Origin of the sequence: Amycolatopsis coloradensis, from assembly GCF_001953865.1 — a bacterium.
Taxonomy (GTDB): Bacteria; Actinomycetota; Actinomycetes; order Mycobacteriales; family Pseudonocardiaceae; genus Amycolatopsis; species Amycolatopsis coloradensis.
This window is the reverse complement of sequence record NZ_MQUQ01000015.1, coordinates 510,873-624,236: the sequence shown is the minus strand read 5'-3', so window position 1 is coordinate 624,236 and position 113,364 is coordinate 510,873. Positions and strand designations below refer to the sequence as shown.

117 protein-coding genes and 2 pseudogenes (2 of these 119 running past the window's edge) are annotated in these 113,364 nt (G+C 68.9%); 33 read left to right on the top strand and 86 right to left on the bottom strand.

The window, feature by feature from the left end:
• On the bottom strand, nt 1-1,271 hold the 5' portion of the coding sequence (locus BS329_RS28620) for a sunset domain-containing protein (protein WP_076164306.1). The gene continues 76 nt to the left of window position 1, outside the view; only the first 1,271 of its 1,347 coding nucleotides appear in the window; it begins with the start codon at nt 1,269-1,271; its stop codon lies off the left edge, out of view.
• A 15-nt stretch (nt 1,272-1,286) separates the two neighbouring features.
• Nucleotides 1,287-2,312 carry a polyprenyl synthetase family protein gene (locus BS329_RS28615; RefSeq protein WP_076164305.1) on the bottom strand — a complete coding sequence of 342 codons (1,026 nt, stop codon included), beginning with the start codon at nt 2,310-2,312 and terminating at the stop codon, nt 1,287-1,289.
• Between the two features lie 549 nt (nt 2,313-2,861).
• Between BS329_RS28615 and BS329_RS44725 the strand changes: the two genes are divergently transcribed.
• Entirely contained in the window at nt 2,862-3,413 is a 552-nt protein-coding gene (locus BS329_RS44725; RefSeq protein WP_244197319.1) for a neutral zinc metallopeptidase, read from the top strand.
• A gap of 10 nt (nt 3,414-3,423) precedes the next feature.
• Here the strand turns inward: BS329_RS44725 and BS329_RS28605 are convergent, their stop codons facing one another.
• Entirely contained in the window at nt 3,424-3,729 is a 306-nt protein-coding gene (locus BS329_RS28605; protein ID WP_076164304.1) for a DUF6204 family protein, read from the bottom strand.
• A gap of 176 nt (nt 3,730-3,905) precedes the next feature.
• Here BS329_RS28605 and BS329_RS43530 point away from each other — a divergent pair, with 176 nt between their 5' ends.
• Nucleotides 3,906-4,070, top strand: coding sequence for a hypothetical protein (locus BS329_RS43530; protein WP_158075836.1), 165 nt, complete (start codon nt 3,906-3,908; stop codon nt 4,068-4,070).
• A gap of 112 nt (nt 4,071-4,182) precedes the next feature.
• Nucleotides 4,183-4,818 (top strand): SRPBCC family protein, encoded by a 636-nt coding sequence (locus BS329_RS28600; RefSeq protein ID WP_076164303.1) that lies wholly within the window; start codon nt 4,183-4,185, stop codon nt 4,816-4,818.
• On the opposite strand, the gene BS329_RS28595 is transcribed toward BS329_RS28600, so the two are convergent.
• From BS329_RS28595 to BS329_RS28585, 3 genes are read right to left on the bottom strand one after another with little or no spacing between them, the layout of a single operon-like run.
• Nucleotides 4,794-5,534 (bottom strand): HNH endonuclease, encoded by a 741-nt coding sequence (locus BS329_RS28595; protein WP_076164302.1) that lies wholly within the window; start codon nt 5,532-5,534, stop codon nt 4,794-4,796. The genes BS329_RS28600 and BS329_RS28595 overlap by 25 nt on opposite strands.
• The gene (locus BS329_RS28590) at nt 5,531-6,718 is read right to left on the bottom strand and encodes an AAA family ATPase (RefSeq protein WP_076164301.1); all 1,188 of its coding nucleotides are present in this window, start codon (nt 6,716-6,718) and stop codon (nt 5,531-5,533) included. The genes BS329_RS28595 and BS329_RS28590 overlap by 4 nt, the downstream gene beginning before the upstream one ends.
• 26 nt (nt 6,719-6,744) lie before the next feature.
• Entirely contained in the window at nt 6,745-7,863 is a 1,119-nt protein-coding gene (locus BS329_RS28585) for a hypothetical protein (RefSeq protein ID WP_244197318.1), read from the bottom strand.
• A gap of 335 nt (nt 7,864-8,198) precedes the next feature.
• On the opposite strand from BS329_RS28585, the gene BS329_RS28580 reads away from it, so the two are divergent.
• From BS329_RS28580 to BS329_RS44720, 4 genes are read left to right on the top strand one after another with little or no spacing between them, the layout of a single operon-like run.
• Nucleotides 8,199-8,615, top strand: a complete 417-nt coding sequence (locus BS329_RS28580; protein WP_076164299.1) for a hypothetical protein — start codon at nt 8,199-8,201, stop codon at nt 8,613-8,615.
• Nucleotides 8,615-9,238, top strand: a complete 624-nt coding sequence (locus BS329_RS28575) for a DUF3558 domain-containing protein (RefSeq protein WP_076164298.1) — start codon at nt 8,615-8,617, stop codon at nt 9,236-9,238. Before BS329_RS28580 ends, BS329_RS28575 begins: the two co-directional genes overlap by 1 nt.
• Entirely contained in the window at nt 9,238-10,548 is a 1,311-nt protein-coding gene (locus BS329_RS28570; RefSeq protein WP_076164297.1) for a PPE domain-containing protein, read from the top strand. Before BS329_RS28575 ends, BS329_RS28570 begins: the two co-directional genes overlap by 1 nt.
• A gap of 28 nt (nt 10,549-10,576) precedes the next feature.
• Nucleotides 10,577-11,329: an ESX secretion-associated protein EspG gene (locus tag BS329_RS44720; RefSeq protein WP_076164296.1), complete on the top strand. Its 753-nt coding sequence runs from the start codon at nt 10,577-10,579 to the stop codon at nt 11,327-11,329.
• Here the strand turns inward: BS329_RS44720 and BS329_RS28560 are convergent.
• The 23 genes and pseudogenes from BS329_RS28560 to BS329_RS28450 all read right to left on the bottom strand — a co-directional run bounded on the left by BS329_RS28560 (nt 11,326) and on the right by BS329_RS28450 (nt 36,460).
• A complete protein-coding gene (locus BS329_RS28560) occupies nt 11,326-12,075 on the bottom strand; it encodes a helix-turn-helix domain-containing protein (RefSeq protein ID WP_244197332.1) in 750 nt (249 codons plus the stop codon). The two genes, BS329_RS44720 and BS329_RS28560, sit on opposite strands and share 4 nt — an antisense overlap.
• 137 nt (nt 12,076-12,212) lie before the next feature.
• Entirely contained in the window at nt 12,213-12,821 is a 609-nt protein-coding gene (locus BS329_RS28555; protein ID WP_244197317.1) for a hypothetical protein, read from the bottom strand.
• A 32-nt stretch (nt 12,822-12,853) separates the two neighbouring features.
• Nucleotides 12,854-14,473, bottom strand: coding sequence for an alpha/beta hydrolase (locus tag BS329_RS28550; RefSeq protein ID WP_076164294.1), 1,620 nt, complete (start codon nt 14,471-14,473; stop codon nt 12,854-12,856).
• The gene (locus BS329_RS28545) at nt 14,473-14,793 is read right to left on the bottom strand and encodes a hypothetical protein (protein WP_076164293.1); all 321 of its coding nucleotides are present in this window, start codon (nt 14,791-14,793) and stop codon (nt 14,473-14,475) included. Before BS329_RS28545 ends, BS329_RS28550 begins: the two co-directional genes overlap by 1 nt.
• Before the next feature lie 137 nt (nt 14,794-14,930).
• Nucleotides 14,931-16,496: an NADH-quinone oxidoreductase subunit NuoN gene (gene nuoN / locus BS329_RS28540; RefSeq protein WP_076164292.1), complete on the bottom strand. Its 1,566-nt coding sequence runs from the start codon at nt 16,494-16,496 to the stop codon at nt 14,931-14,933.
• Between the two features lie 3 nt (nt 16,497-16,499).
• Entirely contained in the window at nt 16,500-18,050 is a 1,551-nt protein-coding gene (locus BS329_RS28535) for an NADH-quinone oxidoreductase subunit M (RefSeq protein WP_076164291.1), read from the bottom strand.
• Complete coding sequence (gene nuoL / locus BS329_RS28530; RefSeq protein ID WP_076164290.1) at nt 18,050-19,948, bottom strand: NADH-quinone oxidoreductase subunit L; 1,899 nt, start codon at nt 19,946-19,948, stop codon at nt 18,050-18,052. Before nuoL ends, BS329_RS28535 begins: the two co-directional genes overlap by 1 nt.
• 11 nt (nt 19,949-19,959) lie before the next feature.
• A complete protein-coding gene (gene nuoK / locus BS329_RS28525; RefSeq protein ID WP_076164289.1) occupies nt 19,960-20,259 on the bottom strand; it encodes an NADH-quinone oxidoreductase subunit NuoK in 300 nt (99 codons plus the stop codon).
• A complete protein-coding gene (locus BS329_RS28520) occupies nt 20,256-21,101 on the bottom strand; it encodes an NADH-quinone oxidoreductase subunit J (RefSeq protein ID WP_076164288.1) in 846 nt (281 codons plus the stop codon). The genes nuoK and BS329_RS28520 overlap by 4 nt, the downstream gene beginning before the upstream one ends.
• Complete coding sequence (nuoI, locus tag BS329_RS28515) at nt 21,098-21,646, bottom strand: NADH-quinone oxidoreductase subunit NuoI (RefSeq protein WP_076164287.1); 549 nt, start codon at nt 21,644-21,646, stop codon at nt 21,098-21,100. Before nuoI ends, BS329_RS28520 begins: the two co-directional genes overlap by 4 nt.
• Complete coding sequence (gene nuoH, locus BS329_RS28510) at nt 21,633-22,970, bottom strand: NADH-quinone oxidoreductase subunit NuoH (protein ID WP_076164286.1); 1,338 nt, start codon at nt 22,968-22,970, stop codon at nt 21,633-21,635. Before nuoH ends, nuoI begins: the two co-directional genes overlap by 14 nt.
• The gene (locus tag BS329_RS28505; RefSeq protein WP_076164285.1) at nt 22,967-25,453 is read right to left on the bottom strand and encodes an NADH-quinone oxidoreductase subunit G; all 2,487 of its coding nucleotides are present in this window, start codon (nt 25,451-25,453) and stop codon (nt 22,967-22,969) included. The genes nuoH and BS329_RS28505 overlap by 4 nt, the downstream gene beginning before the upstream one ends.
• Nucleotides 25,450-26,730 (bottom strand): NADH-quinone oxidoreductase subunit NuoF, encoded by a 1,281-nt coding sequence (nuoF, locus tag BS329_RS28500; RefSeq protein ID WP_076164284.1) that lies wholly within the window; start codon nt 26,728-26,730, stop codon nt 25,450-25,452. Before nuoF ends, BS329_RS28505 begins: the two co-directional genes overlap by 4 nt.
• Nucleotides 26,730-27,602, bottom strand: a complete 873-nt coding sequence (gene nuoE / locus BS329_RS28495) for an NADH-quinone oxidoreductase subunit NuoE (RefSeq protein WP_076164283.1) — start codon at nt 27,600-27,602, stop codon at nt 26,730-26,732. Before nuoE ends, nuoF begins: the two co-directional genes overlap by 1 nt.
• Complete coding sequence (locus BS329_RS28490; RefSeq protein WP_076164282.1) at nt 27,599-28,978, bottom strand: NADH-quinone oxidoreductase subunit D; 1,380 nt, start codon at nt 28,976-28,978, stop codon at nt 27,599-27,601. Before BS329_RS28490 ends, nuoE begins: the two co-directional genes overlap by 4 nt.
• Nucleotides 28,975-29,736 (bottom strand): NADH-quinone oxidoreductase subunit C, encoded by a 762-nt coding sequence (locus tag BS329_RS28485; RefSeq protein WP_076164507.1) that lies wholly within the window; start codon nt 29,734-29,736, stop codon nt 28,975-28,977. The genes BS329_RS28490 and BS329_RS28485 overlap by 4 nt, the downstream gene beginning before the upstream one ends.
• 5 nt (nt 29,737-29,741) lie before the next feature.
• On the bottom strand, nt 29,742-30,290 hold the full coding sequence (locus BS329_RS28480) for a NuoB/complex I 20 kDa subunit family protein (RefSeq protein WP_005151847.1): 549 nt from the start codon (nt 30,288-30,290) through the stop codon (nt 29,742-29,744).
• A 6-nt stretch (nt 30,291-30,296) separates the two neighbouring features.
• Nucleotides 30,297-30,704 carry an NADH-quinone oxidoreductase subunit A gene (locus BS329_RS28475; protein WP_076164505.1) on the bottom strand — a complete coding sequence of 136 codons (408 nt, stop codon included), beginning with the start codon at nt 30,702-30,704 and terminating at the stop codon, nt 30,297-30,299.
• A 793-nt stretch (nt 30,705-31,497) separates the two neighbouring features.
• Nucleotides 31,498-32,784 (bottom strand): geranylgeranyl reductase family protein, encoded by a 1,287-nt coding sequence (locus BS329_RS28470; RefSeq protein ID WP_076164281.1) that lies wholly within the window; start codon nt 32,782-32,784, stop codon nt 31,498-31,500.
• A 10-nt stretch (nt 32,785-32,794) separates the two neighbouring features.
• Complete coding sequence (locus BS329_RS28465; RefSeq protein WP_076164280.1) at nt 32,795-33,484, bottom strand: class I SAM-dependent methyltransferase; 690 nt, start codon at nt 33,482-33,484, stop codon at nt 32,795-32,797.
• A gap of 69 nt (nt 33,485-33,553) precedes the next feature.
• Nucleotides 33,554-34,324 carry an AfsR/SARP family transcriptional regulator gene (locus BS329_RS28460; protein WP_076164279.1) on the bottom strand — a complete coding sequence of 257 codons (771 nt, stop codon included), beginning with the start codon at nt 34,322-34,324 and terminating at the stop codon, nt 33,554-33,556.
• A 78-nt stretch (nt 34,325-34,402) separates the two neighbouring features.
• A pseudogene (locus BS329_RS28455) lies at nt 34,403-35,340 on the bottom strand (glycosyltransferase).
• 1 nt (nt 35,341) lies between these two features.
• A complete protein-coding gene (locus BS329_RS28450) occupies nt 35,342-36,460 on the bottom strand; it encodes a glycosyltransferase family 4 protein (RefSeq protein WP_208619285.1) in 1,119 nt (372 codons plus the stop codon).
• A gap of 111 nt (nt 36,461-36,571) precedes the next feature.
• Between BS329_RS28450 and BS329_RS28445 the strand changes: the two genes are divergently transcribed.
• Entirely contained in the window at nt 36,572-37,402 is an 831-nt protein-coding gene (locus BS329_RS28445) for an inositol monophosphatase family protein (protein ID WP_076164277.1), read from the top strand.
• Nucleotides 37,403-37,446: 44 nt separating this feature from the next.
• Here BS329_RS28445 and BS329_RS28440 read toward each other — a convergent pair whose 3' ends face one another.
• From BS329_RS28440 to menD, 3 genes are all read right to left on the bottom strand, one after another.
• On the bottom strand, nt 37,447-37,899 hold the full coding sequence (locus BS329_RS28440) for a DUF3592 domain-containing protein (RefSeq protein WP_076164276.1): 453 nt from the start codon (nt 37,897-37,899) through the stop codon (nt 37,447-37,449).
• A 22-nt stretch (nt 37,900-37,921) separates the two neighbouring features.
• Nucleotides 37,922-39,442, bottom strand: a complete 1,521-nt coding sequence (locus BS329_RS28435) for a M1 family metallopeptidase (RefSeq protein WP_076164275.1) — start codon at nt 39,440-39,442, stop codon at nt 37,922-37,924.
• A gap of 108 nt (nt 39,443-39,550) precedes the next feature.
• Nucleotides 39,551-41,236 (bottom strand): 2-succinyl-5-enolpyruvyl-6-hydroxy-3-cyclohexene-1-carboxylic-acid synthase, encoded by a 1,686-nt coding sequence (menD, locus tag BS329_RS28430; RefSeq protein ID WP_076164274.1) that lies wholly within the window; start codon nt 41,234-41,236, stop codon nt 39,551-39,553.
• A 57-nt stretch (nt 41,237-41,293) separates the two neighbouring features.
• Here menD and BS329_RS28425 point away from each other — a divergent pair, with 57 nt between their 5' ends.
• The 4 genes from BS329_RS28425 to BS329_RS28415 all read left to right on the top strand — a co-directional run bounded on the left by BS329_RS28425 (nt 41,294) and on the right by BS329_RS28415 (nt 44,614).
• Entirely contained in the window at nt 41,294-42,217 is a 924-nt protein-coding gene (locus BS329_RS28425) for a 1,4-dihydroxy-2-naphthoyl-CoA synthase (RefSeq protein ID WP_076164273.1), read from the top strand.
• An 87-nt stretch (nt 42,218-42,304) separates the two neighbouring features.
• Nucleotides 42,305-43,429, top strand: coding sequence for an o-succinylbenzoate--CoA ligase (menE, locus tag BS329_RS28420; protein WP_076164272.1), 1,125 nt, complete (start codon nt 42,305-42,307; stop codon nt 43,427-43,429).
• A 63-nt stretch (nt 43,430-43,492) separates the two neighbouring features.
• Nucleotides 43,493-43,651 carry a hypothetical protein gene (locus tag BS329_RS43980; RefSeq protein ID WP_167480035.1) on the top strand — a complete coding sequence of 53 codons (159 nt, stop codon included), beginning with the start codon at nt 43,493-43,495 and terminating at the stop codon, nt 43,649-43,651.
• Between the two features lie 93 nt (nt 43,652-43,744).
• Complete coding sequence (locus BS329_RS28415) at nt 43,745-44,614, top strand: 1,4-dihydroxy-2-naphthoate polyprenyltransferase (protein ID WP_076164271.1); 870 nt, start codon at nt 43,745-43,747, stop codon at nt 44,612-44,614.
• Nucleotides 44,615-45,057: 443 nt separating this feature from the next.
• Here BS329_RS28415 and cds1 read toward each other — a convergent pair whose 3' ends face one another.
• From cds1 to BS329_RS28400, 3 genes are read right to left on the bottom strand one after another with little or no spacing between them, the layout of a single operon-like run.
• On the bottom strand, nt 45,058-46,140 hold the full coding sequence (gene cds1, locus BS329_RS28410; RefSeq protein ID WP_076164270.1) for an L-cysteine desulfhydrase Cds1: 1,083 nt from the start codon (nt 46,138-46,140) through the stop codon (nt 45,058-45,060).
• On the bottom strand, nt 46,137-46,430 hold the full coding sequence (locus BS329_RS28405; RefSeq protein ID WP_076164269.1) for a DUF4229 domain-containing protein: 294 nt from the start codon (nt 46,428-46,430) through the stop codon (nt 46,137-46,139). Before BS329_RS28405 ends, cds1 begins: the two co-directional genes overlap by 4 nt.
• 11 nt (nt 46,431-46,441) lie before the next feature.
• A complete protein-coding gene (locus tag BS329_RS28400) occupies nt 46,442-46,915 on the bottom strand; it encodes an Lrp/AsnC family transcriptional regulator (protein ID WP_076164268.1) in 474 nt (157 codons plus the stop codon).
• Nucleotides 46,916-47,151: 236 nt separating this feature from the next.
• On the opposite strand from BS329_RS28400, the gene BS329_RS28395 reads away from it, so the two are divergent.
• Both BS329_RS28395 and BS329_RS28390 read left to right on the top strand, forming a co-directional pair.
• Nucleotides 47,152-47,364: a BldC family transcriptional regulator gene (locus tag BS329_RS28395; RefSeq protein ID WP_016330944.1), complete on the top strand. Its 213-nt coding sequence runs from the start codon at nt 47,152-47,154 to the stop codon at nt 47,362-47,364.
• A 149-nt stretch (nt 47,365-47,513) separates the two neighbouring features.
• The gene (locus BS329_RS28390; protein WP_005151794.1) at nt 47,514-47,696 is read left to right on the top strand and encodes a hypothetical protein; all 183 of its coding nucleotides are present in this window, start codon (nt 47,514-47,516) and stop codon (nt 47,694-47,696) included.
• A gap of 58 nt (nt 47,697-47,754) precedes the next feature.
• Here BS329_RS28390 and BS329_RS28385 read toward each other — a convergent pair whose 3' ends face one another.
• From BS329_RS28385 to hemL, 8 genes are all read right to left on the bottom strand, one after another.
• Complete coding sequence (locus tag BS329_RS28385) at nt 47,755-49,134, bottom strand: MinD/ParA family ATP-binding protein (protein ID WP_076164267.1); 1,380 nt, start codon at nt 49,132-49,134, stop codon at nt 47,755-47,757.
• Nucleotides 49,135-49,213: 79 nt separating this feature from the next.
• A complete protein-coding gene (ccsB, locus tag BS329_RS28380; RefSeq protein ID WP_076164266.1) occupies nt 49,214-50,185 on the bottom strand; it encodes a c-type cytochrome biogenesis protein CcsB in 972 nt (323 codons plus the stop codon).
• 5 nt (nt 50,186-50,190) lie between these two features.
• Entirely contained in the window at nt 50,191-51,789 is a 1,599-nt protein-coding gene (resB, locus tag BS329_RS28375; protein WP_076164265.1) for a cytochrome c biogenesis protein ResB, read from the bottom strand.
• Nucleotides 51,786-52,571, bottom strand: a complete 786-nt coding sequence (locus BS329_RS28370) for a cytochrome c biogenesis CcdA family protein (RefSeq protein WP_208619284.1) — start codon at nt 52,569-52,571, stop codon at nt 51,786-51,788. Before BS329_RS28370 ends, resB begins: the two co-directional genes overlap by 4 nt.
• 184 nt (nt 52,572-52,755) lie before the next feature.
• Nucleotides 52,756-53,427, bottom strand: a complete 672-nt coding sequence (locus tag BS329_RS28365) for a rhomboid family intramembrane serine protease (protein WP_076164264.1) — start codon at nt 53,425-53,427, stop codon at nt 52,756-52,758.
• 128 nt (nt 53,428-53,555) lie between these two features.
• Nucleotides 53,556-54,137 (bottom strand): TlpA family protein disulfide reductase, encoded by a 582-nt coding sequence (locus tag BS329_RS28360; protein WP_076164263.1) that lies wholly within the window; start codon nt 54,135-54,137, stop codon nt 53,556-53,558.
• Complete coding sequence (locus BS329_RS28355; RefSeq protein ID WP_076164262.1) at nt 54,134-54,766, bottom strand: histidine phosphatase family protein; 633 nt, start codon at nt 54,764-54,766, stop codon at nt 54,134-54,136. Before BS329_RS28355 ends, BS329_RS28360 begins: the two co-directional genes overlap by 4 nt.
• Nucleotides 54,763-56,067 carry a glutamate-1-semialdehyde 2,1-aminomutase gene (gene hemL / locus BS329_RS28350; protein WP_076164261.1) on the bottom strand — a complete coding sequence of 435 codons (1,305 nt, stop codon included), beginning with the start codon at nt 56,065-56,067 and terminating at the stop codon, nt 54,763-54,765. The genes BS329_RS28355 and hemL overlap by 4 nt, the downstream gene beginning before the upstream one ends.
• Nucleotides 56,068-56,188: 121 nt before the next feature.
• On the opposite strand from hemL, the gene BS329_RS28345 reads away from it, so the two are divergent.
• On the top strand, nt 56,189-56,677 hold the full coding sequence (locus BS329_RS28345; protein WP_076164260.1) for a TspO/MBR family protein: 489 nt from the start codon (nt 56,189-56,191) through the stop codon (nt 56,675-56,677).
• Here BS329_RS28345 and BS329_RS28340 read toward each other — a convergent pair.
• The 4 genes from BS329_RS28340 to hemB are packed head-to-tail and all read right to left on the bottom strand — an operon-like array spanning nt 56,674 to nt 59,002.
• On the bottom strand, nt 56,674-57,045 hold the full coding sequence (locus tag BS329_RS28340; protein WP_076164259.1) for a hypothetical protein: 372 nt from the start codon (nt 57,043-57,045) through the stop codon (nt 56,674-56,676). The genes BS329_RS28345 and BS329_RS28340 overlap by 4 nt on opposite strands.
• A complete protein-coding gene (locus tag BS329_RS28335; RefSeq protein ID WP_076164258.1) occupies nt 57,023-57,478 on the bottom strand; it encodes a hypothetical protein in 456 nt (151 codons plus the stop codon). Before BS329_RS28335 ends, BS329_RS28340 begins: the two co-directional genes overlap by 23 nt.
• Nucleotides 57,475-58,020, bottom strand: a complete 546-nt coding sequence (locus BS329_RS28330) for a hypothetical protein (RefSeq protein WP_076164257.1) — start codon at nt 58,018-58,020, stop codon at nt 57,475-57,477. The genes BS329_RS28335 and BS329_RS28330 overlap by 4 nt, the downstream gene beginning before the upstream one ends.
• A gap of 10 nt (nt 58,021-58,030) precedes the next feature.
• On the bottom strand, nt 58,031-59,002 hold the full coding sequence (hemB, locus tag BS329_RS28325; RefSeq protein ID WP_076164256.1) for a porphobilinogen synthase: 972 nt from the start codon (nt 59,000-59,002) through the stop codon (nt 58,031-58,033).
• 165 nt (nt 59,003-59,167) lie between these two features.
• Between hemB and BS329_RS28320 the strand changes: the two genes are divergently transcribed.
• Complete coding sequence (locus BS329_RS28320; RefSeq protein WP_425266380.1) at nt 59,168-60,439, top strand: Nramp family divalent metal transporter; 1,272 nt, start codon at nt 59,168-59,170, stop codon at nt 60,437-60,439.
• A gap of 104 nt (nt 60,440-60,543) precedes the next feature.
• Here BS329_RS28320 and BS329_RS28315 read toward each other — a convergent pair whose 3' ends face one another.
• From BS329_RS28315 to BS329_RS28285, 7 genes are all read right to left on the bottom strand, one after another.
• Complete coding sequence (locus BS329_RS28315) at nt 60,544-62,076, bottom strand: bifunctional uroporphyrinogen-III C-methyltransferase/uroporphyrinogen-III synthase (protein WP_076164254.1); 1,533 nt, start codon at nt 62,074-62,076, stop codon at nt 60,544-60,546.
• 62 nt (nt 62,077-62,138) lie between these two features.
• Nucleotides 62,139-63,089 (bottom strand): hydroxymethylbilane synthase, encoded by a 951-nt coding sequence (gene hemC, locus BS329_RS28310; protein WP_076164253.1) that lies wholly within the window; start codon nt 63,087-63,089, stop codon nt 62,139-62,141.
• Nucleotides 63,086-64,396, bottom strand: coding sequence for a glutamyl-tRNA reductase (locus tag BS329_RS28305; protein WP_076164252.1), 1,311 nt, complete (start codon nt 64,394-64,396; stop codon nt 63,086-63,088). Before BS329_RS28305 ends, hemC begins: the two co-directional genes overlap by 4 nt.
• 1 nt (nt 64,397) lies before the next feature.
• Entirely contained in the window at nt 64,398-65,225 is an 828-nt protein-coding gene (locus BS329_RS28300) for a redox-sensing transcriptional repressor Rex (protein ID WP_084750252.1), read from the bottom strand.
• Nucleotides 65,226-65,472: 247 nt separating this feature from the next.
• Nucleotides 65,473-67,008: a molybdopterin-dependent oxidoreductase gene (locus BS329_RS28295; protein WP_076164250.1), complete on the bottom strand. Its 1,536-nt coding sequence runs from the start codon at nt 67,006-67,008 to the stop codon at nt 65,473-65,475.
• 57 nt (nt 67,009-67,065) lie between these two features.
• On the bottom strand, nt 67,066-67,302 hold the full coding sequence (locus BS329_RS28290; RefSeq protein ID WP_007030874.1) for a glutaredoxin family protein: 237 nt from the start codon (nt 67,300-67,302) through the stop codon (nt 67,066-67,068).
• A gap of 10 nt (nt 67,303-67,312) precedes the next feature.
• Nucleotides 67,313-68,827 (bottom strand): AMP-binding protein, encoded by a 1,515-nt coding sequence (locus BS329_RS28285; protein ID WP_076164249.1) that lies wholly within the window; start codon nt 68,825-68,827, stop codon nt 67,313-67,315.
• 261 nt (nt 68,828-69,088) lie between these two features.
• On the opposite strand from BS329_RS28285, the gene BS329_RS28280 reads away from it, so the two are divergent.
• The 3 genes from BS329_RS28280 to BS329_RS28270 all read left to right on the top strand — a co-directional run bounded on the left by BS329_RS28280 (nt 69,089) and on the right by BS329_RS28270 (nt 72,105).
• Nucleotides 69,089-69,790 (top strand): sigma-70 family RNA polymerase sigma factor, encoded by a 702-nt coding sequence (locus tag BS329_RS28280; RefSeq protein WP_076164248.1) that lies wholly within the window; start codon nt 69,089-69,091, stop codon nt 69,788-69,790.
• A gap of 127 nt (nt 69,791-69,917) precedes the next feature.
• Complete coding sequence (locus BS329_RS28275; protein ID WP_084750249.1) at nt 69,918-71,003, top strand: DUF5667 domain-containing protein; 1,086 nt, start codon at nt 69,918-69,920, stop codon at nt 71,001-71,003.
• 199 nt (nt 71,004-71,202) lie between these two features.
• Nucleotides 71,203-72,105, top strand: coding sequence for an HAD family hydrolase (locus BS329_RS28270; protein ID WP_076164247.1), 903 nt, complete (start codon nt 71,203-71,205; stop codon nt 72,103-72,105).
• A gap of 80 nt (nt 72,106-72,185) precedes the next feature.
• Here the strand turns inward: BS329_RS28270 and BS329_RS28265 are convergent, their stop codons facing one another.
• The 11 genes from BS329_RS28265 to BS329_RS28215 form a co-directional block, all read right to left on the bottom strand.
• Complete coding sequence (locus BS329_RS28265) at nt 72,186-73,277, bottom strand: lysophospholipid acyltransferase family protein (protein ID WP_076164246.1); 1,092 nt, start codon at nt 73,275-73,277, stop codon at nt 72,186-72,188.
• Complete coding sequence (locus BS329_RS28260) at nt 73,274-74,323, bottom strand: NAD-dependent epimerase/dehydratase family protein (protein ID WP_076164245.1); 1,050 nt, start codon at nt 74,321-74,323, stop codon at nt 73,274-73,276. The genes BS329_RS28265 and BS329_RS28260 overlap by 4 nt, the downstream gene beginning before the upstream one ends.
• A 284-nt stretch (nt 74,324-74,607) precedes the next feature.
• The gene (locus BS329_RS28255; RefSeq protein ID WP_007030867.1) at nt 74,608-74,709 is read right to left on the bottom strand and encodes a 30S ribosomal protein bS22; all 102 of its coding nucleotides are present in this window, start codon (nt 74,707-74,709) and stop codon (nt 74,608-74,610) included.
• 145 nt (nt 74,710-74,854) lie between these two features.
• Nucleotides 74,855-75,070, bottom strand: coding sequence for a helix-turn-helix domain-containing protein (locus BS329_RS28250; protein WP_076164244.1), 216 nt, complete (start codon nt 75,068-75,070; stop codon nt 74,855-74,857).
• 365 nt (nt 75,071-75,435) lie between these two features.
• The gene (proC, locus tag BS329_RS28245; RefSeq protein WP_076164243.1) at nt 75,436-76,251 is read right to left on the bottom strand and encodes a pyrroline-5-carboxylate reductase; all 816 of its coding nucleotides are present in this window, start codon (nt 76,249-76,251) and stop codon (nt 75,436-75,438) included.
• A 102-nt stretch (nt 76,252-76,353) separates the two neighbouring features.
• Nucleotides 76,354-77,184, bottom strand: coding sequence for a thioesterase family protein (locus BS329_RS28240; RefSeq protein WP_076164242.1), 831 nt, complete (start codon nt 77,182-77,184; stop codon nt 76,354-76,356).
• A 141-nt stretch (nt 77,185-77,325) separates the two neighbouring features.
• Entirely contained in the window at nt 77,326-78,123 is a 798-nt protein-coding gene (locus BS329_RS28235; protein WP_076164241.1) for a sugar phosphate isomerase/epimerase family protein, read from the bottom strand.
• A 22-nt stretch (nt 78,124-78,145) separates the two neighbouring features.
• Nucleotides 78,146-79,753, bottom strand: a complete 1,608-nt coding sequence (locus tag BS329_RS28230) for a hypothetical protein (RefSeq protein ID WP_084750246.1) — start codon at nt 79,751-79,753, stop codon at nt 78,146-78,148.
• Between the two features lie 105 nt (nt 79,754-79,858).
• On the bottom strand, nt 79,859-80,848 hold the full coding sequence (locus BS329_RS28225; RefSeq protein ID WP_076164240.1) for a Ppx/GppA family phosphatase: 990 nt from the start codon (nt 80,846-80,848) through the stop codon (nt 79,859-79,861).
• An 82-nt stretch (nt 80,849-80,930) separates the two neighbouring features.
• On the bottom strand, nt 80,931-81,620 hold the full coding sequence (locus BS329_RS28220; protein WP_076164239.1) for a response regulator transcription factor: 690 nt from the start codon (nt 81,618-81,620) through the stop codon (nt 80,931-80,933).
• Complete coding sequence (locus BS329_RS28215; protein ID WP_076164238.1) at nt 81,617-82,849, bottom strand: sensor histidine kinase; 1,233 nt, start codon at nt 82,847-82,849, stop codon at nt 81,617-81,619. Before BS329_RS28215 ends, BS329_RS28220 begins: the two co-directional genes overlap by 4 nt.
• Nucleotides 82,850-83,139: 290 nt before the next feature.
• Between BS329_RS28215 and BS329_RS28210 the strand changes: the two genes are divergently transcribed.
• Nucleotides 83,140-83,787, top strand: a complete 648-nt coding sequence (locus BS329_RS28210; RefSeq protein WP_076164237.1) for a LuxR family transcriptional regulator — start codon at nt 83,140-83,142, stop codon at nt 83,785-83,787.
• Nucleotides 83,784-84,701 (top strand): hypothetical protein, encoded by a 918-nt coding sequence (locus BS329_RS28205; protein WP_076164236.1) that lies wholly within the window; start codon nt 83,784-83,786, stop codon nt 84,699-84,701. Before BS329_RS28210 ends, BS329_RS28205 begins: the two co-directional genes overlap by 4 nt.
• 72 nt (nt 84,702-84,773) lie before the next feature.
• On the opposite strand, the gene BS329_RS28200 is transcribed toward BS329_RS28205, so the two are convergent.
• From BS329_RS28200 to BS329_RS28170, 7 genes are all read right to left on the bottom strand, one after another.
• Entirely contained in the window at nt 84,774-85,523 is a 750-nt protein-coding gene (locus tag BS329_RS28200; RefSeq protein ID WP_076164235.1) for a phosphoglyceromutase, read from the bottom strand.
• 461 nt (nt 85,524-85,984) lie between these two features.
• On the bottom strand, nt 85,985-86,896 hold the full coding sequence (locus BS329_RS28195) for a DUF4349 domain-containing protein (RefSeq protein ID WP_076164234.1): 912 nt from the start codon (nt 86,894-86,896) through the stop codon (nt 85,985-85,987).
• Between the two features lie 67 nt (nt 86,897-86,963).
• A complete protein-coding gene (locus tag BS329_RS28190; protein ID WP_076164233.1) occupies nt 86,964-87,479 on the bottom strand; it encodes a type III secretion system chaperone family protein in 516 nt (171 codons plus the stop codon).
• Nucleotides 87,476-88,780, bottom strand: a complete 1,305-nt coding sequence (gene mshA, locus BS329_RS28185; protein WP_084750243.1) for a D-inositol-3-phosphate glycosyltransferase — start codon at nt 88,778-88,780, stop codon at nt 87,476-87,478. Before mshA ends, BS329_RS28190 begins: the two co-directional genes overlap by 4 nt.
• 21 nt (nt 88,781-88,801) lie before the next feature.
• Nucleotides 88,802-89,614: an alpha/beta fold hydrolase gene (locus BS329_RS28180; protein WP_076164232.1), complete on the bottom strand. Its 813-nt coding sequence runs from the start codon at nt 89,612-89,614 to the stop codon at nt 88,802-88,804.
• 132 nt (nt 89,615-89,746) lie between these two features.
• Nucleotides 89,747-90,925 carry a L,D-transpeptidase gene (locus tag BS329_RS28175; RefSeq protein ID WP_076164231.1) on the bottom strand — a complete coding sequence of 393 codons (1,179 nt, stop codon included), beginning with the start codon at nt 90,923-90,925 and terminating at the stop codon, nt 89,747-89,749.
• Between the two features lie 214 nt (nt 90,926-91,139).
• Nucleotides 91,140-92,204 carry a UDP-N-acetylmuramate dehydrogenase gene (locus tag BS329_RS28170; RefSeq protein ID WP_076164230.1) on the bottom strand — a complete coding sequence of 355 codons (1,065 nt, stop codon included), beginning with the start codon at nt 92,202-92,204 and terminating at the stop codon, nt 91,140-91,142.
• 26 nt (nt 92,205-92,230) lie between these two features.
• On the opposite strand from BS329_RS28170, the gene BS329_RS28165 reads away from it, so the two are divergent.
• The 5 genes from BS329_RS28165 to BS329_RS28145 all read left to right on the top strand — a co-directional run bounded on the left by BS329_RS28165 (nt 92,231) and on the right by BS329_RS28145 (nt 95,747).
• Nucleotides 92,231-92,728 (top strand): DUF2505 domain-containing protein, encoded by a 498-nt coding sequence (locus BS329_RS28165; protein ID WP_076164229.1) that lies wholly within the window; start codon nt 92,231-92,233, stop codon nt 92,726-92,728.
• Nucleotides 92,710-93,507 carry an SAM-dependent methyltransferase gene (locus tag BS329_RS28160; RefSeq protein WP_076164228.1) on the top strand — a complete coding sequence of 266 codons (798 nt, stop codon included), beginning with the start codon at nt 92,710-92,712 and terminating at the stop codon, nt 93,505-93,507. Before BS329_RS28165 ends, BS329_RS28160 begins: the two co-directional genes overlap by 19 nt.
• A 74-nt stretch (nt 93,508-93,581) precedes the next feature.
• Nucleotides 93,582-94,241, top strand: coding sequence for a DedA family protein (locus BS329_RS28155; RefSeq protein WP_076164227.1), 660 nt, complete (start codon nt 93,582-93,584; stop codon nt 94,239-94,241).
• The gene (gene purU / locus BS329_RS28150; protein ID WP_208619283.1) at nt 94,219-95,103 is read left to right on the top strand and encodes a formyltetrahydrofolate deformylase; all 885 of its coding nucleotides are present in this window, start codon (nt 94,219-94,221) and stop codon (nt 95,101-95,103) included. The genes BS329_RS28155 and purU overlap by 23 nt, the downstream gene beginning before the upstream one ends.
• Nucleotides 95,104-95,117: 14 nt before the next feature.
• Nucleotides 95,118-95,747: a pyridoxamine 5'-phosphate oxidase family protein gene (locus BS329_RS28145; protein WP_076164225.1), complete on the top strand. Its 630-nt coding sequence runs from the start codon at nt 95,118-95,120 to the stop codon at nt 95,745-95,747.
• Between the two features lie 76 nt (nt 95,748-95,823).
• Here the strand turns inward: BS329_RS28145 and BS329_RS28140 are convergent, their stop codons facing one another.
• The 3 genes from BS329_RS28140 to BS329_RS28130 all read right to left on the bottom strand — a co-directional run bounded on the left by BS329_RS28140 (nt 95,824) and on the right by BS329_RS28130 (nt 98,409).
• Nucleotides 95,824-96,822 (bottom strand): NADP-dependent oxidoreductase, encoded by a 999-nt coding sequence (locus tag BS329_RS28140; protein ID WP_076164224.1) that lies wholly within the window; start codon nt 96,820-96,822, stop codon nt 95,824-95,826.
• 104 nt (nt 96,823-96,926) lie between these two features.
• Entirely contained in the window at nt 96,927-97,361 is a 435-nt protein-coding gene (locus tag BS329_RS28135) for an SRPBCC family protein (RefSeq protein ID WP_076164223.1), read from the bottom strand.
• A gap of 151 nt (nt 97,362-97,512) precedes the next feature.
• Nucleotides 97,513-98,409 carry an ABC transporter substrate-binding protein gene (locus BS329_RS28130; RefSeq protein WP_084750240.1) on the bottom strand — a complete coding sequence of 299 codons (897 nt, stop codon included), beginning with the start codon at nt 98,407-98,409 and terminating at the stop codon, nt 97,513-97,515.
• A gap of 173 nt (nt 98,410-98,582) precedes the next feature.
• Between BS329_RS28130 and BS329_RS28125 the strand changes: the two genes are divergently transcribed.
• Both BS329_RS28125 and BS329_RS28120 read left to right on the top strand, forming a co-directional pair.
• A complete protein-coding gene (locus BS329_RS28125) occupies nt 98,583-99,269 on the top strand; it encodes an ABC transporter permease (protein ID WP_076164222.1) in 687 nt (228 codons plus the stop codon).
• Nucleotides 99,266-99,982 carry an ABC transporter permease gene (locus tag BS329_RS28120; protein WP_076164494.1) on the top strand — a complete coding sequence of 239 codons (717 nt, stop codon included), beginning with the start codon at nt 99,266-99,268 and terminating at the stop codon, nt 99,980-99,982. The genes BS329_RS28125 and BS329_RS28120 overlap by 4 nt, the downstream gene beginning before the upstream one ends.
• Nucleotides 99,983-100,108: 126 nt before the next feature.
• On the opposite strand, the pseudogene BS329_RS28115 reads toward BS329_RS28120, so the two are convergent.
• The 5 genes and pseudogenes from BS329_RS28115 to BS329_RS28095 all read right to left on the bottom strand — a co-directional run.
• Nucleotides 100,109-101,374, bottom strand: a pseudogene (locus BS329_RS28115) (aromatic amino acid lyase); the annotation flags it as partial.
• A complete protein-coding gene (locus BS329_RS28110; RefSeq protein WP_076164221.1) occupies nt 101,371-101,925 on the bottom strand; it encodes a YbaK/EbsC family protein in 555 nt (184 codons plus the stop codon). The pseudogene BS329_RS28115 and the gene BS329_RS28110, both read right to left, overlap by 4 nt.
• A gap of 13 nt (nt 101,926-101,938) precedes the next feature.
• A complete protein-coding gene (locus tag BS329_RS28105) occupies nt 101,939-102,232 on the bottom strand; it encodes a DUF2516 family protein (RefSeq protein WP_076164220.1) in 294 nt (97 codons plus the stop codon).
• A gap of 85 nt (nt 102,233-102,317) precedes the next feature.
• On the bottom strand, nt 102,318-102,965 hold the full coding sequence (locus tag BS329_RS28100; RefSeq protein ID WP_076164219.1) for a hypothetical protein: 648 nt from the start codon (nt 102,963-102,965) through the stop codon (nt 102,318-102,320).
• Nucleotides 102,962-103,384 (bottom strand): helix-turn-helix domain-containing protein, encoded by a 423-nt coding sequence (locus tag BS329_RS28095; protein ID WP_143253236.1) that lies wholly within the window; start codon nt 103,382-103,384, stop codon nt 102,962-102,964. Before BS329_RS28095 ends, BS329_RS28100 begins: the two co-directional genes overlap by 4 nt.
• Before the next feature lie 151 nt (nt 103,385-103,535).
• Between BS329_RS28095 and BS329_RS28090 the strand changes: the two genes are divergently transcribed.
• Nucleotides 103,536-104,666, top strand: a complete 1,131-nt coding sequence (locus BS329_RS28090; RefSeq protein ID WP_076164217.1) for a methyltransferase domain-containing protein — start codon at nt 103,536-103,538, stop codon at nt 104,664-104,666.
• Here the strand turns inward: BS329_RS28090 and BS329_RS28085 are convergent.
• Genes BS329_RS28085 through BS329_RS28075 form a run of 3 tightly spaced genes read right to left on the bottom strand, consistent with a single transcriptional unit; the run spans nt 104,655 to nt 106,066 of the window.
• Nucleotides 104,655-105,287 carry a P-loop nucleotide/nucleoside kinase family protein gene (locus BS329_RS28085; RefSeq protein ID WP_076164216.1) on the bottom strand — a complete coding sequence of 211 codons (633 nt, stop codon included), beginning with the start codon at nt 105,285-105,287 and terminating at the stop codon, nt 104,655-104,657. The two genes, BS329_RS28090 and BS329_RS28085, sit on opposite strands and share 12 nt — an antisense overlap.
• Before the next feature lie 2 nt (nt 105,288-105,289).
• Nucleotides 105,290-105,664 (bottom strand): TFIIB-type zinc ribbon-containing protein, encoded by a 375-nt coding sequence (locus BS329_RS28080; protein ID WP_076164215.1) that lies wholly within the window; start codon nt 105,662-105,664, stop codon nt 105,290-105,292.
• Nucleotides 105,665-105,697: 33 nt separating this feature from the next.
• Nucleotides 105,698-106,066 carry a VOC family protein gene (locus BS329_RS28075; RefSeq protein ID WP_076164214.1) on the bottom strand — a complete coding sequence of 123 codons (369 nt, stop codon included), beginning with the start codon at nt 106,064-106,066 and terminating at the stop codon, nt 105,698-105,700.
• 60 nt (nt 106,067-106,126) lie between these two features.
• Between BS329_RS28075 and BS329_RS28070 the strand changes: the two genes are divergently transcribed.
• Nucleotides 106,127-106,627 (top strand): CGNR zinc finger domain-containing protein, encoded by a 501-nt coding sequence (locus tag BS329_RS28070; RefSeq protein WP_084750234.1) that lies wholly within the window; start codon nt 106,127-106,129, stop codon nt 106,625-106,627.
• A gap of 279 nt (nt 106,628-106,906) precedes the next feature.
• Here BS329_RS28070 and BS329_RS28065 read toward each other — a convergent pair whose 3' ends face one another.
• Complete coding sequence (locus BS329_RS28065) at nt 106,907-108,205, bottom strand: DUF445 domain-containing protein (protein ID WP_076164212.1); 1,299 nt, start codon at nt 108,203-108,205, stop codon at nt 106,907-106,909.
• A 29-nt stretch (nt 108,206-108,234) separates the two neighbouring features.
• On the opposite strand from BS329_RS28065, the gene BS329_RS28060 reads away from it, so the two are divergent.
• Entirely contained in the window at nt 108,235-109,398 is a 1,164-nt protein-coding gene (locus BS329_RS28060) for a pyridoxal phosphate-dependent aminotransferase (protein ID WP_076164211.1), read from the top strand.
• A gap of 15 nt (nt 109,399-109,413) precedes the next feature.
• On the opposite strand, the gene BS329_RS28055 is transcribed toward BS329_RS28060, so the two are convergent.
• Nucleotides 109,414-109,887, bottom strand: a complete 474-nt coding sequence (locus BS329_RS28055) for a sigma-70 family RNA polymerase sigma factor (protein ID WP_076164210.1) — start codon at nt 109,885-109,887, stop codon at nt 109,414-109,416.
• Nucleotides 109,888-110,252: 365 nt separating this feature from the next.
• Here BS329_RS28055 and BS329_RS28050 point away from each other — a divergent pair, with 365 nt between their 5' ends.
• Nucleotides 110,253-111,323, top strand: a complete 1,071-nt coding sequence (locus BS329_RS28050; protein ID WP_244197316.1) for a hypothetical protein — start codon at nt 110,253-110,255, stop codon at nt 111,321-111,323.
• Between the two features lie 516 nt (nt 111,324-111,839).
• Here the strand turns inward: BS329_RS28050 and yczR are convergent.
• Nucleotides 111,840-113,294, bottom strand: coding sequence for a MocR-like transcription factor YczR (yczR, locus tag BS329_RS28045; RefSeq protein ID WP_076164209.1), 1,455 nt, complete (start codon nt 113,292-113,294; stop codon nt 111,840-111,842).
• Nucleotides 113,295-113,355: 61 nt separating this feature from the next.
• On the opposite strand from yczR, the gene yczE reads away from it, so the two are divergent.
• Nucleotides 113,356-113,364 carry the beginning of a membrane protein YczE gene (yczE, locus tag BS329_RS28040; RefSeq protein WP_076164208.1) on the top strand. 624 nt of this gene lie beyond the right edge of the window, so only the first 9 of its 633 coding nucleotides appear in the window; its start codon is at nt 113,356-113,358; its stop codon lies off the right edge, out of view.

Here is a 113,364-nt window from a genome sequence, read left to right as displayed (position 1 = left end):
AACTGAGGCGAGTCCTCGGTGCAGTACCGCAAGGCCGTCACGCTGGCCTTGACCGCGAAGTCGTCGGCGGGACGACCACCGCCCGGGCGCGGCATCGCCGAACCGGGACCGAACGGGCCGGGCGGGACGGACTCGGCCACGGGAGCGGCGACCCGCCGCGCGGGCGGGGGTTCCGGCGCGGGCATCGCGTCACCGGGCTGGACGGCGGGCTCGAACAGCGAGCCGCTCTGCCCTCCGGACAGGTCCGGCTCGCGGCGCTCGATCGCCCGCATCGACGGCTGGATCGGCTGCGGCGGCTCGAAACCGCCGCGCACGGCGCCCCCGCCTCCTCGCGGTGTGCGCTTGGGCAGCACCTGGGTGGCTTCGGCCGGGGTCTCGGGCTCCGAGTCGAGGAGGCCGGCCCGCGCTTCTTCGTCGGAACCGAAGGCGTACGCGGGTGGGTCTTGCAACTCCTCTTCCCGCTCGAACCAGTTGGTTTCAACGGGCGCCTGCTCCGTCTCCACGCGCGACGCGGGGCTGAACAACGAGACCGGCTCCGGCTGCGTCTCGACGCCCTCGGGGTCGAGCTGCATCTCCAGGCGGGACCGGTACGGCCCTTCGCCCGGCAGGATCGGCGGGGCGGGCTCAGGCTCGGGCTCCGGTTCCGGTTCCGGCTCGACGTCCAGCTGCGACGCGGGCTGGAGGTACTCGGTCGCCGCCGCGGCGTACGGGTTCGCGGGCTCGGGCTCGGGTTCCAGCTGGGCTGCCGGGATGAACTGCGTCCGCTCGGCCGGGGCCTCCGGCGCGGGCTCCGCAGCCGTCTCGGGCGCGATGCGGTACTCGGCCTCGTAGTCGTCTTCGGGCTCGAAGGTCTGCGTCGGGGCAGGAGCGGGCTCCGGCTCCGGCGCCGGTTCCTCGTGGACGTCCTGGACGGGCTCCGGAGTCCGCTGCTCCTCCTCGACGACAGGTTCGGTCCACAGCTGCGCGGGCTCTTGCTCGGTGAGCGTCTCGGGGTACTCGGGCTTCGGCTCCTCGGCGGCCGCGAATTCTTCGTCCAGCTCGTCCTGCGACGGCTTCGTGAAGTACGCGGTCCCGCCCGCGGCGGCGGCCGCCCCCGCGCCGGGGCTCACTCCGGCGGGCAACCGGGACGTCTCGGCGTGCACGGTGGCCAGCGAGCCTTCCAGCTCACGGATGCGCTTGCGCGCGGGAAGCACCAGTACCAGCCAGGTGAGCAGCGCGCCGACGACGAACGCCAGCAGACTCCACAGCCAAACCTGTCCGAAAATGGACATCTAACCTGCCCCTTGTTAATGCGTTCGCGCGACCAGGTAGTCGGCGACCGATTCGCAGGCGTCCCGGGCCGGCGACGCGGGCAGCGCCGCGAGCTCGGCACGCGCCCGACGAGCGTAGTCGGAAAGAGTTTCGCGTGCGCGTCCGAGTCCGGACGAGGCCCGCAGCAGATCCAGGGCCTCGGCGACGAGCTTGTCGTCCGAGATCGGTCCCGAAAGCAGCTCGACCAGGCGCGGGTCGGTGGCCGGGTCGGCCAGCGCGTACAGCATCGGAAGCGTGCGGACACCCTCGCGGAGGTCTGTGCCCTGCGCCTTGCCGAGCTCGTCCGAGGCCGACGCGATGTCGATGACGTCGTCGGAGATCTGGAACGCCGTGCCGATGATGTCGCCGAAGCGGCGAAGCGCGTCGATGTACTCGCCGGGGGCACCGGACATCATCCCGCCGAAACGGCCGGAGGTGGCGATCAGCGAACCGGTCTTCTGCGCGATCACCGTGAGGTAGTGCTCGACCGCGTCGTCACCGTCGGCCGGGCCGACCGTCTCGCGCATCTGGCCGGTGACCAGCTCACCGAAGGTCTCGGCGATGATCCGGGCCGCGTCGGTGCCGAGGTCCGCGACCAGCCGCGAGGCGTGCGCGAACAGGAAGTCGCCGGTCAGGATCGCGATGGTGTTGTCCCAGCGGGCGTTGACGCTCTCCGCGCCGCGGCGCATCGTCGCCTCGTCCATCACGTCGTCGTGGTACAGCGTCGCGAGGTGCACCAGCTCGACCGCCGCGGCCGCGGTGACCACCTGGTCGCCCTGCTTCGGCCCGAACTGCGAGGACAGCAGCGTGAACAGCGGACGGAAACGTTTGCCCCCCGCCTCGACCAGATGCGAAGCGGCGTCTTCGACCGCCTTGACGTCACTGCGGACGACCTCGCGAAGGAGGCTCTCGACGTCGGCGAGACCGGTCGCGAGGGTGCGCAGGAGCTGTTCGTCGGCGATCTGGAGCCCCACGGACGCGCGCAGGTCCTCGATGGCACCACCTGGGGCAGGTGAAGACACAGACACGTCGGCTCCGCTCTCTTTGACACCGGTTCGGGATTGCTTCCAGCGTAGTGGCTACCGACTCGGGCCTGTTGACGTGCTGTCCAGGGGAAACGGTGACGAATATGACACCCCCGCCGAGTATCCTGCCGCTCTTCGCACGAACTGGGGAAACAGCATGACGACACCGGATGATTCCGGCGAAAGACCGGCGTGGGCGCCTCCCGCCGAAGACCATCGGGAGCAGCGTTCGACGGTGTGGATCACCGTCGTCCTGTTCGCCGTGTTCATGGCGGTGATGCTGGTCGTGGCCGCGCTGGTGGTGGGCGGCGTGAAGCAGTCGAGGGCGGGCTCCGTCCAGCCTCGACAGCCGACCGCCTCGGCGCCTTCGACGTCCTCCGCCTCACGGCCGCCCGTGCCGACCCGCAAGTACGAGACGGCGGGCAATCCTCTCGTCGCTCCTGGTGTGACCATGCCGAAGGTGACCTGCGAGCTGCCGAGGCTCGGTCGCGCGAAGGAGAAGCTGGAGTCTTTCTACTTGGCTCTGCTCCCTTGCCTGGAGCGGGCGTGGCATCCCGCCCTGACCAGGTCGACGAGCCGCGGATCCCGGTCGAGGTCGACACCGACGACGTCAAGACCACTCCTTGCGGCGCTCCTCCGCCCGCCGCGGAGGCCATGGGTTTCTACTGCTCCGAGGGCGCGACGATCTTCGTCCCGCTGCCGAGGCAGCTCGAATACGGCGGCCCCGACCTGCTGACCCAGCTGTTCCTGCTCGCCCACGAGTACGGGCACCACGTCCAGGAGCAGTCCGGCATCATGTCGAAGCACGACGCGCTCTACCGCGAGGCCGGCGGCGACCAGACGAAGATCCTCGAGCTGAGCAGGCGGCTCGAACTCCAGGCCGACTGCTTCAGCACGCTGTTCCTGGCCAACGCCGCCGGCCGCGGCTCGATCCCCGTCAAGCTGCTCGCCCCGCTCAAACGGTCCGGGTTCGAGGCTTCGGACAGCGAAACCCACGGTTCGGCGAAGAACGCCGCGTTGTGGCAGAAGCGCGGCTTCAACGCGAAGGACACTTCGGCGTGCAACACCTTCGCGGCTCCGGTGAACGAAGTCTCCTGAAGACCAGGGGTCAGCGGCGCCGGATCTTGATGTCGTCCATGCAGGTCGCCTTCCCCGCGACGTCACGGTACGGGTAGCCCTTGGCGTCCAGCAGTTCCATCACCTTCAGTTCGGCCTCTTCGAGCACGTCGCGCTCCTCCTCGCCCACCAGCGTGACCCGGAAGGTGAACGCGCCGAGGTGCGCGCTGTAGGTGAGCAGGCCGTCGTCGGTGAACCCGATCGCCTGGTGCTGGTCCAACTCGGCGAGGAGCCGGGCGCGGGTGCCGGCGTCGGGATGGTCGAACTTGCCGTTGACGAGGACACGATAGGTCGGCATGCGCTCGAATATACAGATCTGTATCCGAATACGAACCTGAATATCCAACGGGTGTCCATGATCCACGGCCGAGTGAAACGTCCGTCACGCACGCAACGGTCGCATCCCACACACAGATAGAGAGGACAAGGAAGAACGGCCGACCCTGCTCGCCCTCCGTCACGTGAGGAAAGCCCATGCGCATCATCATCGCCGGCCGGGCCGGTGCGCTGCTTGTGGCGGGCCTCGCCGCCGGAGTGACACCCGTCTCCGCGGCCAACCCGGACGGCGTGTTCGCGCCCGCCTCCGGCATCACCGGTGAAGTGGTCGTCGGGCGCGCGGCCTGTTCTCCCACCCCGTGAACCATCACGCCGGCAGAAGGGGCGCTCGAACCATCCCGGGCGCCCCTTCTGCACTTGGCTTATATAAGTCTACGCTGATATCTTGGCCGCATCCGAGCCGAGGAGGGCACCCATGGTCGACGTGACCAGCCACATCAACTCCGTCCAGCGCAAGCTGGGCAACCGCGTGATCGAAGCGGGTGAGGCGGTGACGGCCACCGTCAGCCAGGTCTACGACACCGACCTCGACGACCTCTGGGACGCCTGCACCAACGCCGAACGCATCCCGCGCTGGTTCCTCCCGATCAGCGGCGAACTGCGCGTCGGCGGCAAGTACCAGTTCGAAGGCAACGCGGGCGGGACGGTCGAACGCTGCGATCCCCCGAAGAGCTTCGCCGCGACCTGGGAGTACGACGGGGACGTCAGCTGGGTCGAGGTCCGGCTGAGCGCCGAAGCCGACGGGCGCACGCGGTTCGAACTCGACCACACCGCCGTCCCGAACGAACACTGGAAGCGGTTCGGCCCTGGCGCGGTCGGCATCGGCTGGGACATGATGCTGCACGGCCTCGCGCTGCACCTCGAATCCGGTGAGACCAACGACCCCGAGGCCGCCATGGCCTGGATGGTGAGCGAAGACGGCGTCCGGTTCATGAGGCTGAGCAACGAGGCCTGGTACGAGGCCGACGTCGCCAGCGGGACCGACGCGGCCACCGCCCGCACCCGCGCCGACGCGACCCTCGCCGCCTACACCACGCCGCCGGAGAGCTGAAGGTCTTCGGCGAGTTCCGGGGCGCGCAGCAGGTCGATGAGCTCGTCGTCCTTGCGGAACACGGCGCGGGCCCCCGGCATCCCCGCCTGCCGGAGCATCGAGTGGAGGACGTCGGCGTGCGGCTGGTCGAGCAGGGTCCAGGCCATCGCGCGCCGCTTCACGTCGTCGCCCAGTTCGCGCGCGGTCCACCACCCGGTGACGAGCGCGCTCACCTGGTTGACCGCCGTTTCGCGCCCGCGAGCCAGTTGCGCGCGGTTCAGGCCGCACACCTTGATCGTCTGCTCGCCCTTTTCCGTCAGCGCACGGTAAGTCCCGATCGACAGCACCAGGAACAGGTGCTCCAGCGGGTCTTCGGCGGTCGGATCGATCAGCAGGCTGTTGCCGTCGTCGTCGACGGGGAACAGGTCGCGTTTGTGGTGGCTGTTGCAGTACTCGCACGCGAGCACGTGATTGAGCCAGTCGAACGCGCGCCCCGGATTCCGCGCGATCGGCTCGAAATGGTCCACAGTGGACCCGAGGCCGTCACCGCAGTACATGCAGTACCCGCGGCCGGCGGCCATGGCGTCCAGTCCCGCCCGCAAAGAGCGCCGTACGGCACGGGAAACCCGCCAGAGCCTTCGCGCTTCTTTGCTGTCACCCGGCGGGATCCGCGCTGTCAGGTCTTCGAGGTCGGCCACCACCCGCCCCGGCAGCGCGATCCGGCGGATCCCGATCACCGATCGTCGGCCTCGAACCGCCTGGCCACCTCGTCCACCCGGCTCGGCGGCGAACTGCTCAGCATGTCCCGGAGGCGTTCCCATTCCCGGACACCGTTCGCGTCCGCCCGCCCGGAAGCCACCTGGAATTCGAGCTCGGCGAGGTGTTCCCGCAGTTCGACCGCCTGCGGCGAATAGGGCGTGTCCAGGCCGAAGAGGTCGGAGAGCACGGCGTCGTCCCCCGTGCCGAACACAACCCGTTCGTACAGCTCCTCCGAGACCACCCGCGGCGGGACTTCCTCGTCCGGTCCGGAAAGCCGGATGAGCCCGCCGGGATCGGCGGCCTGGCAGACGTAGGGGCTGTGCGTGGTGACGATGAACTGGATCCGCGGGAAATGCGCCTTGAACCACGGGCCCATGCGTTTCTGCCACGACACGTGGAGATGCGCGTCCACCTCGTCGATGATCACGACACCGGGACTCTGGTGATCGAGGCCCGCGCCGTCGAGTTGTTTGAGCAGGTCGACCACGAGCGCGGTCACCGTGCGGTAGCCGTCACTCATCTCGCGCAGCGGGAACCGGTCGCCCCGGTATTCGACCCAGAGCCCGTCCGAATCGACGTCCCTGATCCGGTAACCGCCGGGCAGGAGGCCATCGCCGAGAATCTCCAGCGCCGCGTCCTTCAGCTCACGAGCGCCCGCTTTTCCTTCCAAGGCACGGAGATGCTGGTTGATCAGCCAGGTGACACCCTCGGCGAGCGAAGCGTCCTCGTGGAACAGGCTGGCCATCCGCGCCAGCGACCCCGCGCCACGCATCCACGACTCGGCCTCGCCGCTGCCGCCCGCGAGCCGCCGGAAGGGCCCGTAGGCCGCGCAGAACGGCTGGCCCGGCGGGAGCCCGGAGATCGGCAGCAGACCGGAGTCGAGCCAGCGGACCTCGACCGGCGCCGGGCCCTCCTCGCGCATCACCGACAGCTCGATGGACCCGGACGTCTGGTCCATCGAGATCCAGCTCCCGGCGTCCGACAGCAGCCCCCAGGCCACGTCCGGCGCCGCCGCGACCGCGATGGCACGCAGCAGCGACGTCTTGCCCGAACCGTTGCGCCCGGCGAGCACCACCCAGCCGGGGCCGGGCAACCGGAGGTCCACGGTGCGGGCACCGCTGAAGCCGCGGATGTTCTCCAACCGGACCCGCTCGATGTACATGGAGGAAGCTTACGACGGCGCGGACGTCACCTGGCCGTCCGAAAGTGGGTCGCCATCGCCAGTTCCATCACAGCCCGTGCCTTGGCGACGTCCACGGCGGTGACCGCCTTCGACCGGTCCCAGTCGTCGATCCCGCGTTCCCGTTCAGGTGTGATCGTCAGCCGGACGTGCCCTACAGCGTCCAAGCTCCCAAGCGGCGAAACGTAGAGAGAGAACTCGCGGTCGTCCGTCGAGCGGAACGTGACACCCGGATTGCCGCTGAACGATGTCTGGTGATGGTCCTTGTAGGTCTTGTTCGGATCCGCGAGCCACTGCCCCGGCGCGCCGCCGTTCGCAGTGGCCCCGGCCTCGATCTGGAGCCGGTGCTGTGGTTCGACGAAGTAGCAGGAGCCCGGTGTGGCGATCGGTTCGAAGCCCGGGCCGAAGGTCTTCTTGACCGCCTCGCGGAACACCGCGCATTCGACGTTCGGATCGGCCGCCCCGGCAGCGAGGACCAGCTCGGCACCTGTGGGCACCTGTGCGTCGACGGCCGGGTCGCAGTTCTCGCCCTTGCTGGTGGATACCCAGTCCGCGCAGGCGCCGACGCGACCGCTGTCCTGACCGTCCGGTGGGTAGACGAGATCGCGAGAGAGCTTCGCGGCGCCGGCGGTGGCGAAATCGCGAAGGAGTCCGCAGTCTTTGCTCCGGCTCTGGGGCCCAAGTTCAAAACCGATCGCGCGCTGAAAGCTGACCGGGACAGTGATCGCGCAGCCGCTGACACCGCCGTCGCGACGGGTTTCGACCTGGTAGGCCTTGACACCACCGAGGTCAACCACGGCGCCGTCGTTCCGGAGCCACGCGTGACTCGGATCCATGTCCTGGACGTAGACGAGGGCTTCGTAGCCGTCGCGGAGGAGCGTGCACGTCTTCCTGCCGTCCCTCACCTTGGGTTCGCGCGTGACGGGCCGTGTGTCGCCAGCCTTTCTGCGGTCATAGGCCGCAAGGTCGATCAGCTCGCAGAAATCGAGGGCGGTCAGCGCGGCACCGACAGCCTGTTCGTCACGATCGGCGGGACGCGGTTGTTGCGGGTGCCATTTCGGAAACTGTGGTCGCGGCGGGGGTGTATCCACGGAATCCGTACACGCCGCTACCAGGCCGATGAGCACTGCGCCAAGAATCACTCTTCGGAACTTCATTACGCAGAGTATGCAAAGTCAGCGTGTCGACTACCAGGTAGAACCCTGTTCCCCGAGTCGCATTCACACGAACGGTTTTCACGGATAGTTACCAGAGTCGCTGACGCCATTCAGCGGGGAGCGGGACTTTATGCAGACGGGTTCCGCGCCTCGGGAACCCTGGTAATCTTCCCGGCGTCGGATTACGCAGGGTGCATCGGGGAGACGCGCCTTGTAGCCACGGGAGGGGCGCATGACGACGGTGACTTCGGGGCGGGCTCGCCCATTCAGCGGGGATCGATTCGCGGTGCCAGGGGTGCATGGCCATGCCTGAGGGAGCACCTGTTTACCAACCGGGGTTCAACCCGGACTCGATCTGCAAGGCCCCACCGACCGGCGGCTCCTATGGGGCTCCGGTCGCGGAGGGCGCGGGGTTCAAGTACGACGAGGCGACCCTTCACGAACTTGCGGCGGAGTGGCATGAACTGGCCAAGGAGTACAAAGTCGACCTGAATCAAGCGGAGTACCTGGCAAAGGCGAAGCCCCCAGGACAGGAGTACGCCAGCGGGAACAACGCCAACGTCACCCGGCATTCCGGCACAGCCCTCACGGACGCCCTGAATCTGCGCATCGCCTACTGCGAGAACATGGCGAACAAGTACGTGACCGCGCTCGGCAAATACGCCACCGCGGAAGAACACGCCGCCGCAGTCATCGATCAACAGCCGAAGGGCATCCTCTGATGCGACGCTCCATACTCCTCATCGGTGCCACCGCGCTAGCGCTCTCCGCGTGCTCGCCCCCGACCACCAACGGCACCCCTACGCCCACGAGCGGCGGAGCGAGTCCAAGCCCATCAAGCTCGTCTGATCAGGCGCCTGGTCCAGACGTCCCCAAAGTAGCCACTCCCCTAACCCTGACCCAGGTCAAGCGAGCACCCTGCAACGCTCTCACCGAAAAACAGGCTGGAGAACTTCTTGGGTCCGGCGCATCCCCCAAGGAGAGCATGGACGGTGCAGCAGGGCCTTCTTGCATGTGGTCCATTCCGGCGACCTCTCGCCCGTTGGTAGACGTGATCTTCGGCAGGACCCCAGATGGGGGCACAGCAAGTGTCTACAAAGCGAAGGGCGGGGCTTACAAACTTGTCGAACCGCTCGCGCCTGTTGACGGCCACCCCCTGACCGCCTACGGCACGAAAGACGAACGCCCTTCAGGCAAGTGCTCGGTTGCGCTAGGGGCGAGCGACACCGAAACCGTCGGCATCGTCGCCGAACTGTCCGAAGCCAACATCGGCAAGAAGGACCCCTGCGACGCAGCCCGCGAAGCTGCGATCAGAGTCCTGACCACCATCCGCGGAGGCAACTGATGGTCGCCGAAGGACCGCTCACCGCCGCCCAGATTTACGAGCAGGTCACCGGAGGCGAAGGCACCGGCTCGCTCTCCGACGCGCAGCAAGGCGCCTACAACCTGACCAAACGGCACCACGAGCGCATGCAGCGGATCACGGCGCTCAGCCAGAGGACGACCGCAGGTTGGCAGGGCGGGGCTAGCAACGCGGCCGTGGACGCGACCAAGCCGCTCGTCGAGGCGTCGATGGACGACGCCATGCACCTCGCCCGCGCCCAGAGCGCCATCACCTCGCAGATGGATGCGTTCGGGTCGGCGAAGAACTCGGTCAAGCCGGTGCCGCCGGAGCAGCCCCAGCCCACAGCTCAGGACGCGCTCGACCTGATGGCAGGCAAGCCTGTCGGCTACTTCGACAAGCTCAAGGGCTACCAGGCCGACAGCCAGCACAACATCGACACCTTCGCGACCTACCACTCGGCCAGCACTTCGAACGGCGACGAGCTGCCTGCCCAGTACGCGCAGCTCACCGACCCTGGCGGCAGTGTCACCCTGGACGACGGCGGCTCCGGGAAACCGGCGGCCAAGGGATTCGGCGACGGCGCGGACGGGCGCGATCCCGGCATCGGCGAGCCCTATCGCGGCACGAGTGGGCCGAACGGGCCCAGCGGACCGAACGGGCCGGGCGCCTATGCGCCGGAGCCTGGCCAGGGCGGCCCCGCCGACAGCGGCCCGCAGCCCGGGCAAGGCCCCCAGCCGGGCCAGTACCAGCAGGACCCGGGCACACAGCACCAGCAGCCCGACGACGGCACACGCGCGACCTCGTACACGCCACCCCAGACCACGCCGGTCGTACCGCCGGCGGCGAACCTCGACTTCGGGCCCAACGGCAGGCCGCCCACCGGCTACAACCCGCCCGGCACGCTCCCACCTGGGTACGGCCCGTTCGGCCCGGGAACAAGCGGACCGAACGGCCCCGGTCTCGCCAGCCCGGGAACCGGCGGCAAATCGCCCGGCGTGCCCGGCGGCGGGTTCCGAGGCGGTGTTCCCGGAGGCCCCGGCGGTTCCGGGCAGCCCGGGATGGGTGGCCGAAGCGGCGCAGGGACGCCAGGTGAAGGTGTCGGTGGCCGTGGCACGGCGGGAACGGCGGGTGCCGCCGGTCGTGGCGGCGCGAACGGGATGCCGATGGCGCCTGGCGCCGGCCGTGGGAAAGGCGAGGAGGACAAGGAGAAGAAGGCCCCTGCGTACCTCCAGAACCCGGATCCGGACGAGACCTTCGGCGGCTACACCGAGAAGCCGACGCCGCCGGTGATCGGCGAGAAGAAGAGCTAGCGCCACAGTTCCCAGGGGAGGGAGACACGTGGTGCTCGCGCGCCCGGTCGAGATCACGCTCGACACGTTGTTGACCGCGTTCCGTCACGCCGGTTGCGGAGATCCGCATCTGATCTTCGCGGGCGGCCTGCGCTACATCCCGCCGTCGTCGCGAAACGGCGAAGACCGGGCGGCGTTCGAGGAGCTCGGCGGGCTCGGGTTCACCGAGGGCAAGCGGTTGACCAGCGACTTCGAGGACGTCCTGCACGTACTCGACCGGCCGAACACCGAGTACTACGCGACCGTGCGGACGGAAACCGAGCAGTACGGCGTGCTCGTCGCCGTCCGCGGGCGTGCCGCGGTGACCGCGATCTGCGAGGGAAGCAGAGTGTGGCTGAAGGGCGTGCGGACCACCGACCGCGCGGCGGCCCTCGTGATGAACCTGCCCGAGTATCCGCCGGCGCGGTTCGCTCCGTTCTCGTTGCCCCAGGACGACTTCAAGCTCGACGCCGGGAACGACCTCTACGACGAACCCGAGTCACGAAGCCGGGACGCGCGTCGTTTGGACGAGGTCTTCGACCAGCCGTACTTCGGCGTCGGGTTCTTCGCCGCGGCCAAACGCCCTGACGGGGGAAGGCGCGCCGAGGCCGTCGACGGCCTGACATACCTCGACCTCGACGCAGGACGGGTGGCCATGCACGTGACCGGTTCGCCCCGGAACCGGTACATCACCGTCCTGCCCGGCGAACCCACGTTGCTGGCACAGAAGGTCGCCGCGTTGCGGGCGAGCCTCGACCACTAGCCGGACGGCATCAGGCTCTCGATCAGGCGCACCGATCGCGCCGAACTTAGCGCCACAGCGTTCGACCGCAGTGTCGCCTGCACATAGGGCTCGACATCGGCCGCCCGGTGCAGGAAGACACCCGACCGCTGGTGTTCCAGCCGCACCACCGGCGGGCCGTCCGCGAAATCGAGCAGGGCGTAGGCGCCGCTCATCCCCGGGTGTCCACCGACGTCGAAAGGGAACACCCGGAGCTCGACGGACGGCCGTTGCGCCATCGAGACGAGGTGCCGAAGCTGGTTCGCCATGATCCGCACGCCACCGATCTGCCTCCGCAAGGCGCCCTCATCAAGGTAGGCGATCAGTTTCTTTCGGCCCAGCACCTTCTGACGTTCCAGCCGCGCCTCCGCCGACGCTTCGATCTCCGCGGTGGATGCGCCGACAGCGACAAGCGCGACCCTCGCATAAGACGGCGTTTGCAGCAGGCAGGGCATCATCGTTGTGCTGCACTCGATGATCCTGGTGGCTTCTTTCTCGTACTGTGCAAGGGTCCTCACCTGACACGGCACACCGCTCTGACGAGTTTCGAACCAACTCGGCCGGTCGACGTCGCGAGCCATCTCGAGCAGCGCGTCCCGGTGTTCTCCGGTGACTTGGTAGACCGCGAGCAAGGCAGACACTTCTTCGGCAGATGCCAAGCGCACGCCGGTTTCGATCCGGCTTATCGTTGGCTGGGACCACGCCAGTTTGTCGGCCACTTCAGTCATCGCCAGCCTGCTAATCTTCCGCGCTGCGCGGAGGCCGTCGGCAAGTCCTCGAACCAGCGGCGTGGGCTTCGGTTTCGGCATCGCTCCCCTTCTTCAGGCGAGCGACCTTGCCACGTGCACGACGGCAATTCGCCTACTCAATAGGTGTCTTCGTCGGTCCAATCGGTCTGCGCGAAGTCCTCGTCGTCAACGGGCGGACGGGTCTTACGCGGCTTCTGAACCGGCGGTGTCACGGGCTGCGCGACGATTTCCTGCGCCGGAGCTTCCAGTGCTGCGGCTTCTGGCACGGGGGTTCCATCCGGCCAGACACAGGGCGATGAGGCGATCAGATACAACTTGCCCAAGTCGTTCGCCTGCATCGCCATCCGAAAGGAATCAGTATTGTTCTCGAGCCACAGATACTCGTTGGGCGGATTATTGTCCAGGACCCGAAAGTCATGAGTACCCGCCCAGGCCTTCACCGCGGTGAAGTACGACGGAATGTTCTCCTTGGGCAAACCGAGGACTTCGTAGCTTCGATTCGCGACGACTCGTTTGTTCGGTCCGCCATCCGTCGGATCAAGGCATGGACCTTGCTCCTCGGCACGCTTCAATTCGTAATGGGCTTCGACTGGCAAAGCCTCCCGCACTCGGGTCAAGTGGTCCTCGACCCTCTGATTGGCTTGCTTGATGGTCATCGTCGGCTTCATGTCACTCCCTCCTGAGCAACCGGCCACCAGCGTGACCAGCATCGCGAATGCCGCCATTGTCATCGAGTACCGCATGGTGTCCGATCCAGTCAGGAAGTGGGCTTACCGGCGATGATCCGCCCCATGTTGATCAGTGCCCTGTTCTCAGGATCCCAGTACTTCGAATGTGCCGCTTCGTCGTATCCCTCCCATGAAGACGGTGGTGGTGTGTTCAGCTGTCCCGAAGCGAACACATCCGCGCCCTCGAAATGCTGAGGCTCGATCCCGTGGATCGGGACCAGCTGGATTGGATCCTTTGGGTCCACGGTCGCATGAACCCGGTCCACTGGGAGGCCGAGTTCTTCCGCTTGGTTGACCCCGACACCAGGACTCGCGACGAACACGATGTCGTCGACTGCCAAGTGCTCGTCACGCGCGGCATGCCCGATCACGGTCGTGCCGTAGCTGTGCCCGATCACCGTGTTGTGCGAGGGGGTTCCTTCGTGCGTGGCCCGCAAGCCGTCCTGGAAACGGTCGAGGTCCTTCTTCGCGTTGTCCGCATAGCTCTCACTCATCGCGTTCGGCATGACATCGTCCGGTGCGTCGTAGCCGACCCACGAGATCACAGCGGTCGATGGTGAGCCCACTCGCATCGCAGCTTCCACCATCCGGTCCGAGCGGACCATTTCACCGCTGATCTCCGCCAGGTCCGCACTAGTACCCGGAACGTAAGTGGCGACGTTAACCGTCTTGTCAGGATTACCCGCCGAAATGATCGCTTTACCGTCGCCGCCGACGTCCAGTCCGAGCAGAAAAGCCTGTTGGTCACCCGGTGAAGGATGATTCAGCCGGTTCTGAATGGCCCGCAGGCCCTCCAGCTTCGCCGCGATCTCGTCCAGTTTCTCCTTTCCCGGCCAATCGCCCTGGTTCGGCGTTCGGGGATCGTTCGGATTGGCACGTGACACTTCGGTCGCTTCGCTTTGCAGGCGGTCGATCTCCCGCTGCAACACCGCACGGTTGGCCGAGTCTCGATCGACCGCGGGGACACCGTCCAGGTTGCGGATCAGGTCCGGCGCGTTCTGCAGCAAGGCGACCTTCGCCGTGTCGGACAGGCTGTCCCACCACGCCTTGTTGTCGCTCGGCGTGCCGCCTTCGGGCGGGCCGATGATCGACAGTCCGCTCTGCGCGGCACCGACGTCGGCGGCTTGGGCGAGGGTGCCGACGCCCTGTTCGCTGATCTCGCCGCGCATCGCCCTGGTCATGATCGCGGCGAAATCCGCGTCCACGTCCGTCGCCCGGCGCAGGATCTGCTCGACCTTGTCCGCGATCTCCGCCTGAACCCGCTGACGGATCGCCAGCACCTCTGGCGCGAGCGGCGGCTGGCCGTGGATGGGCACCACACAACCGTCGCCGATCGTCAGCCCATGACGGTAGGCGAGGTCTTCGGTCTCCCGGACGAACGCGGTGATCCGCTCGAGCGCGATCTGTACTTCATGGGCGCCACGGCGGACAGCGGACGCCTGCGCGACCAGCTGTTCCGCGGTGGTGATCAGCGAGTTTCCCCGCGTCGAGGCGGCGACGGACGCGTCGCCGGTCCAGCCGTCGAACCGCGCCATCGCCTCGACGTCGTCGTTCGCGCCGATGAGCCGGGTGCACCACGCGTTGAGGTCGTCGGCGACCCGCCCCACGGCGGCCGGATCCCATCGCCGGACGTCGGCCCACATGACCATCAGACCGGCCTCCGCCCACCGCCGGGGGCCATCGGACGCAGGTCATGGACCGCGGACTGCTCGTTCGACCGGTATCGCGCCACGGCTTGGTCCAGCTGGGCCGAGTAGGCGTCGACGTTCTCGACCCAGGTCGGCACCGCCCGGCCCCAGGCGTCGGCGAGCAGCCTGGCCGCTTCACCCGAGGCCCCGCCGGGCAGTCCTGCCGCGACGCCGGTCAACCCCGTCGCGAGATCCGTCGGCCGGACCGCTTCGGCCGCGCGCTTCGCGGCACCGGCCGAAGACTCGATCGCCGTCAAGACGACCTCATACCCGCCTGACATCGCACCCCTCCCCGAGCGTGACAACGTGACCACACTATGACGCACGGAGCGCGCTCGCGGACCCATCACCGGGCCAACTACCCGCATACGCGTGAAGGCCCCCTCACAAGAGCGAGGGGGCCTTCACACGCGAAGAACTACTTGAGGGCGAAGCCGCCGGAACCCGCCCAGTCCAGGGCGAACGCCGGGATCAGCCCGAGCACCAGCGTGACGATGACGCCGAGCGTGATCGCTGTCGTGGTGAACGCGCCGGGCACGGTGACGGTCGGGCCGTCGGGTGACGGCTCGGAGAAGTACATCAGCACGATCACCCGAAGGTAGAAGAACGCGGCGACGGCGCTGAAGATCAGGGCGACGACGACCAGCGGCGCCATCCCGTCGGACAGTGCCGCCGAGAACACCACGAACTTGCCGACGAATCCACTGGTCAGCGGGATACCGGCCAGTGCGAGCAGCAGGAAGGTGAACACCCCGGCCAGCACCGGAGACCGCTTCGCCAGCCCCGCCCACGCGGACAGGTGCGTCGCTTCGCCGTTCGCGTCCCGCACCAGCGAGACGACACCGAACGCGGCGAGCGTGGTGAAGCCGTAGGCCAGCAGGTAGAACAGCGTGCTCGACAGGCCTTCCTCGGTCATCGCGATCGCACCCACGAGCAGGAACCCGGCGTGCGCGATGGAGGAGTAGGCGATCATGCGCTTCACGTCGGTCTGCGTGAGGCCCAGCACCGCGCCGATCAGCATCGAGATGATCGCGACGCCCCACAGCACGCCGCGCCATTCCCAGCTGGTCGATTCGAACGCCACCTGGAACACCCGCAGGATCCCGCCGAACGCGGCGACCTTGGTGCAGGCGCCCATGAACGCGGTGACGGGGGTCGGCGCGCCCTGGTAGACGTCCGGGGTCCAGGTGTGGAACGGGCCGACCGAACCCTTGAACAGCAGGCCGACCGCGAGCAGGCCGAGCCCGGCGAACAGCAGCGTGTCCGACCGGTCCGAACCGGCGGCGGCGTTGGCGATGTCCGACAGCTTCACGGAGTTCGCGTAGCCGTAGAGCAGCGCGAGACCGTAGAGGAAGAACGCCGACGAGAACGCGCCGAGCAGGAAGTACTTGACCGCGGATTCCTGCGAGAGCAGGCGACGCCGCCGCGCGAGACCGCACATCAGGTACAGCGGCAGGCTCAGCACCTCGAGGGCGATGAACATGGTCAGCAGGTCGTTGGCCGCGACGAACGACATCATGCCGCCGAGCGCGAACAACGTCAGTGGGAAGACCTCGGTCTGCATGCCGGTGGTGCCGACCTGCGCGCGGTCCTGCAGCGTGCCGGGCCGGATGCCGGCCTGCGCGACGAACGCGCCGCCCGGCTCGACCGAGCGGTCCGCGATCAGCAGCACCGCGCCGAGCGCCAGCGCCAGCAGTGTGCCCCAGAGGAACAGCGACGGCCGGTCGACGGCGATCGCGCCGCTGAAGGTCGTGATGCCGCTCTTCGGCGCGGACGAACTCGCGTACCAGACCAGGAAGACACCCGCCGCCCCGATCCCGAGCAGGGACAGGAAGACCTGCGAAGGCCACCGCATGTGCTTGGGCAGGAAGGCTTCGAACAACACGCTGACGCACGCCGCGCCGAGAATGATCAGAATCGGCGTGACGGCGAAGTAGTCGATCGACGGCACCTGCACGGGTGGCGCCTGAGTCAAGAAGAGCACGGTTTACTTGCCTCCCTGTACGGACGACATCGTCGCCTGCACCGACGGGGTGATCGTGTCGAGCACCGGCTTGGGATAGAACCCGAGCGCGATGATCAGCACGACCATCGGCGCCAGGATCGCGATCTCCCTGCCGCCGAGGTCCTTGATCGCCTTGGTCGCGCCCAGTTCGGGCGCGATAGCCGTGCCCGGGCCGCCACCGGCGCCCATCAGGGCGTCACCGCGGACGGGACCCTGCATGACGCGCTGGTAGAGCCAGAGCACGTACGCCGCGGCCAGCACCATGCCGACCGTCGCGATGATCGTGTACACCGGGTAGTCCACAAAGGACCCCAGCAGCACCAGGAACTCACTGATAAAGGAGTTCGTGCCGGGCAGGGACAAAGTGGACAGACCGGCGATGAGCAGCATCCCGCCGAGCAGCGGGGTCACCTTCGCCATGCCGCCGTAGTCGGAGATCTTGGTGGACCCGCCGCGCATCACGATCAGGCCGACCACCACGATCAGCATCCCGGTGGCGAGGCTGTGGTTGAGCATGTACGACACCGAGCCGACCATCGCCTGCTCGTTGAAGGTGAAGATGCCCAGCGCGATGAAACCGAAGTGGGCGATCGACACGTAGGCGATGAAGCGCTTCATGTCGTGCTGCCCGGCCGCGAGGATCGAGCCGTAAAGGACACCCGCGACGGCCAGCACCAGTACCCACGGCGCGAGTTCCTTGCTGGCCTCCGGGAACATCGGGAGGCAGTAGCGCAGGAAGCCGAACGTGCCGACCTTGTCCAGCACACCGACCAGCAGCACCGCGACGCCGATGGGCGCCTGGCCCGCGGCGTCCGGCAGCCAGGTGTGGAACGGCACCAGCGGGGCCTTGATCGCGAACGCGAGGAAGAACCCGATGAACAGCCAGATCTGCGTGCCCAGCGGGGCTTCGCGGACGACCGTGACGAGCGTTTCCCAGTCGAAGGTGCCCTTGCCGAGCTTGTCCGACGCCAGCGAGTACGCCCCGATGGCCGAGGCCAGCATGATCAGGCCGCCGAGGAACGAGTACAGGAAGAACTTGACCGCCGCGTACTGCCGGTTCGCGCCGCCGTAGCCGCCGATCAGGAAGTACATCGGGATCAGCATGATCTCGAACAGCACGTAGAACAGGAAGACGTCGGTCGCGGCGAACACCGCGATGGTCAGTGCCTCCTGCACCAGGATCAGCGAGAGGAACCCGCCCGCCGAGCGCCCGGCCGGGAGCTTGTCGGTCAGGCCCAGCGCGCCGACCACGATCGGTACCAGCAGGCCGATGACCGCGATCATCACCAGCGCGATGCCGTCGATGCCGAAGGAGATGTGGATGCCGAAGTTCGGAATCCAGTCCATCGAGGACTTCTGCTGGATCCGGTCCCCGGACGGCGAATAGCTCGCCCACAGCGGGATCACCAGCAGGAAGGTCAGGAGGGACACCACGAGCGCGGTGAGCGTCGCCAACCTGTCGTTCTTCTTCATCCCCGCGACGACCGCTGCACCTACCAGCGGCACCAGGATGGTTGCCAGGAGCCAAGTCATCAGGAGAACCTCACCAGCAGGAGTGCCGCCAGAAGCAGGAATGTGCCGCCCAGCATGGACAGTGCGTACGAGCGGACGAAGCCGGTCTGAAGGCGGCGCAGGCGACCGGATCCGCCACCGAGTGCGGCGGCGAGGCCGTTGACCGCGCCGTCGACCCCGCGGTTGTCCACGTAGACCAATGCGCGGGCGAGCCAGGTGCCCGGGCGGGCGACCAGCGTCTCGTTCAAGGTGTTGCCGTAGAGATCGTTGCGCGCGGCCTTGACCAAGACCGAGACCCGCTCGGGACGTTCCACCGGAACGTCCTTACGGCCGACGAAGAGCCACGCGGCGACGATACCGGCCACGGACAGCGCCACGGTGAGGAACGGGACCAGCAGATGCGGGATGACGCTGTGGCCACCCTCTTCGAGCGGACCGACCACCGGCGAGAGCCATTCGGCGAACCTGTCGCCGAGTGCGAAGAACGCGCCCGCACCGATCGAACCCACGGCGAGGATGATCATCGGCCACTTCATCACCGCGGGAGACTCGTGCGGGTGGAAGTCGCGGCCGTCGCCGCTCTTGATCTCCTTCCAGCGTTCCTTGCCGAAGAAGGTCATCACCATCAGGCGCGTCATGTAGAACGCGGTGAGCCCGGCGCCGAGCAGTGCCGCGCCGCCCATCACCCAGCCGCGCCAGCCGCCCTGGGACAGGGCCGCTTCGATGATCGCGTCCTTGGTGAAGAAGCCGGAGAGCGGCGGGATGCCAATCAGGGCGAGGTAGCCGAGCGCGAAGGTCCAGAAGGTGACCGGCATGTGCTTGCGCAGTCCGCCGTACTTCCGCATGTCGACCTCGTCGTTCATGGCGTGCATGACCGAACCGGCCCCGAGGAACAGCCCTGCCTTGAAGAAACCGTGCGCCACCAGGTGCATGATGCCGAGCGCGTAGGCGATCGGCCCGAGGCCGACGGCGAGCATCATGTAGCCGATCTGGCTGACCGTGGAGTACGCCAGGACCTTCTTGATGTCGTCGTACGCGCACCCGATGACGCACCCGATCAGCAGCGTGACCGTGCCGACGAGGGTGACGATCAGCCGGCCGTCAGGGGTGGCGTTGAAGATCTCGTGCGCGCGGGCGACCAGGTAGACGCCGGCGGTGACCATCGTCGCCGCGTGGATGAGGGCCGAGACCGGGGTCGGGCCCTCCATCGCGTCCGGAAGCCAGGCCTGCAACGGGAACTGACCGGATTTACCGCAGGCGCCCAGCAGCAGGAGGATCGCGATGGCGGTGATCGCACCGGCCGGGATCTTGTCGATCGCGCCGAAGACCTCGGCGTAGCCGGTGCTCCCGACGTACTTGAACATCAGGAAGATCGCCAGCGCGAGCCCGACGTCACCGACGCGGTTCATCAGGAACGCCTTCTTCGCCGCGGAGGCCGCGGACGGGCGGTCCTGGTACCAGCCGATGAGCAGGTACGAGGCGAGTCCGACACCTTCCCAGCCGAGGTACAGCGTCAAGAAGCTGTTGCCCAGCACCAGGATCAGCATCGAGGCGACGAACAGGTTGAGGTACGCGAAGAACCTCGACCGGTCGCGGTCGGAGGCCATGTAGCCGATCGAGTAGAAGTGGATCAGCATGCCGACGCCGGTGATCAGCAGCACGAACGTCAGCGACAGCGCGTCGATCCGGAGCCCGAAGTCGACCTGCAGCGCCGAGACCGGGATCCACGAGAACAGCTTGACGTCCGCGATGCTCTTCGTGTCGGCCGTGAAGAAGAGGATCAGGCCATACACGAAGGACAGTGAGACGGTCGCACTGCCGAGGAGGTGTCCCCAAGGGCGGGCGCGTTTACCGGCCAGCAGAAGAACAAGGGCGCCGAGGGCAGGGAAGGCCACCAGCAGCCACGATGATGCGGTCACTCTCGGTGCTCCTAGTACTTCAGCAGGTTGGTGTCGTCGACCGAGGCCGAGCGCCGGGTGCGGAAGATCGCCATGATGATCGCCAGCCCCACCACGACCTCCGCGGCGGCGACGACCATCACGAAGAACGCCATCACCTGGCCGTCGAGCGTCCCGTTGATCCGGGCGAACGTGACCAGGGACAGGTTCGCCGCGTTCAGCATCAGCTCGATGCACATGAACACGACGATCGCGTTACGGCGCACCAGCACCCCGACCGCGCCGATGGTGAACAGCAGCGCGGACAGGAGCAGGTAGTACGTCGGGGTCATTCCTCGTCCCCTTCTTTCTTACCTACGAGCGCGTGCGGGCCCACAGCGTCTTCGGTTCCGGCGACCTGCTTGCGCTCGTTTTCCAGCCGGGAGGCCGACGTGGACTCGATGATGTCCGAGAGCGACTCCGGGGCGATCGAGCCGTCCGGCAGCAGCGCCGGGGTGGCGATCGAGTTGGCGGTCGCGAAGACACCCGGGCCGGGCAGCGGCGAAGGCCGGTCGTGCTTGCCGGTGAACCGGTCGATGACGAGTTCCTTCTGCGACTTCTTGCCGCCCTTGGCGTGGCGGTCGGTGAAGGCGAGCACCATCGCGCCGAGCGCGGCGGTGATCAGCAGCGCCGAAGTGAGCTCGAACGGGAACAGGTACTTGGTGAAGATGAGCCGTCCCAGGCCACCGGGGCCGCCGCCGTCGAGGTTCGCCGGGTCGAGCGGCAGCGCCGGGGTGACGTTGGCCAGCGAACGGGCGAGACCCGCCGCGAGCAGCCCGCCGACGCCGATACCGAGCAGGGTCGCCATGACCCGTTGCCCGCGAAGGACTTCGACGACCGAGTCGGAACTCTCCCTGCCGACCATCATCAGCACGAACAGGAACAGCATCATGATCGCGCCGGTGTAGACGATGATCTGCGTGAAGCCGAGGAACGGCGCCTGCTGGATCATGTACAGCGCGCCGAGGCACAGCATCGTGAGCACCAGCCACAGCGCCGAGTGCACGGCGTTGCGGGAGAAGATCATCCCGAGCCCGCCGAGCAGCGCGAGCGGGCCGAGCACCCAGAAGGCGATGGTCTCGCCGGTGGTGACCCCGGCCGAAACGTCCGTCTGGGCGAGGAAAGCCGTGATCACTGGACGGCCTCCGCTTCGGTGGCCCCGGTGGGCTGCTTGCGCGCGAGTTCGGGGCCGTTGACGTAGTAGTCCTGCTCGTTCTCGCCGAGCCGCATCGGATGCGGCGGCTGCTCCATACCGGGCAGCAGCGGCGCGAGGAGGTCTTCCTTGGTGTAGATCAGCCGCTGCCGGTCGTCGTCGGCCAGCTCGTAGAAGTTGATCATCGTCAGTGACCGGGTCGGGCAGGCCTCGACGCACAACCCGCAGCCGATGCAGCGCAGGTAGTTGATCTGGTAGTCGGCGCCGTAGCGCTCACCGGGCGAGAAACGTGCCTCTTCGGTGTTGTCGCCGCCTTCGACGAAGATCGCGTCCGCCGGGCAGGCCCACGCGCACAGCTCGCAGCCGACGCATTTCTCCAGCCCGTCCGGATGCCGGTTGAGCTGGTGCCTGCCGTGATAGCGCGGAGCGGCGGGGGCGCCGGCCTCCGGGTACTCCTCGGTGGCGACCTTCTTGAACATCATCCCGAAGGTGACACCGAAACCCTTGATGGGATCAAACATCCCCATCGCCGGCCTCCCTTCCACTGGAAACCGTCGCGGGCTTGCGCTTGGCCGCCCGGGCTTCGGCCTTCTCGAGGGCCTTCTGACGCGGAGTCTTGTCCGGAACCTGGAGGTCGAGCGGCGGCACCGGGAACCCGCCACCGGTCACCGGGACGTAATCGTCGTCCGGAACCTTTCTGTCCGGCAGCAACAAGCTCAGGATGACGACGACGAGAATGAGCGCGCCGCCGCCGATGAGGATCTGCGGGGTGGAGAGCCCGCCCGAGTTCTTGATCGCGCGGACCGAGACGATCACCACGATCCAGACCAGGTTGACCGGCACCAGGACCTTCCAGCCCAGCCGCATGAACTGGTCGTACCGCAGCCGCGGCAGCGTGCCGCGCAGCCAGATGAAGCCGAACAGCAGGATGAACAGCTTCGCGGTGAACCACAGCAGCGGGAGCCAGCCCTGGTTGAGCGCGTGCTCGGCGCCGACGAACGGGAACTTCCAGCCACCGAGGAACAACGTGGTCGCGAACGCCGAAACGATCACCATGTTGACGTACTCGGCGAGGAAGAACATCGCGAACTTCATCGAGCTGTACTCGGTGTGGAAACCGCCGACCAGCTCGGATTCGGCCTCGGGGAGGTCGAACGGGGCACGGTTGGTCTCACCGACCATGGAGATCAGGTAGATCACGAAACTCGGCAGCAGCAGGTAGAAGTACCAGCCGGTCTGCTGCGATTCGACGATCTGCGAGGTCGACATCGAACCCGCGTAGAGGATGACGCCCACGATGGACAGGCCCATCGCGATCTCGTAGGAGATCACCTGCGCCGCGCTTCGCAGTCCACCGAGCAGCGGATACGGGGAACCGGATGACCAGCCGGCCAGCACCAAGCCGTACACGCCGATCGAGGAGCAGGCGAGGATCACCAGCACGCCGACCGGCAGATCGACGAGCTGGAGCGTGGTGCGCTCACCGAAGATCGAGACCACCGGGCCGAACGGGATCGCCGCCAGCGCGATCAGCGCCGGCACCGCGGAGATCACCGGCGCGAGGAAGTACACCTTGCGGTCGGCGGTGTCCGGGATGATCTGTTCCTTGAACGGCAGCTTGATCGCGTCCGCCAGTGACTGCAGGTAGCCGCCGGGCCCGACCCGGTTGGGGCCGGGCCGGTTCTGCATCCGGCCGACGGCCTTGCGCTCCCAGACGATCAGGAAGATCGTCAGGATCGGGCCGATCAGCAGGATGACGACCGTCTTGATCAGGATCAGCCACAACGGGTCGTCCGCCAGCAGCGCCGCCCGCTCGGCGGCGTCCGGCATCTGGCTGAGCAACGGAGTCACTTCTCACCTCCGGTGAGGGTGACGGCGGAGCCGTGTCCCGCGCCGAGGGAGGCGCGGACGGCCGAGCCGTCGGAGTTGCCCGGGAGCCACACGACGCCGTCCGGCAGGTCGGCGACCTCGATCGGCAGCGTGATGGAGCCGCGTTCGGTGGAGACCTTCACGGTGCCGCCCAGTCCTTCGGCGGTCTTGGCCGAGAGCTTGGCGACGACCTCGCGCTGCGTGCCCTTGAGGTGCGGTTCGTCGTCCTGCAGCGAACCGTTGTCGATCAGCTGGCGCCAGGTGGCGAGGACGACCTGGCCGTTGGTGGGCTCCGGACGTGTTATGAACGGACCGTTCATAACAGAATCTGTTATGAACGGACCGTTCATAACATTCGCCGGCAGCTTGGCGAGATCGGCGGCAGCGGCGGCCGGGGTCTGGGTGAAGATGTCCGCGTCCATCTCGACGGCGAGGGTGTCGAGCACCCGGCAGTCCGGCAGGGCGCCGGTGCCTTCGAGGGTGACGGCGAACTCGCGGCGGCGGCCTTCCCAGTTCAGGTAGCTGCCCGCCTTCTCGACCGCCGGGGCGATCGGGAGGACGACGTTCGCGTGCTCGGTGACCGCGCTGTGCCGCAGTTCGAGGCTCACCACGAACGCCGCGTTGCGCAACGCGCTCAGGGCGAGTTCCGGGTCGGGCAGGTCGTACGGATCGACCCCGCCGATGACCAGACCGGCCAGGTCACCGCGGTCCAACGACGCGAGGATGCCGGTGGTGTCCAGGCCAGGCTCAGCGGGCAGCGTGACGCCCCAAGCCTTTTCGACCTCGGAGCGAGCCTCGGCGTCGGTGACCGGACGGCCTCCGGGCAGCAGCGTCGGCGTCGCGCCCGCCGCCAGGGCACCGCGTTCACCCGCGCGACGCGGGATCCACGCGAGCCGGGCGCCGGTGCGCTCCACCAGCCGGTGCAGGGCCGAGAACAGGCCGGGGACCTCGGCGGCACGCTCGCCGACGAGGATCACCGAACCCTCAGCCGAAAGCGCCTGGTCGACGTCCTGCGCGTGCTGCGCGATGCCGTCGATCGCGGCGGCCTCGGCGCCCGGCGCGCAGGCCAGCAGCTCACCGAAGGTCTTGCGGACCGAGGAGGTGGTCCACTGTCCCAAGTGGACGACGCGGGTGCGGTTCTTGCGGGCCGCCTTGCGCAGCCGCAGGAACACGATCGGCGCCTCGTCCTCCGGCTCGAATGCCACGCACAGCACCGTGCGCGCCCGCTCGATCTCGCCGAAAGTGACACCGCTCTCCGGCGTCGTCCCGACCACGTGCGACGCGAGGAAGCCCAGCTCCTCGGCCGAGTGCGGACGGGCCCGGAAGTCGATGTCGTTGGTGCCCAAGGCGATCCGCGCGAACTTCGAGTACGCGTAGGCGTCCTCGACGGTCAAGCGGCCACCAGTCAGCACCGCGGCACCCTTGCCGTCCCGCGCCTCGGTGAGCCCGGCGGCGGCCACGCGCAGCGCGTCGGTCCAGGAAGCCTCTTCCAGGACACCGTCGGCGTTGCGAACCAGCGGACGGCGGATGCGGTCGTCGGCGGAGGCGTAACGGAAGGCGAACCGGCCCTTGTCGCAGAGCCACTCTTCGTTGACCTCGGGGTCGTCGCCCGCGAGCTTCCGCATGACCTTGCCGCGACGGAAGTCGGTCCGCTCGGCGCAGCCGGACGAGCAGTGCTCGCACACGCTCGGCGCGGATACCAGGTCGAACGGCCGCGAACGGAACCGATACGCGGCCGACGTCAGCGCGCCGACCGGGCAGATCTGGATGACGTTGCCGGAGAAGTACGACTGGAACGGCTGGCCCGAAGTGGTCCGGGAAGCCAGGTCCAGCACGTCCGCGGTCTCGGCCGTGCCGATCTGCTGGTGGGCACCGCGTTCGAGCAGTTCGATGAACGGGTCGCCGGCGATCTCGCGGGAGAACCGGGTACAGCGCTGGCAGAGCACGCACCGCTCACGGTCCAGCAGGACCTGCGAGGAGATCGGCAGCGGCTTCGGGAACGTCCGCTTCGTGTCGACGAAACGGGACTCCGCGCGGCCGTGCGCGAGCGCCTGGTTCTGCAGCGGGCACTCACCGCCCTTGTCGCAGACCGGGCAGTCCAGCGGGTGGTTGATGAGCAGCAGCTCCATCACACCCTGCTGGGCCTTGTCCGCGACGGCCGAGGTCAGCTGCGTCTTCACGACCATGCCGTCGGCGACCGTCATGGTGCACGAGGCCTGCGGCTTCGGCATCGGACGGCCACCCATTTCGACCTCGACCAGGCACTGGCGACAGGCGCCCGCCGGGTCGAGCAACGGGTGGTCGCAGAAGCGCGGGATGACCGTGCCGAGCCGTTCGGCGGTGCGGATCAGCAGCTCGCCCTTGGGCGCGATGACCGTTTCACCGTCGATGACCAGCTTGACGTGGCCTTCGGGGACCGGAATGTCCTTTGTGGACGTTTCGGGCTTGTCGGGTGCGATCGTCATGCCTGCGCCCCCACCAGTTCGCGCTTGTTCGTCTGACACAACGCGAGGAACTCCTCGCGGAAGTACTTGATCCCGCTCTGGATCGGCGAGACAGCGCCGTCACCGAGGGCGCAGAACGACCGGCCGAGGATGTTGTCGCAGACGTCGAGGAGGGTGTCGATGTCCTCTTCGGTGCCCTTGCCCTCGACCATGCGCTCCAGGATCTGCGCCAGCCAGTACGTGCCCTCGCGGCACGGCGTGCACTTGCCGCAGGACTCGTGCTCGTAGAACTGCGTCCACTTCATCACGGCCCACGGCACGGAAACGGTCTCGTTGAAGACCTGCACGGCCGTCGTGCCCAGCATCGACCCGGCTTCCGCCGCGCCCTCGAAGTCCAGCGGAACATCGAGGTGTTCCTTGGTGAACATCGGCGTGGACGAACCACCCGGCGTCCAGAACTTCAGGGGGACGCCGTCCTTCATGCCGCCCGCCATGTCCAGCAGCTCGCGCAGCGTGGTGCCGAGCGGGCATTCGTACTGGCCGGGCTTCTCGACGTGGCCGGAGATCGAGTAGATCTTCGGGCCGGGCGACTTCTCGCGGCCCATCTGACGGAACCAGTCGGACCCGCCGTTGATGATGTACGGCGCGCTGGCGATCGTCTCGACGTTGTTCACCGTGGTCGGCGCGGCGTAGAGACCCGCGGCGGCCGGGAACGGCGGCTTGAGCCGCGGCTGGCCACGACGGCCTTCCAGCGAGTCGAGCAGCGCCGTCTCCTCGCCGCAGATGTACGCCCCGGCGCCCGCGTGCACGGTGATGTCGAGGCCGAATCCGGAGTCGAGGATGTTCGGGCCGAGGTAGCCCGCTTCGTAGGCCTCGCGCACGGCCGCGTTGAGACGGCGGATGCAGTGCAGCGCCTCGCCGCGGACGTAGATGAAGCAGTGGTGCGAACGCATCGCGTACGAGGCGATGATGCAACCCTCGATGAGCGAGTGCGGGTCCGCCATCATCAGCGGGATGTCCTTGCAGGTGCCCGGCTCGCCCTCGTCGGCGTTGATGACCAGGTAGTGCGGCTTGTCCTCGTTGGGCGGCATGAAGGACCACTTGATGCCCGCCGGGAAGCCCGCGCCGCCCCGGCCGCGGAGGCCGGAGTCCTTGACCAGCTGCACGATCTGCTCGGGAGTGCCCTTGAGCGCCTTGCGGATCGCGGTGTAGCCCTCGAGGGCTTCGTAGGACTGGATCGTCCAGGAGTTGGGCGAAAGCCAGCGCTTCGTGAGGACCGGAGTGATGGGGTCTGCCATTACCTTTTCTCCACTTCCGGCAATGCGACGTCCTGCATGGCGGGTGCCGTCCAGCCGCGATCTTGTGCGACCTGCGCGCCCCGCAGGGTTTCGACGGCCTGCGAAGGACCGTCGACGTCCGTGCGGTACTGCTGCGCGTCGTCGGGGAAGAACCCGGCGAGCTGCAGTTCGGCGCCCTTGAAGCTGCTCAGCGGCGCGCCGCGCGTCGGGGCGGGCTTCTTGCCCGCCTGCAACGCGTCGACCAGTGCGACGGCCTTGTCCTCGGTCTGGTTGTCGAAGTACTCGTAGTTGACCTGGATGACCGGGGCGAGGTCACAGGCAGCGAGGCATTCGGCGTGTTCGAGGGTGATCGAGCCGGGCTCGTTCGGCGTGCCCGCGGTCTCGTTGTGCCCCAGCGGCTTCTCCTCGGAACCGAGGTGCGTCTGGAGCTTCTTGTAGATCGCGTCGCCGCCCATGGCCGCGCACAGCGTGTTCGTGCAGACGCTCACCAGGTGCTCGCCGCACGGGCGGCGCTTGTACATGGTGTAGAACGTCGCGACCGCGCTGACTTCGGCGTCGGACAGGTCCAGCTGTGCGGCGCAGAAGGCGATGCCTTCCTGGCTCACGTAACCCTGCACCGACTGCACGAGGTGCAGCAGCGGCAGCAGCGCCGAGCGCGACTGCGGGTAGCGCGAGATCAGGTTCTGCGCCCTGGCATAGGTGTCGGCGTCGAAGATGTCTTCGAGCTTCGCGTTCTCCAGGATCCCTGCCGCCTCGGCGGAATCCGGCGCGATCGCGATCACGTCGACGTCGCCACCGGCGGCGATGTGGGTCTGCTCGGCCAGGTTGGTGCCGGGCTCGGGTGTCGGTGTCGTTCCGGGCTGGGTGCTCAACGGTCCACTCCCCCCATGACGGGGTCGATCGAGGCGATGGCGGCGATGACGTCCGCCACCAGGCCGCCTTCGGCCATCGCGGGCATCGACTGCAGGTTCACGAAACTCGGTTCGCGCACGTGCACCCGCAGCGGCCTGGTGCCGCCGTCGGACACGAGGTGCGCGCCGAGTTCGCCGCGCGGCGATTCCACCGTCGTGTACACCTGACCCGCCGGGACCTTGAAGCCCTCGGTGACCAGCTTGAAGTGGTGGATCAGCGATTCCATCGACTGGCCCATGATCTTGCGGACGTGCTCGAGCGAGTTGCCGAGGCCGTCGCTGCCGAGCGAGAGCTGCGCGGGCCAGGCGACCTTCTTGTCCTCGACCATGACCGGGCCCGGCTCGAGCTTCTTCAGGCACTGCTTGATGATCCGCAGGCTCTGGTGCATCTCCTCGACGCGGATCAGGTACCGCGCCCAGCAGTCCGCGTCGGTCGAGGTCGGGATGTCGAACTCGAACTCGTCGTAGCGGGAGTACGGCTCGGTCTTGCGCAGGTCCCACGGGAGACCGGCGCTGCGCAGCACCGGGCCGGTGACACCGAGCGCGAGGCAGGCGTCCACCGGCAGGTAGCCGACGCCCTTGAGCCGGTTGCGCCAGATCGGCTGACCGGTGAAGAGCTTGTCGTACAAGGGAAGCCGCTCGTCCATCGTCTTGACGAACGCGCTGACGACCTCCTGGTAGTCGTCCGGCATGTCCTGCGCGAGGCCGCCGGGGCGGATGAACGCGTGGTTCATCCGGAGACCGGTGAGGTGCTCCAGCAGGTGCAGGACCTCTTCGCGCTCACGGAAGCCGAGCGTCATCGCGGTGGTGGCACCGAGTTCCATGCCGCCGGTGGCGATGTAGACCAGGTGCGAACCGATGCGGTTGATCTCCAGCAGCATCACGCGCAGCAGTTCGGCGCGGCGCGGGGCCTGGATGCCGAGCAGCTTCTCGACGCCGAGGCAGTACGCGAGTTCGGTGGAGAGCGGCGCGAGGTAGTCCATGCGCGTCACGAAGGTGACGCCCTGGGTCCACGTGCGGTACTCGCAGTTCTTCTCGATCCCGGTGTGCAGGTAGCCGATGACCGAGCGGAGCTGGGTGACGGTCTCGCCCTCCATCTCCAGCACGAGCCGGAGCACGCCGTGCGTCGACGGATGCTGCGGGCCCATGTTGATGACCATGCGCTCGTCGTGGCGCGAGTCCTCGATGACGTCTTCCCAGTCACCACCGGAGACGGTGTAGACGCGACCTTCGGTGGTCTCACGGGAGTCCGCGTAGTCGACGTCGTCGGTGCTGTCCGCGCCCTGGGGTCCCGTGGCGGTGCCCGTCGTGACGTCGGAGAGGTTTTCGGTACTCACGAGTACGACCTCCGCTGATCCGGCGGCGGGATCTCCGCGCCCTTGTATTCGACCGGGATCCCGCCGAGCGGGTAGTCCTTGCGCTGGGGGTGGCCGTCCCAGTCGTCCGGCATGAGGATGCGGGTCAGCGCGGGGTGACCGTCGTAGACGATGCCGAACATGTCCCAGGTCTCCCGCTCCTGCCAGTCGGCGGTCGGGTAGAGCCCGACCAGCGACGGGACGTGCGGGTCCTCGATGTCGAGAGTGACTTCCAGCCGGATGCGGCGGCGGTAGGTCATCGACGTGAAGTGGTAGACCGAGTGCAGCCGCTGCGGGACGTCGACGCCGTAGTCGACCCCGGACACCGAGCTGAGCAGCTCGAATCGGAGACCGGTGTCGTCGCGCAGGGTCCGCGCGATCTCGACGAGGTGCTCGCGGTCGACGTAGAAGGTGATCTCACCGCGGTCGACCGTGGTCTGCAGGACCGCGCTCGCCGGAACCTTGTTGTCCGCCAAGGCCGCGTAGAACTCGTCGGCGAACTCGTCGAACCAGCCGCCGTACGGGCGTTCCGCCGGGGGCGGGCTGAACGCGGGGAGGCGGACACCGCCGTAACCGGAGGTGTCACCGGTGCCGTGCACGCCGAACATGCCCTGGCGCTCTTTACCGGTGACGACCGGTTCGGCCGGGCGGACACCTTGCGGCTCCAAGCCGCCTTCGGGCCGGTCGGCGCTGGACTGCTCGCCGCCGGTCTCCGGGGTTTCTGCGTTGTCTTCGGGCACGTCGCTCACTTCTTCGCGTACTTGATCGAGGAGGCGATCAGCTCGGTGCGCTCACCACTGGCGGCGCGGATCGCGGCGCGGCGGGCGTTGATCGGCTCGTCCTGGATCTTGGCGTGCAGTTTCAGGATCGCGTCGAGCAGCATCTCGGGGCGCGGCGGGCAGCCGGGGAGGTACATGTCGACCGGGACGATGTGGTCGACACCCTGCACCACGGCGTAGTTGTTGAACATCCCGCCGGACGAGGCGCAGACGCCCATCGCCAGCACCCACTTGGGCTCGGCCATCTGGTCGTAGATCTGGCGGAGGACCGGCGCCATCTTCTGCGTGACGCGGCCGGCGACGATCATCAGATCCGCCTGGCGCGGCGTCGCGCTGAAGCGCTCCATGCCGAAGCGGGCGATGTCGTACCGGGAACCGCCGACGGTCATCATCTCGATCGCGCAGCAGGCGAGACCGAAGGTGGCAGGCCACATCGAGTTCTTGCGCGCCCAGTTGACCAGGCCTTCAAGACTCGCGAGAAGGATGCCGTTGGGGAGTTTTTCTTCGAGGCCCATGCTTCTCTAGTTCCAATCCAGGCCGCCGCGACGCCATACGTAGGCGTACGCGAAACCGACCGTCGCGATGAACAGCACGATCTCCACCAGGCCGAACATGCCCAGCGCGTCCGCGGAGACCGCGAACGGGTAGAGGAAGACCATCTCGATGTCGAACAGGATGAACAGCATCGCGGTGATGTAGTACGCGACCGGCATCCGGCCGCCGCCGACGACCGGCTGCGGCGACGGTTCGATACCGCATTCGTAGGCCGCGGTCTTCGCCCGGTTGGGGCGGCTCGGGCCGACGAGCGGGCCGAGCAGCACCGAGAGCACCGCGAAGCCGAGAGCGAGGACGAACAAGAGGACCAAGGGGAGGTACATGTTCAGGTTGGGCACCGAAGGGGTGCCTGCCTGGGTCAGCACGGGCAACATCAGCACGGGGTTTTCGCCATCCTTTCCGCGCCGCTGCGGTTTTCGAGTCGGGGTTCACCGCTTCCCTCGACCGGCACCCTAAGTCACCTGGGTCACACCGCCGAGGGTTAGGCAACCCTTACGGGCCGTGCATGACGGCCCCCTTGCTTGTGAAATAGTTCACAAGCCTCCCGTCGAGGATGTGAAGCGATTCACAAAGCATGGGGGGAGTGTAGGACGTGACTCACATTCTTGTCCCTAGCCCCCGTGCTATAAGGCGACCCTAACTTGACCATACGGCCAGCACGGTTAATTCCGACGCGCGACACCGATGACCTGCGACGTCGCCCCCAAGATCGACTCCGATGCGGGTTTTGACCGGTTCTGTCCTGTGACCGATACCACTGCCCGGAACACCTGGCGATTGGTCCAGACGTGTCGCGAACCCCGCAACTAGAGGACTACTTGCGGACGTCTCCCAGCGGCTGAAGGGGACTTTGCCCGCGTCAGACGGGGTGGAAGGAGCCTTCCGCATGCGATGCGGGCTTGGCGTCCTTCGCGAAGCGAGGGTGCGGGTGGGTGAGGCTATGTCGCGAAAGCCACTTTCGGGACGTCAGACGTCGCGAAAGTGGCTTTCGCGACCTGCTCGGCCGCGCTCGACGCAGGGTCTCAAGTCGGTCGGGCGAGCCGTGAGCCGCAGAGGCCCGGTAGCCGCCGCCCCCAATGCCGCATTGGACACGCTCAGTGTTCCCAATGCCACATTGGGGACACTGACAGCAGGGGGTTTCCCAGATCAGCTGCGAATACGCGAGCGTCAGCGCGGAGTGGGGGTGGCGCGGGCCAGCGCGGCGATCAGGCGGTCCACGCCGTCCCCGCCCTTGGCGTCGTAGCAGCCCGAGAGTCCCTTGTAGACCAGCGGAAGAATCGAGTTGATCCGCAGTCCGTACTTCGTCGCGGCGTGCATGATCTTCGGCTTCCCGATCAGCTTCGCGAACACGTTGCCGAGCCGGTAGTAGCCGCCCATCAGCTCACCGACCGCGCGCGGGTAGCCCTCCAGCGCCCGCTCACGCGACGGTCCTTCGCGCCGCGCCAGGGCCTGCACGACGAACTCCGACGCCAGCTGCGCGGACTCCATCGCGGCCGAGATGCCCTCACCGTTGAACGGGCTGACCATGCCGCCCGCGTCGCCGAGCAGCAGCAGGCCGTCGCGGTAGTGCGGGGTGCGGTTGAAGCCCATCGGCAGACCGGCGCCGCCGACCTTGCCGATGGCGTTCTCCTCGCGGTAGCCCCATTCCTCGGGCGTCCCGTCGAGCCACTGGCGCAGCAGCGCGCGGTAGTCGGTGCCGCGGAACGCGGCCGACGTCGACAGCATGCCGAGGCCGACGTTCACCGTGCCGTCGCCGAGCGGGAACGCCCAGCCGTAGCCGGGCAGCAGCTTCTCCTCGCGCGGGTCCGAGCGGTCCCACAGCTCCAGGTGGCCCTCGATGAACGGGTCGTCGTGGCGCGGGCTCTTGTAGTACTGCCGGACGGCGACACCCATCGGGCGCTTCTCGTTCTTCTGGATGCCGACGCTCAGCGCGAGCCGCGCGGAGACGCCGTCGCAGGCCAGGACCAGCGGAGCGCGGTAGCTCACCGGCGTCTTCTCCGGACCGACCTTCGCCTCGACGCCGATCACGCGGCCGGTCGGGCCGGTGATCGCACCGGTGACGGTCGTGCGCTCGTAGAGCCGCGCGCCCGCCTTGACCGCGGTCTTCGCGAGCAGGTCGTCGAAGTCCTGACGAGTACGCGAAACGCCGTACGGCGGGTAGCTGGTCAGGTCCGGCCAGTCCAGTTCCAGCGTCAGCTCGCCGGTGAGGATGCGCAGGCCTCGGCTGTGCACCCAGCCCGCGTCCTCGCTGGTGTCGATGCCGAGGTCGATGAGCTGCTTGACGCCGCGCGGGGTCAGGCCGTCGCCGCACACCTTCTCGCGCGGGAACTCGGTCTTCTCCAGCAGCAGCACGTCGACGCCCGCGCGGGCGAGGTACGTGGCGGCGGTGGAGCCGGCCGGTCCGGCACCGACGACGATGACTTCGGCGTCGTGGTCAGCGTTGCGACGGGTCATGTCCGCGAGTTTATGCGGGCTTCTTGGCACGGTGGATGGCGACGACGCCGAACGTGAGGTTCAGCCACTCCACCTCGGTCCATCCGGCGCTCGCGATGATCTCGCCCAGTGCCCGCTGATCCGGCCACGCCAGCATGGATTCGGCCAGGTAGGAGTAGGCCTCGGGGTTCGACGAGGTCCGGCTGCCGACCCAGGTGAGCAGCTTCGCGATGAACTTCCGGTGCAGGAACCGGATCGGCGGGAATGTGGGCGTCGACACTTCGCAGATCACCAGACGGCCGCCCGGTTTGACCACTCGCGCGATCTCGGTGAGCGCGGCCTTGGTGTCGACGAAGTTCCGCAACGCGAGCGAGATGGTCACCGCGTCGAAGCTGCCGTCGGCGAAGGGCAGCTTCAACGCGTCGGCGGCGACCATCGGGACGCCGCGGTGCTTGCCCGCCTTGAGCATGCCGACCGAGAAGTCCGCGGCCAGGCACCAAGCCCCGTTGCGCGCGTACTCGACGGTGGACACGCCGGTGCCCGCCGCGAGGTCCAGCACCTTCTCGCCGCGCACGGCGTCCAGCACCCGCGCGGTGGTGGTGCGCCAGCGGCGGTCGAAGCCGAAGGTCATGAACGAATTCGCGCGGTCGTAGCCGTCCGCGACGTCGTCGAACATGGCGGCGACTTCGTGCGGATCCTTGTCAAGACTCGCTCGGGACATGCCTCGAACCCTAACCCCGAGGTCCTGAGACACGTCGGCCAAGCGGGAGCAAAGCGATGCCCCGTAGGTTCACCTGGTCCGGTCGAGCAACGCCGGGGCACGGTGCGCACCGGCCCCCGCGACTCCACCGGCGAGGATCCGCCGCTCCAGCAAGCGCAGTTCCGGCCCCGGTTCGAGGCCGAGCTGATCGATCGAGACCCGGCGCGCGCGCCGGTACGCGGACAGGGCGTCGGAGGTGCGCCCGGCTCGCCAGAGAGCGTCCATCAGGAGGTACTGGGCACGCTGCCGCAACGGATGCCGCCGCACCAGATCCGCCAGCTCGACGGCCGCGCTCGCGTACCTTCCGAGGTTCAGTTCGGCCTGGTAGAGCTCTTCGAGCAGGACAAGGCGGTGCTCCGAGAGGCGCATCGTCTCGTCCGACAGCAGCGGGACGTCCAGGCCTTCGTAGGGCGCGCCGTGCCAGTGGGTGAGGGCCTGCCGGATCAGCGAGGCGCGCTGTGCGGGGTCGGCGGATTTCAGTGCCTGACTTCCCAGCGTCTCGAAGGTCTCGACGTCGAGTTCGCCGGGATGGACCGCCAGCCGGTAGCCGCCGTGGTCGAAGCCGAGCCGGTCGCCCTCGGGCAGGGCCTGCCGCAGCTTGTGGACGTGCCAGTGCAGTTTCGGCACCGCCCGCGGCTCCCACCGGTTCTCCCACAGCGCCTCGGTGAGCACGTCCACCGGCACGAAGGTGTTCGCCCGGACCAGCAGCACCCCGAGGAGCGTTCTTCTCATCCGGCCCCGCAAGGGGACCGACCGCGAACCGGAAGAGATGCCGAACGTGCCCAGTACTTCGAACCTCACGTGCCGTCCTCTCGCTCGATGGCTGAGGGGACGATGAAGGCCGGTTGTACAAATTGGATACAAATGATCTTGGGGTGATCAAGTGAGCGCGGAGAGCATCCCCTGCACCGCTCGTGGCCAGGCGAATTCCTCCGCGCGGGCCCGTGCCGCCGCACGCCGAGCGTCCTCGGGGCACTCCAGTAATCCGGTGACGGCGCCCGCGAACGCCGGGGCGTGATCGTCGACGGCCTCGCCGCAGCCGGGTCGCACGATCTCCCGCAGCGCCGACGACGCCGAGACCACCACCGGCGTCCCCGAAGCGAGCGCCTCCAGCGCGGCCGGCCCGAACGTCTCGTGTGGACCGGGCGCGAGGGAGACGTCGGCGCCGGCCAGCAGGCGCGCGACGTCGCCGCGTCCGGAGAGGAAGCCGAGGAAGGTCACCGGCAACCCGCGCGCCCGACGTTCCAGCGCCCGACGGCGGGGTCCGTCGCCCGCGATCACGAGCCGCACACGGTGCCCTGCCTCGGTCAGCTCGGCGACGGTGTCCACACTGCGCTCGACGTGCTTCTCCGGCGAGAGGCGTCCACAGTGGACGATCAGCGCGTCCGCGTCGCCGGACAGCGTGTGCCGCCAGCCGTCGTCGCGGCGGGCCGGGGCGAACGTCGTGAGGTCGACGCCGAGCGGGACACGCCGCGAGATCACCATGCTGGGTACGCCGTTGCGCCGCGCCCACCCGCCCATGCCGCGCAACGTGAGCCTGTCGGACACCTCCAGTCTGTCCGGTTCCAGCCGTTTCACCACCGCGCGAACGCGATGCGGGTCGACCGCGCGATAGCCGCCCGTGCCCGGGATCTGCGGCGCTGGAAGGAAAAACCGGCGGACGCCCGAAGGCAGCGTCTCGTCCGCGTAGCGCCGTCCTGGCACCACGAGGGTCACTTGATGGCCGCTCGCCACGTAACCGGCGCCGAGGTGGTGCAACGCCGTCCGCAGCCCGCCCGAGCGTGGCCGTAGAAGTTGGCCGGCTGGACGATGTGCATGTCAGGCCGCGCGCGCGACTTTGCCCTGAACGGCCTCGTAGTGGCCGACCAGTTCGTGGCAGACCGCAGGCCACGTGCGGCCGAGGACGACCTTGCGCGCCTTCTCCCCCAGCCTGGCGCGCAGCGCGTCGTCACGCAGGTCGTTCACCATGTCCACCAGCGCCGTCGCGAAGCCAGCCCGGTCGGCGGGCAGCAGGTAGCCGGTGCGGCCGGGCAGGACCAGGTCCTTCGGGCCGCCCGCGTTCGGCGCGAGCACCGGCAACCCGGACGCCATCGCCTCCTGGATGGCCTGGCAGAACGTCTCGTGCGGTCCTGTGTGGACGAAGACGTCGAGGCTCGCGTACGCGGCGGAAAGCTCTTCGCCGTACCGGGCGCCCAGGAACGCGGCAGCCGGGATCCGCTCGCGCAGCATCGGCAGTTCCGGCCCGTCGCCGACGACGACCACGCGGATCCCGTCGACCCCGGCGAGCGCGGTCAGCCGCTCGACCTCCTTTTCGGGCGCGAGCCTGCCGACGAAACCGACCAGCAGCTCGCCGTTCGGCGCCAGCTCGGCCCGCAACGCGGGATCGGCGTGTACCGGCGAGAACCGCTCGATGTCGACACCGCGCGCCCAGCGGTGCACCCGCGGGATGCCGTGCAGTTTCAGCTGCTCCACCGAATCCGACGACGGCGCGAGCGTGCGGTCGGCCCGCGAGTGCAGCCGCCGCACCCAGCGCCAGGCCGCGCGGGCCGCGAGGCCGAAGCCGTACGCGGCGGCGAAACCGGCGATGTCGGTCTGATACACCGCGATGCACGGCACCCGCAGCCGTCTGGCCGCGGCGAGACCGCGGGCGCCGACCACGAACGGCGACGCCAGATGCACCACGTCCGGCCCGAAATCGGCCAGCGCGGTGAGCACCGTCCTGGTCGGCACGCCGACCGGGAGGGAGTTCACCCCGGGGAAGTCGAGGGCGGGAATGCGCACGACCGGGGCGCCGAGGTACTCCCCGGGGCCCGGCCCCGGGGCGATGATCAGCACGTCGTGCGCGCGGTCGCGGAGGTGTTCCACGACGCGGAGCACGGAGTTGGTCACGCCGTTCACCTGGGGCAGGAAACTTTCGGTGACTATCGCGACTCGCACGATGCTCACCTTCGCATCCGGTTGTGACGCCCACGCCAACAAAAACGGAACAGACGACATGTCATCTCAAGGTCGTGTTCCGGAAACCAGTTTCGGCCACACTAGGCAGGCATGACCCTTCTGTCGTCAAGGCCGCCGCAACCCGTCGAGCCCGGGTTGCTGTCGAGGGCCCTCGAAGTGGCCGGGCGGCTGGCCAACGACGCGACCGACGTGATCACCGCGACCGCGGGCCGGGGCGCCCATCCGGATCCGAACGACTCACCCTTCGACTGGGTCACCGACACGGACCGGATCCTCGAACGGCACACCCGCCGCGTGCTGACCGCGGAGTTCCCCGGCATCCCCGTCGTCGGCGGTGAATTCGGCGCCGACCACGGTGCCGACGTCGCCGAATACCGCTGGGTGGTCGACCCGGTCGACGGCACCGCCAACTACGTCGCCGGCGTCCCCTGGTGCGCGTACAGCCTCGCCCTGATCGACGCTTCGGGGCCGGTGGTCGGCGTCGTCGCGGACCCGTACCGCGCCCAGATCTACGCCGCCGCGCGCGGCCGCGGGGCCAGGGCGAACGGCAAGCCGATCAGGCTGACCGACCGGCGCGGGACCGCCGGGGCGATCGTCTGCACGGAACTCACGCGCAAAGGTGTCTGGCCGGGGATGGGCCAGTTCATCGAACGGGCCGCCGCCGCGCACGCCGGGGTCCGGGTGCTGGGATCGGCGGCGCTGGCGATCGCGCAGGTCGCGCTGGGGCACGCGGCCGCGGCGGTGCTGCACAACTACCGCGAGTGGGACGTGGCGGGTTCGGTCGCGCTGGCCATCGAGTCGGGTGCCGTGGTGCTGGACCGGCACGGCGAGGACTCGGCCCTGCCGGTCGACGCCCTGCTGGTCGCGGCTCCGGGAGTGGCCGACGAGGTACTGGGCTGGTGGCAGGCTTCGGTCGGCTGAGTTCGCCGTCTGATCACGCGAGTCGTCCCGCCCATCACGCGTGATCAGACGGACGACACGGCCGGCGAACGCCGGTAAGCGAGCCGCTGCCGCCGGATCCACCACAGCAGCGGTCCGGCGACCAGCCAGGTGAAGAAGATCATGCTGCCCAGCGGCAGCAGGGTGTTCGCCGCCGAGCGGCCCGCCACCCGCGCGAGTTCGGGGTCGCCGACGTCGTACTCGATGTTCACCAGCTGCCCGGCGGCCAGCCCGGCCGGGTAGAGCACGCCGTTGGCCGGGCTGTGGACGATGCCGTCGGGGGTGGCGTAGTTGATGATCGTGCGGTCGAACGTGACCGATTCGACCTGCGCGGTCGCCTGCCCGAGTTCCGCTTCGATCGAGCTGTCGTTGCGGAGGGCGGCGAACAGCAGCGAGACGCCGAGCACGGTGACGAGTGAGGCGACAACGAGGGCGGCAAACCACCCGATGCGCCTCACTCGCTCCGCTTTGGCCGTCACGACGCGAGCGTAGCGCTACCCGTCAGTGGGCGTGTCGCTCGGCGAGGAATTCGTGCGTCGCCTTGATCTGCGGGTAGGACTTCGGCGCCACCGGAACGGAAGCGGCCCGAAGTGTGGCCCCCGGGGTCCCGTTAGGACTGACCGACGGCTTGCCCTTGGTGTACAGCCAGGTCTGGAACAGGTCATACAACGGCTTGCCCGAGATCTTTTCCGCCAGCGCGATGAACTCTCCGATCACCGCCGACTTGGCCTTCTTCACCTGCTGCCAGGTCTGCAGGATCCGGAAGAACGTGTCGTCACCCACGGCCTTGCGCAACGCGTGCACCGCGAGCGCGCCGCGGTCGTAGACGGCCGCGTGGAACTGGTTCGGCTCACCGGGGTCGGCGGGCAGGACCTGCCAGAACGGGTCCTCGGCTGGCACGGAGTCGTAGATGTACTGGGCGAGTTCGTCGGCCGTGCCCTCGCCGGTCTCCTCCGACCACAGGAACTCGCCGTAGGAGGCGAAGCCCTCGTTCAGCCAGATGTCGCTCCATTTGCCGAGCGTGACGCTGTCACCGAACCACTGGTGCGCCTGCTCGTGCGCGACGACCGAGGTGTTGGAGCCGGACCGGAACGCCCTGGCGCCGTACACCGGCCGAGTCTGGTTCTCCAGCGCGAAGGTGATGCCGGTGGTGACGACACCGCCCTGCGCCTCGAACGGGTACGGACCGAACTTCGAGGCGAGGAACTCGGTGATCTCCGGCGTCCGCTCGACACTGGCCTTGGCCGCGCCGAGGGATTCGCCGAGGTCGGCGCCGTAGGCGGTGATGAACGGCTTGCCGTCCGGCGTGGTCTGCTCGTTCACCTCGAACTTGCCGACCTCCAGCGACGTGAGATAAGTCGCCTGCGGTTTGGTGCTGCGCCAGTTCCAGCGCGTCCAGCCGGGCCGCTGCACCGTCTTGCGCACGAGCGAGCCGTTGGACAGCGCCGCGACGTCGTTCGGGACCTCGACCGAGACGTCGTAGGTGGCCAGGTCGGTCGGGTGGTCGTTGGACGGGAACCACCAGGCCGCGCTCTGCGGCTCGTCGACGGCCAGCGCGCCGTCCGGGGTCTTCTTCCACGCGGTGAAGCCGTCGATCTTCACCTTCGACGGCGTGTCCGCGTAGGCCACGACGACGGTCGCCGTCTGGCCCTTCTTCAGCGGCGTCGCCGGCGTGACGGTCAGCTCACCGGTGCCGTCGGTCGACGTCGCGAACTTCGCGGGCCGGTTGTCGACCCGGACGCTCGACACCTTCAGCCCGAAGTCGAGGTTGAACGCCGAGAGGTCCTGCGTCGCGGTGAGCAGGACGGTCGTGGCGCCGGACAGCAGGTCGGTGGACGGCTGGTAGGTCAGCCGGAGGTCGTAGTGAGCGACGTCGTAGCCGCCGTTGCCGGCGTGCGGGTAGTACGGGTCGCCGACGCCGATCGAACCAGGCGCGGGTGCGGCGGCCGCGGAGCCCACGAGCAGCACCGAGACGACGCCCGCGGTCAATCCGGCGAAGCCGGCGCGAGTCTTCAAGCGCATTGCGAATCCTCCCAGGATTTGTCAGCGCGCTTGAACGTAGCCAGACGATCATCTCGAAGACACAGCCGAAGGAGGGGTTCCTAGCCTCTGGACTGAGACGGAAATCGGCTAGACAGCCCGCACGGCCGACGACACCGCCGTACGGAGGCGCGCGTGCAGCTCCCGGTGGCGCGTTCGGTCCACCCGGACCTCGACCACCCGCAGACCCGGCGCGGGCTTCAGCGCGGCACGGAACTCGGTGAGCGTCTCGGCGACGAGGTGCGGGACGCGGTAGCCCGCGCACAGCGCGCCGAGATCGGCGCCGTGCGGTGTGCCGAAGACGCGTTCGAAGCTGGCGTTGTGCTCGGGCGCGCCCTGTTCCAGCAGGGAGAAGATGCCCCCGCCGTCGTCGTTGAGGACCACGATCGTCAGGTCGGGACGCTGCTCGGCGGGGCCGGTCAGCAGGCCGCTCGCGTCGTGCAGGAACGTGAGGTCGCCGAGCAGGGCGTACGAATGTCCTCTGTGGACGGTCGCGGCGCCGATCGCGGTCGAGACCATGCCGTCGATCCCGGCGACACCGCGGTTGCGGTGCACGAGGACGTCCGGCCGCAGCCGTCCGGCGAGCGCGACGTCGCGGGTGGGGTTGGACGAGCCGACGACCAGCAGCGACCCCTCCGGGACCGCGTCGATCAACTCACGGGCCAGGCGCAGCCCGCTCGGCCACGGTTCGACGGCCAGCGCCTCGGCCACCGCCGAGGACGCCGCCTTGTCCGCGCGCTGCCAGCTGGCGAGCCACTCCGGATCGGCCGGTTTGGTCGGCTCGTCGAACCACTGGCCGACCTGCCGGACGTTGTGCGCGGGCGCGGGCCAGTCCGAATCGGGCCGGACCAGCAGCACCTCGACGTCGGGATCGGACAGGACCCGCTGGACCTGCCGGAACACCGTGGGACGGCCGATGCACAGGACCTGTTCGGGCTTGTGCCGCGAGATGAACTCCTCGACGCCGAGCAGCCAGGCGCCGGACGAGATCGCCGTCGCACCGGCCAGCCCGATACCGCCGGTCTCGGACACGACCGGCCAGCCGTGCAGCTCGGCCCATTCACTGGCCGCCTGCACACCGGTGTCGCACGCGATGACCAGGCCGGAACGAGCCGAGGGCACCACGAACGAGGGAAGCGCGCCGAAGTCGGGAAGTTCGGTCCACCGGGCGCCGTCGGGACGCCCTTCGAGTGACTCGTACCACTCTTCGTCATCGGCCCCGCCGGAAACGTCCGGCACGAGCGGCTCGCGGAACGGGATGTTCAGGTGCACCGGCCCGCAGCGCCATTCGCCGTACGCGGCGTTCCAGGCACGGCAGATCTGGCCACGCCAGTACGAGTTCTGCCCGGCACGGCGTTCGGCGACGGCGAGCTCGTCGAAGTAGCGGATGGCGTTGCCGTAGAGCTGATGCTGGTCGATGACCTGGCTCGCACCGGCGGCCCGCAGCTCGGGCGGGCGGTCGGCGGTGAGCACGATCAGCGGGACGCCCGCGCGGTCGGCCTCCAGCACGGCGGGGTGGAAGTTCGCGGCCGCGGTGCCCGAAGTGCACAGCACGGCCACCGGACGGCCGGTGCGCGCGGCGATGCCGAGGGCGAGGAACGCGGCGCCGCGTTCGTCGATCCGGACGTGCAGCTGGAGGCGCCCGGCGGCCGCCGCGTCGTAGAGCGCGATCGACAGCGGGGCGTTGCGAGAGCCGGGGCAGAGCACGACGTGCGAGACGGTGTTGCGAACGAGTTCGTCGACGATGACCCTGGCCTGCGCGGTGGAAGGATTCACCGGCAGACCTCGGATTTCACACTACGACTCACGGCCACACGTCCTATTCTCCCAAACGTGGATGACGCCCAGGTTTCCGAGCTGTTCGACCCCGCCTTGTGGACGGAAGTCGAAGGTTTCGACTTCACCGACATCACCTATCACCGCTCCTCTGAGAGCCGCTCAGGCAAACGTGTCGTGCGCATCGCGTTCGACCGTCCCGAGGTCCGCAACGCTTTCCGTCCGCACACCGTCGACGAGCTGTACCGCGCGCTCGACCACGCGCGGATGAGCTCGGACGTCGGCTGCGTCCTGCTCACCGGCAACGGCCCGTCACCGAAGGACGGTGGCTGGGCGTTTTGTTCCGGTGGTGACCAGCGTATTCGCGGACGCTCCGGGTATCAGTACGCGGACGGGGAGACCTCGGACACGATCGATCCGGCGCGGGCCGGGCGGCTGCACATTCTCGAGGTCCAGCGGCTGATCCGGTTCATGCCGAAGGTGGTCATCGCGGTGGTCCCGGGGTGGGCCGCCGGTGGCGGGCACTCGCTGCACGTGGTGTGCGACCTCACGCTCGCCTCGGCCGAGCACGCGCGGTTCAAGCAGACCGACGCCGACGTCGGCTCCTTCGACGGCGGCTACGGCTCGGCGTACCTCGCCAAGCAGGTCGGGCAGAAGTTCGCGCGGGAGATCTTCTTCCTCGGCCGCGAGTACACGGCCGAGCAGATGCTGGCGATGGGCGCGGTCAACTCCGCCGTCCCGCACGCGGACCTCGAGACCGAGGCGCTGGACTGGGCGTGGGCGATCAACGGCAAGTCGCCGACGGCGCAGCGGATGCTGAAGTACGCGTTCAACCTCACCGACGACGGCCTGGTCGGCCAGCAGCTCTTCGCGGGCGAAGCCACCCGGCTGGCCTACATGCAGGACGAGGCCGTCGAAGGCCGCGACGCCTTCCTGGAAAAGCGCTCCCCCGACTTCTCCGCGTTCCCCTACTACTACTGACCACCCCGCGTTTCGTCCTCTAGTTGCGGTAGTTGGTAACACGAACCACCGCAACTAGAGGACGAATTGCGGGCATAGGGTGGCGGGATGCGTGCGGTCGGGGTGGACGGGAGTCCGGAGTCGATCACCGAGCTGACCTCGGCACTGACCGAGGCGCTCGGTGGCGGCCCGGCCGTCCTCCCCTACGCGTCGGAGGCCCTGCGAGACGCGATGGAACCGACACTCCCGGCCGAACCCGGGACGGCGGTGATCATCGCCACCTCGGGGTCCACCGGCGAGCCCAAGGGCGTCCTGCTCTCGGCCGCCGCGCTGGCCGCGTCGGCCCGCGCCACCCACGAGCGGCTCGGCGGACCGGGGCACTGGCTGCTCGCGACCCCGGCGCAGTACATCGGCGGTCTCCAGGTACTGGTCCGCTCACTGCTGGCCGGGACGACGCCGTCGGTACTGCACGCCTCCGGTTTCCGGCCGGACGACTTCGCCGAAGCCGCCGCGCCACTCCTCTCGCTGGACGGGCCGCGCTACACCGCGCTCGTCCCGACCCAGCTGGGGCGGCTGCTCGACGCGGGTGGCCCTGGACTGGCCGCGGCCCGCGCGTTCGACGCGATCATCGTCGGCGCCGCGGCGACGACCACGGAACTACGGGAGCGCGCTGCCGGAGCGGGCGTGAAGATCGTGCCCGCGTACGGCATGAGCGAGACCGCCAGCGGCTGCGTCTACGACGGCGTACCGCTGGATGGAGTACACGTCGAACTCGAGGACGAGCGGGTCTGTATCACCGGTGACGTGCTCGCGCACGGCTACCGACTGCGACCTGACCTGACTTCGGAGTCCTTCGCAGGAGGCCGGTTCCGCACTTCCGACCGCGGCCGTTTGTCACCCGATGGACGTCTGGAGATCCTCGGGCGGATCGACGACATGATCAACACCGGTGGGGTGAAGGTGGCCGCCGCGGCGGTCGAAAGGATCTTGACCGCGCAGCCCGGAATCCGCGACGCGTGCGTGGTCGGGGTACCTGATCCCGAGTGGGGCGAAGCGGTCGTCGCACTCGTCGTCGGCGCTGGTTGCGACGTCGACTCGCTGCGAGCGGCGTGCCGCGACGCGGCCGGTGCGGCGGCCGCCCCGAAACGGGTCGAATTCACCGAAGAACTGCCGTTGCGAGGTCCCGGAAAGGTCGACAGGACGGCCGTCCGCGATCTCCTACGAAGGTCGTGAATTCTCCACCGATCACCGGGACGTTGTTGACATGGTCATTACCCGCGGGTTTACGTCTAGGGCATGACGCGCTGGACACGCACAGTATTGGCCTGCACCGCCGTCACGCTGGGTCTGGTCGCTTTGGCCGGGCCCGCGCTGGCGGACGAACCGGAAACCGCCGTTCCGAACAGCGGCACCCTCACCTGGACGCTCGAAGACACCATCAAGGATCTGAAGTAGCACGATGCGTCCCCTGCTCGCGGTGGCTCGGCACCGCGAGCGGGTGACGAGCCCCGCATACCGGCCGGTAGCCGCCAGGGCCAGAATGGCGGCATGGCGACTGCTGGTGAATGGATCGAAGGGGCGCGCCCGCGAACGCTGCCCAACGCGGTGGCGCCGGTGGTCGCCGGGGTCGGCGCGGCGGTCGCGCTCGACGGCTTCTCCTGGCCCCGTTCGGTCCTCGCGCTGCTGGTCTCGCTCGCCCTGATCGTCGGCGTCAACTACGCCAACGACTACTCCGACGGCATCCGCGGCACCGACGAGAACCGCGTCGGTCCACTGCGCCTGGTCGGCTCCGGTGCCGCGAAACCGAAGGCCGTGCTGGTGGCCGCTCTCGTGGCCCTCGGGCTCGCCGGGATCCTCGGGCTCGTGCTGGTCGCGATCAGCGGGCTGTGGTGGCTGCTGGCGATGGGCGCGGTCTGCATCCTCGGCGCCTGGTTCTACACCGGCGGCAAGAAGCCTTACGGCTACTACGGTTTCGGCGAAATCGCGGTCTTCGTCTTCTTCGGGCTGGCCGGCGTGCTGGGCACGGTGTACGTCCAAGCCGGACAGCTCAGCTGGACGGCGTTCGGCTGCGCGGTCGCCGTCGGCGCGTTCTCGACCGGTGTGCTGACCGCCAACAACCTCCGCGACATCCCGACCGACATCGAATCCGGCAAGCGCACGCTCGCCACCCGACTCGGTGACAAGGGCACCCGGCGGCTTTACCTGGTGCTGATCGCGGTGCCGTACGTCGTCAGCGTGCTGCTCGCCTTCGTGACGCCGTGGGCGCTGCTGGGCCTGCTGACCGCGCCGCTGCTGCTGAAGTCGGTCAAGGCCGTCGGCGGCGGCGAACAGGGGCGGGCGCTGATCCCGGCACTGCGGGACACCGGCCTCGCCATGCTGGGGTGGGCGATCCTGACCGCGGTCGCTCTCGCGCTCTGACGTCTTGTGAGTGGGCTGAGGGCCCCTTCGCTGCGTGTGACGCGGGGAAAGACCCCTTCGGGCCCCCTCGGCCCACGTCGGGCTCAGGTGAGCGAAGAGGCGTGAACGGACCGTTCATTCCTTGGGTTTCCCGCTTCAACCCACTATCCGTTGGTGTCGCCGGAGGTGGCGCCTACTACCGGTGGCCCCGGCGATAGCAAAGGTCCCTTGCTCCTTTGGCGATCCCGCCATCTTGAGGTAGGCCCGGGTCGTGAGTGGCGATTCGGCTAGAGCCAGGAGTGCCTCGGGTACCCGCCGGGTTCTGAGGGCGAGTGACCGCAGGACCGTGGTGCCCAGTGGCTGTGTCGCGAAAGCCACTTTCGGGACATCAGACGTCGCGAAAGTGGCTTTCGCGACACCCGAGCCGGCTGGTGCGGCCTCCCGCTCCGGCACCCTGGTCGCGCCTAGACCACCGGAGCGAGTTTCCCGCTCACCAGGAACTCCTGGTACATCTCCCGGTACGGCGCGATGTCGATCTGCTTCTGCGCCAGCCACTCGTCGTTGTAATACGTGTTGGCGTACCGCTCACCGCCGTCGCACAGCAGCGTGACGACACTGCCCGCCTGGCCTTCCGAGATCATCCGCGAGATCAGCGTGAACGCGCCGAAGAGGTTCGTCCCGGTCGAGCCGCCAGCCCAGTGCCCGGTGCGTTCACGCAGCAGCCGGATGGCCGCCAGCGAACCGGCGTCCGGCACCTGGAGCATCTCGTCGATCACGCCGGGCACGAACGACGGCTCGACGCGCGGCCGCCCGATGCCCTCGATCCGCGACGGCATGCCGGTCGCGTAGTCGAGCGCGCCGGTCTCCCAGGCGCCGAAGAACGACGAGTTCTCCGGGTCGACGACGGCGATCTTCGTGGTGTGGCGCTTGTAACGCACGTAGCGGCCGAAGGTCGCGCTCGTACCGCCGGTTCCGGCGCCGACCACGATCCAGGTCGGCACGGGGTGCCGCTCGGACTGCATCTGCGCGTACACCGATTCGGCGATGTTGTTGTTCCCGCGCCAGTCCGTCGCGCGCTCGGCGTAGGTGAACTGGTCGAGGTAGTGGCCGTTGCACTCCGAAGCGAGCCGCTCGGCCTCCGGGTACATGTCCGGCGCGCGGTCGACGTAGTGGCATTCGCCGCCGTAGAACTCGATGAGCGCGATCTTCTCCGGCGAGGTGCTCCGCGGCACCACGGTGATGAACCGCAGTCCGAGCATCCGCGCGAAGTACGCCTCCGACACCGCCGTCGAGCCGCTGGAAGCCTCGACGAGCACGGTGTTCTGCCCGATCTGGCCGTTCACCAGGCCGTACAGGAACAGCGAACGCGCGAGCCGGTGCTTGAGCGAGCCTGTCGGGTGGACGGACTCGTCCTTCAGGTACAGGTCGATGCCCCACTCCGCGGGCAGCGGGAAGACGTGCAGGTGTGTGTCGGCGCTGCGGTTCGCGTCGGCCTCGATGATGCGGACGGCTTCGCGGACCCAGCTCCGGCTGTGCAGCCGGCTCACGCTGTCCCGTCCACCCGGTCGCCGCGCAGCTGGGAGCGCAGTTCGGCACGAGCGCGAGCGCGCTTTTCGTTGCGGCGGGCGAGCCCGGCGGTCACGCGCGCGTTCAGCGGGCGGAACAGCAGCAGGCCCAGCGGCAGCCCCACGACCAGGCCGATCAGCATCGCGACCAGCAGCGGGACGTTCACCAGCAGCAACCCACCGCCGATGACCCCGACCAGGACGAACCTGGCCAGCACGTACAACGTCAGGTCACGGGCGAGGTGATCGGCGATTTCCGGATTGTCGCTCACATCAACGCAGGCTACGCGCTGCCGTTGCGGCCGTCCTCCAGGCCCGCGTTGTTGGGCCGTCCTTCGAACCGGGTCGAGAGCACGACGGTGGTGTTCGTCCGGCCGACGCCGGGAATGCGCCGCAGCCGGTTGAGCGCCGCCTCCAGGTCGTCGACGGTCGCCACCCGCACCTTGACGACGAACGCCTCGTCACCCGCGACGGCATAGCAGCTTTCGACCTCGTCCAGCGCCCCGAGCGCGTTCGCGACGTCCTCGTCGCTCGCCGTGTCGGTGGGGTGGATGCCGACCAGCGCCGTCACCCCGAGTCCGACCGTGCTCGGATCGACCATGGCGTGGTAGCCGGTGATCACGCCGGCGGCCTCGAGTTTGCCGACCCGCTCGTGCACCGATGAGGCCGACAGCCCGACAGACCGGCCGAGGTCGGCGTAAGTAGCCCTGCCGTTCTCACGCAATGCCGCGATGATCTTCCGATCCACCTGGTCCACCGCTACACCTTAGGTGCCACGGCCCGATTCGCATGACCAGGGCACGTTTTCGTACCTCCGTGACAAGACCGCGGTACCCGGCGGCGCATGTCGCGGTTGTCGGTTTTGACCTTTAAGGGCTCTTTACTGTTGGACAACCGTTCGAGTACTCGACGGGTGAGATGCAACGATTGCCGTGTTGGCTACCCGGTACGACGGCTTCCGGTTTAGCAGTGGAGCCGTGAAGGAGGCGGAAAATGACCGCGACGATGGGCGGAAGGTTGCTCACCCCCGGCGAAGTGGCGGCCCTGTTCCGGGTTGACCCCAAGACCGTCACCCGCTGGGCGACCGCGGGCCGGATCGGCTCGATCCGCACTCCCGGCGGGCACCGCCGGTTCCGGGAGGCCGAGGTGAACGAACTCCTCGCCGAACTCACCACCGACGCCAGCGAGCCCACTCGCAAGGTCTGACCTGGCATTTCTCGTAAAAGAGACCCCGGTGACGAAGGGTACGAAACGGCCCTTCGTCACATTGGGGTATCCATGAGTCCCCCCGCGCGCGGCAAAGAGGCTAGCCTCGTGGGACTGAGCTACGTCCTCCACGCGGAAAGGGACCGAGCATGATCTATCTGCTCGCGGCCATCGGAGCGCTCACCGTCGCCGTTGTCTTGTGGCGCGCGTTCGGGATCGAGCGTGTCGGGGTGCCCTCGTCGCGACCGACACTGGCCCCGGACGACGACCCCGACTTCCTGCGCAAGCTCGGTGAGCAGCAGCGCAAGGGTAAAGACGAGGACAAAGAGTAAAGACCAGGCCTGGGAGCGCAGCTCCTCCGTTGAGGGTGGCGGCGGGGGCATGGATGGACTAGGGCTGGATCCGTTGGTACTGCTGGCCGCCGAAACCGTCCGCGACGGTGGCGGCGAGTTCCAGCAGCGCGAGCCGGGTGCCCTCGTCGAGCCGGTCCAGTTCGATCTCGGCGCCCTCTTCCAGATGCGGGTCGAACGGGATGCGGCAGACCGAACGGACCCGCGCGCCGAAGTGCGCGGAAAGCTTGTCGAGGTCGACGGAGCCGCCCTTCGGCCGCACCGAGTTGATCACCGCGACGGAACGTTTGACCAGGTCGCCGTAGCCGTGCGCTTCCAGCCAGTCGAGCGTGGCCGAAGCACTGCGCGCGCCGTCCACGGAACCTGACGAGACCACGACCAGCGCGTCCGCGACGTCCAGGACACCCTTCATCGCCGAGTGCATCAAACCGGTCCCGCAGTCGGTGAGCACGATGTTGTAGAAGTGCTCCAGCAGGTTGACCGTGCGCCGGTAGTCGTCCTCGGAGAACGCCTCGGAAACCGCCGGGTCCTGCTCGCTGGCGAGGATCTCCAGCCTGCTCCCGCCCTGCGAGGTGTACGAACGGACGTCGCTGTACCTGGTGATCTTGTCCGCGTCCCGCAGCAGGTGCCGGACGGTCGCGGTGGTCTCGATCGGGATCTTCTGCGACAGCGTCCCGCGGTCCGGGTTCGCGTCGACGGCGACGACCCGGTCACCGCGCAGCGACGCGAACGTCGAGCCCAGCGTGGTGGTCGTGGTGGTCTTGCCGACGCCGCCCTTGAGGCTCAGCATCGCGATCTTGTAGCACCCGCGCAACGACTGGTTGATCTGCGCGATCAGTTCACGCTTGCGGGTGTCGGCCGGACTCTCCCCCGGGTTGACGAGCTTCCCGGTGCCCACGTAGAGCGCCTTGCGCCAGCCCGACTGCGGCTTGCGCTTCTGCGGTTTGACCAGGCTCGCGGTGGCGAGTTCGTCCGGAAGGGCGTGCCTGCCCTGCGGCTGCGGGAGCCCCGGCACCGCAGGCTGCTGGACAGCCTGCTGCGGCGGCGGCGCGTACTGCTGCTGAGGCGGGTACTGGGCGGCCTGCTGCTGAGGTTGCTGGGGCTGCTGCTGAGGTTGCTGGGGCTGCAACGGAGGCAGGTTCTGGTCGTAGGGCTGGTGATAGTGCCCGTGCGACGGCTGCGGCAGCGGCTGCTGCGGTTGAGCGGGCTGCTGCGCGTACTGGCCCGGCTGGGCCTGCGGCTGCGGATACTGGGCCTGTGGCGGGTACTCGGGCTGGACGACCTGCGTCGGCTCCGCCTCGAAGCCCGCGGCCGGATGCGGCGCCGAATCCGTCCTGTCCTCGGAGAACAACTCCGAGGGCTGGACGCTCTCGGTGGGTTCGGGGTGGCCAGGAGCCGGTTCTTCGCTGGGTCCGGTCACCGCTGAATTCCTCCTCCGCGCACGTCTTCCCCCGTTACCTCAGTATTGACGGTAGTCGGCTCGCGTGCAGCGGCGACGGTCAGCCCCCGGCGTAGGAGTGCAGACCCGAGGTGACCAGGTTCACGAAGAACATGTTGAAGATCGTCGCGGAGAAGCCGACGATGTTGATGATCGCGGCCCGCTTCCCGCGCCAGCCAGCGGTGGCCCGGGAGTGCAGGTACGCCGCGTAGACGACCCACGCCACGAACGCGACGGTCTCCTTGGGGTCCCAGCCCCAGAACCGGCCCCACGCCGCCTCCGCCCACACCGCGCCGCAGAGCACGCCGAAGGTGAAGATCGGGAAGGCGAAGATGGTGGTGCGGTAGGCGATGCGGTCGAGCACGTCCGCGGCGGGCAGCTTCGAACCGAACTTGGCGAACTTCGCCGGGTCGTCGTCGTGGGCGGCGCGGAAGAGGTAAAGGACGCTCGCGACACCCGGCACCAGGAAGACACCCGAGCCGATGATCGCCGCGGACACGTGGATGACCAGCCAGTACGACTGCAACGCGGGTTGCACCGGCGCGGCCGTCGTGTACAGCATGGTGCCGTTGACGAACATCAGGATCACGACCGGCAGCAGCAGGAAGCCGCTGAGGTGGCGGACCGGGAACTTCCGCATGATGACGAGCCAGGTCACGACGGCGATGAAGGTCGTGGCCATGCCGTATTCGTAGAGGTTGCCCCACGGCGCGCGGTGCACGGCGAGCCCGCGCAGCACGATCGCGGACAGGTGGAGCAGCGCGGCCAGCACCAGCAGCGCGGCGCCCATGCGGCCGATGCGCTCGGGGCGGCCGATCTCGCGCGGGGGCTCGGCCGGCGTCATGGTGGTCACCGGCGGACCACCCGCGCCGACCAGTTCGCGGGAGCGCTGCATGCTGCGTTCGGCCGCCAGGCGGCCCTTCGCCCCGAACCCCTGCTCGATGAGGGCGAACATCAACGCGATGACGTAGATCGCCGCCGCGGTGGTGTAGGAGTAGTCGCTGTACTGGGACAGCGTCTCGTTGATCGGCATGACCTCTAGTTGCCTCTCTGCCCCTGGACCAGCTTGCCGCTGATCCGCTGGAACTCTTCGCCGTAGCCCGCCTGATCGGTGCGCGCCAGCCCGGCGACCTCGATCACGGTACCTGGCTCACCGTCGCGTCCCGGGGTCACCCGGACCCATACCCGGCGCCGCTTGACCAGCAACGATCCCGCCAGCCCGATCAGCATCGCGACCGCGCACACCAGCACCCAGTCCTGCACCGGGTCGTGCGAGACCTGGATGGCCACCCATTCTCCGACGCCGTCGAAGCGGACCTTCGTGCCGTCGTCCAGCACGGTTTCCTGTCCCTGGTCCAGGTTCTGCCGGGTGAGCTTCTTGAGCCTGCCGTCCTCGACGAGCGACTGGTCGATCTGGAAGATCGACTGCCCGCGGCCGGCGTCGAGGCCGAGGTCGCCGCGGTAGATGTCGATGGCCACCGCCGGCTTCTTCGCCTCGGGCCGCGACGACGTCAGCACGTTGCCGTGCATGAACGCGGTCGGGGCGAGCAGGCCGGTGATCGCGAGCTGCCGGGTGCGGCGTTCGATCGGGTCGGTGATGCCGGGCTGGTCGATCTTCGTCGCGCCTTCGGAGAGCTTCGTCGGCTCGTCGGCGGGACGCCACGGCGTGAGATTGGTGCGGACGGTGCCGTCCGGGAAGGTCACCGTGAACTTCGGGGAGTAGCCGAAGTTCAGCAGGTAGACGCGGTCGCCTGCGGTGCGCAGCGGCGAGTTGACCTCGAGCCCGTACGGCTTCCACGCGCCGGTCTTCAGGTCTTCGCCGGACTGGTACTCCATGTTGGAGTGGTAGTAGTTCGCCTGCCCGGCCTCGGTGTAGCGCGCCTCGAAGTCCTTCAGGCGGATGCAGAACGGGTTCAGGTCGGTGCCGTCGACGCGGAGACCGGCGTTGAAGGTGTCGTAGCCGAGGATCCCGGAGTTGCACCACTGGCTGTCGTCGGCCTGGACGATGACCTGGCCTTCGTAGCCGAAGAGCTTGCCCAGCGCGAAGAAGATGATCAGGCCGAGCATGCCGAAGTGGAAGACGAGGTTGCCGGTCTCGCGGAGGTATCCGCGTTCGGCGGAGATGCTCCGGACGCCGTCGGCCTCTTCGCGCTCTACGCGACGCCATCCCTTGAGCAGCGCGTGAGTGTCCTTCATGACCGCTTCGGGAGTCCGATCGGTCGTGGTGGACAGATGGTGCGGCATCCGCGCGAGCTTGCGTGGCGTGAGCACCGGCTTCGCGCGCATCGCCTTCGCGTAGTCGAGGCTGCGCGGCGCGAGGCAGCCGATCAGGGAGACCATCAGCAGGATGTAGATCGCCGAGAACCAGACGCTGCCGTAGACCTCGAAGAACTGCGTGCGGTCGAGCAGTTCGCCCCACCAGCCGTGCGCGGCGATGTACTCGTCGGTCTTGGCGACGTTGAGGTTCCGCTGCGGCAGCAGGGCGCCGGGCATCGCGGCGAGCGCGAGCAGGAACAGCAGCACCAGCGCGGTGCGCATCGACGTCAGCCCGCGCCACGTGTTGCGCAGGAAGGCGAGGACTCGCTTCAGCGGCGTCTGGCGGTATTCCTTCTTGGGTGGGGCTTCAGTGGTGGTCACAAGGGCAGCCTGAGTTCGGTCACGAGGGTGTTCCGGATCCAGCCGGTCATGTCGCCCCACAGCCCGGTCACCAGCAGCACGCCGACGACCAGCAACAGGACGCCGCCGAAGACCTGCACCTGACGGCCGTGGCGGCGCAGCCAGTCCGTCGCGCGGACGGCCCAGCGGGCGCCGAACGCGATGAGGAGGAACGGGACGCCGAGTCCGAGGCAGTAGACCAGGATCAGCACGTACCCGCGCACCGCCGCCCCGCCGGTGGCGCTGGCCATGGAGATGACCGCGGACAGCGTCGGCCCGATGCACGGCGTCCAGCCGAGCCCGAACACCGCGCCCAGCACCGGCGCGCCCCACAGTCCACCGCGCGGCACGTGGTGCGACCGGAACTCGCGCTGCAGTCCCGGGATCCAGCCGAGGAAGACGAGCGCCATCGCGATCGTCAGCACGCCGCCGAGGCGCTGGAGGAGGTCCATGTTGAGCTGGACGGCGTCGGCGATCCACACCAGCGTCCCCAGCGTCACCACGAAGACGACGGTGAACCCGAGCACGAACAGCGCCGCCGCGCCGACGACGGCGTAGCGGCCCTTCTTGCGCTCCTCGCCGGGGCTGACCGCGGGGGCGTCCGCGCCGACCAGCGCCGCGAGGTACGCGAGATACCCCGGCACCAGCGGGACGACGCACGGCGACGCGAAGGAGATCGATCCGGCCAGCAGCGCGACACCCGCGGCGAGCAGCAGCGGCCCGGAAAGCGCCAGCTCGGTTACACCCGTCGCCAACGTGGCCACGCCTCTCGAGGAGTTACAGGGTTCACGCAAAGGAGCGTAGGCAGTGTGATCCAGGTGAAAACGCCGGGGCTTGCCCAACGGGACCTACGTCGCACCCGATCAGGACGTTGGTCCCGTCTTCCCTTCCCCCGCGTTTCGTCCTCTAGTTGCGGTAATTCACTGGCGAACTACCGCAACCAGAGGACTACTTGAGGGTGTCGGGCGGCGTGAGCGGGATGGTCGGGAAGGCGGGGGCGGCGTCCACCGGCTTGGGACGGCGGTCCCGGAACACCCAGCCGCCGGCGAGGCCGCCGAGGAAGCCGAAGAGGTGCGCCTGCCAGCTGATCCCCGCGTCCTGAGGGAACAAGCCGGCGAACTGATAGGCGAAGCACAGCGCCATCACCAGCCCGATGACGATGTCGATCTTGTGGCGATCGAAGATCCCGCGCACCAGGACGTACCCGAAGTACCCCATGACCAGGCCACTCGCGCCGACCCCGACGGTGCCGGAGTCGTGAAGAGTCCAGGCGCCGAGTCCACTCGACACCGCGATCAGCACCGTGACGCTGAGGAACTTCTTCACTCCGCGATACGCCGCGAGGAACCCGAAGATGAACAGCGGCCCCGAGTTGAACTCGATGTGCCCCCAGCTGGCGTGCAAGAGCGGCGCGGTGAGCACCGTCGGCAGTGAGCTGACCTCGCGCGCCCGCGTCCCGTATTCGTACATGAGGCGGTAGCCGTCGACAGCGTTGTAGACCTGGATCAGCCAGATGACCACGAGCACGCCGACCATGACCCAGAGGGCCTTCTTGGCCTCCGCGATCATGGCCTCGGCGTCACGTTGACCGGATCTGGGCACGCCCGAAGCAGTCGTCATTTCCTTCTCCCCAGTCAGAGCCGCTTCACGCGGCCGGATGAGGAGGATAACCAGTCGCCGCGATTCGTCCTCTGGTTGCGGTAGTTCGCTGGCGAACGACCGCGACCAGAGGACGAATCGCGTGGGGGTCAGGCGGGTTCGGCGACCAGGCGTTCGACGACGGGCAGCAGGTCCGAGGCCAGCAGGCTCCGCAGGAACACCGCCGCGACGCGGTGCTGTTTGTCCAGCACGATCGTCGACGGGATGATGTTGCGCGGATAGCCCGAAAGCTGCAGCAGCGTCCGCCCGGACGGATCGTAGATCGACGGGTACGTCAGCTTCCGGTCCCGCATGAAGTCCTGCGGCGGCTTCCGGTCGTTGTCGCGCAGGTCGATGCCGACCACCTCGACGCCGGACGCCTTGGTCTGGTCGTAGAGCTTCTGCATCTCCGGCGCCTCGACGCGGCACGGCGGGCACCACTGGCCCCACAGGTTCAGCACGACGACCTTGCCGGGGAAGCCGGCGGTCGAGAGCTGCTTGCCCTCGTTCATCAGGTCGTCGCCGGACAGCGTCGGCGACTGCTGGCGGTCCGCGACGTCGTAGGTGATGTCGACCTTCCCACCCGGCGACACGAAGTTGAAGCTGCCGCCGGTGACGACGGCGTCCTTGCCCGTCGTGCAGCCCGTGACGACGAACAGCAGCGCCGCCAAGGACGCCAGCGCGCGCTTCATGCCCCGGTCACCTTCGGGTCGGTCGTACCGGCGGGCTCGCTGTAGACGATCCGCACGAGTTCCTCGCCCTCGAAGACCAGGCTGGTCAGCGAAGCGAGCGAGCACTGCCGGACACGCGGGTCGTGCCAGAGCCGCTTCGCCTCCAGGAACCGCCGCACGGTCCAGATCGGCAGCTGGTGCGAGACACACAGCGCCTCGTGCCCCGCGGCCGCCTGCCGTGCCCGGTAGATCGCGCCGAGCATGCGGTGCGCGATCTCGACGTACGGCTCACCCCACGACGGCCGGAACGGGTTGACCAGCTTCGGCCAGTGCTTCGGCTCGCGAAGGGCGCCATCACCGACGGCGACCCGCTCGCCTTCGAACTGGTTGTCCGCCTCGATGAGCCGATCGTCGGTGTCGACGTCGAGCCGGTGCGCGGCGGCGATCGGCGCCGCGGTCTCCTGCGCACGCTGAAGCGGCGAAGCGACGACATGCGTGATGTCGTGCGTCGCGACGGCTTCGGCGACCGTGAGGGCCTGGCGCTGGCCACGATCCGACAGTTTGAAGCCGGGCAGGCGGCCGTACAGGATCTGGTCCGGGTTGTGCACCTCACCGTGGCGGAGCAGGTGCACGATCGTCGTCTCGCTCACGCCTGGACCGCCTCGGCGGCGGCACGTGCGGCCACCCGCAGCGCGGAGGAGATGATCTCGAACTCGGCGTCGCCCATGGCCGCGTTGACGAACCAAGCCTCGTACGCGCTCGGCGGCGCGTAGACGCCGTTGTCGAGCAGCGCGTGGAAGAACGCCGGGAACCGCCAGGTCTCGGAGGCCTGCGCGCCCGGGTAGTTCGTCACCGGGCCGTCGCTGAAGAACACGCTGACCAGGTTGCCCGCGTACTGCACGGTGTGCTTGACCCCGGCCTCGGTCAGCGATCGGCCGAAGAGGTCGCCGAGCCGCTTCGCGTTGGCGTCGAGGGCCGCGTACACGGCGTCGTCGGCCGCGCGCAGCGTCGCGAGCCCGGCGGCGACGGCGACGGGGTTCCCCGACAGCGTTCCCGCCTGGTACACCGGCCCGCCCGGGGCCAGCTTCGCCATCACGTCGGCGCGGCCGCCGAAGGCCGCGGCGGGCAGCCCGCCGGACATGACCTTGCCGAAGGTGTACAGGTCACCGGCGACGCCTTCGAGGCCGAACCAGCCCGCCTTCGAGACGCGGAACCCGGTCATCACCTCGTCCATGATCAGCAGCGCGCCGTGCTCGTGCGCGATCTCCTTGAGCCCGGCGTTGAAACCGTCGACCGGGGCGACGGCGCCCATGTTGCCCGCGGCGGCTTCGGTGATGATCGCGGCGATCGACTCGGGGTTGTCCACAAAGGACTTCCGGACGGCCTCGAGGTCGTTGTAGGGCAGGACGATCGTGTCGGCCGCCTGCGCGCCGGTGACACCGGGTGACGTCGGGAGGCCGAGCGTCGCGACGCCGGAGCCCGCTTCGGCGAGCAACGCGTCGACGTGGCCGTGGTAGCAGCCCGCGAACTTGATGATCTTCGCCCGGCCGGTGAACCCCCTGGCCAGCCGGATCGCGCTCATCGTCGCCTCGGTGCCGGAGTTGACCAGGCGGACCTGCTCCACCGGCTCGACGCGGCCGATGATCTCCTCGGCCAGTTCGACCTCACCGAGGGTCGGCGTGCCGAACGACAGCCCGTTGACGGCGGCTTCGCGCGCGGCGGAGACGACGGCCGGATGCGCGTGCCCGAGGATCATCGGCCCCCACGACGAGACCAGATCGACGTAGCGGTTGTCGTCGGCGTCCCAGAGATACGGGCCCTCGCCGCGCACCATGAACCGCGGGGTTCCGCCGACGGAGTTGAAGGCCCGCACCGGCGAGTTCACCCCGCCCGGGACCACGGCCTTCGCTCGTTCGAACCATGCCTTGGACTGATCGACTCCGGTAGTCACGTCCCCAGTCTCGCAAATCCCGGATGACACCCGCCGTCGAGTCCTCGCGGTGCCGGGCGCGGCGTGACCGGCCCCACTAGGGTGGAACCACTCCTGTCGAAACCCTCGCGGAGGAATCCACGTGTCCACGGTGCGGCCGCCGACCCATCACCGCCGCCTGCGCTGGCAGGCGCTGGCCGGGTTCGTCGCCATGGCGGCGATCGTGGGCGGCGTCGCCGCGCTGGCCGTGGCCACCCGCACCGAGGCGCACAACGCGCTGGCCCGCCCGTCGTGGGCGCCACCGGGCTGGCTCTACGGTCCGGTGTGGTCGGTCCTGCTCCTCGTGGTCGCCGTCGCGGGCTGGTGTTACTGGCGCACCGACGGCGAAACGCGCGGCTTCGCCTTCTACGGTGTCTGCCTTCTGTTGACGCTGCTGTGGACGCCGCTGTTCTTCGCCGGTGGCGCGCACGTCCTGGCACTGGCCGACGTCGTCGTCCTGGATTTCGTCGTGCCCATCACGATGATGGAATTCGCCCGCCGGTCGAAGCTCGCGGCGTGGCTGCTCGTGCCGTATCTGCTGTGGCTGCTGTTCTCGACAGCGGTCAACGCCGCCGTCGTCTGGCTCAATTAGTCCCTGGGCTTGCGCCCCTTGGCCCGGACAGCGAGCAGGAACTGGCGGATCGCGTCCACCACCAGGATCGCGGCCAGTACGCCCAGTCCGATGGCACCGGCGAGCGGGCCGCCGAAGTAACGCTGTGATTCGAGGGTCGTTTCGCCGTAGGTGATCAGGACCGGGACGACACCGGCCTTCCAGCACGCGAAAGCCCCCCACACCGCGAGCGCGGCCAGGATCAGTTCGACGGCTCCCACCAGGGCGCGCAGGGGTTTGTGCAGCCGGGCCGAGGGCCGGGCGTCCTCCGGTGGCCACAGGTCGGCCCCGGTCGGCTGGGGAAGGTCGATCACAGTGAGCAGCTTCTCATGACTCTGTGGTGCGAGCACGCACCAAATCCTCGAGAGCCTCGCGGAGGGCGTCCGGATCCTTGGCCCACGCGCGGACGAAGACGCCGTCGTCGAGCTTCAACCCGACCTCTCCGTGCTTCTTGGGGATCGTCCAGCCACCCCCGAGGACCCGCGAACCGACCGGCGCTTCATCGTCTCCGAGTACCTCGACGATCCGGGCCGCCTCCAGGGTTTCCCTGCCCTGCCGGTAGCCCTCGGCGGTGACTTCGAGCGAGAGGTACCGGCGGCGGGCGTACACCCACGGCACGGTGATCAGCACCAGCCCCGCCGCGACCAGGATCCAGGCCAGCCAGTGGACCGGCCCACCGGTCGCCAGCTCGGCGAGCAGCCCGGCGAGGGCGAACAGCGGTGCCCACAGCAACGCCGTCCAGCCGACGCCGGGTTCACCGTAGAGAGCCGGCTCGGGCGTCACGGCAGCTCGCGCCCGGCCTTCGGGAAGTAGTCGGCGACGCTGGGCAGGTACATCAGGATCAGCGCGACCACCGCCAGCAAGGTGCCGAGGACCACGAAAACCGCACCGGCGAGGTAGAAGAGCCCGATGATCGCCAGTACGACCGCGAGAACGGTCAGCACCGTCCGGGCCGAACGCGTTCCCTCCCGGGCCTTATAGGCGAACAGGGCGAAGAGCAGCGCGAAGGTGATCGCCCCGACGAACAGGTTCAGGATCAGCCCGTCGACTCCGTCGACGATCCGCGCCGGATCGACCTTCAGCGCCGGGTTGGCCTGTTCGGCGTTCTGCCGGGAGAACTCGTCGATCACCGTCTGCCTGCCGATCAGCAGGTAGACCGGCCCGGCCAGCAGCAGCACACCGGTCGCGATCCACAGCCAGAACGAGATGGCGACGGGCTTCGGCACGACGCGCTTCGGCGCCTCCTGGCCGGGGAGGATCGGGTCGGGCGCCCTCCCCCGCTTGCGGCGCTCGTCGTCCGTTTCGTCGGCTTCGCTGTCGCTCACGCGAGGCAGCCTAGTCCAGCCAAGCCGCGGCTTCGGCTGCCCAGTAGGTGAGGATCATGTCCGCGCCCGCGCGGCGGATCGACGTCAGCACCTCGAGGATCGTGCGCTCACGATCGAGCCAGCCGTTCGCCGCGGCGGCCTCGACCATCGCGTACTCACCCGAGATGTTGTACGCCGCCACGGGAACCGGCGACGCTTCGGCCGCGGCCCTGATGACGTCCAAATAGGACAGCGCGGGCTTGACCATGACCATGTCCGCACCCTCGGCGATGTCCAGCTCGATCTCGCGCAACGCTTCGCGCACGTTGCCCGGATCCTGCTGATACGTCTTCCTGTCGCCCTTCAGCTGCGAGTCGACGGCCTCACGGAAGGGGCCATAGAAGGCGCTGGCGAACTTCGCCGAGTAGGCGAGGATCCCGGTGTCGGTGCGGCCCGCGCGGTCGAGCGCGCCGCGGATGACGCCGACCTGGCCGTCCATCATCCCGCTGGGCCCGAGCAGATGCGCGCCCGCTTCCGCCTGCGCCAGCCCCATTTCCGCGTACAGGCGCAGGGTCGCGTCGTTGTCGACACCGCCTTCGGCGTCGAGGACGCCGCAGTGGCCGTGGTCGGTGAACTCGTCGAGGCAGGTGTCGGCCATCAGCACCGTCGAGTCGCCGAGTTCGGCCCTCAGGTCGCGCAGGGCGACGTTGAGGATGCCGTTCGGGTCGATGGCGCCGGAGCCCTCGGCGTCACGGGTCTTCGGGATGCCGAACAGCATCAGGCCGCCGACACCGGCGTTGACCGCTTCGGCAGCGGCTTTGCGCAGCGTGTCGCGGGTGTGCTGGACGACGCCGGGCATGCTGGAGATCGGGCGGGGCGTGTCGATGCCCTCGGCCACGAACATCGGGAGGATCAGCTGGCGCGGGCGCAGCTCCGTCTCGCCGACCAGCCTGCGCATGGCAGGAGTGGTACGGAGCCTGCGGGGACGATGCTCAGGAAACACCCCTACGACGGTACTCCGGCTCGCTTGAGAACCGGTCCGCAGGCGCGGTGAACGGCCCGTTGGTCCGGTCGGGCGGCGAACCCTAAGGGACAGCAAAGAATCACCTTTGCCCGTTTTGCCGCCGGTGTGACGCAGGTTACCTTTCCCCTCATGTCGAGTTCAACGGTGACCGACCAACTGGAAGAACCACCCGTCGGCTGGCGCGCACGGCTGCGTCAGGTCGGGCCAGGGATCATGGCCGCGGCGACCGGGGTCGGCGCGGGCGACCTCGTCGCGACGATGGTGGCCGGATCGCGCTTCGGGTACACGCTGCTGTGGGCGGTACTCGTCGGGACGATCTTCAAACTCGCGCTGGCCGAAGCCGTCGGCCGCTGGCATCTGACGTCGGGCCGGACGATCCTGTCCGGCTGGCGGACGCTGGGGATCTGGGCGCTGATCTACTTCGGGATCTACGCGGTGATCTGGGGATTCGTCTACGGCGCGACCGCGATGTCGGCGTCCGGTCTGCCGCTGAACGCGCTCTTCCCCGCGCTTTCGGTGCGGTACTGGGCGATGATCTGCGGCCTGCTCGGCTTCGCGCTGGTGTGGTTCGGCCGCTACGCGATCATCGAGAAACTGATGACGGTGCTCACCGGCGTGATGTTCGTGACCGTGGTCGGCACCGCGATCCTCGTCATGCCGAACTTCACCGCGCTGTTCGAAGGCGCCGTCCCGACCCTGCCCGACGGCTCGCTGGTCTACGTCCTCGGCTTGGTCGGCGGCGTCGGCGGCACGATCACCATGGCGGCCTACGGCTACTGGACGCTCGCGAAGGGCTGGCGCTCGGCGAAGTGGCTGCCGATGATGCGCACCGACAACGCCGTCGGGTACGTCATGACCGGTGTCTTCGTGATCGCGATGCTGATCGTCGGCGCCGAACTGCTGCTGGGCCAGAAGATCATCTCGGGCGACAAGGGCCTGCTGTTCCTCGGCGACACGCTCGCCGCGGACTACGGGCACTGGGCGCGGATCCCGTTCCTCATCGGCTTCTTCGCGGTCTCGTTCACGTCGGTGATCGGCGTCTGGCACGGCGTGAGCCTGCTCTTCGCCGACTGGTGGCGCATCCTGCGGCTGCCCGCGAACACGACGGAAAGCGTTGAGGCGTATGAGAAGAAGGCCGGGGAACGCAGTCCCGCGTACCGGGGTTACGTGCTGTGGCTGACTTTTCCGCCGATGGCGTTGCTGTTCCTGGACCAGCCCTTCCAGCTCACCGTGATCTACGGCGTACTGGGTGCCTTGTTCATGCCGTTCCTGGCGGGGACGTTGCTGGTGTTGATGAATACGTCGCGGGTACCGAGGGAAGGGCGGTCCGGCTGGATTTCGAACGGGCTGCTGGGGATCTGCCTCGCGATGTTCGCCTACCTCGCCTACACGGAGGTCGTGAAGTTCTTCAGCTGACCGTCGCAAGTAGCCGACTACTTGCGATGGGCCTGAAGTACGTGAAGGCCCCCTTCCTTGCGCCTGGCGCAAGGAAGGGGGCCTTCATGTACTTGGGCGAACTGTCAGGAGCGACGGGCCCGCTTCGCCTTGCGCGGCGGCGGAAGCGCACCTTCGGCGCGGAGCCGGGCGGCGTGCTCGGCGAGCGCGTCGACCAGGTGCGGGACGTCGGCCTTCTCGGGCTGGACGTCGACCCGCAGCCCGAACTCCACGGCGGTTTCCGCGGTCTTCGGGCCGATGCACGCGACCAGCGTGCGGGTGTGCGGCTTGCCGGCGATGCCGACGAGGTTCCGCACGGTCGAGGACGAGGTGAAGCAGACCGCGTCGAAACCGCCGGTCTTGATCATCTCGCGGGTCTCGGCTGGCGGCGGCGCGGCGCGCACCGTGCGGTACGCCGTCACGTCATCGATCTCCCAGCCGCGTTCGCGAAGGCCCGCCGAAAGGGTCTCGGTGGCGATGTCCGCCCGCGGCAGCAGCACGCGGTCGACGGGGTCGAGGACGTCGTCGTAGGGCGGGAACTCGGCGAGGAGGCCTTCCGAGGACTGCTCACCTTCCGGGATCAGCTCGGGGATGATGCCGAAGGAGCGCACCTTCGATGCGGTCGATTCGCCGACGCAGGCGATCTTCACCCCGGAGAAAGCGCGGGCGTCGAGGCCGAACTCCTCGAACTTCTCCCACACCGCGCGGACGGCGTTGGTCGAGGTGAAGACGATCCACTGGTAGCGGCCGTCGACGAGACCCTTGACCGAACGCTCCATCTGGGCGGGGCTGCGCGGCGGCTCGACCGAGATGGTCGGGACCTCGTGCGACGTGGCGCCGTGGCCGCGAAGCCGCTCCGCCATCTCACCGGCCTGCTCCTTGGTGCGCGGCACCAGGACCTTCCAGCCGTAAAGCGCGCGAGACTCCCACCAAGACAGCTTCGAGCGCTGACCGGCGGCCTGGCCGATGGTCACGATCAGCGGGCCGACGAGCTCGCCCGCTTCGTTCGCGACGGTGGCCAGCGTGGTGTCCAGGGTGCGCTGGGTGTTGATGGTGCCGTTCGACGTAACGGCGACCGGGGTGGTCGACGGCAGCCCGTGCTCGGTCAGCGCGGACGCGGCCTCGGCCAGGTGCGCCGACGTCGCGTGCAGCACGATCGGGCCAGGGGTGGCGGCCAGTGCGGCCCATTCGACGTCACCGCGGACGTCGACCTCGGTGTGCGTGCCGCCGAGCGCGACACCGGCGTACGCCGGGACGGCGGCGCCGGGCGAAACGCCCGGGATGATGTCGAACACGGCACTGGTCCGGGAAACGGCCTGCACCTCGGCGACGACGGCGGGCTGGGTCAGCGGGTCACCGGCGATCAGCCGGAGCACCAGCCGTCCCGCCTTGGCCTCGTTCACCAGGTCCTTGGCGACCTCGGTGGCCTCACCGACGGCGGGGCGCACTTCGGCGCCTTCGGCGGTGAAGGCCAGGACGCCCGAAGGGACGTCCGGGTCGGTCACCACGACCTCGGCCTTGGCGAGCAGCTCCTGAGCGCGGACGGTCAGCAGACCGGCGTCACCGGGGCCCGAGCCCACGAAGGCGACACGCCCGGTGGTCTTACGCGCGGGGGTCATCTGTGCGTTCTCCTCTTAGGCGGCCGCAGTCGTTCGCGGCCGATCCATCAACGTTCCTGGCTTTACTCACTGGGTGGGACCGACAGTGCGCCGGCCCCCAGGTCGAGCAGCTCGGCGGCCAATGTCCGGCCGAGCTGTTCGGCATCGCGCAAGTCGGCGAGCGCGGAAGCGCGCACCATGTCGACCGCTTCCCCGTCAGCTTCGACGGCGGCCGTGCCCCGCAACGAGATCCGCTCGACGACCCGGCCATCGGCGTCCAGGTCTTCGACGATCTCCGCCAGCGCTCCGACCGGTGCGCTGCACCCGGCTTCCAGCGCCGCGAGCAACGCCCGCTCGGCGGTCGCCACGGCACGGGTGCCTTCATCGTCCACTGTGGAACCGAGCAAGTGCTCGATGTCCACGTCGCCGGCCCGGCACTCCACCGCCAGCGCACCCTGCGCGGGAGCGGGCAGCATCTGGATCGGGTCGAGGGTCTCGGTGATCTCCTCCGCCCGGCCGATCCTGGCCAGTCCGGCACGCGCCAGGACGACGGCGTCCAGCTCTCCGTCGGTCACCTTGCGCATGCGGGTGTCGATATTGCCTCGGATCGGCACGATTTCCAAACCGAGACCGAGCGCGCGCAGTTGCGCGGTGCGCCGCGGCGAGCCGGTGCCGACGGTCGAACCGGGCGGCAGCTCGCCGAGAGTCAGCCCGTCACGGGCGATCAGCGCGTCACGCGGGTCCTCGCGGCGCGGCACGGCGGCGAGCACGATGCCCGGCTCCGGCTTCGTCGGCAAATCCTTGTACGAGTGCACGATGACGTCGACTTCCTCGCGCAGCAAAGCTTCGCGCAGCGCGGAAGTGAACACGCCGACCCCGATCGTCGGGATGGGGGCGGCCGATTTGTCACCGGGCGTCGCCACGGTGACGAGCTCGACCTCGGCACCGGTGGCGCGCAGGGCGTCGGCGATGGTGCCGGTCTGCGCGAGGGCGAGTTTGCTGCCGCGCGTCCCGATACGGATGACTCTGCTCACTGATCACTGTCTTTCGTAGCGGTGGGGCTGGCCACGGCGGCGGGTGCCTGCGGGTCGAGGCAGAACAGCTCGCGCAGCGCGTTGGCGTAATCGGTGTCGGCCGTCTCGGCGGCCAGCTGCTTGACCCGCACCGTCGGCGCGTGCAGCAGCTTGTCGACCACCCGGCGGACCGTGCGGCCGACCTCCTCGCGGACCCCGGCTTCGAGGTCGGGCAGGCGGTTGTCCAGCCGCAGCAGCTCGGCGTCGACCACCTCGGCCGCCCGGCGCCGCAGCGCCGTCACCGTCGGGGTGACCTCGGCGCTGCGCTGACCGGCGAGGTACTCACGCACCTCGTCGAGCACGATGCCGGTGGCCTTCGCGGTCTGCCGGTCGGTGGTCGGGGTGCCCTTTTCGCGCATGCGGCGCTGGATGGTCTCGAGGTCGACCACGGTGACGCCGGCCAGTCCGGCGACGTCGTGCTCGACGTCACGCGGGAGGCCGAGGTCGCAGACGGCCAGCGGGCGACCGGCGCGGGCCGGGACGTGCTCGGTGGTGAAGACCGCTTCCTGCGCGCCGGTGCAGCAGACGACGACGTCCGCTTCGGCGACCGCGGCCGCGATCCCGCTCATCCGCACGGCCTTGGCGGGCACGCCCTGGTCGACGCTCGCGGCGGCGAGGCGGGCGGCTCTTGCCTCGGTGCGGTTGGCGATGGTGATCTCGCCGATCCCGGACTTACGCAGGTGGGACGCGGTCAGCGCGCCCATCGAACCGGCGCCGACGATCAGCGCGTGCTTGCCGGTGAGGTCCCCGGCGGCGGCGAGTGCCTCGGAGACGACCGACGCGCCCAGCTGATCCAGACCCGTTTCACTGTGCACACGTTTGCCGACGCGCAGCGTGGTCTGGATCAGCTCGTGCAGCGTGCGGCCGACGGTGCCGGCGTCGCGCGCGGTGGCGTACGAGGACCGGATCTGGCCGAGGATCTGCGTCTCGCCCACGACCATCGAGTCCAAACCGGAGGTGACCGAGAACAGATGCTCGATGGCGGCCCCGGCGTAGTGCACGTACAGCGAGTCGTAGAGGTCCGCGGGCTGCATCCCGGCCTGGCGGGCGAGTACGTCGGAGACGTCGTTCAGGCCGCCGTGGAAGGTCTCGACGACCGCGTAGACCTCGATGCGGTTGCAGGTCGAGACCAGGATGGCCTCACTGATGTGCTCGGCCTGCTGAAGTTCGTGGAGCACCTTGGTCACCTCGGTCGCGGGGACCACGACCTGCTCCAGGGTGTTCAGTTCGGCACTGCGGTGCGAAAGCCCGACCGCCAACACGCTCATTTCAGCGCACCACCATTCCATTGCCGTGGCCGTTCACGCTGCCATTCTCGGCGCCTTTGGCGCCGGCGTCCCCTCCGCCATTGCCGTTGGCGGCCAGATCCGCGCGGCGAGCGACGTGGAACGACAGGATCTGCAGTTCGACGGCGAGATCGACCTTGCGCACCTCGATATGTGCCGGAACCTGCAGCACCACCGGGGCGAAATTCAGGATGCACTGCACGCCACCGGCGACGAGCCGGTCACAGACCGACTGCGCGGCGGTGGGCGGAGTGGCGATGACGCCGATCGAGATCTGCCGTTCGGCGCAGACTTTGGGGATCTCGTCGAGATGCGAGACCGGGAGGCCGCCGACCGGCACGCCGACCAGGTCCGGGTCGAGGTCGAACAGCGCCTCGACCGGGAACCCGCGTCCCGGGAAGCCGCCGTAGTTGGCCAGCGCGTGCCCGAGGTTGCCGATCCCGACCACGGCGACCTTGTGCTTGCGGGTCAGGCCGAGGATCCGCTCGATCTGGCTGACCAGCACCTGGACGTCGTAACCGACGCCGCGGGTGCCGTACGAGCCGAGGTAGGACAGGTCCTTGCGCAGTTTCGCGGAGTTGACGCCCGCAGCCTGTGAGAGTTCTTCACTGGAGATCGTCGTCGCGCCCTGCTCGGCCAGCCCGGAGAGCACGCGGAGGTAGACGGCGAGGCGGGCGACCGCGGCCTCGGGGATCGACTTCGCGCGGACCGCTTCCGGCTCGGCGGCGGTCTCGACGGCGGGCATCTCCGCGGTGGGCGCGTTGTCGGCGTCCGGTGTCACCCGGGTGCGCCGGCCTCGTTGCGACACCACGCTTGTCCGCTCCTCTGGTCCTGCTGACGACATGAATCGCCTGAACCAGGAAATCGGCTCTTGACCCGAAACGCTGAGTCCGGTTCGATGCCGGGCGCTTTCGGAGGCGACGTATCTACGGTAGCCACTTGTGAACGCAGGCACAAAGTCACTGGTAGAGGGGATGACGCACCCCACACCCGCACAATTTCCGCGTGAAGGCCCCCTTCCCTCGGCTGAGCCGCGTGAAGGGGGCCTTCACGCGGGTCTAGCGCGCGTTGACCGACACCGTGTGCCATCCCGTGGCGCCGTCGGGCACGGTTCCCACTCGCGTTTCCGTCTGCGTGTAGCCGGACTGGTCCGTCGCCCGGACGGCGACTTCGTGCTGACCAGCGGCGACGTCGACCTCGGTCCACCACATCCGCCAGGTGTCCTTGGACGTCTCGGCCGACAGGACGGTCTCCCGCCACGGCCCCTGATCGACCCGGATCTCGACCTTCGCGACGCCGGTGTGCTGCGCCCACGCGATCCCGGACACGACGACCTTGCCCGCGGTCCCGGCGGCAACCGTCGCGTCGATCCGGGACTGCGTCTTCACCGGACCTTCCCGGCCCCAGCCGCGGCCGAGCCAGTACGCCTCGCGGTCCTTCCACGTGGTGATCTCCAGGTCGGTCACCCATTTCGTGGCGGACACGTAGCCGTACAGCCCGGGGATCACGATCCGCGCGGGGAAGCCGTGTTCGATCGGCAGCGGTTCACCGTCCATGCCGATGGCGAGCATCGCGCCGCGCCCCGGATCCAGCGCGGCTCCGACGGGGGTTCCGCAGGTCCAGCCGTCGACGCTGGTCGCGAACAGCTGCTCGGCGCCGGGTTTCACGCCGGCCTCGGCCAGCAGGTCGCGCAGGTCGATGCCGATCCAGCGCGCGTTGGAGATGTACGGGCCGCCGACCTCGTTGGAGACGCAGCACAGCGTGACGTCGCGTTCGAGCAGTGGCCGCGAGCGGATGTCGTCATACGTATAGGTGACTTCGCGATCGACCATCCCGTGGATCCGCAGGCTCCAGTCCTCGGTGCGGACCTGCGGGACGACCAGCGCGGTGTCGATCCGATAGAAATCCTTCGAAGGGGTGAGATACGGCGGGGTGCCGAACTTGACGAAGTCCGCGTCGGGCGGGATCGGCGGCGCTGTCCTCGCCGCGACGAGCCTGCCGACGGCGGCGCGCGACTCTTCGGCGTTCTTCCTGGTTCCGACGAACTCACCGACCAGCGCGGCGACTCCGGCCCCGGCCGCGACGGAAGCACCGGTGATCAGCACCTTCCGCCGGTCCGGCCCTTCACTCTCCCGAGGGTCGAAGAACACGGGCGGCAGGAAGAACCGGTGCAGCCAGGTGAAGACGACGAGCCCGGCGACCGTCGCGGCCACCGGCGCCAGCAGGGAGACCTGCCCGAGGTCGGTGCGCACGTAGACGGCGGCGACGCCTGCGACCCCGAGGAGGCCGACGATCACCTGGCCCGGCAGCGGTTTCCTCCGCGACACCTGCCCGGCGAGCAGCGCGATCAGCACCAGAACCACGGCGAGACCGAGTTTGAGGATGGGCTTGTCCCAGGTTTCCAGCGTCCGCTCGGCCCAGGCCACGACGGCGTGCGGGCTGTGGTCGATGACGAAGTTCGCGACGGCGACGAACGGCGAGGCCGTGTACCCGACGAAGCCCGCGACCAGATGCCCGACGCCGAGGGCGGCGGCGAGAGCGAGCAGCCCGGTCAGAGCGGCTTGCGGGAAAGTGAGCCTGCGTTCTTCGTCCACGTCTCCATCTTCGGAGCGGAATCGCCCGGAGATCGGGTGTTCGCCCTTACGAGTGTGTTACGCCAGTGCTTTCCGGAGCCTGTCCTCTTCGACCCGCCAGTACCCGTGCTCGGCGTCGTCGATCAGGATCACCGGCACGCGATCGCCGTATTCGGCCCGCCATTCGGGATCGCTGTCGACGTCCCGCGCCGACCAGGCGACGCCGAGTTCGCCGCAGATCCGCTCGATGTCCTGTTCCGCGACCTCGCACAGATGGCAGCCCGTGCGGGTCATGACGGTCACGTGATGCGCCATACGTCAATCCTTACCTGAGCCGCAGTCTGCGCAGCTTTCCGGTGGCCGAATGCGGCAGCGACTCCGCGAACTCGACGGTGTGCGGCACCTTGTACCCGGCCAAGTGCTCCGCGCAATGCTCCACGACCTGCTGTTCCGAAAGCGACACGCCGGGCGCCGGGACGACGACGGCCTTCACCGCTTCGCCGGTGCGCTCGTCCACGACGCCGACGACACCCGCCTCGACGACCTCGTCCAGCATCGAGATCACGTTCTCGACCTCGTGCGGATAGACGTTGAAACCATTGACGATGATCAGGTCGTTGGCCCGGTCCACCAGGTGCAGGTCTCCGTCGGTGTCGAGGTAGCCGACGTCGCCGGTGCGGAACCAGCCGTCTTCGCCGGGCCCGTGCGAACCGTCGGGCCAGTAGCCGGAGAACAGGTTCGCGCCGCGGATCGACACCAGCCCGGTGCCGCCGTCCTCGTCGAAGGCGTCGCCGAGTTCGTCCGGATCCTGCGGGACGGGCGTCGCGTCGCCGTCGCTGTCGACCAGCCGGACCTCGACGCCGGGCAGCGGCCGCCCGACCGAACCCGGCTTCGGATAGCCGGTGACCAGCGTCGTGGTGACCACGGGGGCGCATTCGGTGAGGCCGTAGCCCTCGTAGACGTCCAGTCCGGTGGCGCCGCGGAGCGCGGTGAGGATCTTGGGGTGCAGCGGCGCCGCGCCCGACGTCATCCGCCGGACGGTGGAGAGGCCGGCGCCCAGCTCCTCGGGGTCCATCGCGGCGAACTCGGCGTACATCGTGGGCACGCCGGCGATCGAGGTCACCCGGTACTCGGCGCAGTCGGCGAGGGTCCGCTCGGCGAGGAAACGCTCGGACAGGATCGCCGTCGCGCCGACCGACGTGGTCTGCAGCAGCCCCGGCCCGAGGCCGTAGACGTGGAACAGTGGGATGGTGATGAGCACGCGGTCGCCGTGCACGAGCGGGGTCGGGACGATCCGGCTCAGCTGGTCGAGGTTCGCCAGCAGCGCCCGGTGCGACAGCATCACACCGCGCGGCGGGCCGGTCGTTCCGGAGGTGTACGAAATGACCGCTATGTCCTCACCGGCCCCGGCTGCTTCGACCGGTTCGCTTGCTCCATTCGGCGCGATCGGCGGTGAGAGGCTGATCACTCCGTCGAAGAGTTCCTCGGTCGCTTCGCGTTCGAGGACGAGCCGCGCGCCACTGTGCTCCAGCAGCCCGTTCAGCTCCGCGACCGGAGCCTGCGGCGAGATCGGGACGACCACCGCGCCCGCACGGAGTGCCCCGAACAGCGAGACGGCGAACGCGGCCGACGTCGGCAGCCGCAAGGCCACCCTGTCCCCCCGCTCGATTCCCGCGTCGAGCAGGGCATGGGCCAGTGCGTGGGCGGCGTTGTCGAGTTCCGCCCAGGTCAGCGAGACCCCGTCGCCGGTCTCCTGGACGGCCGCCTTTCCAGGCCACTGCCGGGCGGCCTCGGCGAGCAAGGTGGGCACGCTTTCTTCGGCAACCTGCTCCGCGCTCAACTGCGAACCTCTTCCCTCGGTGGACGGCGTTGTCAGTTTGTCATCTCGGCCACCGTCATGGGTGTCACTCGCTTTCGTCGCAGTTCCGTAACCCCGGCACCGCTACCTACTTCGCGGTAACTACACGTATGCTGCTGGCGTCGTCGAGTGGTGTTGATCACTCGATGGTGAGAAAGGGAGTCCGGACGTGCAGATCTTGCAGGCCCACGCGGCGGTGGGACATGCGGGCCGGTCTTCCCTGTCCGGAACGGGAGGCCCGTCGTGACCCTTCCTTTGCCGAACCCCGTCTCGATGCTGGCGGGCCACATCCTCCGGCGGAGCGGTTTCCCGGCGGTCCCGTCGTCCCGGGCGAAGTCCGAGGAGACTACCGACGCCGCCGCTGAGGCCGCGAAGGCCGAAGCGTGGGAGCTGGTCAGTGCCGCGCAAGGCGGCGACACGTCCGCGTTCGGCCGTCTCTACGACCGCTACGTCGACGTCGTCTACCGCTACGTCCTGTTCCGTCTCGGCGACCGGGACCTCGCGGAGGACGTCACCAGCGAGACCTTCCTGCGCGCGCTGCGCCGCATCACGTCGGTGAGCTACCAGGGGCGCGACGTCGGCGCCTGGTTCGTCACCATCGCGCGCAACATCATCCTCGACCACGTGAAGTCGAGCCGGTTCCGCCTCGAGGTCGTCACCGACGAGGTCGCCGAACCGAACGGGACGCCGATCGGGAACGTGGGCGTGCAGGCCGTCGCGGGTCCCGAGCAGCAGGCCATCAGCCGCGCCACCCGCGCCGAACTGCTGCGTTGCGTCGCCGAACTCGGTGAAGACCAGCGCGAGTGCATCGTGCTGCGGTTCATGCAGGGACTTTCGGTCGCCGAGACGGCGGCCATCATGAAGCGCAACGAAGGTGCCATCAAGGCCCTTCAGCACCGCGCGGTACGCCGTTTGGCACAACTTCTGCCCACCGGATTGCGTTAACCCGCCGATATATCCACCATCCTCATATTCACTCCTGACCGGGCCTTGCCGTAACTCTTGGGCGTCCCCGCTCGTTTTCCCAGCCAGACCGGTGTCAGGACCGGGCTGAGCAGATGGAGACTTCGCCGTGGGCGTGCCGGGACGGTTCGCACGGGAGCGGGCGGACGGTGACCGCTTCGCGGACCTTGTCGACGGCACGGCCTCCCCGGACACCGACGAGTTCGCCCGCGAACTCGCGCTCGTCTGCGGCCTCCGTGAACTGGGCGCGAGTGGCGCTCCCGACGCCGAAACCCGGAAACGGATCCGCGACGAGATCGCCGGACGCCTCGCCGAGGCCGAAGCGCCACCGAAGCGCCGTGGCCACGCTGTCGCCAACCTCGCCGCGGCCGCCGTCGCGCTCGTACTCGCGCTGGGCGGCATCACGCTGCTGCTGTCGAAGGACGCGTTGCCGGGCGATCCCCTTTACGGCATCAAACGAGCGGGTGAATCGGCCGCGCTCGGCCTTACTTTCGACGAGCAGGACAAGGCGAAGAAACATCTGGAGTTCGCCACGAACCGCGTCGGCGAACTCGGTGAACTGACCCGCCAAGGAGCGTCCACCGGCGCCTACTTCACCGGCCTCGCCGATTTCGAGACCGATCTGCGCGCCGGCGTCTCGCAATTGACGGCGATCGTCACCGATCAAGGCGGCCAGACCCGGCTGGCCGAACTCCGCACCTGGGCCCGGCAGCAGTCCGACCGGCTCGGTTTCCAGGTCGGGAGCGCCCCCGCCGAGGCACGCGACAAGTTCGCCGCCGCCCGTGTCCTGCTCGACAAGGTTCAGGCGCGCACGACGGATCTCGGCTCGCGCCTGGTCTGTTACACGATCACCACGGGCTCGTCCGACGAGCTGGGCGCGGTCCCGGCCGCCGGTGACTGCGTCCGCGACCCCGGCTCCCCCGACGCCGTCGTGCCGCCGGTGACGCAGCCCCCGCCGTCCTCGGCCCCGACCTGGTCGCCGTCGCCGACCTCGGCGCCGCCGTCGTCCGTCGTGGACACCGCGACCCCGACCGGACCGCTCGCGCCGCCCTCGGGAGGCGTGCCGCCGCCCGTCATGGCCACACCCGCCCCGGTGACGAAGACACCACCCCCGCCGACGACCACCACGCCACCGCCGCCGCTGATCTCGATTCCGCCGCTCATCCCGGGGTTACCGCCGATAGTCATCGGCTGACGCTCCGTCGTGTGAACCCAGCCCGGCCGAAGGCCTCGCTATCGCGGTGGCAGGGCGCCGTACCCGACGGCGCCCTGCCGACGTCGGTCGCGGATGCGGGTCCACCAACAGAGACTGAGGGAGGCGCCACACTCGGCACGGGCGGGTGCAGCGCTCGCTACGCTGTGCATAGGCACCTGGAATTCCGGAGGCGGTGTGCGTGTCAGTTTGGCGGGGCAAGGACAAGAGTCAAGAGCTCGAACGGCTGGCCGAGCTCGCGGGCGAGGCGTCGGCCGAGGCCGCCATGGCGACCGCGTCCGCCGAAGCCCTCGAACCGCCCGCGCCGCCCGCTCCGCCGGACCTGACCGCGGCCGCGTTCTTCGACGTCGACAACACCATGATGATGGGCGCGTCGATCTTCTACTTCGCCCGCGGCCTGGCCGCGCGCAAGTTCTTCACTTCCGCCGATCTGGCCGGATTCGTCTGGCAGCAAGTGAAATTCCGGCTCGGCGGCCGGGAGAACAAAGAGGACATCAAGACCCACCGCGAACGCGCACTGTCCTTTGTGGCCGGTCGCACCGTGCAGGAACTGACCGACATCAGCGAAGAGATCTACGACGAGCTGATGTCGGACAAGATCTGGTCCGGCACCCGCGCGCTCGCGCAGATGCATCTCGACGCCGGACAGCGCGTCTGGCTCGTCACCGCGACCCCGATCGAGCTCGCGGCCATCATCTCGCGGCGCCTCGGCCTCACCGGCGCGCTGGGCACGGTCGCGGAGACCAAAGACGGTATCTACACCGGCCGCCTCGTCGGCGATCTGCTGCACGGCCGCGCGAAAGCACACGCCGTCCGGGCCTTGGCGTCACGCGAAGGGCTGAATCTCAAGCGCTGCACAGCGTATTCGGACTCGCAGAACGACGTCCCGATGCTGTCGGTCGTCGGAACCGCGGTCGCGGTGAACCCCGATGGCGGCCTTCGCGACGTCGCGCGTGCGCGTGGCTGGGAGATCCGCGACTTCCGGACCGGACGGAAGGCCGCGAAGATCGGCGTTCCTTCGGTGCTCGGCGTGGGCGCCGTGGCCGGCGCCGTCGCGGCGGGCATGGCCTACCGGCGCCGCTGACCCCCCTGACGCAATTCGTCCTCTAGTTGCGGTCCTTGCGCGTACAACTACCGCAACTAGAGGACGAAACGCAGAGGGGGTCACCCCCTGAAGACGCTCTTTCGCTGCGAAAGGCGTTTGTACAGCGACTGTTGGATCGACTCCCGCACCTGGTCGGTCAGCGTGAACACCAGCATCGGGTCGTCCACGGCGTCCGCGTCGTAGGTGTCCGTGCGGATGGGCTCGCCGAACTCGATGCTCCACTTCGTCGGCAGCGGGATCGCGCCGAGCGGGCCGAGCAGCGGGAAGAACGGCGTCACCGGGAAGTACGGCAGGCCGAGCAGCCGAGCGAGCAGCTTGATGTCGCCGACCTTCGGGTAGATCTCCTCCGCGCCGACGACGGACACGGGGATGATCGGCGCCCCGGTCCGCAGCGCCGCGGAAACGAAACCGCCGCGGCCGAACCGCTGGAGCTTGTACCGCGACGAGAACGGTTTGCCGATGCCCTTGAACCCTTCCGGCCAGACACCGACGAGTTCTCCGTTGCGCAGCAAGCGTTCCGCGTCGGCGTTGCAGGCGAGTGTCTGCCCGGACTTGCGGGCGAAGGAGCCGACCAGCGGCACCTGGAACACCAGATCCGCGCCGAGACCACGTAGATGCCTGCCACCGGGGACGTGGTCGTGCACGGCGACGGCGGTCATCAGCGCGTCGAGCGGCAAGGTTCCGGAGTGGTTGGACACGAGCAGCGCGCCACCGTCGGCGGGCAGGTTCTCGACGCCGAAGGTGTCGACGCGGAACCACTTCTCGAACAGCGCGCGCAGCGGTGGCAGCAACAGGGTTTCGGTCAGCTCGGCGTCGAAGCCGAACTCGTCGACGGTGTAGTCGCCGGTCAGCCGGTCCCGCAGGAATCCCAGGGCCGTCCGGAGCGAGGCCGGGAGGAGGTCCTCGTCGGCCGGGCGGTTCCGGGCGGGCGAGACTCGCGCGGCGCCGGGGAACTCGACGACGGGCGCGTCGTCCCGGCGCTCCTGTTTCAGCTGTTCTTGCGCCTCTTCGGACTCGCGAAGATCCCGATCCGCCTGAGCCGCCGGGTCCGGCTTCTCTCTGCCGGGGCCGTGCAACGGGATGACCTGCGCTTCAGCGCCGCTCACGTCTTCCGCCTCGCCTTCATGAGAGTTCTCGTGTGGCCTGCTCACCGGTGCCCCGCCTGCCCGGTAGCCGCGGCCACCAGGACCTTGCCCGCGAATCCGGCCAGCCTGCCTCCGTCCACCACGGGCCTGAGCCCGCGGCCGGTGATGTAGTCGTCGAACGCCTCGCGCGTCGTCCAGCGCGGTGTGTAGCCGAAGTCCTTCTGGAGCTTCGTGATGTCCACGACCCGGCCGTAGTTCAGCAGCCGCACCTGGTCGGCGGAAAAGTCGACCACGCGGGCCCCGCGCAGGAGCTTGCCGATCGAAGGGACGACACCGCTGGGCATCGGCAGTTCGACCCGCCCGGCTCGCCGGATCGCCTGTGAAAGGGTGAGTACCCCTTCCGAGCCGACGTTGAACACGCCGGGGTTGTCGTTCAGCGTCGCCTGTTCGAAAACGGCCAGCGCGTCCGAGGCATGGAGCAGCTGGATCCGCGCGTCGTAGCCGAAGACGGTCGGGACCACCGGCAGCGCGAAGTAGCGCGAGAGCACCGTGTCGATCTCGGGGCTGATGATGTTGGCGAACCGGAACAGCGTCGTCGTGATGTCGGGACGGCGGCGCATGAGGCCGCGCACGTACCCCTCCATCTCGACGGCGTCCTTGGCGTATCCGCTGGTCGAGGTGGGGATGAGCTCGGAATCCTCGGTGAAGACAGCCTGCGAGCGCGCCCCCGCTCCGTAGACCGCGGCCGTCGACTTCACCACGAGCTTGCGCACGAGCGGCGAGCGCTGGCAGGCCGCCAGCAGCCGCATCGTGCCGATGACGTTGACCTCTTTGATCGCCGTGCGGCGAGCGGGCCCGGCCGGATGCGCGGTGCACGAGGCGTGCACGACGGTGTCGACCTCGGCCGTGCTGATCACCTTGGCGATCAGCGGGTTCCGAATGTCCGCGCGGACATATTCAGCGCGACCCATGCGCTGCAGTACCGACTTCCGCGGAGGCGTGGTGTCCACGCCGATCACCCGCTCGAACTCCGGATTGTTGCCGAGTCTGGCGAGCAGTTTCCCGCCAAGGTCTCCCCCGACCCCGGTCACGAGCACGACGTTCGACGGCATAGGACTCCCTGCGGTTTGGTCGGTTCTCGGACTTCGATCACGGGGTCCTGATGACCTTGAGCGAAACTTGATCTACCAGTGTGCGCGAACCTGCACTCATGGGGAAGCATCGCGCGGGTGCCCTTGAGATGTTACCGCTCATTAGGGGTAGTCGAGTCAGCGCTTACATGCTATTAACCAGGCGCTCGCAGAGGGGATTCACTTCTCACTCGAATGAACTGACCTCGCCCACCAAATGGGAGTGGCCCGTCCAGAAACTGGACGGGCCACTCACCGGCTGTGTCTTACTTGCCGGCCTTCCTACGCTGAACACGCGTCCGGCGCAGCAACTTGCGGTGCTTCTTCTTCGACATGCGCTTACGGCGCTTCTTGATCACAGAGCCCATCGTGAGCGCTCCTTCCTTCGTCGTCGGTCACGCTGCCCGGCGCAGCGTCCAACGGGTGGAGCGCACAGGCACGAGCGGTCTTCCAGGGTACTCGCGCCCCGGAAGACGCCCTCCGGCGGGCATACTGTGCTCCGCGAAGCGAGCCTCAGCCCACGTCGAAGTACGCGCCTTGCAGATATTCGTGAACGGCCTTTTCGGGCACTCTGAACGACTTCCCCACGCGCACCGCGGGCAACTCGCCCGAGTGAACGAGGCGATAGACGGTCATCTTGGAGACCCGCATCAGCGTGGCCACCTCGGCGACCGTCAGAAACTGGACCTGACCCACTGAGGGCAGATCATCCTTCTTGTTCGACGGCATGATTCACCGTGCCCTTCGACACGTGTCGCGCCACGCGGCTTCCCCACCTGTGGTATCGACACGCACGTGCTCTCCTGAGAGTAGCGGGACACGTGTGGCTAAAGCGACGCGAGTCACCGAGATGGGCCTGTCCGACTACGCGTTTCGTCCTCTGGTTGCGGTAGTTCGCCGGTGAACTACCGCAACCAGGCGACTACTTGCGAGGTTGGACGACACACGTGTCCAGCCGGACGACTCGCGGCGGGACCATTGCGCACGCGTGTCGTCCATCCAGTCACGCGTGTCGTCCGTCGGATCACACGTGCCGTCCCACCAAGCACGCGAAACCACCGATTCGGCCCCGGCTCACGACCGCCACCAGAGGACTAATCGCGAGGTTCGTGAGCGACGCCCAGTTCGGTCGAGCGGTCCTTCGCGGCCTCGATGGCGGCGAGCAGCGCCGCGCGGACGCCGTGCTTCTCGAGTTCGCGGATGGCGTTGATGGTAGTTCCGGCCGGTGAAGTGACGGCTTCGCGCAGCAGCACCGGGTGCTCGTCGGACTCCGCGAGCATCTTCGCCGCCCCGACCGCCGACTGGATGATCAGCTGCCCGGCGAGCGCGCGGGGAAGGCCGAGCAGGATCCCGGCGTCGATCATGGCCTCGACCAGGTAGAAGAAGTACGCCGGCCCGGACCCGGACAGTGCCGTGACGGCGTCCTGCTGCGACTCCGGCACCTCGACGACCTGCCCGACGTGCGAGAGCAGCTCCTTCACCAGCGCGATGTGCTCCGCGGTCGCGTGCGCCCCCGCGGAGACCGCGCTCATCGCCTCTCCGACGAGCATCGGGGTGTTCGGCATGACCCGCACCACCGGGACGCCCTCGGCCAGCCTGCGCTCGTACAGGGCGGTCGGCAGGCCCGCGCACAGCGAGACCACCAGCGACTCCTTGCCGAGCAACGGCGAAAGGTCGGCGAGGACCGGGTCGATGTCCTGCGGTTTGACCGCGACGACCAGCACGTCGGCCCGGCGCGCGGCGTCGGCGACGGTGACCCCCTGGACGCCGTGGCGCTCGGTCAGTTCGGCCGCGCGCGCCGGATACCGCTCGGTGAAGAGCAGGTCATCGGGGCTGTGCCCGCCGTGCAGCAGGCCCGAGAGCAGGGCCTCCCCGATCTTCCCGGCACCCAGAACCGCGATCACACTCATGCTTACTCCTCGTACTGGGTCACTTCGCGTCGCATGAGCGGACACTGTGCCGATGATTCCTCGCAGGCTCGCTCATGGCCGGTTCAGCGTGCCAAACCGCCGTCAGCCGCCGGGCGCCGGGGCAAGCGCGAGCTGACGCGCCTGGCAGACCAGCCTGCCCTGCGAATCCACCACGACGGCGTCCGAATCGAACCAGGCCTCCTGCACCGAATGGGACCGCACGATCACCCGCAGCCAGCCGGGCGCGGGCCGGGTGCGCAGCAACGCGGTCAGCTGGACGGTCGGCGACCAGCCGACGCGGCCGAGGTTGTAGACCACCGGCGGGTTCACGTCCCCCGCGAGCAGAGCGAAGAACGGATCCGGCAGACCGTGCCGCGGCCGGACCCACAGCCGCATCTTCGGCGGGTCGCCGATCCGGCCGTGCAGGTAGCCGACGCTCGCCGGATCCAGCCTGACCTCGCAGCCCTGCGCCAGGTTGAACATGCCTTCGGACGTCTCACCGGTGACGGGCACCGCGCCGGGCGACGGCTCCGCGGGCATGGCGGGGACGTCGGTCCACTCCGGCCGCCGCATCGGCAGCCGCCCGGTGGTCACCCTGGCCTCGACGCAGCTGCGGCCCCGCTGCTCCAGCAGGACCGCGACGACCGAGGCGCGCCGTCCGACCTTCCGGACGTCGGTGCGCAGCAGCACCGGCCCCACCGCGGGCGGGTGCAGGAACTCCGCGCTGATCGCCAGCGGCTCGGATGGCGGCTCGCCGCGTTCGTGGAGGAGTGAGAGGGCGGCCCGCGCCATCAGGGCCATCAGGAAGCCGCCGTGCGGATGCCCGCCGATCGACCATTCCGTGCGCAGTACCGCTGTGAAAGTGCCGTCACCCAGTGAGCGCGTCGCGCATGCCGCGTCGAAGGAGGTGCCCGTGTCGTCGGCCGCGCTCACCGAGCACTTACCCAGGCCACGAGCCGATCCATCGGGGTGCGGGAGATCAACAAACGCAGCTGGTTCACGGTCGGAACTTTACGTGTACCAGCGCCTCGGGCGCAGGGAGGAATGAATCTCCGCACCTGGAGACGATCTTTGTCACTGACCGAGGTGAAACCTCGCGAACAAGAGTGACTCCGCGAGATCTCTCGACCGCTGCGCCGCGCTCGGCGAACGGCGGGTGTTGATCTCCAGCACGATCTGCCCGGCGAAATCGCTGATCACGAGCTTTTCGAGGAGTTCGGCGCAAGGTTCGACCCCGCGTCCGGGCACCAGGTGCTCGTCCTTGGGAAGGCCCGTGCCGTCCGCCAGATGGACGTGCGTGAGCCCGTTTCCCATCCGTTCGGCGAGCGCGAGGGCGTCCATCCCGGCCGCCGCTGTATGGGACAGGTCGAGCGTGTAGTGCCGGAACCCTACGTCCGTAGGGTCGATCGAGGGACGGAAGGCCGACACGCGCGACGTCCGCGAGCCACCGGGCGGGCGGACCTTGAACATGTTCTCGACGGCGATCTCGATGCCGCTCTCTTCTTCGAGTTCGTCGACGAGGTCTCCGAACGCGTCGCCGTAGCGCCGCTGCCACCGGAACGGCGGATGCACGACGACCGTGCGCGCGCCCAGTTCCCGTGCCGCGTCCACGGACATCCGCAGGCGCACCTCGGGATCCGGCGACCACACGCGCTGGGTGATCAGCAGCGACGGCGAGTGAATCGACAGCACCGGCACCCCGGTCCGGCGCGACCAGCGGCGCAGCGCGGAGACGTCCTGGCTCACCGGGTCGGCCCAGATCATCACCTCGACGCCATCGTAGCCGAGGTCGGCGGCCATCTCGAAGGCCGCGCCCGCCCGCAAGGGCCAGACGGACGCGGTCGAGACACCTACCGGAATGCGTGCTGCCATTCCGGCATCCTCCCCGAGGCCGCTAACGCGCGACGAGCAGGAGTGCGGCCGGTGAGACCGTCACCACCAGTCCGACCAGCACCGCGAGAACCGTGGTCTGCAGGTCATCGGCCCGGCGGATCTTGCGGACAATCCACACCAGCGCGACGATCACCAGCAGCGCGGCGACCAGCGCGGCGGCGGGGATGTTCACCCACAGCCAGTTGAAGCCCAGCCAGACCCCGGCGCCGCCGACCACGCCGAGGGCGAGCTGACCGGCGAGTGCCAGCCACTGCTTCCCCGGCGAGGCGTTCTCGGCGGGCTCCTCGGGCTCGGCCTCGTCGACGACGTCCGCGTCCTGCTCGTCGTAGTCGTCTTCGTACTCGTCGGCGCGATAGCCGTAGTCGTCGCGCTCGAAGTCCGGTCCGCCGTCGGGGTACGCCGGGTCGGCGAACTCTCGCTCGTACTCGTCGAGGCCGTCCGGCCGGCGGTCGCGGTCGTCGAGCGAATGCGGCGGCACGAACGGCATCGGGGCGGGGTGCCCCATGGTCGGGGGGCCCGCGTCGAACGGGTCCGGTTCGGAGTCGGCGTCCGGTTCGACGGGTGCGATCGGGGGCGGCACCGGCGGGATGCCGCCGATCTCGGTGTCCTCGGACTGCACCTTCTGCCTGCGCTTGCGCCATCCGGCGAGCCCGGCGGGCGGCGCCGCGGGCTCGACGGGCGCGACCGCCTCGGCTTCGGCCTCGTCGACCGCCGCGAACTGCTCGGTGCTCGGCTCGGCCTTGGGCTGGACGGGACGAGCGGGCGGACGGCGGCGGCGCGCCGGCTGCGCGGGCGGGGTCGCGAACGCGCCGCTGGCCATCGGGCCCGGCGCTTCCTGGACGTCCTCGGGCGGGGCGTCGGCACCGCCGTCGAGTCTCGCCGAAAGTCCCGAGGACGGGGGTCCTGCGGGCGGTTCGGGGCGACGGCGGACCGGCGGCACCGCGCCGCGGGTCTCCTCCGGGCCCGTGGGCCGCGGACGGCCACGCGGAGGCGGTCCTTCGGGATCCGGCGGACGCTGCTGGTAGCCGGACTGTTCCTGCGGCGGGGCCTGCCGGGCGAACTGGCCCGACTGCTGCGGCGGTTGCGGCGGGCGTTGCTGGTAGCCGCTCTGCTCCTGCGGCGGCGTCGGCCGGGCGAACTGGCCCGACTGCTGCGGCGGGGCGGGGCGCGCGAACTGGCCGGACTCCTGAGGCGGCTGGGCAGGGTTCGGCGGGCGCACCGGCGGGGTCTGCCTGGTCGGGGTGGACGCGACGTCCGGCGGCACCGGCAGCGGCGCGGAGTCCTGCTGCGGCGGCGGAACGGCACGCGCTCCGGCGTTCGAGGTGCTTTTTCCCGCCGAGAACCCATCAGGCGGGTCTTGGGGGCGCGATCGGCGTGGCGGTCGCGACGGCGGCGGCGGGGTGTCGCCGGACACCCTGTCGATGATCGCCTGCGGCGCGGTGTCGCTCACCGAGGGCGCGCGTCGGCCGCGCGGCGGCTCGGGAGCCTCGTCCTCGTCGTCGGCCGCGCGGCGTCGCCTGCGACGCCCGCCTTCGGGCTGGGCTCCGTGCTGCGCGAGCAGCTCCGCCACGGTCTTCTGAGGCGGGCCGCTCTCTGTTTCGTCCGTCATACCGTGCTGTCCAATGCGCGCTCCAGCCGTTGCGCACCGGCACGCGACGGGGCATCGGCGGCGTCGCGCGCGCTACCGGCCGTCATCCGCATTTCCGTCACCTCTTCACCGTGCCCGTTCTCCTTCGACGAAGTCCAGTCGGGCGCTGCCGCCCCCAGTCTCGTCCGCACCATTCGAATGGTCCAGCCGTCGCAGGATGACACCTTCTCGCAGCGCCCACGGACAGATCTCCAGTTCTTCCAGGGAAAGCGCCCGCATGGTGGCTTGGGCGACGAGCGCGCCCGCCACCAGCTGATGCGACCTGCTCGCGCTGACCCCCTCGAGTTGTGCCAGGTCATGGGCGGTCATCCGGGAGATGAACGCGATGAGCTGGCGCAACGCGGTGTCGGTCAGGGTACGGCGCGCGTGCGGCCCGCTGGCCGACGGCGCCGCTCCGGTCAGCCTGGCGAGTGACCGGAACGTCTTCGACGTCGCCACGACACGATCGGGTTCACCCAATTTGGCGACCTTCTTCGCGAGCGGGGCGAGCTGTTCTTCGAGCCACGCCGAAGTCGCGATGAGTTCGGAGCGGGTCGGCGGGTCGTGCTGGAACCGCGTCCGGGTGGTCCGCCCCGCGCCCAGCGGGAGGGATTCGGCCAGTTCGGGCTCCTCGTCGCGGCCCATCGCGACTTCCAGTGAGCCGCCGCCGATGTCGAGCACCAGCAATTTTCCCGCCGACCAGCCGAACCAGCGGCGGACGGCGAGGAAGGTGAGCCGGGACTCGTCGACCCCGGACAGCACCTTCAGCTCCACGCCGGTCTCATCGTGGACCTTCGACAGCACCTTCGGGGCGTTCTTGGCCTCGCGGACCGCCGAGGTCGCGAACGCCATGACCTCTTCGCAGCCGAGCCGCAGGGCCGCCGCCTTCGCCGAATCGACCGCCCGCACGAGGCTGTCCGCGCCCGCGCGGCTCAGGTCGCCGTTGCGGGTGATCTGCTCGGCGAGCCGGAGGACGGCCTTTTCGGAATGCATCGGGGTCGGGTGGGCGCCACGGTGGGCGTCGACCACGAGCAGGTGGACGGTGTTGGAACCGACGTCGAGTACCCCAAGGCGCACGAGCGTCTACGGTACCCGCCCGCACGTCAGGTCACGAAACCGTAACCGTGATCTGTATCGCAACAGGCGGGTACCAGCGCCATCAGGTCTCGAACTTGTAGCCGAGGCCACGCACCGTGACCAGGTGCCGGGGCGATCCCGGGTCCGGTTCGATCTTCGACCGCAGGCGCTTCACGTGGACGTCGAGCGTCTTGGTGTCGCCGACGTAATCCGCGCCCCACACCCGGTCGATCAGCTGCCCGCGGGTGAGCACGCGGCCCACGTTGCGCAGCAGGTACTCGAGCAGGTCGAACTCCTTCAGCGGCAAGGAGACCTCCTGGCCGTCGACGGTCACCACGTGCCGCTCGACGTCCATCCGCACCGGGCCGGCGGTCAGCACGAGGGGTGCGAGATCGCCTTCGGAGCCCGGCTCACCGCCGCGGCGCAGGACCGCCCGGACCCGCGCGATGAGTTCGCGGGCCGAGTACGGCTTGGTGACGTAGTCGTCGGCGCCCAGTTCCAGCCCGACGACCTTGTCGATCTCGCTGTCGCGCGCGGTCACCATGATCACCGGTACGGCGGAGCGCTGCCGGAGCTGCTTGCAGACGTCCGTCCCGCTCATTCCGGGAAGCATGAGATCGAGCAGGACGATGTCGGCGCCGTTGCGGTCGAATTCCTCGAGCGCCTGCTGTCCCGTTCCGGCCACGGCGGCGGTGAAGCCCTCCTTGCGCAGCAAGAACGCGAGCGGGTCGGCGAACGACTCTTCGTCCTCGACGATGAGAACCCTCGTCACAGGTTTCCTCCATGGTCGGGGCTTTCTTGCCCTGTTGCCACGAGACGGGGTGTCCGCTCGGGGGTCTTCTCCGGCCGGGATGCCGGCGGAGCCTGTTTCGCGGCCGCGGCCGGTTCGGCACCGATGTGCGCGGGGATCCGCAGGGTGAACGTCGACCCGGTGCCCGGACGGCTCCAAAGGCCGACCGAACCGCCGTGGTTGGCGGCCACGTGCTTGACGATCGCCAGGCCGAGCCCGGTGCCGCCGGTCGACCGCGATCGCGCCTTGTCGGAGCGGAAGAACCGCTCGAAGACCCGCTGCTGCTCGTCCTCGGCGATACCGATGCCGCGGTCGGTCACCGCGATCTCGACCTTCCCGTCGACCAGCCGCCTGCTGATCGACACCGGGCTGCCCGCCGGCGAGTACGCGACGGCGTTCTCCAGCAGGTTCGACAGCGCGGTGACCATCAGCGTCCGGTCGCCCTCGATGAGCAGCCCGCTGGCCGAATCGGTGGTGATGGTGATCTCGGCGGATTCCGCCGACAGCGTCGTCCGGCCGAGCGCTTCGCGGACGACGGCGTCGACCTCGACCACGTTCAGGTCGGGCAGCCGCTCGGCGCCCTGGAGTCGCGACAGCGCGATCAGCTCGGTGACGAGCTGGCCCAGCCGCGTGGACTCGCGGAGGATCTTGCCACCGAAGCGGCGGACCTCCTCGGTGTCCTCCGCGGCGTCGAGCACGGCCTCGGTGAGCAGCGCGATCGCGCCGACCGGGGTCTTGAGTTCGTGACTGACGTTCGCGACGAAGTCCCGCCGGACCGCTTCGAGGCGGATCGCCTCGGAGTGATCGACGGCCTCGACCACGGTGAACCCGTCGCCCAGCGGGCGGACCTCGCCGAGGACGGCTTCGGGCTGACGGCCCCTCGCCTCCAGTGGGGACAGGTCGATCTCCATCGGGTCGTCGGTCTCGACCACCTGCTCGGCGGCCTTGCGGGCCCGCGGATCGGCTTGGTTGACCTTCACCAGTCCCAGCTCGTAGGCACGCGGGTTGTGCAGGACCATGTCGCCGAACTTGTTGAGGACGACGACGCCGTTGTTACTGGACCGCACGAGGCGTTCGAGTAGTTCGGCGACGGTGGGCCCGGTCGGGCGCCGTTCCTCGCGGCGGGCGCGGCCCCTCGCGATCAGGAAGCCGACGACCACCCCGACGATCAGTCCGCCGACGGCAAGGGCGAGTGCAACAGGCGTGGTCACAAGGGGATCGTAAGCGCGCGGGTAGTCTTTTGGCCTAGTCCCGGCCGCGTACTCGTGATGCCTATGACACCTGGGGACGCCCTGTTCGCCTCCAGGCCAGGCGCCGTTCACGTGACCGATCCCTTGCCGAGATCTCCTGGGTGAGCGAGTCACCCGAAACGGGGACGCCGGGGGCCACTCGCGTCCGGTTCCCGACTTTCGTCGCGACTCTCCGCGCCCGCGGCGGCCGCTCGCCGGGAAATAGCGATGTTCCCGTCACGGCGGCCGGGGAATGTTGGAAGACTGTCGCCGTGGAACTCGTCAGTGACATCTCCCTGATTCGCGGAGAAGAAGAGCTGTTCGACCGGACGGCTCATCTGTTCGTCGCGGCGACCGACATCGCGTGCGCGGCCGACGACCTGTACACCTGGGCGCTTTCCCGGCCGTCGCTCACCCGCCACGGCGAGCGGATGGTGCGCGACAAGCGGATCCGCAAGCTGTACCGCCCCGGCGTCCTGCTGAACGAGCAGACCGCGCGGCACCTGCACCGCCTGTCCGGTCTCGGCGCGCAGATCCGGATCGGCACCGGGGAGATCAACGAGGCGATCCTGCTCGACGAGCGGGTCGCGATCATGGCAGGCGACGAGGGCAAGGCGGTGCGCTCCTACAGCGTCATCTCGCGCCCGGAGCTGGTTCAGGGCATCCTGTCGCTGTTCGAAACCGCCTGGGAGGCGGCCGCCACGTTGGAGACTTTCGACGCGCGGTTCGCCGACATCCGGATGGAGGCACCGCAGATCCTCGACTTCCTGACCACCGGCTGCAAGGACGACAAGGCCGCGAAGAGTCTCGGCATGGGCGTGCGCACCTATCAGCGGCGCGTCTCGGAGCTGCTGGTCGCGCTCGGCGTGACGTCGCGGCTCCAGGTCGACGCGCGGGCGAGGGAGCTCGGCCTCCTGTGAAGCGCTGGGCGGGATTCGCCGTGCTGCTGGTGCTCGCGGGCTGCACCACCACCGTCTCCGGCACCGCCCGGCCCGAACCGGCGGGCCCGCCCTCGAACTTCGCGCTGGTGAATCCGGCGAGCACGGCTTCGGTGCTGACGTCGGTCAAGAAAGCCGTCGAAGCGGTGTTCTCCTACGACAGCGCGGCACTGCCCGCCTACGAGAAGGCGACCGCCGAGAACCTGACACCCGCGGCGCGGGAAGAGCTGGCGAAGCTGCTGACCGAGGTCCGGAACTCGGCGGAGCCGATCAAGCTGGTGACGCGGGTGATCGTCTCGGCGGCCGTCGAGCAGACGCCGGACAAGGCGCGGGTGCTGACCGTGCTTGACCAGAGCAGCACCCGGGCGGGCACCACCAGCAAAGGCCTCGCGTCGGTGCTGCTCGCGGCCGTGCGCGAGGGCGACCGCTGGCGAATCGGCGAGGTGACGGTGAACCCGGCGGGGTCGCCGCTCGCCCCGGAGAAACCGGGCGTGGGCGACCGGGCGATCGCGAGGACGCGGGACTCCGCCCGCGACGGCGGTCTGCGGGTCGCGGAGGCCCTGCTGAGCGTCAATTCGGCCGATCCTGAAGGCACCTTCGCCCGCTACGAGTCCGTCTCGACCGGACAGTTGCTGGCGCAGTTCCAGCAGGGCAAGGCGACTCAGGTGAGTCAGATCCGGGCCGCGGGCACGAAGGCGGCGATGGCGCCGAACCCCGTCGCCGCGGTCATGGAACTCGTGGACGACAAGGCGAGTGTGCTGCTCTACGCGGCCACGGACGTCACGGACCCGGCGGGCCAGGTGACGAAGAAGTACCTGCCGATCGTCCTGCGGCTCCAGCACTTGCCGGAGGGCTGGAAGGCCGCCGGCCTGGAGCTGGTCCAGCCCCTCCCCTGACGCAATTCGTCCTCTAGTTGCGGTAGTTCGAGAGCGAACCACCGCAACTAGAGGACGAAACGCGAGGAGGGGTCAGCGGCCCTGGTTCGCCACGGCGGCCGCGGCTTCCTTGGCGGCTTCCGGGTCGAGGTAGGTCCCTCCGGCCGTGACCGGCTCGAGGTCCTCGGTGAGGTCGTAGCGCAGCGGGATGCCGGTCGGGATGTTGAGCCCGGCGATGGCGTCGTCGGAGATGCCGTCGAGGTGCTTCACCAGCGCCCGCAGCGAGTTGCCGTGCGCGGCGACCAGCACGGTCTTGCCTGCCCGGAGATCCGGCACGATCGCGGACTCCCAGTACGGCAGCAGACGCGCGACGACGTCCTTGAGGCATTCGGTCAGCGGGGCGGAGTCGCCGAGGTCGGCGTAACGCGCGTCGCCCACCTGGCTGAACTCGTCGGCCGGGTCGATCGGGGGCGGCGGGGTGTCATAGGAGCGGCGCCAGAGCATGAACTGCTCCTCGCCGAATTCGTCCAGGGTCTGCTTCTTGTTCTTGCCCTGCAGCGCGCCGTAGTGCCGCTCGTTGAGACGCCAGTCGCGCTTCACCGGGATCCAGTGCCGGTCGGCGGCGTCGAGCGCCAGGTTGGCGGTCGAGATCGCCCGGCGCATCAGCGACGTGTGGACGACGTCCGGCAACAGGCCGGACTCGGCGAGCAGCCGCCCGCCCTTGCGCGCCTCCCGCTCACCCTGCTCCGACAGCGGCACGTCCACCCAGCCGGTGAACAGGTTTTCGGCGTTCCACGTGCTCTGCCCGTGACGCAGCAGCACCAGAGTCCCAAGCTCAGCCATGGGGTTCAGCCTGCCAGAGCAGGCGGAAGCGCCGGTCAGAGGGCTGGACTTGCCGTTTGTTCTACGGAGAGTGCGTTACCCGCGAGAACACTTTCACCCGTCCAGAAGACGGGTTGTCAACAAGACCGGATCCCCGGACATCAGGCTGCACTCCGTTATCCCGGTTTTCAGATTTCACTCGAATGGGGTAACCGGTAGTCTTGTGATTACAGGTGGAGATCTGACAGGTTGACTAAGTCCCGCGCGGCCGGATTCCACGCACTCCCCGGCTCGACGCGGGTGACGACCGCGACTCGTCTCCCCCCTGCCGAGTCGCGGCGCCCGCCGGCCCCGTTGGCATCCCCCTCGTCACCGGGTCCACCTTGGCGGGAACTTCAGCGGGGCGGCTCGAGATCGCGACTCCCCCCTCCCTCGAGCCGTCCCGCCTAAGTCTTTTCAGGGCACGGAACCTTGGTCGCGAATCAGTCCAGCGGAGGCGCGGACGGCAGATCCGACGCCGTCGCCATCGCGGGAGCCGCCGGACGGCGCCGCTTGCGCAGCCACCACACCAGGGCCGCCGCGGGAATGCCGAAGACCAGCACGAACGGAGCCATCGCCCCGATCACGACCAGCAGGCCGCCACCGAAGGTCAGGAACGCGTTCCAGCCGCCGGCCAGCCCATCGAGGAAACCGTTACGGGACTCTTCCGCGACCACGACCTCTTCCGCCTTCACCTGCAAGGAAATAGTCGACATGGCGACACTTCCGGCGAGGCTCTCGCGGCGCTTCTGAAGTGATTCGAGTTCGGCTTCGCGGTTCGTCAGCTCACTCTCGACCGAGGTGATCTCCGCGATCGACGTCGCCCTCGCGAGCAGCGCGCGGATGCGCTCGACGCTCGCCCGCTGGGTGGCGAGCCGGGAGTCGACATCGACGAGCTGCTCGGTCACGTCAGTCGCGCCGGCCTCCCGCCGGACCAGCTTCCCGAGCCTGCCTAACTGGTCCAGCACGCCGTCGAGGCGTTCGGAGGGGACGACGACACTGATCGTCGCCCGCTTCTCCTGGGTGCTCTCCTGGCCGGTGTAGCCGGCGGCGCCCTGCGTGATGACGCGGACCTGCGAGATCAGGTCGGCCACGTTCGGCGTGGTGAGCTCCATGCTCGCCGTGCGCACCAGTTTGCGGTCGGTGACACCCGGCTGCCCGGCGGGCGCCGGCGCCTTCTCCTGCCCGGCCTTGCCGCCACTGTCCTGGTTCGGCGCACCCTGCTTCGGCGCCGCCTGCTTCCCGTCGGACGACATCGGCATCGCGGCGGATTCGCCGCTGGAATCGTTCGCCGAACAGCCCGCCAGCGCCAGCACGATGCCGGCGGCGGCGATCCATCTCAATCGCTTGCGCATGAGTCCTTCTCCCTCCAGTGCCGCGGAGAGAGACGGAGCGGACTTCAGCGCCGTTGCACCGTCCGGGTCACGAGTCGGTCAAGGCTCCGGGCTCGTGCCCGTTCGAGGGTTCTACGAGATGCTTGAACGCCTGCAAGTTCGCCAGCGACTCGCCGCGCGACACCCGCCAGTCCCATTCGCGTTTGATCGACTCGGCGAACCCGAGTTCGAGCAACGTGTTGAAATCGCCGTCGGCGGCCTCCAGCACCTGCCCGAGGATCTTGTCCAGTTCGGACTCGGTCACCGTGTCCAAGCCGAACCGGCCGACCAGATAGATATCGCCCATCGCGTCGACGGTGTAATGCACGCCGTACAGTTTCGCGTTGCGGCGCAACAGAAAGCGGTAAACGTCCACATGCGACTCATCGGGGCGGCGGCAGACGAAGGCCTCGACGGCGAACGCGTGGTCGCCCGCGACCAGCCAGCAGTTCGTCTGCAACTTCTTGGTGCCGGGCAGCGTGACGAAGTACTTGCCCTCGCCACGCCTGTCGTACTTCAGGCCCGCGTTGTCCAAAGAGGACCGCAAAGTCTCGTCGAGTGTCAAACCGCCACCTCCGTGCGCTGTTCGAGGGCGCGCCGGAACGCGCCGGTCGCCTGAGCGTACGTGTCCAGCAGGCGGTCCGTCGTCCGGCGCCAGGAAAAGCGCTGCGCGTGGACGACGGCGTTGGCCGAGAGTTCGGCACGCCTGCCGGGCCGCAACGCGACGTTGGCGAGCGCGCCCGCCCACTCCTTCGGATCGTGCGAGGGCACCAGCAACCCGGAAACCCCGTGCGGGACCGCGACCGGCAGCCCGCCGACCTCGGCCGCGATCACCGGCGTCCCGCAGGCCTGCGCCTCGAGCGCGACCAGCCCGAACGACTCGTTGTAGCTCGGCACGGCGACGATGTCGGCCGCGCGGTAGACGTTGACCAGAGACCGGCCTGGCTGCGGCGGCATGAACCGGGTCTGCTCCTCGATGCCGAGGGAGACGGCCAGTTCACGCAGGGCCTGTGGCTGCTCCAGCCCGGTCCCGGACGGGCCGCCGACGATCAGCACGACCAGCCGTGACGCCAGCTCCGGCCGCTCGCGCAGCATTTCGGCCGCGGCCAGCAGGAGGACGTCCGGCGCCTTCAGTGGCTGGATCCGGCCCGCGAAGGCCAGCACGATCGCGTCCTGCGGCAGGCCGAGCGCCCGGCGCGCGGCCGACCGCGAACCCGGCGTGAAGCGGTCGAGGTCGACCCCTGGCGGGATGGCGTGCACGGCGTGCGGGTCAGCGTCGTACAGCTCGATCAGCTCACGGGCTTCGACGCGGGTGTTCGCGACCAGGCAGTCCGCCTCTTCGACGACCTGCTGCTCGCCGATCACGCGGGTGCGCGGTTCCGGGGTGTCGCCCTCGGCCAGCGCCGCGTTCTTGACCTTCGCCAGGGTGTGCGCGGTGTGCACCAGCGGCACGCCCCAGCGATCTCGGGCGAGCCAGCCCGCCTGGCCGGAGAGCCAGTAATGCGAATGGATGAGGTCGTAGTAGCCCGGTTCGTGGAACGCCTCGGCCCGCAGCACCCCGGCGGTGAACGCGCACAGCTGCGCCGGGAGCTCATCGCGTCCCAGTGGCTCGAACGGCCCGGCCGGGATGTGCCGCACGAGCACTCCGGGCGCCAGCTCGGCGACCGGGGGCTGGTCCGAGGACGTCGCCCGCGTGAACACCTCGACCTCGACGCCGCGGCGGGCCATCTCGGTGGCCGTCTGGCTCACGTAGACGTTCATCCCGCCGGCGTCGCCGGTACCCGGCTGTTCCAGCGGAGAGGTGTGCAACGACAGCACCGCGACGCGCCTTGGCGCGGCATCGAACCCGTACAGAGGGAACGTCACCTGGTCAACACTCCTGAAGTCCTACTGATCGGCGAACCCGCGCAGCAGACCACCGAACTCATCCGCTGCTTCGGCGAACGGCAGATGCCCCACCTCAGGTAGCCAACGCATGACGGCCCCCTGAATCTTCCCGGCCGCGTATTCCGCACACGTCGGATCGATCACAGCGTCCGCGAGACCGTGGACGATCAGCGTCGGTTTGTCCAGATCGCGAAGAACGTCCTCACTCCCGACGTCGCGCCGGAACAGCGCGGAGCGCACGGAAGGCGGCGTCGAGAGACAGGCGCCGAGCAGTGATTGGGTCAGCGTCCCGGACACCGGTGCGGCCGTCATCCGCTCGCTGAACCGCACCAACGCGGGAATCGCGACCGCCGGATCGTCCGACAGCACCGCCGGGATGGCCTCACGCATCGCGGGGCCGACCTTGCCGCCTTGCCGGTTCTTGCCGATTTCCGTGATGGCGCCCACCAGCACGACGCCGCCAAGCCGTGCGGAACCGTGCACGCGAAGGAAGTCGGTGATGACGAGCCCGCCGTAGGACCAGCCGACGACGATCGCGTCTTCCCCGGCGAAGTCCAGCACGGAAGCGAGGTCTTCGGCCCAGACCCGCGGATCGTCGTAGCCCGCCGAGGGAACCTCGGAGTCCCCGTGACCGCGCAGATCCATCGCGACCAGGCGATACCGCTCGGAGAGCGCGGGATCGGCCAGCTGGGGCGCCCAGGCCTTGGCGGACTGGGCCCAGCCGTGCACGAACACGATCGGACGGGTGTTCTCGGCGCCTTCGACCCACAGGCCGATGCGGGTTCCGCCGTAGCCGACTACCTCGGTCTTCATAGGTCGCACTTTATGAGGTCCGGCCAGGTGGTCGTGAGCGCGATTCGGGCGGCAGGTGTCGCGAAAGCCACTTTCGGGACACCTGATGTCCTGAAAGTGGCTTTCGCGACACCCTGGGCACGCGTCACGCGGCTACTTGATCGCCGACAGGGCCTTCCAGGACTTCCAGTCGTAGAACCAATTCTTGACGTCCGATTTGGTCGGACTGCCCAGCTTCGAGCCGGTGATCTCGACCGGGTCGCCGATCATCGCCGAGTCGAAGTACTTCTTCGCGTCCGCCTCGAGCAGGTTCACGCAGCCGTGCGAGGTGTTGGCCTTGCCGATGTTCGACGCGTTGTCCTGGTTCTCGTGGATGTACTCGCCGTTGTTCGAGATCCGGCAGGCCCACTTCTTGTTGACGTTGGTGTAGCCGTAGCGCGCGTTGTCGAAGCGGGCCGTCGGCTCCTTGGTCATCACGATGAAGGTGCCGTTGGGAGTGTTCCGCTGGACGTCGCCGTCGAGCCCGTTCGAGCACGGGTAGCTCGCCGATTCCGCGCCACCGCGGTAGACCTTCATCGTGTGGTCCGGGGTGTTGACCTTGACCACCTGGTTGCGGCCGATCTTGAACTTCGTGGTGACGTCGGCCTTGCCGTACGCGCCGCCGCCGAGCGCGACGCCGTAGAGCTTCGCCTCGACGTTGACCGTGATGTTGGCGGGCCAGTACTCCTTCGGCCGCCAGTCGACCTGGCTCTCCGACAGCCAGCCCCAGGAGCCCTCGACGTCCTTGTCGGTCGTCACCTTGAGCGCCTTCTCGGCGGCCGCCTTGTCCTTGACCGGGGACGCGAACTTCACGCTGATCGGCATCGCGACGCCGACCTCGGCGTCGTCTGCCGGGTTCAGCGTGGCGCGGACCTCCTTGGCGGGCTTGACCGTGGTGAAGGTGCCTTTCAGCTCGGCGGGCTTGTTGTCGCTGCCGGTGGCCTTCGCGGCGTACGTGTAGGTCTTGCCGTAGCCGAGGACCTCGGAGGCTTTCCAGGTGAGGCCGTCGGGGGAGAGCTCGCCCTTGACGTCCTTGCCCGAATCCCCGGTGACCTTGACCTCGGTGAGCTTGCCGTCGGCGACCTTCACCACGACCGGGGTCACCACGGAGGCGTCCTTGGCGTCGACGGCGGGTTCGGCGGTGATCTTGGCGATCGGCGGTGCCGAGGCCTCTCCTTCACCGCCGCTGCCCTCCGGCTTGGCGTTGCCGCCTGCTTCGCTGGAGCAGGCGGCGGCCAGCATGGCCGCACCCGCGGCGAGCGCGGCCTTGAACACCGTGCGCCGTTCGATCACCGTCTACCTCCCATTGGCCCCCCGGCGAGCTTCTACCCGCTCAGCGCTGAGGACCTCTCCGACGTTACCCGCGGCGACGGAACTCACCCTCGCCCCTCACGGAGATAGACGCATGGGACCGGCCCGGGGTTGTTCACCACCCGCGATTCGTCCTCTAGTTGCGGTAGTGCGCGGCACGAACTACCGCAACTAGAGGACGAATCGCGGGAGAGGGCTAGAGCGAGCAGTTGATGAGCAGGGGTTCTGGGTGCAGCGAGACGCCGAAGCGGGCCTCGACGCCGTCGCGTACTTCGCGGGCCAGCGCGAGGAGGTCCGCCGTCGACGCCTTACCCCGGTTCGTGAGCGCCAGCGTGTGCTTCGTCGACAGCGACACCCGGCCGCCCGGCCCCTCGTGCCCCTTCGCGAACCCCGCGCGCTCGATCAGCCACGCCGCGGACAGCTTCGTGCCACCGGGCGCCGGGTACCGCGGAACCCGGACGTCTTGGCCGACGACGTCCACGATTCCCGCCAGCACCTTCGCCAGCTGAGCCTCGCCGATGATCGGGTTGGTGAAGAACGAGCCCGCGCTCCACGTGTCGTGGTCGTCGGCGTCCAGGACCATGCCCTTGCCGCGACGCAGCCCGAGGACCGCTCCGCGTGCTTCAGCCGCCGGGACCCGGTCACCGATCTCGATGCCGAGCGTGCGGGCGAGTTCGGCGTAGCGGATCGGGGCCGACAGGCCGTCTTCGGCGACCTTGAAGCGCACTGTGAGCACGACGCCCGCGTCGGTCCCCTTCAGGATCGAGGTGCGGTAGCCGAAGCCGAGCTCTTCGGCGCTCAGTGTGCGGATCTCGCGGGCGGCGCGGTCGTAGAGATCGACCGAGACCAGGGACTCGGCCACCTCGCAGCCGTAGGCACCGACGTTCTGGATCGGCGTCGCGCCCACCGAACCGGGGATGCCGGAGAGACATTCGAGCCCGCCGACGCCCTCGGCGACCAGGCCCTCGACGAAACCGTCCCAGTTCTGCCCCGCCGCGACCTCGACGAGATCTCCGTCACGCGTCCAGCCGGTGTTGCCGACCTTCAGCAGCGCGCCATCGAAGCCCTCGTCGGCGACGACGAGGTTCGACCCGCCGCCGAGCAGCAAGATCGGCTCGTCCGCGTCGTCGGCTTCGCGGACCGCCTCGACCAGGGCCTGCGCCGTCGTCGCCTCGGCGTAGCGCCGCGCCGGGCCACCGAGCCGCAGCGTGGTGTGATCGGCGAGGGCGGCGTGCTGAGTGGGAGTTTCGGCAGTGCTCACGACCGTGAACGGTACTGTCTGGCGCCATGGCATCCCGTATCGAGCACCGCGCAGCCTTCTCCGCCGACCTCGCGAGCGCGTGGGACGCGGTGGCGGGTGAGGCGGCGCTGCGGGCCCGGCTCGAGCAGATCGGCGGCGATAACGCGGAGCTGCTGGAATACGTCCCGGCCGAGGACGGGGTGCGCTACAAGCTGCGTCAGGGCATCAGCTCGGACAAGCTCCCGTCGGCCGTCCGGACACTGCACCGGGGCGACCTCGTCGTCGAGCGCGAGCAGACCTGGAAGGCCTCCGGAGCCGGTTACGCGGGCAACGCGACGGCGTCCGTGCAGGGCGTGCCCGGCGAGATCACCGCGAAGACGTCGCTGACCGGCGAAGGTGAGCAGACGACCCTGGTCACCAGCGGTCAGGTCAAGGTGCGGCTCCCGTTCGTCGGCGGGAAGCTGGAGACCGTGATCGCCGAACAGGTCGTCAAACTGCTGGAACGCGAGGCGGAATTCGTCGCGAAGTGGCTGGCCGAGCGCTGAAACCGGTCGGGGCACCGACACGCGGGACCACCAACCCCAACCGGCTCCGCCGCGTGGACCGGTGGCTGGCAAGCGACCCGGCCGTGACGCGGCTGCTGCGCGGCGCGGACGAACCGCTCGTGGTCGACCTCGGCTACGGCGCCTCGCCGGTGACCACCGTGGAGATGGCCCGCTGGCTGCGCACTGTCCGGCGCGACGTCCGCGTGCTCGGCCTGGAGCTGGACGCCGAACGGGTCTCGGTCGCGCAGTCCGCCGTCGACCGGCCGTGGCTGGACTTCCGGCGCGGCGGCTTCGAGCTCGCCGGGACACGGCCGGTGGTGGTGCGCGCGTTCAACGTGCTGCGGCAGTACGACGAGGCCGAGGTCACCGGGGCCTGGTCGCTGATGCTGGACGCGATGGCGCCGGACGGGCTCCTGGTCGAGGGCACCTGTGACGAGATCGGGCGGCTGAGCACCTGGGTCGCCGTCGGGCACGACGGCCCGCGCGCGCTGACCCTGTCCGTGCATCTCGCCAGCCTGGAACGTCCGTCCACAGTGGCCGAACGCCTGCCCAAGATCCTCATTCACCGCAACGTTCCCGGCGAACGTGTCCACGAACTACTGTCCATTCTGGACATTTGCTGGGCGACGGCGGCGCCGCATCAGAACTTCGGCGTCCGTGCCCGCTGGGCGCATACCGTGCACCTGCTCACCGCCCGGGGCTGGCCGGTGCTGAACCGGCCGTCGCGGTGGCGGCTCGGTGAACTCACGGTGCCGTGGTCGTCCGTGGCGCCCGACTAGGACATTCGCGGGAATTCACCGGCACAACCCCACTCCGTCACCCCGATGCGACCTGGGGTGATCACCATGGAACCGTGGAACTGCTGGAGTACGTCACCGAGCTGCTTCAGGGCTTGCTGGGATCACCCTGGCTGTGGGTGATCGTGTTCCTGGTGTCCGGCCTGGACGCACTCCTGCCGTTCATGCCGAGTGAGACGACGGTCATCACCGTCGCGGTCCTGATCGGCCCGGATCCGCCGCAGCTGGCGCTGCTCGCCGTGGTCTCCGCGCTCGGCGCGTGGCTGGGCGACTGCCTCAGCTACACCGTCGGCGCCGCGGCTGGTCCGCGAGCGCTGTCCCGCCTGCAACGCGGTCCGGACGGGATCCGGCGCTACGAATGGGCGAAGATCCAGGTGCAGCGCAACGCCGTCCTGCTGATCCTCGCCGCCCGCTACCTGCCGGGCGGCCGCGTCGCGAGCGGGCTCGCCAACGGCAGCCTCGGCTACCCGCCGCGCAAGTTCGTCCCGCTCGACGCCCTCGGCGCGAGCATCTGGGCGGTGTACAGCGTCCTGATCGGTCTCGTCGGCGGAGCGGCCTTCGCGGACGAACCGGAGAAGGGCCTTCTGCTGTCCTTCGCGCTCGGGCTGTTGCTGGTCGGGGCGACCGAGGTCGGGCGGCGGGTGCGCGTGCGCATCCTGACCCGGCGCCGCGCCGCGGCCGAGAACGGCGACAATGGAGTGTGTGTCGAACCCTGAACGCCGCTATGTGATCTCCTTCGGCTGCCCCGACCGCACCGGCATCATCGCCCGGATCTCGGGTTTCCTCGCCGAGCACGGCGGCTGGATCGTCGAGGCGGCGTACCACACGGACCCGGACACCGGCTGGTTCTTCACCCGCCAGGTCGTCCGCGCCGACTCGCTCCCGTTCGACGCCACCGAACTGCGCATGCGCTTCGCCGACGTCGCGGAGTCGCTTTCGGCCGAGTCGAGCTGGCAGGTCAGCGACACGGGTGAGCGCCGTCGCGCGGTGATCCTCGTCTCCAAGGCCGGGCACTGCCTCTACGACCTTCTCGGCCGCGTCGCGTCCGGGGAACTGGACGTCGACGTCGCCGCGGTCATCGGCAACCACGCGTCGCTGGGCGACATCACCCGCGCCCACGGCATCCCGTTCCACCACGTCCCGTTCCCCGCCGGTGACGCCGAAGCCAAGGCGTCCGCGTTCGCCGAGGTCCGGAAACTGGTCGACGAGCACGACCCGCACGCCGTCGTCCTCGCCCGGTTCATGCAGGTCCTGCCCGCGGAACTGTGCGAAGCGTGGGCCGGGCGTGCGCTCAACATCCACCACAGCTTCCTGCCGTCGTTCGTCGGCGCGCGGCCGTACCACCAGGCCCACGCGCGCGGCGTGAAACTCATCGGCGCGACCTGCCACTACGTCACCGCCGACCTCGACGCGGGCCCGATCGTCGACCAGGACGTCATCCGGGTCGACCACGGCGATTCGGTCGAGGACCTGGTCCGCAAGGGCCGCGACATCGAGAAGGTGACGTTGGCGCGCGGGCTGCGGTGGCACCTCGAAGGCCGCGTTCTGGTGCACGGGAACCGGACTGTCGTCTTCTGATGGTTCACTGAGGCATGGGGATTTCAGAGATCAAGGTGATCGAGACGCACGAGGCGCTGCGCGAGCACCTCGGCCACCCGATGGAGCGGACGAAGGGGAAGATCCGCCCCTGCATCGACCCGCACGCGCGCACGGTGATCGAGCACTCGCCGTTCTATCTGCTGGCGACGGCCTCGTCCGACGGGACCTGCGACGTCTCCCCGCGTGGCGACCCGGCCGGTTCGGTGCTGGTGCTCGACGAGAAGACGCTGGTACTGGCCGACCGGCCCGGCAACAAGCTGCTGGACAGCCAGACCAACATCCTCGAGAACCCGCACGCGGGGCTGTTGTTCCTGGTGCCGGGCATGAACGAGACGCTGCGGATCAACGGCCGCGCGAAACTGGTCGCGGACGCGCCGTTCTTCGACGACCTCGTGGTCAAGGGAAAGCGGCCGTCGCTGGCGATCATGCTCGAGGTCCAGGAGCTGTACCTGCACTGCGCCAAGGCCTTCCTCCGGTCCGCGCTGTGGAAGCCGGAGACCTGGCCGGACCGCTCCGGTATCCCGAGCGCCGGCCGGATATTCCGCGACCAGATGAGGCTGGACGTCACGGCGGAGGCGCTGGACGCGGCGCTGACCGAGGGCGCCCTCACGACGCAGTACTGAGTCGTGGGGAGTGTTATGAACGGTCCGTTCATAACAGGATTTGTTATGAACGGACCTTTCATAACATCGGCGACGCTCAGACGCGGACCAGCATCTTGCCGGTGTTCGCGCCGCCCAGCAGGTCCAGGAAGGCCTGCGGAGCGTTGCGGATACCGTCCACGATGGTCTCGGAGTACTTGAGTTCGCCCGAGGCGACCAGCGGCGCGACCTCCTTGACGAACCGCGGCTGTAGCGCGAAGTGGTCGCCGACGAGCATGCCGCGCATGGTGAACCGCTTCGCGATGATCGACGCGAGGTTGCGCGGCGCCGCGGCCGGTTCGGTGTTGTTGTAGACCGAGATCATCCCGCAGATCGCCATCCGGCCGTGCAGGTTGATCGAGTCGATGGCCGCTTCGAGGTGCTCGCCGCCGACGTTGTCGAAGTACACGTCGATACCCTCGGGTGCCGCCGCGCGCAGCTGCTCGATGACCGGGGCGTCCTTGTAGTTGAACGCCGCGTCGAAGCCCAGCTCGTCGGTCACCCACTTGACCTTGTCGTCCGTGCCGGCACTGCCGATGACCCGCTTCGCGCCCTTCAGCTTCGCCAGCTGGCCGACGACGGATCCGACCGCACCGGCCGCGCCGGACACGAAGACGGTGTCGCCCTCTTTGAACTCCGCGACGTCGAGCAGTCCGGCGTACGCGGTGAGCCCGGTCATGCCGAGGACGCCGAGGTACGCCGTGATCGGCGCGGCCTCGGGGTCCACCTTCACCGCGTGCTCGGCGGCGACGACGGCGTGGGAACGCCAGCCGAGGCCGTGCAGCACGAGGTCGCCCGGTTCGAAGTCGTCCACGGTGGATTCGAGCACTTCACCGACGGCGCCGCCGTGCATGACCTTGCCGACCTCGTACGGCTCGGCGTAGGACTTCGCGTCGCTCATCCGGCCGCGCATGTACGGGTCCACGCTCAGCACCTGGTTGCGGACCAGGATCTCGCCCTCGCCCGGGGTCGGGATCTCGACGTCCGCGATCTCGAAGTTCTCGAGCGTCGGGACACCGTGGGGACGGGAGGAGAGCCGGATCTCGGTTGCGTTCACGAGGTAACTCCAAGTCTGTTGCGAACCACAAGCGGGGCGATCGCCCCGTATTCACGACGGGTACAACAGGCTAACCGGGGCGACCATTCCGATTGTGGCGAGCACTACACGACCTCGGCGAGCTTGCCGAGAACTCCCTCGTAGATCCGCTTGAGGCCACCGGGCGCGAAAGCCTTCTCGAAGAAGCCGCCGATGCCGCCCGCGCCGTCCCAGGTCGTCTCGATCCGGACGAGGCTGCCGTCCGGCACCTCGCGGACGGTCCAGGTGGTGACCATGCTGGAGTTCGCGTCGGTCTCGACGAGGGTCCCTTCGGACGGCTCGGACACCGTCGCGGCGACGTCACGCACGCGCTTCGACGTCGCTTGCAGCTTCCAGCTCGCCTTCGTGCCCGCGCCGACGCCGCCTTCGGTGACCTCGTAGTCGCGGTAGTGCTCCGTCAGCAACTTCGGCCGGGTTTCGGCGTAGTCGGCGACGAGCGCCCTGACCTTGTCGGCCGGCGCCTCGATGGTGCGCTCCGCGATGGCCGTGACCTTTCCCATCCCACTCCCTTTCACCCGTGGTGCAACGACAGCGCCCACGATTCCACCGGGCCTCGCGTCCGGCACGGGCGACCCTCCTGCCGCTGCGATGAAGGGGCCTTTCACAGCAGAATTCGCTGGGAAAGGCCCCTTCATCTCGCTTGAGGGAGGATTAGATGAGGGACTTCTCCTTCAGCCAGTCCTTCGCGACGTCTCCCGGCTTCTCGCCGTCCGAGTCGACGCGCTTGTTCAGCTCACGCAGCTGCACCGTGTCGAGAGCCTTGCTCACCGCGTTGACGGCGGCCGCGAAGTCGGCACCGCGTTCGTCGAGGACCTTCTTGTTCACCGCGGGCACGACGTTCTCTGTCGGCACGATGACGAGATCGTCCTCCAGTGCCACGAACTGCGGGTCGCCGACGAGCGGGCTCACCGAGTCGACCGGGATGACGGTGACCTTCCCGGACCGCAGCTGCTCGACGCGCGGGCCCGCTTCCTGCACGGTCTGGAAGGTGGCCTTCAGCTTGTAGACGTCGGTGAAGCCCTTGAAGCAGGGAAGCCGCTTCTCGCACTCCGGACCGCCCGCGACGATGACGTTGTCGACCTTGGACAGGTCGCTGATCTTCGTGAGGCCCTTCTCCTTGGCGAGGTCGGCCTTCACGATGTAGGTGTTCTTGTCCTCCGCCGGCGAGTACTCCAGCAAGCCGATGCCTTCGGGCTCGAACAGCTTCTTGAGCTGCTCGTGCTCGCCCGCCGCGTCCTTCGCGGCCTCCTTGCCGAAACCGGTGGTGATGGCGGCGCCCTGGTACTCGGGGATGAACTGCAACTCGCCGGACTTCAGCGCCGGGTAGATCAGCTCGCGCGAACCGAGGTTCAGCTTGCGAGTGATCGGGTAACCCTTGGCCTCCAGCGCGTTCGCGTACAGCTCGGCGAGGACCAGGCTGTCGGTGAAGTTGAACGAGGCGACGACGATCGGGGCCCCGCCCTTGCCCTGCGCGGCCGGAGCCGCTGCGTCGTCGCCACCCCCGCAGGCGGTCATACCGAGGACGGCGGCGGCGAGCACCGCGCCCACTCGAACATTCCGTGTCCAGCGCACGTGCACACTCCTATGACTCGAACAGAGGAATGGACAGTATCTCCGGGTCACGACAGAATCCACATTTTGAGAGTTCCGCCCCGTGTGCTCTCAGAGAACGGAATCGAACCGCCCGAACGGGGTAAGGTCGGCCGGTGCGAGCCTCCTCCGTGTTTCCCGTACCCGCCCAAGGCGGGCGGCCGCTGTTCGAATGGCGGTGGGTGGACCGGCATTTCGACGAGATCCTCGAGCGGCTCGGCGAGCACATCACGCTGACCGCGGTGGCGCTCGCCATCGGCCTGGTGGTTTCGGTCGGTGTTTCCGTGATTTCGTTGCGTCGCCGGTGGTTCTACGTCGTCGCGCTGAGCGCGGCCGGTTCGCTGTACGTCATCCCGAGTCTCGGCGCCTTCGCCGTGCTGGTGCCCTTCACCGGTTTGACGTCCTTCACCACCGCGGTCATCCCGTTGGCGACTTACACATTGCTCATCCTCATCCGCAACATAGTCACCGGCGTCGAACAAGTCCCCAAGGAAGTCCGCGAAGCCGCGATAGGCATGGGTTTCACGCGCTCGCGGCTGCTGTGGCAGGTCGAACTGCCGCTCGCGCTGCCGGTGGTGATCGCGGGCCTGCGAGTGGCGGCGGTGACCACGATCGGGCTGGTGACGGTGACTTCCATGCTCGGCAAGGGCGGGCTCGGGTACTTCATCCGCAACGGGATCCAGACCGCGACGCCGAACCCGACTTCGATCATCGTCGGCGTCGGGCTGTCCGTGGTGCTCGCCGTGGTGGTGGATCTGGTGCTGTGGCTCGGTGGGCGCGCGCTCGCGCCGTGGTCGCGGAAGGCGGCGTCGCGATGAGCATCATCGACCAGACCATCGAGTGGTTCGGCGAACCGAACCGCTGGAGCTGGACCGACCCGGCGGGTGTTCCGTATCGGACGGTCGAGCATCTCCAGTTCTCGTTGCTGGCACTGGCGATCTCGGCCGTGCTGACGATCCCGGCCGCGCTGTGGCTGGCGCACTACCGCCGCGCGCAGTTCCTCGCGACGAGCGCGGTGAACATCGGCCGCGCGATCCCCAGCTTCGGGCTGGTGATCCTGTTCTGGTTCCTGGCTTCCCGCCTCGAAGTCGACACGACGTTCTGGCCGCTGATGCTCGCACTCGTCGCGCTGGCGCTGCCGCCGTTGTTCACGAACACGTACGCGGGCGTCATCCAGCTGGAGCAGGAGACCGTCGACGCCGCACGCGGAACCGGCTACCGCGAGTGGCAGATCATGCTGCGCCTGGAGTTGCCGCTCGCGTCACCGGTCATCCTCGCGGGTGCCCGCGTCGCGTTCCTGCAACTGGTGGCGACCGTCGCGATCGGCGCGATCGTCAACGACGGCGGCGGGCTCGGACGGTACATTGTGGACGGTTTCGCGCTCGGGGACCCGGGCCACGGCGAGATCCTGGCGGGCGGGATCGCCGTCGTCCTGCTGGCTTTGGGGTGCGAGGCCGTTTTCGCGCTCATCACCCGCTGGGTGACTCCGCGCGGGCTGGCGATCCGGTCCCGCGCGGAAGTCCGTTCCTAATGCCGAGATCAGCGCGGTCACTTCCGGTCCCAGCGGCCGATCCACGACCACCGGTGGAACCAACGCCCGCAGCCGCGCATACGTCGCCCGAAGCCCGGGCGGCCCATCACCCGTCGCCAGCCACCGCGCCTGCGAACCCGCGATCAGCTCACAAGCCGTGACGGCGAACAGCCGCGCGCACGCGTCACGGAGCTGATTCCCGGCCGCCCAGGCGAACGCCTGCACGTCCTCCTGTCCGGCGGAAGTCTCGACGGAGCCCAGCGTCGCGGGCGTGGCCAGCCGCCGCAACGCGTGCAGCTCCCCCACCGCGCGTTTGTGCAGCGGCACCAGTCCCGCCCGCGGCCCCGGATCCACCGCGAGCTGGGCGGGCAGTCCGCTGAACCGCTCGTCCAGCAACCGGTGCGTCCGCTGGACGCCGATCTCGCCGAGATGCACCAGCGCCGCCGTCACCGCGTCCATCCGCAGCCCGAGTTCGACGGCGTGGAACCCGGTCGTGGACACGAATCCGCCGTCGAGGAAGGCAGGCGAGTCCGTCGGCATCGATCGGCGCAGGGCCTCGTCCAGTTCGTCGGCGACCCGCGTGAGATGGGCGATCGCCCGCGGCGCGACCCGCACGGAGACCGGCGCCTGGACGACTTCCGGCCGCTCGACCGCACCGCGGACCATGGCGCCCACTTCGGCGAGCACCGATCGCAGGACGCCGTCGTCTCCCGCCAGCGAAGGACGGTAGACCGCTTGCGGCGCACCGAGAACGTCGATCGCGATCGCCGCGGCCAGCGTCTGCGATTCCACCAGCCGCCGTACCTCGGCCAGCGCGAAAGCCGCGAGCGTCTCGGCCAGCGGCGAGCCCTGGATGAGCGTCGCGCCTTCCTTGAGGCCCAGCTCGTACGGCTTCTCCAGCACCTCCGACGCGGGCGTCTCGACGCCGTCGACCAGCACGGTCCCGACACCGAGGAAGGTCTGGAAGGCGTGCGCCAGCGGGATGATCTCGCCCGCGCTGCCCAGTCCCGTCCTCGGCACCGCCGGGGTGAATCCCTCGTTCAACCGGTCGACGAGGAACGTCACCAGTTCCGGGCTCGCGCCCGCCTCCGGCGCGAGAAGATCCCGCAGGCGCACCAGCAGGAGCCAGCGCACCTCCGGGGCCGAGAGCCAGGGCGGGCCGCCGACGGCACGGCCGATCAGCAGGTTCCACTGGTACCCCTCGGTCGTGCCGAGCGCGACCCCGGCCAGCCGCCCCATGCCGGTGTTCACGCCGTAGACGGGGCGATCGCCCAGCGCGGCCAGGACGCGGGCGCGGTTCTCGCCGAGCCTCGCCAGCAGCGCGGGGTCGATCTCGAGGGACTCGGCTTCGAACGCCGGGTCCAGTTCGAAGTCCTTTGTGGACAGCCTCACTCGACGGGGCGCGCGAGACCTTCGATGACTTCGGCACCGGGCAGGGAGGCGAGGACCGAGCCCGAGATCAGCAGCTTGCCGCCGCGGATCCCGCTGCCGATGACCAGTTCGGGCTCGTCCGCGACGCGCTGGTCGATCAGGATCGGCCAGCCGTCGGGCAGGCCGACCGGGGTGATACCGCCGTACTCCATACCGGTGAGCGAGACGGCCTCGTCCATCGGAGCGAAGGACGCCTTGCGCACGTCGAGGCGGCGTTTGATCACGCCGTTCACGTCGGCGCGGGTGGTGGCGAGAATCATCGCGGCGGCGAACCGGACCTCACCGGCGCGTTTGCCCGCGACGACGACGCAGTTCGCGGACGCCGACATCGGGGAGCCGTACGCCTCGCAGAACGCGGCGGTGTCGGCCAGTTCGGCGTCGATCTCGACGACGCCGACGGCGTCCGGATCGGCCAGGGAGGCGAGTGCCTTGGCGACGGGCTCGGCGAGCAGGTCCGTGCGCGAGAGGGCGGGGACGACGGTGAGGCTTCCGGCGATGGTCCAGGTAGTCACTCCGCCACCCTAATCACCAGTTGCGGCCTCCGCGCTGGACCTCGATGAGCTTCGGGCGGACGTCCACGAGGTAGACCAGGACCGCGACGAGCGCGGGCAGCCACAGGATCATGCCGCCGCCGTAGAACTCGAAGAAGGTCATCACGACGGTGGACCCGCCGGTGATGAGCATCCAGATGGGTTTGGTCTTGCGATCGGCGGCCGAATACGCGTCCGCACGCTGCAGCAGCGCGTGCACGAAAGCGAACAGCCCCGTCAGTGCGCCGCCCCAGTGGATGGCGATGAGGATCCAGGTGGCAACGAACACGAAGTCAGCTTACGTCAAACCGGGCGAATGACCCGGGCCCCTGGTACCGAAGCCGGTACCAGGGGCGTGCGAGTTCACGCGGACCTTACTTCTCGGTCGTCTTCGGCGCGGTGGCCGGCTTCTTGGCGACCGGGCTGGTGGTGGTGCGGCGCACGGGGGGCGTGGTCTTCGGCGCGGTCTTGTTGGCGGCCTTGCGCGAAGCCGAGCGCGTCTCGTGCGCGAGGTCGTCGCCGATCTCTTCGACCTCACCGGCGATGTCGACGGCGACCTCGGAGACCTTGCGGGCGGTCTTCTCGCCCACCGAGCGGGTGCCCTTGGTGACCTTGCCGAGCACGGTGTCGATGCGCTCACGGGTGTCCGCGGTCGCGTCCTCGAGCTGCTCGATGGCCTTCTTGACCTGCGGCTGCGCGGCGATCTTGTCCCACGCCTGCTCACCGGACTCGGCCAGCTTGTTGTACAGCTTCAGCGCGGCTTCGGTGTACTCGTCGATGACCTTGCGCAGCTCGGCCGGGTCCAGCTTCTCGCGAAGGCCCTCGACGTCGTGCGGGAGCTCTTCGATGTTCTTGCGAGCGGCCTCGCCACTCTCGACGACCTTCTCCTTGGCCTTCGCCACGGCGTCGACGACAGCCTGGCCTGCCAGGTTCCCGGCGCCGAGGGCGGCGAGCAGCGGGGTGCGGACCTGGTCGAGGGCGGTGTGCTTGCGGTCGGTCTTGGTGTTCGTGGCCGTGGTCATGCTGTCTCCTTGGGTTTGGCGGCTTCTGCTTTGACTGGCGCTGCGTCTGTGTTCGCCGCCTGCCCTGTCTTCGCGGCGGCGTTCTCGCGGCGGAACGATTCGTAGACGTCGAGCAGTACCTGCTTCTGCCGCTCGGTCAGCTCGGTGTCGGCGCGGATCGAGTCGCCGACCGGGCCGCCCGTGGGCAGATCGAGGATTCCCGCTTGCACGTAGAGCGCCTCGGCCGAGATACGCAGGCCCTTGGCGATCTGCTGCAGGATCTCCGCGCTGGGTTTGCGGACCCCGCGCTCGATCTGGCTCAGGTACGGATTGGACACGCCGGCGAGTTTCGACAGCTGCCGCAAAGAGATCTTCGCCGTGCTGCGCTGCTGGCGGATGTACTCGCCGATGTCGGAAGCGATGTCCGCGACCTTCTCCATCGGTCCGCCCGATGGGGGCTGGTCCCGGTTGGTGTCTGACATCGGTCACCTCCTCGCGACGCCTTCAACGCTACGCGCGAGTGCTAGCTATTGCAAGCAGTGTGCTTGCAACCATCGGGTGTGTTGCCGCTCACCCGGCTACGGTGGAGGGATGTCGAGTGCGACGCGGTTGCGGCGGCGTCTCGTCGAGCATCTGCTCGCCGAAGGCGCGCTGCACGACGCGCGGTGGATGACCGCGTTCCGCACCGTGCCGAGGCACGTCTTCCTGCCGCGGTTCTTCGTCCCGGCGGCGAACGGCTGGGCCGCGATGGAGAACGGCGACGACGGCTGGCTCGAACGCGCTTACTCCCCCGAAGTCCTCGTCGTCCAGCTCGACGACGACTCCGGTCTCTGGGAACGGGCGCGCTACCTCGGCGCGCAGCCGGGGACGCCGACGAGTTCGTCCAGCCAGCCGTCGATCATGGCGATCATGCTCGAAGAGCTCCGGGTCGCCGACGGGCACCGGGTATTGGAGATCGGCACGGGGACCGGCTACAACGCCGCCCTGCTGTGCCAACGGCTCGGCTCGGGGCTCGTGTACACCGTGGACATCGACCCGGAGCTGGTCGACGCCGCGCGCGAAAGGCTCGCGGAAGCCGGGTACGCGCCTTCGTGTGCCGCGTCCGACGGCGCCGAGGGCTTCCCGGCAGGCGTCCTCTACGACCGGGTGCTGTGCACGTGCTCGGTGTCGTCGATCCCGCCGGCGTGGCTGGAGCAGACGGTGCCGGGCGGGCTGATCGTCACCACGCTGAACCGGCCGATCGGCGGCGGCCTCGTCCGGATAGTCGCGGGCGAAGGCGCGACAGGACACGGGCACGTCCTCGCCCGCGACGGTCGCTTCATGCCGCTGCGCGCGCACAGGTTCAAGCCGTCGAAGGTGCCGGACGGCGACCTCGCCTGGCGTCCGACCCGGCTGCCGATGGGAGCCATCACCGAAGTCCGCAGCCGCTTCGAGTTCTTCGCCGGGCTTCAGCTTCCCGGGGTGTCGGCGCTGCGGGACGGCCACAACACCGCCCTCGTCCACTCCGACGGCTCCTGGGTGCGGCACCGGAAGCGGGGACACGGGTTCGAAGTGGCGGAAGGCGGGCCGCGGCGGCTTTGGGAGCAGGTCGAACGCGCGCAGGAGGACTGGCTGGAACTCGGCCAACCCTCGCGCGACCGGTTCGGGCTCAGCCTCGACGGCGACGACCAGGTGATCTGGCTGGACTCCCCCGAAGGCCTGACCTGGCCGCTACGACCGTGAAAGCAGGCCCCGCACCCACGTCTCCACGCGGTCGACGGCGGCGTCCACCGGAATGTGGGTGGTGTCGAACACCTCGACCGGCGGTTTCAGCGACGGCGCTTCCCTCCGCAACCACTCGTTGAACTCCAGCATCTCCTCGACCCGCTCCTCGTCCCATTCGCGCCAGGCGGGCCGGGCCAGCAAACGCTTGCGCAGGGCTTCTGGCTCACTGACGAGCGCCAGGTAGTGGATGTCGGAGAAGAAGACGCGCTCGGGCAACCGCTCGAACTCGGGCGGCGCGACGGTGCCGCAGAGCACGACCGGCCGCCCGTTCTGGTGCAGCATCGCCGCCATCCGCAGCCAGGTCGAGCGGAAGGCGGGGTGGCCGGGGACGTCGTCGCGCAACGCCCCGGTCCACAGCACGTCCTGCTCGACCACGAGCGCGAGGTCGCCGAGCCGGTCCGCCAGGCGCGGCCCGACCGTCGACTTGCCCGCCCCGCTCGGCCCGGTCAGCGCGAACAGGGGGAGCCGCCGGAACGGCCACCGGTGCGCGCAGTCCGCGCACACCAGCAGCCCGCTCTCGACTTGTGGCCGTTCGGCACGATCACCGCAGGCCGGGCAGATCTTGAGATCGAGGACCACGGTCAGTCGAAGAGACCCTCGAGGAAGCCGCCCTTACGACGCTTGCCGTGGTGGCCGTACCCGTGCGGGGAATCGGCGTGGCCGCGGTAACCCTTGGGCGAATCCGCGTAGCCGCCCCGGTACCCCTTCGGCGAGTCGGCGTACCCGCCGCGGTGCGGGCGCGGGGAATCCGGCCGCCCGTACTGCGGAGCCGGCGCGTGCCCACCTCCCTGGTACGGCGGAGGCTGATGCCCGCCGTAGTAGGAGTTCTCGGCACCGGCGATGGCCTCCAGCTCGCCCCGGTCCAGGAAGATGCCGCGGCATCCCTGGCACTGGTCGATGTGGACACCGTTCTTGTCGACGGTCTTCATCTGGTTCTGGCACTTCGGACAAATCACGTATCAGAGGTTACGCATTTTTCGCGTCCGAGGTCAGCAGGCGCACAGACAAAACGGATGACCGGCCGGATCCGCGTAGACCCGGAAGGTCTCCGGGGAGTCGTCGAGCAGCTTGGCGCCGATGGCCAGCGCGCGCTCGTGACCGGCTTCGAGGTCGGTGACGTCGAGGTCGACGTGCGCCTGCTGCGGGTTCTCCGCCGACGGCCACGCGGGCGGGCGGTAGTCCGGCACGCGCTGGAACGAGAACCGCGCGCCGCCCTCCGGGTTCCGCAGGGTCACCCAATGGCCGTCCGCGGCGACGTCGGCCGCCTCCCAGTCGAGCAGCTCGCGGTAGAACTCCGCCAGCGCGACCGGGTCCGGACAGTCGAGGGCCACCGCGCCGAAGGTCGGTACCGCACCCATGATTCAGCCTCCACGATGATCGAGTAACCAGCGAACAGAGTATGCGGGTTATCGGAGCCGATGACAACAGGTCCCGCCCGTACACTGGGCGAGGTGAACACCGACGCGTCCCTGGTGGTCGAGTTTTTGAACACGGTGAGCGTCGAACTTGGCGCCGACCTCCTGGACGATCTGGAGACCTGGCAACGCTGGGCCCGTGATCACCGGCTGCGCGCGGATACCCCCGCGGCCGCGCGCGAAACCCGGGACGCGCTGCGCTCGGCGATCGGCGATCCGCGGCTGCCCCGGCTCGGCCTGCGCGCGCCGGCGGAGATCGTCCTCGGCCCGGAAGGCCCGCTCCTGGTCGCGGAATCGGTCAGCGAAGCGGTGATGGCGGCATCGACCCGGCTGACCGTGCTCGGCGAGTGGGTCCGGCTCAAGATCTGCCCGGCGGACGACTGCCTGTGGGCCTTTTACGACGAATCGCGCAACCGGTCGCGGACGTGGTGCTCGATGCGGGCGTGCGGGAACCGGGAGAAGGCACGGGCCTGGCGGGCGCGGACGGCGGACGTCTCGACCTGAGGCGCCTCCGGCGGCGACCGATCGATGAGTGCTCGCTGATCCGGGCCGCCGTTTCCCTGGCTGAGCCGAGGGACGGGGTCTTCACGCGCTGTCGTTGACTATCGGTGACTACGCCACACGACCACAACTTCTGGGGTCACCCACCCCCGAGTTACCCCCAGGGGTTGTGCACACCGTTAGGCCAAAAACGTGAAATGTTGTGGATAACCCTGGGGATGACTCCACTTCCTGTGGACAACTCCCGGTGAGGCCCCCGGAGTGTGGTATAAGTGCCGCCGCTCAGAAGAGCAGCTGCGCGACCGCGTAAATGACCAGACCGGCGAGAGCGCCGACCACCGTGCCGTTGATCCGGATGAACTGCAGATCCCGGCCAACCTGGAGCTCGATCTTGCGCGAGGTCTCCTCGGCGTCCCAGCGCTCCACGGTGTCGGTGATGATCCCGGTGATCTCGCGGGAGTAGTTGGTGACCAGATAGGCCGCCGCGCCATCCACCCAGTTGTCCACCTTGGACCGGATGTGGTCGTCCGAGACCAGCCGCTCGCCGAGCGCCTCGAGTCCGGTGCGCACCCGGCGCCGCAGCTCGCTCGACGGGTCCTCGGCGGCGTTGAGCAGCATCTCCTTGGCCGTCGCCCATGCCGAACCGATCAGCTTCTGCACCTCGTCATGCCCCAGCATCTGGGATTTGACCTGCTCGGCGCGCGCCATCACCTCGGGGTCGGTCTGGAGGTCCTGGGCGAACTCGCCGAGGAACTTGTCCAGCGCCAGCCGCATGGGGTGGTTGACGTCGGTCTTCACCGCCCACACGAACGAGAGCACCTCGCCGTAGACCTTGTCCGCGAGCATCTCGTCGACGAATTTCGGCGACCAGCTCGGCGCCCGGTCCGACACCACGCGCAGCATCGTCGTGTGGTTGTCCCGCACCCATTCGTAGGCGCGATCGCACATCAGGTCCACCAGCTTGTGGTGCGCCCCGTCGGCGAACACGCCGGCCAGGATCTTGCCGAGCGGCGGTCCCCACGGCTTGTCCACGATCCGCTTGACCACGGCCTGTTCCATGATCGCCTGGACGTCCTCGTCACGGAGCACCTTGACGGCGGCGCGCACGACGGTGGCCAGTTCGGAGGTCACGCGTTCGGCGTTCTTCGGCTGCGAGAGCCAGCCGCCGAGCCGCTTCGAGACCTCGACCCGGCTCAGCTTTTCGCGGATCACGGACTCGGACAGGAAGTTCGAACCGACGAAGTCGCCGAGGCTGCTGCCCAGCGCGTCCTTCTTGTTCGGGATGATCGCGGTGTGCGGGATCCTGAGCCGCAGCGGATGCCGGAACAGCGCCGTCACCGCGAACCAGTCCGCGAGCGCGCCGACCATCCCGGCTTCGGCCGCGGCACGGACGTAGCCGACCCAGCCCGGCCAGCCCTCGGCCTCGGCCCAGCTGGTCAGCAGGAAGATCACCGTCGCACCGAGCAGGAACGACAGCGCGACCATCTTCATCTTGCGCAGGCCGCGGCGCTTCTCCTCCTCGGCGGCGGTTCCACCGGGCGGATCGGCTGGGGTCACCTTGGCGGGCGTCAGTTGCTCCACACGGCCATTGTCCGTGAGGATGGCTGATCGTGCGCGAACCTGTCCTCGTACCCCGCCTCCAGCCCTTCACGTCGACCATCTTCGCGGAGATGACGGCACTGGCCGTCCGCCACGAAGCCGTCAACCTCGGCCAGGGTTTTCCCGACACCGACGGACCCGCCGGAATGCTCGACGCCGCCAAGAACGCGCTGTTCGGGGGCGCGAACCAGTATCCGCCGAGTCCCGGACGGCCGGAGTTGCGCGCGGCGATCGCGCGGCATCGGCTCCGGTACGGCGTCGAGTACGACCCCGGCACGGAGATCCTGGTCACCGCCGGGGCCACCGAGGCCATCGCGGCGTCGCTGATCGCGCTGACGCAGGCCGGCGACGAGGTCATCGTCATCGAGCCGTACTACGACTCGTACGCGGCCGCTGTCGCCATGGCGGGGGCCGAGCGGCGCGTCGTCGGCCTTGTCGAACGCGACGGCCGGTTCGCGCTGGACGTCGAGGGCCTGCGTGCCGCGGTGACCGACCGGACCAGGGCGATCCTGGTCAACTCGCCGCACAACCCGACCGGCACGGTGTTCACGCGCGCCGAACTGGAAGCCGTCGCCGCGCTGTGCGTGAAGCACGACCTGATCGCCATCACCGACGAGGTGTACGAGCACCTGGTCTTCGACGACGCCGAGCACTTCCCGCTCGCGACCCTGCCCGGTATGCGCGATCGCACGGTTTCGATCTCCAGCGCAGGCAAGACGTTCAACTGCACCGGCTGGAAGATCGGCTGGGTCTGCGCGAGCCCCGAACTGGTCGCGGCGGTGAAGGCGGCGAAGCAGTTCATCACCTTCGTCTCGGGCGGCCCGTTGCAGCCTGCCGTCGCCCACGCGCTGGACCACGAACTGCCGTGGGCCGAGGAGCTGCGCACGAGCCTCCAGGGCAAACGGGACCGGCTCGCCGCGGGCCTCGCGGAGGCGGGGTTCGCGGTCCGGCCGACCGCCGGGACGTACTTCATCTGCGTCGACGTCCGTCCGCTCGGCTTCGCCGACGCCGCGGAACTGGCCTGGGAACTCCCCGAACGGGTGGGTGTGGCGGCCGTGCCCGTGAAGGTGTTCACCGATCACCCGGACGAGTGGAAACACCTGCTGCGTTTCGCGTTCTGCAAGCGCAACGAGGTCATCGACGAAGCCGTCTCCCGATTGCGCAAACTGCGGTGACTCGTCTGATGTCCATCAGGCCCAGCCACCCTTTTCGAGAGCCCTTTCGAGCCGGTCCAGACACCGTCTCCGCACCCTGCCGACACTGGCCGGACTGATCCCCAGCTCCCTCGCGAGCTGGGCGTAGGACAGCTCCGGGCGGTGCGCGAGCAGCCACATCAACCGCCGGTGCGGGTCCGGCAGGCGATCGACCGCCGCCCACAGTGCGCGGTCGCGTTCGGCCCGGACGACCTCGGCCTCCGGGGTCGTGTCCGGAGCCGGGAGCGGACGCGGCGTTTCGCGCCTGTTCCTGGTGATCATCCGGAGCGCGCGGCGCCGCGCGGTGGTCGTCAGCCAAGCCCGGAGCTTCGCTTCGTCACGTAACGCGCCCGGCGCGCGAAGCAGTTCCAGCCAGGCGTCCTGGCAGACATCCCTGGCGTCGGCTTCGCTCAGCCGGTAGACCTTCAGCGCGCTGAGCACCGCCGCCGAAACCGTTTTCACGTCCCACATCGCGGACTCTCCTTTCCGGGCGGCTCGCGTCCGCCGCCTCGATCACCGAACGCGACTTCGACGGCACGCACCGCAGCAAGGATCCGGAAAAGGTCAGGTCACCGAGTATTTGAGTAGTTCCACCCGTCCCCCGATGGCCCCCGGGCACATACCGAGAGTGATCAACTTCGGTACTCCAGGTACCGGAGCCGGTTGCGTCGTTCCGCCTAACGGGCTGGATCAGCGGCGGCTGAGGTGAAACACTCCCCTCCGGTGCTAAAACTGGTGCAGCCCCGGGGGAACTGCGACCTGACCGGAAGAGACCCCAAGCAAGATCGGACTCACGCGGAGAACGTGGGTTTCAGGCGCGGACGGTGGTGATTGCTGTGAGTGGTCCGGCAGTCGTGCGCCGTCGCGGCCTCGTCGCCCCGAAAGCGGGAGCACGATTCCTTTTCGCGGGCGGGCTGGCACTCACGGGCTGGATCCTCGGCGCCGTCTTGAGCACGCCGGCTTCGGCTGAGGAACAGACCTCCGCGACGCCGGAGACCTCGGTGATCCAGCCGTCACCCGAAACGACGACTACGCCGAAAGAGTCCACTTCGGACTCAAGCGAGACCGGAACCTCGAAGGCCAAGTCACCGCAGAGAGAGCCCGCTCCCTCGAAGAGCGAGGAGCCTGAGGCCGCCGTCGAGCAGAAGGCCGTTTCGAGCGCGAGTTCCGTCGAAAAGACCGCTTCTGCGGAACCGGCCAAGAAGACCCCGAAGCCTCAGGCCGCCAACGGTTTGCTGGGCGGCCTCATCGGTGGCGTGCTGGACATCGTCACGACCACGGTCGGCGGCGTCGTCGAAACCGTCGGCGGGGTCGTCGGCGGAATCAGCGAACAGGTCGTCGTGCCGATCCTCACGCCGGGCCCGTGCTGCGGTCAGGAGCAGCCGATACCGCTGCCGGGCGTCGGCGACACGCTCGACCCCGTCTTCGGCGGCGGCTCGGGCGAGCCGGCGAGCGGCTCGGTCACCATCGCCGTGCCGGCCAAGGCCACGACACCGAGCACGCCGGCCCCGAGCATCCCGGACCCGCGTCCGTTCGTCCCCGCCGAGGCTCCCGCCCCGGCGGCCGCCGCACAGAACCACCACCGCGTCGTCTCCTTGCCCACCCGGATCAAATCCGACGACCGGCCCGCTCCGGCGGCGCCCGCCGAGTCCGGCACGCACGCGTCCCCGGACGGCGGCGGCTCTGGCGGCGGCGGAGGAGGCCTGCCGAACACCCCGGTGGCCCCGCTCGCGCCCACGACGAGCGCCCAGCCAGGGCACGACCACTCCGGCGGCGGCCGCGGGCCGCTCGCCGTGCTCGACTCCGGATTCCCCGCCACGCAGCTGAAGCTCCTCGGAGCAGGCTGCGACCACGAAGGCGAGCGCACCGGCAGGGAAGCCGCGCTTCCCGCCACCTCCCCCGACTGACCTGACCGGGTCGCCGGGGAGAACCACGTCCAAACCAAGATCAACTTCGGTTTTCGGCGTCTCCTGAAATCCCTGGCACAAGTCGCGTTTCCGCCTGCCCTCATTCAGGTTTCCCGTCTTCCCGAACGGCCGACCGCGCCCGGCCGGTTCGGATCCCGGGCCCCGGCGCCGCGCTGCCCCTGCGGCGCCGGGACCAGCACCGGGTGGACTTCGGGGGTTTCTGCTCACCGCGCCGAGCAGGAGCCGGCCAAGCTCGAAGACCACCTGAACCGCGGGCGGTTCCCGGCACGTCGAGGGGCTGTGCCGGGTAACCGCCGCGGTGCCCGCCCGCGAGGCTTCGGCCTCGGGGCGGGCCGGATAGCCGGTGCGCTGGTCGTGCGGCGCCGATGCCCTCCCTGGAGCATCGGCCGCCCCGCCGGCGCACCGGCTATTTCCGTTTCCCACCCTCGCGTTTCGTCCTCTAGTTGCGGTAGTTCGCGCTACCAACTACCGCAACTAGAGGACGAAACGCGGGGGTCAGGTGACCTGGACGGCTATCGGGGTGGCCGTGGCGGGAGTCGCGGACACCGAAGCGGCGGCCGCGCCCAGCCGCCGCACGGCCTCGAAGAGCCGGTCGGCCGGAAGCGTGTACGGCAGCCGCAGCCAGCGCTCCAGTCCACCGTGGACGCCGAACCGGGAGCCCGGCGCCACCTGCACCCCGTGCCCCGCCGCCGCGACGGCCAGCCGCGTGCTCATCGGCTCCGGCAGACGGCACCACAGCGAAAGCCCACCCGGCGGCACGGTGAAAGTCCAGTCGGGGCAGTACCAGTTCAGCGCGCCGGTCAGCGCGTCGCGCAGGGCCCGTGTCTCCTCGCGGCGGTGGGCCAGCGCGGATCCACCGTCGTCCAGCAGCTCGGCGAGGACGAGTTGCTCGAAGACCGGAGAGCCCAGATCGACGGCGAACCGGGCCGCGACCAGCCTGCCGATGACGTCCTCCGAAGCACGGATCCAGCCGAGCCGCAGCCCGGCCCAATGCGATTTCGACGCCGAGCCGATCGTGATGCCGAGATCGCCCGCGAACGCGCCGAGCGGCGGCGGGCCGTCGGCCGGATCGCCTTCGAGGTCCAGTTCGACCAGCGTCTCGTCGATGATCGACGGCGTCCGCGCACGGCTCAGCGCGGCGGCGAGCCGCTCCCGGCCCGCCGCGTCCAGCCGGAGTCCGGTCGGGTTCTGGAAATCCGCGACGAAGTACGCGAGCCTCGGCGCGGATTGCCGCAGCGCGGCCTCGATCCCGACGACGTCCCAGCCGGTGGCCGGGTCCAGCGGCACCGGGACTCCGATGGCGTGCGCGGCGCCGATGGCTTCGAGCGCGTTCGGATAGGTCGGCTGCTCGACCAGCACCCGGTCGCCCGGACCGGCCAGCATCCGCAGGACCTGCACGAACGCGTGATGCGCCCCGTTGGTGATCATCACCTGGCCCGCGTTGGTCGGCAGGCCGCGTTCGGTGTAGCGGCGGGCGATCCGCTCGCGCAGGATCCGCAGGCCACGCACGTGATAGCCGTTCTCGCCGAGGTGGTCCGCCAGCGCCTTCCGCGCGGCGTCCACGGCGGGGACCAGGCCGGCGATGGCGGGCGGGCAGGCCTGGGCGAGATCGATGAGGTCCTCCCCGGACGGCAGCATCGTCTCCCGGCCCCGGCCACCGGGTGACGCGATCCAGGATCCGGCGCCGCGGCGGCTGGCGACCAGGCCGTCGGCCCGCAGTTTGTCCAGCGCGGCACCGATCAGGGTGCGGCTGACGTCGAGGGCGTCGGCGAGCTCTCGTTCGGCCGGGAGTCTCGTGCCGAGCGGGAGCCTGCCGTCGAGGACCAGCAGCTCGACCGCCGCCGCGAGATCCGCCGCGCCGTGACGAGAACCACTCCGCCGCCAACTTCCCAGCAAAGTGGCCAATTTTAGACCCGAAACGCGTCCAGTCAGCGGGATCAGCGGTTCCATAAGACCAATTCTTGCAGATTGGCCATGGTCAAGAAAGCCACTTACCCCCGATGGTGGCTTGGTGGCACTT

Excerpts from the sequence above, each read along its gene's own strand:
- BS329_RS28590 (WP_076164301.1), bottom strand. The coding sequence starts at position 6,718 with ATGTACATCGAGCGGGTCCGGTTGGAGAACATCCGCGGCTTCAGCGGT.
- BS329_RS28230 (WP_084750246.1), bottom strand. The coding sequence starts at position 79,753 with ATGACGGACGAAACAGAGAGCGGCCCGCCTCAGAAGACCGTGGCGGAG.
- BS329_RS28145 (WP_076164225.1), top strand. The coding sequence starts at position 95,118 with ATGGGGATTTCAGAGATCAAGGTGATCGAGACGCACGAGGCGCTGCGC.
- BS329_RS28560 (WP_244197332.1), bottom strand. The coding sequence starts at position 12,075 with ATGACTGAAGTGGCCGACAAACTGGCGTGGTCCCAGCCAACGATAAGC.
- BS329_RS28315 (WP_076164254.1), bottom strand. The coding sequence starts at position 62,076 with ATGACCCCCGCGCGTAAGACCACCGGGCGTGTCGCCTTCGTGGGCTCG.
- yczR (WP_076164209.1), bottom strand. The coding sequence starts at position 113,294 with ATGGAACCGCTGATCCCGCTGACTGGACGCGTTTCGGGTCTAAAATTG.
- BS329_RS28480 (WP_005151847.1), bottom strand. The coding sequence starts at position 30,290 with ATGGGCCTCGAAGAAAAACTCCCCAACGGCATCCTTCTCGCGAGTCTT.
- BS329_RS28090 (WP_076164217.1), top strand. The coding sequence starts at position 103,536 with ATGTCGAGTGCGACGCGGTTGCGGCGGCGTCTCGTCGAGCATCTGCTC.
- BS329_RS28570 (WP_076164297.1), top strand. The coding sequence starts at position 9,238 with ATGGTCGCCGAAGGACCGCTCACCGCCGCCCAGATTTACGAGCAGGTC.
- nuoI (WP_076164287.1), bottom strand. The coding sequence starts at position 21,646 with ATGGGGATGTTTGATCCCATCAAGGGTTTCGGTGTCACCTTCGGGATG.
- BS329_RS28415 (WP_076164271.1), top strand. The coding sequence starts at position 43,745 with ATGGCGACTGCTGGTGAATGGATCGAAGGGGCGCGCCCGCGAACGCTG.
- BS329_RS28165 (WP_076164229.1), top strand. The coding sequence starts at position 92,231 with ATGGCATCCCGTATCGAGCACCGCGCAGCCTTCTCCGCCGACCTCGCG.
- BS329_RS28600 (WP_076164303.1), top strand. The coding sequence starts at position 4,183 with ATGGTCGACGTGACCAGCCACATCAACTCCGTCCAGCGCAAGCTGGGC.
- BS329_RS28120 (WP_076164494.1), top strand. The coding sequence starts at position 99,266 with ATGAGCATCATCGACCAGACCATCGAGTGGTTCGGCGAACCGAACCGC.
- BS329_RS43530 (WP_158075836.1), top strand. The coding sequence starts at position 3,906 with ATGCGCATCATCATCGCCGGCCGGGCCGGTGCGCTGCTTGTGGCGGGC.
- menE (WP_076164272.1), top strand. The coding sequence starts at position 42,305 with ATGCGTGCGGTCGGGGTGGACGGGAGTCCGGAGTCGATCACCGAGCTG.
- purU (WP_208619283.1), top strand. The coding sequence starts at position 94,219 with ATGGAGTGTGTGTCGAACCCTGAACGCCGCTATGTGATCTCCTTCGGC.
- BS329_RS28075 (WP_076164214.1), bottom strand. The coding sequence starts at position 106,066 with ATGGGTGCGGTACCGACCTTCGGCGCGGTGGCCCTCGACTGTCCGGAC.
- nuoK (WP_076164289.1), bottom strand. The coding sequence starts at position 20,259 with ATGACCCCGACGTACTACCTGCTCCTGTCCGCGCTGCTGTTCACCATC.
- BS329_RS28390 (WP_005151794.1), top strand. The coding sequence starts at position 47,514 with ATGATCTATCTGCTCGCGGCCATCGGAGCGCTCACCGTCGCCGTTGTC.
- BS329_RS28260 (WP_076164245.1), bottom strand. The coding sequence starts at position 74,323 with ATGCCGTCGAACGTCGTGCTCGTGACCGGGGTCGGGGGAGACCTTGGC.
- BS329_RS28255 (WP_007030867.1), bottom strand. The coding sequence starts at position 74,709 with ATGGGCTCTGTGATCAAGAAGCGCCGTAAGCGCATGTCGAAGAAGAAG.
- BS329_RS28575 (WP_076164298.1), top strand. The coding sequence starts at position 8,615 with ATGCGACGCTCCATACTCCTCATCGGTGCCACCGCGCTAGCGCTCTCC.
- BS329_RS28290 (WP_007030874.1), bottom strand. The coding sequence starts at position 67,302 with ATGGCGCATCACGTGACCGTCATGACCCGCACGGGCTGCCATCTGTGC.
- BS329_RS28250 (WP_076164244.1), bottom strand. The coding sequence starts at position 75,070 with ATGCCGTCGAACAAGAAGGATGATCTGCCCTCAGTGGGTCAGGTCCAG.
- BS329_RS28605 (WP_076164304.1), bottom strand. The coding sequence starts at position 3,729 with ATGCCGACCTATCGTGTCCTCGTCAACGGCAAGTTCGACCATCCCGAC.
- BS329_RS28545 (WP_076164293.1), bottom strand. The coding sequence starts at position 14,793 with ATGTCAGGCGGGTATGAGGTCGTCTTGACGGCGATCGAGTCTTCGGCC.
- BS329_RS28445 (WP_076164277.1), top strand. The coding sequence starts at position 36,572 with ATGACCCTTCTGTCGTCAAGGCCGCCGCAACCCGTCGAGCCCGGGTTG.
- BS329_RS28505 (WP_076164285.1), bottom strand. The coding sequence starts at position 25,453 with ATGACGATCGCACCCGACAAGCCCGAAACGTCCACAAAGGACATTCCG.
- BS329_RS28055 (WP_076164210.1), bottom strand. The coding sequence starts at position 109,887 with ATGTGGGACGTGAAAACGGTTTCGGCGGCGGTGCTCAGCGCGCTGAAG.
- nuoF (WP_076164284.1), bottom strand. The coding sequence starts at position 26,730 with ATGGCAGACCCCATCACTCCGGTCCTCACGAAGCGCTGGCTTTCGCCC.
- BS329_RS28135 (WP_076164223.1), bottom strand. The coding sequence starts at position 97,361 with ATGGGAAAGGTCACGGCCATCGCGGAGCGCACCATCGAGGCGCCGGCC.
- BS329_RS28365 (WP_076164264.1), bottom strand. The coding sequence starts at position 53,427 with ATGACGACTGCTTCGGGCGTGCCCAGATCCGGTCAACGTGACGCCGAG.
- BS329_RS28535 (WP_076164291.1), bottom strand. The coding sequence starts at position 18,050 with ATGACTTGGCTCCTGGCAACCATCCTGGTGCCGCTGGTAGGTGCAGCG.
- BS329_RS43980 (WP_167480035.1), top strand. The coding sequence starts at position 43,493 with ATGACGCGCTGGACACGCACAGTATTGGCCTGCACCGCCGTCACGCTG.
- BS329_RS28555 (WP_244197317.1), bottom strand. The coding sequence starts at position 12,821 with ATGGCGGCATTCGCGATGCTGGTCACGCTGGTGGCCGGTTGCTCAGGA.
- BS329_RS28395 (WP_016330944.1), top strand. The coding sequence starts at position 47,152 with ATGACCGCGACGATGGGCGGAAGGTTGCTCACCCCCGGCGAAGTGGCG.
- BS329_RS28470 (WP_076164281.1), bottom strand. The coding sequence starts at position 32,784 with ATGACCCGTCGCAACGCTGACCACGACGCCGAAGTCATCGTCGTCGGT.
- BS329_RS28180 (WP_076164232.1), bottom strand. The coding sequence starts at position 89,614 with ATGAAGACCGAGGTAGTCGGCTACGGCGGAACCCGCATCGGCCTGTGG.
- BS329_RS28435 (WP_076164275.1), bottom strand. The coding sequence starts at position 39,442 with ATGCGCTTGAAGACTCGCGCCGGCTTCGCCGGATTGACCGCGGGCGTC.
- ccsB (WP_076164266.1), bottom strand. The coding sequence starts at position 50,185 with ATGCCGATCAACGAGACGCTGTCCCAGTACAGCGACTACTCCTACACC.
- proC (WP_076164243.1), bottom strand. The coding sequence starts at position 76,251 with ATGAGTGTGATCGCGGTTCTGGGTGCCGGGAAGATCGGGGAGGCCCTG.
- BS329_RS28100 (WP_076164219.1), bottom strand. The coding sequence starts at position 102,965 with ATGACCACGGCCACGAACACCAAGACCGACCGCAAGCACACCGCCCTC.
- BS329_RS28070 (WP_084750234.1), top strand. The coding sequence starts at position 106,127 with ATGACAACAGGTCCCGCCCGTACACTGGGCGAGGTGAACACCGACGCG.
- BS329_RS28580 (WP_076164299.1), top strand. The coding sequence starts at position 8,199 with ATGCCTGAGGGAGCACCTGTTTACCAACCGGGGTTCAACCCGGACTCG.
- BS329_RS28200 (WP_076164235.1), bottom strand. The coding sequence starts at position 85,523 with ATGGCTGAGCTTGGGACTCTGGTGCTGCTGCGTCACGGGCAGAGCACG.
- BS329_RS28475 (WP_076164505.1), bottom strand. The coding sequence starts at position 30,704 with ATGTTGCCCGTGCTGACCCAGGCAGGCACCCCTTCGGTGCCCAACCTG.
- BS329_RS28360 (WP_076164263.1), bottom strand. The coding sequence starts at position 54,137 with ATGAAGCGCGCGCTGGCGTCCTTGGCGGCGCTGCTGTTCGTCGTCACG.
- BS329_RS28195 (WP_076164234.1), bottom strand. The coding sequence starts at position 86,896 with ATGCGCAAGCGATTGAGATGGATCGCCGCCGCCGGCATCGTGCTGGCG.
- BS329_RS28095 (WP_143253236.1), bottom strand. The coding sequence starts at position 103,384 with ATGGAGAAGGTCGCGGACATCGCTTCCGACATCGGCGAGTACATCCGC.
- BS329_RS28305 (WP_076164252.1), bottom strand. The coding sequence starts at position 64,396 with ATGAGCGTGTTGGCGGTCGGGCTTTCGCACCGCAGTGCCGAACTGAAC.
- BS329_RS28550 (WP_076164294.1), bottom strand. The coding sequence starts at position 14,473 with ATGGTCATGTGGGCCGACGTCCGGCGATGGGATCCGGCCGCCGTGGGG.
- BS329_RS28235 (WP_076164241.1), bottom strand. The coding sequence starts at position 78,123 with ATGGCAGCACGCATTCCGGTAGGTGTCTCGACCGCGTCCGTCTGGCCC.
- BS329_RS28465 (WP_076164280.1), bottom strand. The coding sequence starts at position 33,484 with ATGTCCCGAGCGAGTCTTGACAAGGATCCGCACGAAGTCGCCGCCATG.